At 63.0% G+C, this 114,014-nt stretch carries 111 protein-coding genes (1 of these 111 running past the window's edge); 57 read left to right on the forward strand and 54 right to left on the reverse strand.

What is annotated here, in order from left to right:
• From AC1Q61_RS12535 to AC1Q61_RS12545, 3 genes are all read right to left on the reverse strand, one after another.
• Positions 1-2,108: beta strand repeat-containing protein (locus AC1Q61_RS12535; RefSeq protein WP_492654888.1), on the reverse strand; the 2,108-nt coding region annotated here is incomplete at its 3' end.
• 363 nt (positions 2,109-2,471) lie between these two features.
• Positions 2,472-3,725, reverse strand: coding sequence for a serine--tRNA ligase (gene serS / locus AC1Q61_RS12540; protein WP_007736032.1), 1,254 nt, complete (start codon positions 3,723-3,725; stop codon positions 2,472-2,474).
• A 65-nt stretch (positions 3,726-3,790) separates the two neighbouring features.
• On the reverse strand, positions 3,791-4,186 hold the full coding sequence (locus AC1Q61_RS12545) for an ankyrin repeat domain-containing protein (protein WP_003945404.1): 396 nt from the start codon (positions 4,184-4,186) through the stop codon (positions 3,791-3,793).
• A gap of 70 nt (positions 4,187-4,256) precedes the next feature.
• Here AC1Q61_RS12545 and AC1Q61_RS12550 point away from each other — a divergent pair, with 70 nt between their 5' ends.
• The 6 genes from AC1Q61_RS12550 to AC1Q61_RS12575 all read left to right on the forward strand — a co-directional run bounded on the left by AC1Q61_RS12550 (position 4,257) and on the right by AC1Q61_RS12575 (position 10,426).
• Positions 4,257-5,363, forward strand: a complete 1,107-nt coding sequence (locus AC1Q61_RS12550; RefSeq protein ID WP_003945397.1) for a septum formation family protein — start codon at positions 4,257-4,259, stop codon at positions 5,361-5,363.
• 3 nt (positions 5,364-5,366) lie between these two features.
• On the forward strand, positions 5,367-5,717 hold the full coding sequence (locus tag AC1Q61_RS12555; RefSeq protein WP_007736028.1) for a metallopeptidase family protein: 351 nt from the start codon (positions 5,367-5,369) through the stop codon (positions 5,715-5,717).
• 134 nt (positions 5,718-5,851) lie between these two features.
• Complete coding sequence (locus AC1Q61_RS12560; protein ID WP_042920574.1) at positions 5,852-6,151, forward strand: PE family protein; 300 nt, start codon at positions 5,852-5,854, stop codon at positions 6,149-6,151.
• A gap of 60 nt (positions 6,152-6,211) precedes the next feature.
• The gene (locus AC1Q61_RS12565) at positions 6,212-7,465 is read left to right on the forward strand and encodes a PPE domain-containing protein (RefSeq protein WP_042920575.1); all 1,254 of its coding nucleotides are present in this window, start codon (positions 6,212-6,214) and stop codon (positions 7,463-7,465) included.
• On the forward strand, positions 7,465-8,283 hold the full coding sequence (locus AC1Q61_RS12570) for an ESX secretion-associated protein EspG (protein ID WP_042920576.1): 819 nt from the start codon (positions 7,465-7,467) through the stop codon (positions 8,281-8,283). Before AC1Q61_RS12565 ends, AC1Q61_RS12570 begins: the two co-directional genes overlap by 1 nt.
• Before the next feature lie 40 nt (positions 8,284-8,323).
• A complete protein-coding gene (locus AC1Q61_RS12575) occupies positions 8,324-10,426 on the forward strand; it encodes an acyltransferase family protein (RefSeq protein WP_042920577.1) in 2,103 nt (700 codons plus the stop codon).
• A 9-nt stretch (positions 10,427-10,435) separates the two neighbouring features.
• Here AC1Q61_RS12575 and AC1Q61_RS12580 read toward each other — a convergent pair whose 3' ends face one another.
• The 3 genes from AC1Q61_RS12580 to AC1Q61_RS12590 are packed head-to-tail and all read right to left on the reverse strand — an operon-like array spanning position 10,436 to position 12,685.
• Positions 10,436-11,104 (reverse strand): histidine phosphatase family protein, encoded by a 669-nt coding sequence (locus AC1Q61_RS12580; RefSeq protein ID WP_007736019.1) that lies wholly within the window; start codon positions 11,102-11,104, stop codon positions 10,436-10,438.
• Positions 11,101-12,015 (reverse strand): prephenate dehydratase, encoded by a 915-nt coding sequence (gene pheA / locus AC1Q61_RS12585; protein WP_042920580.1) that lies wholly within the window; start codon positions 12,013-12,015, stop codon positions 11,101-11,103. Before pheA ends, AC1Q61_RS12580 begins: the two co-directional genes overlap by 4 nt.
• 31 nt (positions 12,016-12,046) lie before the next feature.
• Positions 12,047-12,685, reverse strand: coding sequence for a hypothetical protein (locus tag AC1Q61_RS12590; RefSeq protein WP_003945395.1), 639 nt, complete (start codon positions 12,683-12,685; stop codon positions 12,047-12,049).
• Between the two features lie 139 nt (positions 12,686-12,824).
• Between AC1Q61_RS12590 and AC1Q61_RS12595 the strand changes: the two genes are divergently transcribed.
• The 5 genes from AC1Q61_RS12595 to AC1Q61_RS12615 all read left to right on the forward strand — a co-directional run bounded on the left by AC1Q61_RS12595 (position 12,825) and on the right by AC1Q61_RS12615 (position 16,985).
• Positions 12,825-13,604, forward strand: a complete 780-nt coding sequence (locus AC1Q61_RS12595; RefSeq protein ID WP_003945406.1) for a DUF2470 domain-containing protein — start codon at positions 12,825-12,827, stop codon at positions 13,602-13,604.
• A 10-nt stretch (positions 13,605-13,614) separates the two neighbouring features.
• Positions 13,615-14,436: a CPBP family intramembrane glutamic endopeptidase gene (locus tag AC1Q61_RS12600; protein ID WP_003945405.1), complete on the forward strand. Its 822-nt coding sequence runs from the start codon at positions 13,615-13,617 to the stop codon at positions 14,434-14,436.
• A 160-nt stretch (positions 14,437-14,596) separates the two neighbouring features.
• The gene (locus AC1Q61_RS12605) at positions 14,597-15,832 is read left to right on the forward strand and encodes an LCP family protein (protein WP_007736010.1); all 1,236 of its coding nucleotides are present in this window, start codon (positions 14,597-14,599) and stop codon (positions 15,830-15,832) included.
• A gap of 99 nt (positions 15,833-15,931) precedes the next feature.
• Positions 15,932-16,402 carry a hypothetical protein gene (locus AC1Q61_RS12610; protein WP_042920583.1) on the forward strand — a complete coding sequence of 157 codons (471 nt, stop codon included), beginning with the start codon at positions 15,932-15,934 and terminating at the stop codon, positions 16,400-16,402.
• A 37-nt stretch (positions 16,403-16,439) separates the two neighbouring features.
• Entirely contained in the window at positions 16,440-16,985 is a 546-nt protein-coding gene (locus tag AC1Q61_RS12615; RefSeq protein WP_050657084.1) for a ferritin, read from the forward strand.
• An 11-nt stretch (positions 16,986-16,996) separates the two neighbouring features.
• Here the strand turns inward: AC1Q61_RS12615 and AC1Q61_RS12620 are convergent, their stop codons facing one another.
• Complete coding sequence (locus AC1Q61_RS12620) at positions 16,997-17,938, reverse strand: cytochrome c oxidase assembly protein (protein ID WP_042920585.1); 942 nt, start codon at positions 17,936-17,938, stop codon at positions 16,997-16,999.
• Positions 17,939-18,064: 126 nt separating this feature from the next.
• On the opposite strand from AC1Q61_RS12620, the gene AC1Q61_RS12625 reads away from it, so the two are divergent.
• On the forward strand, positions 18,065-18,709 hold the full coding sequence (locus AC1Q61_RS12625; RefSeq protein WP_042920587.1) for a DsbA family protein: 645 nt from the start codon (positions 18,065-18,067) through the stop codon (positions 18,707-18,709).
• On the opposite strand, the gene AC1Q61_RS12630 is transcribed toward AC1Q61_RS12625, so the two are convergent.
• The 3 genes from AC1Q61_RS12630 to AC1Q61_RS12640 are packed head-to-tail and all read right to left on the reverse strand — an operon-like array spanning position 18,710 to position 20,671.
• A complete protein-coding gene (locus AC1Q61_RS12630) occupies positions 18,710-19,657 on the reverse strand; it encodes a M56 family metallopeptidase (RefSeq protein WP_042920588.1) in 948 nt (315 codons plus the stop codon). It lies immediately after the preceding gene.
• Positions 19,654-20,013, reverse strand: coding sequence for a BlaI/MecI/CopY family transcriptional regulator (locus tag AC1Q61_RS12635; RefSeq protein WP_030535838.1), 360 nt, complete (start codon positions 20,011-20,013; stop codon positions 19,654-19,656). Before AC1Q61_RS12635 ends, AC1Q61_RS12630 begins: the two co-directional genes overlap by 4 nt.
• 28 nt (positions 20,014-20,041) lie before the next feature.
• On the reverse strand, positions 20,042-20,671 hold the full coding sequence (locus AC1Q61_RS12640) for a M23 family metallopeptidase (protein ID WP_042920591.1): 630 nt from the start codon (positions 20,669-20,671) through the stop codon (positions 20,042-20,044).
• 179 nt (positions 20,672-20,850) lie between these two features.
• Here AC1Q61_RS12640 and AC1Q61_RS12645 point away from each other — a divergent pair, with 179 nt between their 5' ends.
• Together AC1Q61_RS12645 and AC1Q61_RS12650 are read left to right on the forward strand one after the other, a co-directional pair.
• Positions 20,851-21,777 (forward strand): cation diffusion facilitator family transporter, encoded by a 927-nt coding sequence (locus tag AC1Q61_RS12645; protein ID WP_042920592.1) that lies wholly within the window; start codon positions 20,851-20,853, stop codon positions 21,775-21,777.
• Positions 21,778-21,931: 154 nt separating this feature from the next.
• Complete coding sequence (locus AC1Q61_RS12650; protein ID WP_030535839.1) at positions 21,932-22,477, forward strand: ferritin; 546 nt, start codon at positions 21,932-21,934, stop codon at positions 22,475-22,477.
• Here AC1Q61_RS12650 and AC1Q61_RS12655 read toward each other — a convergent pair.
• The 4 genes from AC1Q61_RS12655 to AC1Q61_RS12670 are packed head-to-tail and all read right to left on the reverse strand — an operon-like array spanning position 22,474 to position 26,028.
• Positions 22,474-23,292: an alpha/beta fold hydrolase gene (locus AC1Q61_RS12655; protein ID WP_003944129.1), complete on the reverse strand. Its 819-nt coding sequence runs from the start codon at positions 23,290-23,292 to the stop codon at positions 22,474-22,476. The two genes, AC1Q61_RS12650 and AC1Q61_RS12655, sit on opposite strands and share 4 nt — an antisense overlap.
• A gap of 53 nt (positions 23,293-23,345) precedes the next feature.
• Positions 23,346-24,260, reverse strand: coding sequence for a DUF5926 family protein (locus AC1Q61_RS12660; protein ID WP_042920767.1), 915 nt, complete (start codon positions 24,258-24,260; stop codon positions 23,346-23,348).
• A gap of 11 nt (positions 24,261-24,271) precedes the next feature.
• Positions 24,272-25,036, reverse strand: a complete 765-nt coding sequence (locus AC1Q61_RS12665; RefSeq protein WP_042920594.1) for a glycerophosphodiester phosphodiesterase — start codon at positions 25,034-25,036, stop codon at positions 24,272-24,274.
• Positions 25,033-26,028, reverse strand: coding sequence for a DUF4328 domain-containing protein (locus tag AC1Q61_RS12670; RefSeq protein WP_042920596.1), 996 nt, complete (start codon positions 26,026-26,028; stop codon positions 25,033-25,035). Before AC1Q61_RS12670 ends, AC1Q61_RS12665 begins: the two co-directional genes overlap by 4 nt.
• Before the next feature lie 415 nt (positions 26,029-26,443).
• Here AC1Q61_RS12670 and AC1Q61_RS12675 point away from each other — a divergent pair, with 415 nt between their 5' ends.
• Both AC1Q61_RS12675 and AC1Q61_RS12680 read left to right on the forward strand, forming a co-directional pair.
• The gene (locus tag AC1Q61_RS12675; RefSeq protein WP_215515566.1) at positions 26,444-28,219 is read left to right on the forward strand and encodes a hypothetical protein; all 1,776 of its coding nucleotides are present in this window, start codon (positions 26,444-26,446) and stop codon (positions 28,217-28,219) included.
• A gap of 21 nt (positions 28,220-28,240) precedes the next feature.
• Positions 28,241-29,170: an LLM class F420-dependent oxidoreductase gene (locus tag AC1Q61_RS12680; protein ID WP_003944174.1), complete on the forward strand. Its 930-nt coding sequence runs from the start codon at positions 28,241-28,243 to the stop codon at positions 29,168-29,170.
• A 15-nt stretch (positions 29,171-29,185) separates the two neighbouring features.
• Here AC1Q61_RS12680 and AC1Q61_RS12685 read toward each other — a convergent pair whose 3' ends face one another.
• The 3 genes from AC1Q61_RS12685 to AC1Q61_RS12695 form a co-directional block, all read right to left on the reverse strand.
• A complete protein-coding gene (locus tag AC1Q61_RS12685) occupies positions 29,186-29,782 on the reverse strand; it encodes an Rv1733c family protein (protein WP_223304488.1) in 597 nt (198 codons plus the stop codon).
• A gap of 111 nt (positions 29,783-29,893) precedes the next feature.
• Positions 29,894-30,607 (reverse strand): peptide-methionine (S)-S-oxide reductase MsrA, encoded by a 714-nt coding sequence (gene msrA, locus AC1Q61_RS12690; RefSeq protein WP_020905733.1) that lies wholly within the window; start codon positions 30,605-30,607, stop codon positions 29,894-29,896.
• Complete coding sequence (locus tag AC1Q61_RS12695) at positions 30,546-31,724, reverse strand: acyltransferase family protein (protein WP_047272742.1); 1,179 nt, start codon at positions 31,722-31,724, stop codon at positions 30,546-30,548. Before AC1Q61_RS12695 ends, msrA begins: the two co-directional genes overlap by 62 nt.
• A gap of 260 nt (positions 31,725-31,984) precedes the next feature.
• Between AC1Q61_RS12695 and AC1Q61_RS12700 the strand changes: the two genes are divergently transcribed.
• On the forward strand, positions 31,985-32,608 hold the full coding sequence (locus AC1Q61_RS12700; RefSeq protein ID WP_003944189.1) for a superoxide dismutase: 624 nt from the start codon (positions 31,985-31,987) through the stop codon (positions 32,606-32,608).
• On the opposite strand, the gene AC1Q61_RS12705 is transcribed toward AC1Q61_RS12700, so the two are convergent.
• The 4 genes from AC1Q61_RS12705 to AC1Q61_RS12720 all read right to left on the reverse strand — a co-directional run bounded on the left by AC1Q61_RS12705 (position 32,605) and on the right by AC1Q61_RS12720 (position 37,214).
• Positions 32,605-33,954 (reverse strand): YhgE/Pip domain-containing protein, encoded by a 1,350-nt coding sequence (locus AC1Q61_RS12705; RefSeq protein WP_042920600.1) that lies wholly within the window; start codon positions 33,952-33,954, stop codon positions 32,605-32,607. The genes AC1Q61_RS12700 and AC1Q61_RS12705 overlap by 4 nt on opposite strands.
• A gap of 43 nt (positions 33,955-33,997) precedes the next feature.
• Complete coding sequence (locus tag AC1Q61_RS12710; protein WP_042920602.1) at positions 33,998-35,146, reverse strand: AI-2E family transporter; 1,149 nt, start codon at positions 35,144-35,146, stop codon at positions 33,998-34,000.
• Entirely contained in the window at positions 35,136-35,708 is a 573-nt protein-coding gene (locus AC1Q61_RS12715) for an HdeD family acid-resistance protein (RefSeq protein WP_003944155.1), read from the reverse strand. The genes AC1Q61_RS12710 and AC1Q61_RS12715 overlap by 11 nt, the downstream gene beginning before the upstream one ends.
• A 156-nt stretch (positions 35,709-35,864) precedes the next feature.
• Positions 35,865-37,214, reverse strand: coding sequence for a DUF1254 domain-containing protein (locus AC1Q61_RS12720; RefSeq protein WP_042920603.1), 1,350 nt, complete (start codon positions 37,212-37,214; stop codon positions 35,865-35,867).
• A gap of 165 nt (positions 37,215-37,379) precedes the next feature.
• Here AC1Q61_RS12720 and AC1Q61_RS12725 point away from each other — a divergent pair, with 165 nt between their 5' ends.
• Positions 37,380-37,907, forward strand: coding sequence for a hypothetical protein (locus AC1Q61_RS12725; protein WP_003944138.1), 528 nt, complete (start codon positions 37,380-37,382; stop codon positions 37,905-37,907).
• Positions 37,908-38,201: 294 nt separating this feature from the next.
• On the forward strand, positions 38,202-38,915 hold the full coding sequence (locus tag AC1Q61_RS12730) for a TMEM165/GDT1 family protein (protein ID WP_019746358.1): 714 nt from the start codon (positions 38,202-38,204) through the stop codon (positions 38,913-38,915).
• Positions 38,916-38,918: 3 nt separating this feature from the next.
• Here AC1Q61_RS12730 and AC1Q61_RS12735 read toward each other — a convergent pair whose 3' ends face one another.
• The gene (locus AC1Q61_RS12735) at positions 38,919-39,953 is read right to left on the reverse strand and encodes an Lrp/AsnC family transcriptional regulator (protein ID WP_042920608.1); all 1,035 of its coding nucleotides are present in this window, start codon (positions 39,951-39,953) and stop codon (positions 38,919-38,921) included.
• 99 nt (positions 39,954-40,052) lie between these two features.
• On the opposite strand from AC1Q61_RS12735, the gene AC1Q61_RS12740 reads away from it, so the two are divergent.
• From AC1Q61_RS12740 to AC1Q61_RS12750, 3 genes are read left to right on the forward strand one after another with little or no spacing between them, the layout of a single operon-like run.
• Entirely contained in the window at positions 40,053-41,261 is a 1,209-nt protein-coding gene (locus AC1Q61_RS12740; RefSeq protein ID WP_042920610.1) for an MFS transporter, read from the forward strand.
• Positions 41,262-41,274: 13 nt separating this feature from the next.
• Positions 41,275-42,537 (forward strand): amidohydrolase, encoded by a 1,263-nt coding sequence (locus AC1Q61_RS12745; protein ID WP_042920611.1) that lies wholly within the window; start codon positions 41,275-41,277, stop codon positions 42,535-42,537.
• A gap of 33 nt (positions 42,538-42,570) precedes the next feature.
• Positions 42,571-44,022, forward strand: coding sequence for an amidase (locus tag AC1Q61_RS12750; RefSeq protein WP_161121216.1), 1,452 nt, complete (start codon positions 42,571-42,573; stop codon positions 44,020-44,022).
• 12 nt (positions 44,023-44,034) lie between these two features.
• Here AC1Q61_RS12750 and AC1Q61_RS12755 read toward each other — a convergent pair whose 3' ends face one another.
• Both AC1Q61_RS12755 and AC1Q61_RS12760 read right to left on the reverse strand, forming a co-directional pair.
• Positions 44,035-45,048 carry an ABC transporter substrate-binding protein gene (locus tag AC1Q61_RS12755; protein WP_003944194.1) on the reverse strand — a complete coding sequence of 338 codons (1,014 nt, stop codon included), beginning with the start codon at positions 45,046-45,048 and terminating at the stop codon, positions 44,035-44,037.
• Positions 45,045-46,067: an ABC transporter substrate-binding protein gene (locus tag AC1Q61_RS12760; protein ID WP_042920613.1), complete on the reverse strand. Its 1,023-nt coding sequence runs from the start codon at positions 46,065-46,067 to the stop codon at positions 45,045-45,047. Before AC1Q61_RS12760 ends, AC1Q61_RS12755 begins: the two co-directional genes overlap by 4 nt.
• A 166-nt stretch (positions 46,068-46,233) precedes the next feature.
• Between AC1Q61_RS12760 and AC1Q61_RS12765 the strand changes: the two genes are divergently transcribed.
• The 4 genes from AC1Q61_RS12765 (at position 46,234) to AC1Q61_RS12780 (ending at position 49,409) form a co-directional block, all read left to right on the forward strand.
• Positions 46,234-46,956 (forward strand): FadR/GntR family transcriptional regulator, encoded by a 723-nt coding sequence (locus AC1Q61_RS12765; protein WP_042920615.1) that lies wholly within the window; start codon positions 46,234-46,236, stop codon positions 46,954-46,956.
• Positions 46,953-47,603: a sterol desaturase family protein gene (locus AC1Q61_RS12770; RefSeq protein ID WP_161121215.1), complete on the forward strand. Its 651-nt coding sequence runs from the start codon at positions 46,953-46,955 to the stop codon at positions 47,601-47,603. The genes AC1Q61_RS12765 and AC1Q61_RS12770 overlap by 4 nt, the downstream gene beginning before the upstream one ends.
• A gap of 144 nt (positions 47,604-47,747) precedes the next feature.
• Complete coding sequence (locus tag AC1Q61_RS12775; RefSeq protein WP_003944172.1) at positions 47,748-47,906, forward strand: hypothetical protein; 159 nt, start codon at positions 47,748-47,750, stop codon at positions 47,904-47,906.
• 90 nt (positions 47,907-47,996) lie between these two features.
• Positions 47,997-49,409 (forward strand): amidase, encoded by a 1,413-nt coding sequence (locus tag AC1Q61_RS12780; protein ID WP_064073611.1) that lies wholly within the window; start codon positions 47,997-47,999, stop codon positions 49,407-49,409.
• A 19-nt stretch (positions 49,410-49,428) separates the two neighbouring features.
• On the opposite strand, the gene AC1Q61_RS12785 is transcribed toward AC1Q61_RS12780, so the two are convergent.
• From AC1Q61_RS12785 to AC1Q61_RS12805, 5 genes are read right to left on the reverse strand one after another with little or no spacing between them, the layout of a single operon-like run.
• Positions 49,429-51,627, reverse strand: a complete 2,199-nt coding sequence (locus tag AC1Q61_RS12785) for an acyl-CoA dehydrogenase family protein (protein WP_042920616.1) — start codon at positions 51,625-51,627, stop codon at positions 49,429-49,431.
• Positions 51,628-51,631: 4 nt separating this feature from the next.
• Positions 51,632-52,498, reverse strand: coding sequence for an SDR family oxidoreductase (locus AC1Q61_RS12790; RefSeq protein WP_007735961.1), 867 nt, complete (start codon positions 52,496-52,498; stop codon positions 51,632-51,634).
• A gap of 41 nt (positions 52,499-52,539) precedes the next feature.
• Positions 52,540-53,415 (reverse strand): MaoC/PaaZ C-terminal domain-containing protein, encoded by an 876-nt coding sequence (locus AC1Q61_RS12795; protein ID WP_030535857.1) that lies wholly within the window; start codon positions 53,413-53,415, stop codon positions 52,540-52,542.
• Between the two features lie 7 nt (positions 53,416-53,422).
• Entirely contained in the window at positions 53,423-53,854 is a 432-nt protein-coding gene (locus AC1Q61_RS12800; protein ID WP_030535858.1) for a type II toxin-antitoxin system Rv0910 family toxin, read from the reverse strand.
• Between the two features lie 42 nt (positions 53,855-53,896).
• On the reverse strand, positions 53,897-55,087 hold the full coding sequence (locus AC1Q61_RS12805) for a lipid-transfer protein (RefSeq protein WP_007735955.1): 1,191 nt from the start codon (positions 55,085-55,087) through the stop codon (positions 53,897-53,899).
• A 102-nt stretch (positions 55,088-55,189) separates the two neighbouring features.
• Here AC1Q61_RS12805 and AC1Q61_RS12810 point away from each other — a divergent pair, with 102 nt between their 5' ends.
• Together AC1Q61_RS12810 and AC1Q61_RS12815 are read left to right on the forward strand one after the other, a co-directional pair.
• A complete protein-coding gene (locus AC1Q61_RS12810) occupies positions 55,190-55,873 on the forward strand; it encodes a TetR/AcrR family transcriptional regulator (protein WP_042453238.1) in 684 nt (227 codons plus the stop codon).
• Positions 55,870-56,421 (forward strand): GNAT family N-acetyltransferase, encoded by a 552-nt coding sequence (locus AC1Q61_RS12815; RefSeq protein ID WP_042920618.1) that lies wholly within the window; start codon positions 55,870-55,872, stop codon positions 56,419-56,421. Before AC1Q61_RS12810 ends, AC1Q61_RS12815 begins: the two co-directional genes overlap by 4 nt.
• On the opposite strand, the gene AC1Q61_RS12820 is transcribed toward AC1Q61_RS12815, so the two are convergent.
• Genes AC1Q61_RS12820 through AC1Q61_RS12830 form a run of 3 tightly spaced genes read right to left on the reverse strand, consistent with a single transcriptional unit; the run spans position 56,399 to position 59,125 of the window.
• Positions 56,399-57,856, reverse strand: a complete 1,458-nt coding sequence (locus AC1Q61_RS12820; RefSeq protein WP_215515563.1) for an HNH endonuclease signature motif containing protein — start codon at positions 57,854-57,856, stop codon at positions 56,399-56,401. The two genes, AC1Q61_RS12815 and AC1Q61_RS12820, sit on opposite strands and share 23 nt — an antisense overlap.
• A gap of 35 nt (positions 57,857-57,891) precedes the next feature.
• The gene (locus AC1Q61_RS12825; protein ID WP_042920619.1) at positions 57,892-58,542 is read right to left on the reverse strand and encodes a DUF6308 family protein; all 651 of its coding nucleotides are present in this window, start codon (positions 58,540-58,542) and stop codon (positions 57,892-57,894) included.
• A complete protein-coding gene (locus tag AC1Q61_RS12830) occupies positions 58,535-59,125 on the reverse strand; it encodes a hypothetical protein (protein WP_215515562.1) in 591 nt (196 codons plus the stop codon). The genes AC1Q61_RS12825 and AC1Q61_RS12830 overlap by 8 nt, the downstream gene beginning before the upstream one ends.
• A 158-nt stretch (positions 59,126-59,283) precedes the next feature.
• On the opposite strand from AC1Q61_RS12830, the gene AC1Q61_RS12835 reads away from it, so the two are divergent.
• Positions 59,284-60,051: an SDR family NAD(P)-dependent oxidoreductase gene (locus AC1Q61_RS12835; protein WP_003944195.1), complete on the forward strand. Its 768-nt coding sequence runs from the start codon at positions 59,284-59,286 to the stop codon at positions 60,049-60,051.
• Between the two features lie 55 nt (positions 60,052-60,106).
• Here the strand turns inward: AC1Q61_RS12835 and AC1Q61_RS12840 are convergent, their stop codons facing one another.
• Positions 60,107-62,434, reverse strand: a complete 2,328-nt coding sequence (locus AC1Q61_RS12840; RefSeq protein ID WP_042453249.1) for a putative bifunctional diguanylate cyclase/phosphodiesterase — start codon at positions 62,432-62,434, stop codon at positions 60,107-60,109.
• 138 nt (positions 62,435-62,572) lie between these two features.
• Positions 62,573-64,129, reverse strand: a complete 1,557-nt coding sequence (locus AC1Q61_RS12845) for a TM0106 family RecB-like putative nuclease (RefSeq protein WP_073513208.1) — start codon at positions 64,127-64,129, stop codon at positions 62,573-62,575.
• 124 nt (positions 64,130-64,253) lie between these two features.
• Between AC1Q61_RS12845 and AC1Q61_RS12850 the strand changes: the two genes are divergently transcribed.
• The 8 genes from AC1Q61_RS12850 to cysC all read left to right on the forward strand — a co-directional run bounded on the left by AC1Q61_RS12850 (position 64,254) and on the right by cysC (position 71,351).
• Positions 64,254-64,907 carry a DUF6474 family protein gene (locus tag AC1Q61_RS12850; RefSeq protein ID WP_003944178.1) on the forward strand — a complete coding sequence of 218 codons (654 nt, stop codon included), beginning with the start codon at positions 64,254-64,256 and terminating at the stop codon, positions 64,905-64,907.
• A 14-nt stretch (positions 64,908-64,921) separates the two neighbouring features.
• The gene (locus AC1Q61_RS12855) at positions 64,922-65,437 is read left to right on the forward strand and encodes a hypothetical protein (RefSeq protein ID WP_030535865.1); all 516 of its coding nucleotides are present in this window, start codon (positions 64,922-64,924) and stop codon (positions 65,435-65,437) included.
• Between the two features lie 52 nt (positions 65,438-65,489).
• Positions 65,490-66,164, forward strand: coding sequence for a YcnI family copper-binding membrane protein (locus AC1Q61_RS12860; RefSeq protein WP_003944147.1), 675 nt, complete (start codon positions 65,490-65,492; stop codon positions 66,162-66,164).
• Positions 66,164-66,682: a copper resistance CopC family protein gene (locus AC1Q61_RS12865; RefSeq protein ID WP_003944137.1), complete on the forward strand. Its 519-nt coding sequence runs from the start codon at positions 66,164-66,166 to the stop codon at positions 66,680-66,682. Before AC1Q61_RS12860 ends, AC1Q61_RS12865 begins: the two co-directional genes overlap by 1 nt.
• Before the next feature lie 4 nt (positions 66,683-66,686).
• Positions 66,687-67,628: a copper resistance D family protein gene (locus AC1Q61_RS12870; protein WP_003944164.1), complete on the forward strand. Its 942-nt coding sequence runs from the start codon at positions 66,687-66,689 to the stop codon at positions 67,626-67,628.
• A 122-nt stretch (positions 67,629-67,750) separates the two neighbouring features.
• Complete coding sequence (stf0, locus tag AC1Q61_RS12875; RefSeq protein ID WP_042920623.1) at positions 67,751-68,560, forward strand: trehalose 2-sulfotransferase; 810 nt, start codon at positions 67,751-67,753, stop codon at positions 68,558-68,560.
• Entirely contained in the window at positions 68,557-69,471 is a 915-nt protein-coding gene (gene cysD / locus AC1Q61_RS12880) for a sulfate adenylyltransferase subunit CysD (RefSeq protein WP_042920624.1), read from the forward strand. The genes stf0 and cysD overlap by 4 nt, the downstream gene beginning before the upstream one ends.
• On the forward strand, positions 69,471-71,351 hold the full coding sequence (gene cysC, locus AC1Q61_RS12885; protein WP_492650892.1) for an adenylyl-sulfate kinase: 1,881 nt from the start codon (positions 69,471-69,473) through the stop codon (positions 71,349-71,351). Before cysD ends, cysC begins: the two co-directional genes overlap by 1 nt.
• Here cysC and AC1Q61_RS12890 read toward each other — a convergent pair.
• From AC1Q61_RS12890 to AC1Q61_RS12905, 4 genes are read right to left on the reverse strand one after another with little or no spacing between them, the layout of a single operon-like run.
• Positions 71,348-72,718: a sulfatase family protein gene (locus tag AC1Q61_RS12890; protein ID WP_003944134.1), complete on the reverse strand. Its 1,371-nt coding sequence runs from the start codon at positions 72,716-72,718 to the stop codon at positions 71,348-71,350. The genes cysC and AC1Q61_RS12890 overlap by 4 nt on opposite strands.
• Before the next feature lie 56 nt (positions 72,719-72,774).
• On the reverse strand, positions 72,775-75,972 hold the full coding sequence (locus AC1Q61_RS12895; RefSeq protein WP_215515560.1) for a carboxyl transferase domain-containing protein: 3,198 nt from the start codon (positions 75,970-75,972) through the stop codon (positions 72,775-72,777).
• The gene (locus tag AC1Q61_RS12900) at positions 75,969-77,666 is read right to left on the reverse strand and encodes an AMP-binding protein (protein WP_136473368.1); all 1,698 of its coding nucleotides are present in this window, start codon (positions 77,664-77,666) and stop codon (positions 75,969-75,971) included. Before AC1Q61_RS12900 ends, AC1Q61_RS12895 begins: the two co-directional genes overlap by 4 nt.
• A gap of 25 nt (positions 77,667-77,691) precedes the next feature.
• Positions 77,692-78,327 carry a TetR/AcrR family transcriptional regulator gene (locus tag AC1Q61_RS12905; protein ID WP_118604957.1) on the reverse strand — a complete coding sequence of 212 codons (636 nt, stop codon included), beginning with the start codon at positions 78,325-78,327 and terminating at the stop codon, positions 77,692-77,694.
• Between the two features lie 150 nt (positions 78,328-78,477).
• Here AC1Q61_RS12905 and AC1Q61_RS12910 point away from each other — a divergent pair, with 150 nt between their 5' ends.
• Together AC1Q61_RS12910 and AC1Q61_RS12915 are read left to right on the forward strand one after the other, a co-directional pair.
• The gene (locus AC1Q61_RS12910; protein WP_030535870.1) at positions 78,478-79,854 is read left to right on the forward strand and encodes a M20/M25/M40 family metallo-hydrolase; all 1,377 of its coding nucleotides are present in this window, start codon (positions 78,478-78,480) and stop codon (positions 79,852-79,854) included.
• Positions 79,851-81,413 (forward strand): YfcC family protein, encoded by a 1,563-nt coding sequence (locus tag AC1Q61_RS12915; protein ID WP_118604960.1) that lies wholly within the window; start codon positions 79,851-79,853, stop codon positions 81,411-81,413. The genes AC1Q61_RS12910 and AC1Q61_RS12915 overlap by 4 nt, the downstream gene beginning before the upstream one ends.
• Before the next feature lies 1 nt (position 81,414).
• Here AC1Q61_RS12915 and AC1Q61_RS12920 read toward each other — a convergent pair whose 3' ends face one another.
• Positions 81,415-82,002 (reverse strand): DinB family protein, encoded by a 588-nt coding sequence (locus tag AC1Q61_RS12920; RefSeq protein ID WP_492650891.1) that lies wholly within the window; start codon positions 82,000-82,002, stop codon positions 81,415-81,417.
• 18 nt (positions 82,003-82,020) lie between these two features.
• Between AC1Q61_RS12920 and AC1Q61_RS12925 the strand changes: the two genes are divergently transcribed.
• From AC1Q61_RS12925 to AC1Q61_RS12940, 4 genes are all read left to right on the forward strand, one after another.
• Complete coding sequence (locus AC1Q61_RS12925; protein WP_042920625.1) at positions 82,021-83,268, forward strand: hypothetical protein; 1,248 nt, start codon at positions 82,021-82,023, stop codon at positions 83,266-83,268.
• Between the two features lie 68 nt (positions 83,269-83,336).
• The gene (locus tag AC1Q61_RS12930; RefSeq protein ID WP_050657053.1) at positions 83,337-84,983 is read left to right on the forward strand and encodes an MFS transporter; all 1,647 of its coding nucleotides are present in this window, start codon (positions 83,337-83,339) and stop codon (positions 84,981-84,983) included.
• A gap of 3 nt (positions 84,984-84,986) precedes the next feature.
• Entirely contained in the window at positions 84,987-85,439 is a 453-nt protein-coding gene (locus AC1Q61_RS12935; RefSeq protein ID WP_007735911.1) for a DUF6325 family protein, read from the forward strand.
• Positions 85,436-85,720: an SHOCT domain-containing protein gene (locus AC1Q61_RS12940; protein ID WP_007735909.1), complete on the forward strand. Its 285-nt coding sequence runs from the start codon at positions 85,436-85,438 to the stop codon at positions 85,718-85,720. Before AC1Q61_RS12935 ends, AC1Q61_RS12940 begins: the two co-directional genes overlap by 4 nt.
• Position 85,721: 1 nt before the next feature.
• Here AC1Q61_RS12940 and AC1Q61_RS12945 read toward each other — a convergent pair whose 3' ends face one another.
• The 5 genes from AC1Q61_RS12945 to AC1Q61_RS12965 all read right to left on the reverse strand — a co-directional run bounded on the left by AC1Q61_RS12945 (position 85,722) and on the right by AC1Q61_RS12965 (position 90,581).
• A complete protein-coding gene (locus AC1Q61_RS12945; protein WP_042920627.1) occupies positions 85,722-86,405 on the reverse strand; it encodes a SagB family peptide dehydrogenase in 684 nt (227 codons plus the stop codon).
• On the reverse strand, positions 86,402-87,382 hold the full coding sequence (locus AC1Q61_RS12950; RefSeq protein ID WP_064113842.1) for an ABC transporter substrate-binding protein: 981 nt from the start codon (positions 87,380-87,382) through the stop codon (positions 86,402-86,404). The genes AC1Q61_RS12945 and AC1Q61_RS12950 overlap by 4 nt, the downstream gene beginning before the upstream one ends.
• Positions 87,379-88,173: an ABC transporter ATP-binding protein gene (locus tag AC1Q61_RS12955; protein ID WP_042920629.1), complete on the reverse strand. Its 795-nt coding sequence runs from the start codon at positions 88,171-88,173 to the stop codon at positions 87,379-87,381. The genes AC1Q61_RS12950 and AC1Q61_RS12955 overlap by 4 nt, the downstream gene beginning before the upstream one ends.
• Positions 88,170-89,237 carry a FecCD family ABC transporter permease gene (locus AC1Q61_RS12960; RefSeq protein ID WP_042920630.1) on the reverse strand — a complete coding sequence of 356 codons (1,068 nt, stop codon included), beginning with the start codon at positions 89,235-89,237 and terminating at the stop codon, positions 88,170-88,172. The genes AC1Q61_RS12955 and AC1Q61_RS12960 overlap by 4 nt, the downstream gene beginning before the upstream one ends.
• An 84-nt stretch (positions 89,238-89,321) precedes the next feature.
• Positions 89,322-90,581 carry an MFS transporter gene (locus tag AC1Q61_RS12965; protein WP_042920631.1) on the reverse strand — a complete coding sequence of 420 codons (1,260 nt, stop codon included), beginning with the start codon at positions 90,579-90,581 and terminating at the stop codon, positions 89,322-89,324.
• A gap of 92 nt (positions 90,582-90,673) precedes the next feature.
• Here AC1Q61_RS12965 and AC1Q61_RS12970 point away from each other — a divergent pair, with 92 nt between their 5' ends.
• From AC1Q61_RS12970 to AC1Q61_RS12990, 5 genes are all read left to right on the forward strand, one after another.
• Positions 90,674-90,862: a streptamidine-related RiPP repeat protein gene (locus AC1Q61_RS12970; protein WP_003943543.1), complete on the forward strand. Its 189-nt coding sequence runs from the start codon at positions 90,674-90,676 to the stop codon at positions 90,860-90,862.
• Between the two features lie 94 nt (positions 90,863-90,956).
• Positions 90,957-91,769, forward strand: a complete 813-nt coding sequence (locus AC1Q61_RS12975) for a hypothetical protein (protein ID WP_058227369.1) — start codon at positions 90,957-90,959, stop codon at positions 91,767-91,769.
• The gene (locus AC1Q61_RS12980; RefSeq protein WP_042920632.1) at positions 91,766-93,196 is read left to right on the forward strand and encodes a CocE/NonD family hydrolase; all 1,431 of its coding nucleotides are present in this window, start codon (positions 91,766-91,768) and stop codon (positions 93,194-93,196) included. Before AC1Q61_RS12975 ends, AC1Q61_RS12980 begins: the two co-directional genes overlap by 4 nt.
• Positions 93,189-94,529, forward strand: a complete 1,341-nt coding sequence (locus tag AC1Q61_RS12985; RefSeq protein WP_492650890.1) for a YcaO-like family protein — start codon at positions 93,189-93,191, stop codon at positions 94,527-94,529. Before AC1Q61_RS12980 ends, AC1Q61_RS12985 begins: the two co-directional genes overlap by 8 nt.
• Positions 94,526-95,818, forward strand: coding sequence for a YcaO-like family protein (locus tag AC1Q61_RS12990; protein ID WP_030535883.1), 1,293 nt, complete (start codon positions 94,526-94,528; stop codon positions 95,816-95,818). Before AC1Q61_RS12985 ends, AC1Q61_RS12990 begins: the two co-directional genes overlap by 4 nt.
• Here AC1Q61_RS12990 and AC1Q61_RS12995 read toward each other — a convergent pair.
• Entirely contained in the window at positions 95,765-96,736 is a 972-nt protein-coding gene (locus AC1Q61_RS12995; protein WP_037126088.1) for a saccharopine dehydrogenase family protein, read from the reverse strand. The genes AC1Q61_RS12990 and AC1Q61_RS12995 overlap by 54 nt on opposite strands.
• A 51-nt stretch (positions 96,737-96,787) precedes the next feature.
• Between AC1Q61_RS12995 and AC1Q61_RS13000 the strand changes: the two genes are divergently transcribed.
• Positions 96,788-97,414 carry a TetR/AcrR family transcriptional regulator gene (locus AC1Q61_RS13000; protein WP_003943606.1) on the forward strand — a complete coding sequence of 209 codons (627 nt, stop codon included), beginning with the start codon at positions 96,788-96,790 and terminating at the stop codon, positions 97,412-97,414.
• A 6-nt stretch (positions 97,415-97,420) separates the two neighbouring features.
• On the opposite strand, the gene AC1Q61_RS13005 is transcribed toward AC1Q61_RS13000, so the two are convergent.
• The 3 genes from AC1Q61_RS13005 to AC1Q61_RS13015 all read right to left on the reverse strand — a co-directional run bounded on the left by AC1Q61_RS13005 (position 97,421) and on the right by AC1Q61_RS13015 (position 99,756).
• Positions 97,421-97,861: a PAS domain S-box protein gene (locus AC1Q61_RS13005; protein WP_003943598.1), complete on the reverse strand. Its 441-nt coding sequence runs from the start codon at positions 97,859-97,861 to the stop codon at positions 97,421-97,423.
• Positions 97,862-97,972: 111 nt separating this feature from the next.
• A complete protein-coding gene (locus AC1Q61_RS13010; RefSeq protein ID WP_003943539.1) occupies positions 97,973-98,713 on the reverse strand; it encodes an ABC transporter ATP-binding protein in 741 nt (246 codons plus the stop codon).
• Positions 98,710-99,756, reverse strand: a complete 1,047-nt coding sequence (locus AC1Q61_RS13015; RefSeq protein ID WP_042920776.1) for an ABC transporter permease — start codon at positions 99,754-99,756, stop codon at positions 98,710-98,712. The genes AC1Q61_RS13010 and AC1Q61_RS13015 overlap by 4 nt, the downstream gene beginning before the upstream one ends.
• Positions 99,757-99,870: 114 nt before the next feature.
• Here AC1Q61_RS13015 and AC1Q61_RS13020 point away from each other — a divergent pair, with 114 nt between their 5' ends.
• From AC1Q61_RS13020 to AC1Q61_RS13035, 4 genes are all read left to right on the forward strand, one after another.
• Positions 99,871-101,073 carry a sensor histidine kinase gene (locus AC1Q61_RS13020; protein WP_003943587.1) on the forward strand — a complete coding sequence of 401 codons (1,203 nt, stop codon included), beginning with the start codon at positions 99,871-99,873 and terminating at the stop codon, positions 101,071-101,073.
• Positions 101,070-101,687, forward strand: coding sequence for a response regulator (locus AC1Q61_RS13025; protein WP_003943536.1), 618 nt, complete (start codon positions 101,070-101,072; stop codon positions 101,685-101,687). Before AC1Q61_RS13020 ends, AC1Q61_RS13025 begins: the two co-directional genes overlap by 4 nt.
• 92 nt (positions 101,688-101,779) lie before the next feature.
• Entirely contained in the window at positions 101,780-103,018 is a 1,239-nt protein-coding gene (locus AC1Q61_RS13030; RefSeq protein WP_042920637.1) for an HNH endonuclease signature motif containing protein, read from the forward strand.
• A gap of 144 nt (positions 103,019-103,162) precedes the next feature.
• Positions 103,163-103,978, forward strand: coding sequence for a siderophore-interacting protein (locus AC1Q61_RS13035; RefSeq protein ID WP_215515558.1), 816 nt, complete (start codon positions 103,163-103,165; stop codon positions 103,976-103,978).
• 9 nt (positions 103,979-103,987) lie between these two features.
• Here AC1Q61_RS13035 and AC1Q61_RS13040 read toward each other — a convergent pair whose 3' ends face one another.
• Entirely contained in the window at positions 103,988-104,416 is a 429-nt protein-coding gene (locus AC1Q61_RS13040) for a hypothetical protein (RefSeq protein WP_241064889.1), read from the reverse strand.
• Between the two features lie 115 nt (positions 104,417-104,531).
• Between AC1Q61_RS13040 and AC1Q61_RS13045 the strand changes: the two genes are divergently transcribed.
• Positions 104,532-105,488, forward strand: a complete 957-nt coding sequence (locus AC1Q61_RS13045) for a proline dehydrogenase family protein (protein ID WP_042920644.1) — start codon at positions 104,532-104,534, stop codon at positions 105,486-105,488.
• 61 nt (positions 105,489-105,549) lie between these two features.
• On the opposite strand, the gene AC1Q61_RS13050 is transcribed toward AC1Q61_RS13045, so the two are convergent.
• From AC1Q61_RS13050 to AC1Q61_RS13060, 3 genes are all read right to left on the reverse strand, one after another.
• The gene (locus tag AC1Q61_RS13050; protein WP_030536658.1) at positions 105,550-105,993 is read right to left on the reverse strand and encodes an SRPBCC family protein; all 444 of its coding nucleotides are present in this window, start codon (positions 105,991-105,993) and stop codon (positions 105,550-105,552) included.
• Between the two features lie 3 nt (positions 105,994-105,996).
• Positions 105,997-107,550 carry a succinic semialdehyde dehydrogenase gene (locus AC1Q61_RS13055; RefSeq protein ID WP_042920647.1) on the reverse strand — a complete coding sequence of 518 codons (1,554 nt, stop codon included), beginning with the start codon at positions 107,548-107,550 and terminating at the stop codon, positions 105,997-105,999.
• A 78-nt stretch (positions 107,551-107,628) separates the two neighbouring features.
• Positions 107,629-108,945, reverse strand: a complete 1,317-nt coding sequence (locus tag AC1Q61_RS13060; protein ID WP_030536659.1) for an MFS transporter — start codon at positions 108,943-108,945, stop codon at positions 107,629-107,631.
• Between the two features lie 71 nt (positions 108,946-109,016).
• Here AC1Q61_RS13060 and AC1Q61_RS13065 point away from each other — a divergent pair, with 71 nt between their 5' ends.
• Positions 109,017-109,988 (forward strand): GlxA family transcriptional regulator, encoded by a 972-nt coding sequence (locus AC1Q61_RS13065; RefSeq protein ID WP_007735863.1) that lies wholly within the window; start codon positions 109,017-109,019, stop codon positions 109,986-109,988.
• A gap of 30 nt (positions 109,989-110,018) precedes the next feature.
• A complete protein-coding gene (locus AC1Q61_RS13070) occupies positions 110,019-110,396 on the forward strand; it encodes a DUF5313 family protein (RefSeq protein WP_003943558.1) in 378 nt (125 codons plus the stop codon).
• A gap of 7 nt (positions 110,397-110,403) precedes the next feature.
• On the opposite strand, the gene AC1Q61_RS13075 is transcribed toward AC1Q61_RS13070, so the two are convergent.
• Both AC1Q61_RS13075 and AC1Q61_RS13080 read right to left on the reverse strand, forming a co-directional pair.
• Positions 110,404-112,155, reverse strand: a complete 1,752-nt coding sequence (locus tag AC1Q61_RS13075; protein ID WP_308112959.1) for an oleate hydratase — start codon at positions 112,153-112,155, stop codon at positions 110,404-110,406.
• 22 nt (positions 112,156-112,177) lie between these two features.
• Positions 112,178-113,056, reverse strand: coding sequence for a TetR-type transcription factor C-terminal domain-containing protein (locus tag AC1Q61_RS13080; protein ID WP_371683563.1), 879 nt, complete (start codon positions 113,054-113,056; stop codon positions 112,178-112,180).
• Between the two features lie 163 nt (positions 113,057-113,219).
• Here AC1Q61_RS13080 and AC1Q61_RS13085 point away from each other — a divergent pair, with 163 nt between their 5' ends.
• A protein-coding gene (locus AC1Q61_RS13085; protein ID WP_007735859.1) for a cyclase family protein crosses the window boundary here: on the forward strand, positions 113,220-114,014 show its 5' portion. It continues 159 nt past the right edge of the window; only the first 795 of its 954 coding nucleotides appear in the window; its start codon is at positions 113,220-113,222; its stop codon lies beyond the right edge, outside the window.

Consider the following 114,014-nt stretch of genomic DNA (forward strand, 5'->3'; position numbering starts at 1 on the left):
TTCGACTTGAACTGCACCGTACCGACAGCATTGTTCGGAGCAACCGTCGCGCTCAGATCAACCGCAGTACCCGTGACCGCCGTAGCTGGAACCGAGAGTGACGTCGTCGTCTCGACATCCACCGGAGCCGGATCCGAAACGGTCACCGTCTGAGCCGACGCCGAGGAACTCACAAACCCTGCACCGGCAGTGAAGTCAGCGGTAACACTCTGCGCACCAGCAGCATCGAACGCATGACTCAATGTCGCAACACCGCCAGCCACCGTCACCGGAGTGCCGATCGCCGCACCGTTCGACTTGAACTGCACCGTACCGACAGCATTGTTCGGAGCAACCGTCGCGCTCAGATCAACCGCAGTACCCGTGACGGCAGTCGCCGGAACCGAGAGTGAGGTCGTGGTCTGGACATCCACCGGAGCCGGATCAGAGACCGTCACCGTCTGAGCCGACGCCGACGAGCTGACAAAGCCAGCACCAGCGGTGAAGTCAGCGGTAACACTCTGCGCACCAGCAGCATCGAACGCATGACTCAATGTCGCAACACCACCACTCACCGTGACCGGAGTGCCGATCGCCGCACCGTTCGACTTGAACTGCACCGTACCGACAGCGTTGTTCGGAGCCACGGTAGCGGTCAGATCAACCACCGTACCCGTGATCGCAGTCGCCGGAACCGAGAGTGACGTCGTGGTCTCGACATCCACCGGAGCCGGATCAGAAACGGTCACCGTCTGAGCCGACGCCGACGAACTGACAAACCCTGCACCAGCGGTGAAGTCGGCCGTAACGCTTTGAGCGCCAGCAGCATCGAACGCATGGCTCAATGTCGCAACACCACCAGTCACCGTGACCGGGGAACCGATCGCCGTGCCGTTCGACTTGAACTGCACCGTGCCGACAGCATTGTTCGGAGCAACCGTCGCGCTCAGATCAACCGCCGTACCCGTGATCGCCGTCGCCGGAACCGACAACGACGTCGTCGTCTCCACATCCACCGGAGCCGGATCAGAAACGGTCACCGTCTGAGCAGACGCCGAAGAACTCACGAACCCTGCACCGGCGGTGAAGTCGGCCGTAACACTCTGAGCGCCAGCAGCATCGAACGCATGGCTCAATGTCGCAACACCACCAGTCACCGTGACCGGGGAGCCGATTGCCGTGCCGTTCGACTTGAACTGCACCGTGCCGACAGCGTTGTTCGGAGCCACCGTCGCGGTCAGATCAACCGCCGCACCCGTAACCGCCGTCGCCGGAACCGACAACGACGTCGTGGTCTCGACATCCACCGGAGCCGAAGCAATGCTGATCGTCGCGAGTGGACCTGCACCAGCGTTGAGAGGCGTGGTGTCCTTGTTCTCGCGAGGCGAGCACCGGGTCGGAGCCCACTGTGTACCAAAGAAACTCGCCTTTGCGAGCTGAGTGCTGAAGTTTTCGCTGGCACCGAGGTTGCCGGCCGCACCCGCGGTCCTCACCTTCGGCTGGATCACTCCCGTCGCACCAGCGACCATTGTTACGTCGACTGCGGGAAGTCGGAACCACGTGTCTCCGTTGCCGTTTGTCGAGCCATCGAGGTTCTTCTTGGACTTCGGTACTCGAATTCCACCCTCCGAGTTCGTGCTCGTCGTCGGACTGTTGCCGATCACCTGGTTGTTTCCTGACAACCGCAGGATCCCGCCGCTGCCGTCGACATTGCCAGAATCGTTGACTCTGAGAACATTCGGTGCGACATTGTCGAGTCCGATGGAGGTACCTGCGACGACGGTAGCGGAAACGTACGTCGCATTGCTCGGGATGGCATAGTCGATTTTCAGACGTGACAAGTTCGTAGTAGTCGCTCCGGAGTCCTTGTCCGGATATGACGTTCCGCTCGGCTGAATTCGGTAGGTGAAAGTCTCGCCGGGCTGGACAGAAGCCGGGGCGTCGACCGTGATGAGGTTGTCAGTGACCTTGTGGACGTCTCCGATAATCGATCCGGCAACGCACGCTGTTTTGAAACCGGTGGTCGAGATAGCAGCTGACGCGGGCGTGCCGACCAGCAGCATTCCGGCGACCATGGCGGTTCCGGTTATGGGCACGGCGAATCGCCGCAACTGAGAGATTTGGGGCATGGGCACTTCCTTCGGAAGGGCAAACATGAGCAGTGGATTCGGACAAAACGTGTGCGCGCCGTCACAACATAACGAAAAAACTAGTACGTGTACTACTTTTGGCAAGACACTTGTCCAATTCACCCCGGACTCACCCTCGTATCACCAGACGCGGGATGGAAAAGCAGGGTATGGAAACTCGATTGAACGCAAAACTATCGCCAAAGCGGCCCATCGACAACGCTTTTGGTGGTCACCGCGCCAATCGGCGGGAAAAAGTTGATATTTCGTCAGTTCAGAAAAAGTTCCAAACCTACCAGTACGAAAGTACGAAAAGGGCCGCGACGGAGTCCGTCGCGGCCCTGATTGTGTTGGTTCAGCGTGTCAGCGAAGCACATCCGTGCCGACAAACGGCACCAATGCCTCGGGCACTCGCACCGAGCCGTCGGCCTGCTGATGGTTCTCGAGAATCGACACGATCCAGCGCGTCGTAGCCAAGGTGCCGTTGAGAGTGGCGGCCGTCTGCGGCTTGCCGTTCTCGTCGCGGTACCGAACTCCGAGGCGGCGGGCCTGGAACGTCGTGCAGTTGGACGTCGATGTCAGCTCGCGGTAGGTGCCCTGCGTCGGGACCCATGCCTCGCAGTCGAACTTACGCGCAGCCGAAGAACCGAGGTCTCCGCCGGCGACGTCGATCACGCGGTACGGAACGTCGATGGCCGCCAACATGTCTCGCTCCCATCCTAGGAGACGCTGGTGTTCGGCGTCGGCGTCCTCGGGACGGCAGTACGTGAACATCTCGACCTTGTCGAACTGATGAACACGGATGATGCCGCGGGTGTCCTTGCCGTAGCTTCCGGCCTCGCGGCGGAAGCACGACGACCAACCGGCGTAGCGCTTAGGGCCTTCGTTCAGTTCGAGGATCTCGCCCGAGTGGTAGCCGGCCATGGGTACCTCGGAAGTTCCGACGAGGTACAGGTCGTCATCCTGCAAGTGGTAGATCTCGTCCGAGTGAGCACCGAGGAAGCCGGTACCGGCCATGATTTCCGGGCGTACGAGCACCGGCGGAATCATCATCGTGAATCCGTTGGCGATCGCCTTCTGCGCAGCCAACTGCAGCAGTCCGAGCTGGAGCATGGCCCCGTAGCCGGTCATGAAGTAGAAGCGCGAACCCGAAACCTTGGCGCCGCGTTCCATGTCGATCAGGCCGAGCGACTCGCCCAGCTCGAGGTGATCCTTCGGCTCGAAGTCGAACTTCGGAATCTCACCGACGTGTTCGAGAACGATGTAATCGTCCTCGCCGCCGGCCGGCGCACCTTCTTGTACGACGTTGGAAATCGCGCGGTGTGCGGCGTCGAGCGCGGCCTGCGCCTCGTGCTGCGCGGCCTCGGCTTCCTTGACCTTTGCCGCCAGTTCCTTGGAACCTTCGAGCAGTGCGGGACGCTCCTCCGGAGATGCCTGTCCGACCTTCTTGCCGAAGGCCTTCTGCTCTGCACGGAGGTTGTCTCCGGTCAGAACGGCAGCGCGTCGGGACGCGTCGGCTTCGAGCAGAGCGTCGACCAGTCCTGGATCTTCTCCACGGGTGCGCTGCGACTCGCGGACGATTTCGGGGTTCTCACGGAGAAACTTGAGGTCAATCACGACTTCGAACTTTACCCACTCACTGCAGCTCTCCGACGGTCACGTCCACGTCGGAGAGGGAGAGATCACGATTCGAGCAGACTCAGGTAGTCCTCGCGTCCGAACATCCGAGCCGCGTCGACGGCAGTCGGGTGTCCACCTTTCGGGTCGGCTCCCCCGCTCACCAGCGCTTTCACCACCGCATCCTCACCCTTGAAGACCGCTCCGGCAAGGGGCGTCTGGTTCTTGTCGTTGGGCCGGTTGACGTCGGCGCCGCGCTCGATCAGGGCAACGACGGCGTCAGCGTGACCGTGGTACGCCGCCAACATGACGAGCGTGTCGCCACTCTCGTTGGTCAGATTGACGGGAACTCCGGCATCGACGTACGACGCCAGCCCGGCTGCATCACCGGTTCGTGCCATGTCGAAGAGCCGGCCCGCCAGCTCGACAGCCTCGGGATCGAGTGGGGTGTTTTCGCTCATGACTACAAAATACTCACAGACGCGATTGTGAGTTTTGTAGTGAAAGTTCGATATCGCCACGGCAACAGGCATGATGGAATCGATGTCCGAAGACAAGATCGAGAAGTCGCCAGATCCGGCAGATCCCCAGGGGACGCCGGCGAAGAAAACTGTCTCCGCGAGTCGCACCCGTCGGGTCCTGGCTGCTGTGGCGGTAGGTGCGGTGGTCGCCGCGATCGCAACGATCGCGATTTCCGGTGGATTGAACAAGGACGACTCGTCCTCGGTCAGTGTCAGTGGCGGTGGTCCCGCAGCGACGGGATCGACTCGCGACGACGCCTTCACCGCGGCTGCGGCCGGCGACTGTCTCAACTGGACGCCTGCGACCGAGTCGGGCGGAGACCGCACGGACATGTCGAAGGTTCAGTGCGGAACTGAACACCGCTTCGAGGTAGCCGGACCACTCGACCTCTCGGTGTTCCCGGGTGCCGAGTTCGGCCCCGGTTCCCGGTACCCGGGCGCCCTTCGATTCGCCGAACTACGCGACGAGCACTGCACACCCATCGTCATGTCCTACCTCGATTCGAAATTCGATCCCAAGGGCAAGTTCAGCGTCGGCTTGATGTTCCCGAGTGAATCGGGTTGGGCTTCGGGCGAGCGCGCACTGCGTTGCGGGTTGCAGTTCTCGACCACGACCGGCGAGCTACAACCGTTCGTTGGCCGCGTGGCGGACCAGGACCAGTCGAACGTGTGGGACGTCGGCACGTGCATCGGCATCAACCAGAACCTCCCCACCGATCCGGTCGATTGCGCGAAACCGCATGCATACGAGGTTATTTCGGTGATAGACCTCGGCACTCAATTCCCGGGCGCAATGCCGTCGGTCGAAGATCAGGACCGCTATCTCGAGGGCGTCTGCACTCAGGCGTCCAACGAGTACCTTGGTTCCGCAGACGCGCTTCGCGACAAGACGCTGACACTGTTCTGGGACAACATTTCACTGGAAAGCTGGTTGGCCGGCAGCCGCCGAGTCAATTGTTCGATCGGCAAAGAGGTCGAAACCGGCGGGTTTGCCGCGATCACCGGAAGCGCCAAGGGCGACATCCTGATCAACGGCGCCGCTCCGGTCCCGCCACCCGCTGCACCGGAAGGTCGGTCGTTGCCGACGCCGTTGCCCGGCGCAGCTCCGCCGTCGTAAGCCATGACGGTAACTATGACGCCCGACCGGTTCGAGGAACTGGTCGGCGAGGCGCTCGATCTGATTCCGCCCGAACTTGCCAAGGCAATCGACAATGTCGTGGTGCTTGTCGAAGCACGTGACGAAGAAGAACCGGGGCTGCTCGGTTTGTATCAGGGCGTCGCTCTGACCGAGCGGGATTCTCATTACGGTGGGTACCTGCCGGACACGGTCACTATTTTCCGCGATTCGATACTCGACATCTGCGCATCCGAGGACGAGGTTGTTCACGAGGTTGCCGTGACCGTCATCCACGAGATCGCGCACTACTTCGGCATCGAAGAAGACAGATTGCACGAACTCGGCTGGGGCTGAGGGCAAAGTCGTCCGATTTCGGGGGGAACCAAAAGCGGGCGGTAGGCATCAAAGTATGTGCGGGGGGATATCGACGGCTGTGCGCACGGCCTCCCGACCACTTATCCGCCCTGGTCAGGAAGGAGTTCGGCACTATGCACGTCGACCCTCAAGCCCTAGTTGCCGCCGCAATGGAACTCGAGTCTGCGGCGACGCGATTGCGCGGAATCGTCTCTACTGCGCAGCCGACGCTACGCGTTCTCCCAGCGGGATCCGAAGAAGTGTCCGGTAGCGCGGCAAATTACTTCAACACCATCTCGGGCAGCCTTGCCTCGTCCACCGATCGGGCAATCGAGGAGCTCATCGCGGCTGCGGCAGCTCTGCGCAAGAATGCAGCTGCCTACGAGCTCGAAGACCAGCTCACCAAGTCCAGCCTGGCAGCCGCACCGATCTGATCGACAGAAATCGAGCTCGGTAACTCGGCAACACAGTCACACTTCCTGGGGGGAAGAACAATGGTCGGCATCACCGGCGTCATCTGGTATCCACGGGGCGCAGCACCCAACTCCGCAGCACTGGTCGCCGGAGCCGGGCCGGTCCCTCTCGGCGTGGCGGCCGGGGCCTGGTCCACCGTGTCGTCCGGACTGACCGACACCGCTGCATCAATCTCTCGCGTGATGGCGGACCTTCGCACCGGGTGGTCCGGAGAAGCAGCGGATGCCGCATTGAGCAAATTCGCACCGTTCCAGGAATGGGCTGCTGCTGCCGCGTTGCTCGCGGGAGAAACCGCAGGTAAAGCCCAAGTACAGTCCGGTTCCTACACCTTCGCCACCCTGGCCATGCCGTCGCTGGCGGCGATCGCGGCAGTTCAAGCGGCAAAGGTCGCCGCGTACTCCATCGGCGGTGCCCTGGTCGGCGGTGCCGCCGCCGCCGAGGCTGCCGAAGAAGCTCTCAAAATTCGAGCGGCGGTGACAATGGAAACGTACGACGCCGCAACGGCCCATCTGGCCGTGCAGCAGAACTTCGACTCACCACCGTCCATCGCGGAACCCACAGCTGGGGCATCCGCTTCGGCCGAAAGCCCAGGCAGCGCCGCACGACAGTCCGTCGTGCAAGCGGCATCCACGCTCGCTGACGCAATCGCGGATCCCGTGCGCGCCGCCACCGCTGCTGTCGCATCCGTAGTTTCCAACCCGGTATTTGCCGCCGCTGCCTCACAGGCCGGTGCCATCTCCGGTGGAGTTGCCACCGCAGCCAGCGCCACCACCACCGCAGTCACAGGCGCCACCACTGCCGCATCAGCTCTCGCGACGGCAGGAGCAGGACTCACCGGACTGGGCGGCGCGGGACTCGGCGGCGCAAGACTCGGCGCTTCCACACCATCACTGTTCGGCACCCCGTCGGCAAGCCGGGCACCGGCACAGGTCAGCGCAGCATCCGCGACTACAGGAGCCGGAGCAATCGCGGGCTCGTCGTCGAGCAGCAGCACCGGCCGGCACGCTCTTCCTGATCCCTCCACCGGCCAGAGCGCCACACGCCAGAACCCCGTGACCTCGCCGGTTCAGGGCACCGCGGATACCGTCAAGGTGGATCCGGCCCGAACCGCAGGCGGATCTGCGCCGATCGCCGGCGGCCGTCATGCGGCCCAATCTGAAGACGAGACCGAGCACGACACACCCGATTACCTGAAGCACTTCGAGCACTTCGCCGACGGCCGAACAGTCATCCCGTCCGTGATCGGTGGCGCACTCGAAACTGCAGAGCATTGATGGTGGACCTCGGCACCTCACCTGAGGGGTGGAATTTACCTGTCGTCGCCCTGTCACAGGACGAAATCGACTATGTACGTGAGCGACTCGGACTCGATGCGCTTCCCGTGGTTCTCGGTGGCGCGACGGTTCACGGCAGTGCGAGCGCTCACCGTACGGCGATGCAGTCCGCGGCAGATTCACTCTCCGAGCGCGATCTCCTCCCCGGCGGGGAGATCCATCACGAACTCAGTGCCCGCCTGCGCGTCCTGACCCACCCCAAGTGGGAGTTGGCGCTGCGTCGGCATGTCGGCGGAAGCATTTCACGCCTCTGCGTCGCGCAGGGCGAATTCCTTTGTGTCGAAGCGACTTCAACTGATTCTTCGTTCGCATTGCGCAGCGTCACCGCCGAACCGACTGCACCCGTTGTCACCGCGCTCGGCAGCGCCGAAGCAATGCCGATTGCCGTGATCAACGCACCGACCGAGATGCTCAGCCTGGCATTCGGCGCCGGCCCGGATGCAGGCAGCGTAACCTCGGCCTTGATCAACGCCGGGATACCCGAAGACGACGCGCGCCAACTGGGTAGCGCAATCGTCACATGCACCGCCTTCGCCGAATTGGTCGGAATACCACACAGTTTGGGAGCGACGACGCTCATGACCGGCGCAGTGACTGTGTACGACACCTTGTCGGGTCGGCTGGTCGGTTCGACCACTCGGGCCGCCGACGGCACCGAATGGACGTCCATCAGTTCCGGAACATCCCATCGCCTCCGACAAGCCGTGAACGCTCTTTTAACGGAACTCGAGGAATCGGCGCCGGAGACTTCCGGGTAACCTCGGGGCGTCCCTTCAACGCCCGGAGCCTTACTTCAGCATGCAGTTCTCGCGTCAACCGTCGTCACCGGGCGAACAAGGCTCGGTCGCCACGATCGACCGGCCGAACGAAGAACGGGCAACAACACCGCACCGACAAGACCTGAACGGACTGCGCGGCCTCGCCATCGGTTTGGTGGTCGTGTTCCACGTGTGGTTCGGACGGGTATCGGGCGGGGTGGACGTCTTCCTGGTTCTGTCCGGATACTTCTTCGTCGGCTCACTGGTTCGACGCGCCGAAGCCGGGGGTTCACTCAACCCGGTCCCGGCACTGCGGCGGGTGTTTCTGCGGCTGTTCCCCCTGATCGCGGTGGTCAGCATTTTGACCTCACTGGGGACCGCGTTGCTGCTGCCACGCACACGCTGGGCCGATCTGGGCGATCAACTGATCGCGGTGCTCGGGTTCTTCCAGAACTGGCAGCTCGCCAGCACCGCAAGCGACTACCTGGCCGCCGACGGCTCGGTCACTCCCCTGCAGCACCTGTGGTCGATGGCCGTACAAGGTCAGTTCTATCTCCTGGCCATCGCACTGGTCTCCGTGATCGCTTATGTCGCTTCACGCGTGAATCCCAACTATTTCCGCCCGTCACTCGCGGTCACCCTTCTGGTTCTGACCGCAGGATCTTTTCTCTACGCACTCGCCAAATCTTCGCGTCACCAAGCCTGGGCGTACTACGACTCCGGCGCCAGGTTGTGGGAATTGGCCCTCGGTGGTCTGCTGGCCGTTCTGATGACCAGCACACGCAGTCGGCAGATCGCATCCCTGCCGTTCTCGGTCAGAGCAACGATCGGCTGGGCGGGGCTTTCGTCGATCCTGTTGTGCGGCATAGTGCTCGACGGCGCCCAGCAGTTCCCCGGCCCGTGGGCGCTGGTGCCGGTGCTGGCCACTCTTGCGCTGATCCTGTCCGGAGTCGGCGACGACACGCCTTGGACGTCGAAGACTCTTGCCCATCCGGCACTGACGTGGCTCGGCTCGTTCGCATTCGCGCTGTACCTGATTCACTGGCCGATTCTGGTGTTTGCACTCGTCATCACCGGACGCCCCGAAGCCGGCCTGCTCGGCGGGGCACTGATCATCGCCCTCTCCGTCGCGGGGGCGCTTGCACTCCGGCGCCTGATCGAGGTTCCGGTGGAACGTGGAGGCCGCTCGCGCCGGTACACCGTCCTGGCTTGCGTCGTCACCGCTGCCGTGGTCCTCGCCGCTTCGGTCGCCTGGCAGTCGTACGCGAGCAGCCAGACGACGGGCCAGCGGGCAGTCGACACCCTCGACCTCTTGACCCATCCCGGCGCACTCGCGCTCACCGACGGTGCCGAAGTACCCAAGGCGTCGATGGTTCCCTCGATCTTCGATGCGCCACTGGACCTTCCGGCCAGTACGCTCGACGGCTGTATCGCCGATTTTCTCGAGCGGGACGTCGTCCACTGCACCTACGGCGACGCCGACGCCGACAGAACCATCGCCCTCGCAGGTGGTTCGCACTCCGAGCACTGGCTCACTGCACTCGACGAACTCGGCAAGAGTCACGGGTTCCGCGTCGACACGTATCTGAAGATGGGCTGCCCGCTCACCATCGACTCCATGCAGACGTTGTCGGACAACGACTATCCGGATTGCGTCGACTGGTCGCGTGGAGTGCTGACCGAGTTGGCCGACGCCTCACCCGATTTCGTGTTCACGACGGCAACCAGGCCGAGTTCCGACGGCCCTGGCGACGTGACGCCCGAGTCTTACGTACACGTGTGGGAGGAACTGGGGCGCGACGGTATCGACGTGCTCGCCATCCGCGATACCCCGTGGTTGCACCACGACGGCGTCGCCTACCGCGCGATCGACTGTCTGGCGACAACCACGTCACCCGATCACTGCGCGATGCCACGGTCCGAAATGCTCAGCGACGTCAATCCGGCGCCGTCGGCGATCGGCGATCTGACCAACGTCCGTCTACTCGACCTCAGCGACGGCGTCTGCGGACCGCAGTTGTGCCGCGTCGTGGAGGGAAATGTATTGGTGTATCACGATTCCCACCACCTGACAGCCAGCTACGTGAGCACTCTGTCCGCTGAACTCGGGCGCCAACTGAGCGTCCAGACCGGTTGGTGGTGAAGCCGGCCGTCAGCCCATCACGTCGTCGGCACCGGGGATGAGTCGATGCTCGAACGGCGGGTTGACGGTTCCCCAGCGCAGGCACTCCCAACCGCCGTCGACCGAAGGCAACAGTTCGACGGTCTCGGTGTTGGCCAAGTGGTTGTTGGCTGCGAACAGACCGGGGACACCGGCAAGCTGGGCTGCGACAAGACGGATCGCTGCACCATGACTGACCACGACGATGTCGCCGCCGTCTCGTGAGCCTTCGAGAAATTCTTCGCGCAACGAATTGACGACGGGGACGTATCGCTCCAGGACGTCGTATCCCGTTTCACCACCGGGGATGCGAGCGCCGAGGTTGCCGGTGTGCCAGTGATGGAACGTCTCCATGAACAGTCGGTGCGCGGCCTCGTCGGTACGATCTTCGAGGTCACCGGCCTGCACCTCGTGCAATCCGTCCCGCACGTCCAGAGAGACACCGGCGGCCTGCTCCACGAAACCTGCTGTCTGCCGGGCACGCAAAGCCAACGACGATACGAGTGCCAGCGGCGGCGCCGAAGCCAGACCGATGCCCAAAGTCTCGGCCTGCGCCAATCCTTCCGGCGTGAGCTTTGCTCCGGGTAGTGCGGTGTCGAGACGTTTGGCGACATTCGCCTCCGTCTGACCGTGCCGAACGAGGATGAGCCTTCCGGTCATCGTTCTCCCCCTCCACGCTTGAGTTCGTCGATCCACCGAATCGCTTCTTCGTCCGAAGGAGGTTGTGGCCCGGTCGAATTCGCTGTCGCCCACGACCCCAGGAAGCGGACTCCGGATTTACGATGCAGGGCACGCATCGCCTCGGCCACCAGCGAGTCCTCGACGTGTCCGACGCAGTCCACGAAGAACCGGTACGTGCCCAATTCCGTTCGCATCGGCCGTGATTCGATCCGAGTCAGGTCGATACCGCGAGCGGCGAATTCGGAGAGTGCACGCACCAGGGAGCCGGGAGCGTTGTCGAGGTGAAGCACCAGCGCGGTGCGATCGGCACCGGTCCGCGCCGGAACCGGGGCCGGCTTGGTGACCAACACGAAACGTGTGCGGGCGCCGCCTACATCGGCGACGTTGTCCGCCAGGCTGTCGAGTCCGAGCATCTGACCCGCCAAAGCCGTGGACACACCGGCGTCGACGGTTCCGGCCTGCACATCCAGGGCCGCACCGGCGTTGGACGACGCCAACACCACCTCGGCCTGGGGCAGGTTCTCGGCGATCCATCCGCGGACCTGCGCGCCCGCATGCGGGTACGCGCCGATCGTTCGGACCTGATCGGCGGTGGTCCCGGCCCGAACCAGGATGGAGAAACTCACGTCCAGATCGGTTTCGGCGACGATCTGCAGCGGCGAACCGAGAGCGAGTGAATCGAGCGTCGGAGCTACGCCGCCTTCCACCGAGTTCTCGAAGGGAACCACGGCTCCGTCCACGGAACCGTCGCGAACCATGTCGAGAGTCGCCGGCGGACTGCCGGCCGGTACTCGCTCGACGGTTTCGCCGAACGCGCCCTCAGCCTCCAACTGGGCGAGAGCTATCTCCGTGAAGGTTCCCGACGGACCGAAATACGCGATTCTTGGCACGCCTAAAAGATTACGCACCGACCCACGCCGGTCACTGCAAACCCGCGGCACGCAAAGCCGTTTCCACTGCAGGCAGATCCGCGACCTCGATCGTGAGCAGCACCTCACGCATGGCCGACGCGGCTTCGGGGATCAGCGCGGCAAGTTTTTCCGGCTTCGGATCGACCATCGCGGCGCGCACGTCGTCGCCGCGCAGTGCAGCGACGGTGCCACACAGCAGGGCGATCACCTCGTCGCCGTCGGCCGCGCGGGCTACGAAACCGACGGACTCGTGCGCGAGTACCGCCAGGAAATCAGCCACTTCGGTGGGCGTAAGACCGGCGGCGAGTCCGGGGATCCGGCCACCTTCGCACAGACGCAGCGCCGCTTCGGCGGGTGTCAGATCCTCTTCGCCGCCGTCGACATACACAGCGAGTGGAGCGGGCAGGCGCAGCGCGATCGCGTCGTCGATCTGGTCGGTGGTGACGTCGACGTCGAAACGGACGGCCTCGTACGACGCTTCCGTGTCCGCACGCAGTTCTTCCGGATCGATATCGAGGCGGACGACAACCCGGCCTGCTGCTTCGCCGCCGATCAGAGCCGACGCCGGAACAACCGGGAGAAAGAGTGCTTCGAGGAGTCCGCGCGAGTTTCTCGGGGCGGGCAGCCCGAGTGAGAGAGGAATGGCCACAGACAAACCGTAACCCCGGCGCAGGCGGCGGATTCCACGCGAGTTGCGCAAAAGTCTTGCGATTCACACCGAAGCGCCTTAGGTTAGGGTTACCTCATCATCCGATGGAGTTCGAGAGAACACCCGCCAAGGGGGCAGCATGGCAACGAAGACCAGCACCGGCCCGTCCACCGCCGAACGCGTCCGCAGCGCCTGTGTGCGCGCACAAGACGCAGTTCTCGCCATCGAAGGCAGCGATCCCACCGTCACGTCGGTGCATCACCTGCGTTCGAACGGTGACGTCGTCGTTGCAGTCCCACATGCCTCCGCTGCTGCGGCTCTGGCCTGGAACTCCGGCGGCGGCGGCCTGCCTGCCGTCCTCGAGATCACCGATCACGCACCACTGCGGCTGCGTGAGCCCGTGCGCTCCCTCGTGTGGCTTCGCGGCTCGTTGCACGCCGTGCCCGACTACGAGGCACGCGTTCTCGCCGACGACGTCGCATCCGAACATCCACACCCGGGGCTCCTCGACATCGGCCACACCTCGGTCCTCCTTCGCTTGAGCCTGGCCTCGGCTGTAGTCGCTGATTCAACGGGGGCAGAACCCGTCGCCGTGGACGAACTGCTGAACGCCAGCCCCGATCCCTTCTGGGAAATGGAGACCGCATGGCTGCAGCATCTCGACGAAGACCACCGCGACCTCGTGGACCTGCTCGTGCGCAAGCTTCCCCCGTACATGCGCACCGGACGCGTTCGCCCACTCGGCATCGACCGCTACGGACTTCGCCTGCGGGTCGAGGATCACACCGGTGACCGCGACGTGTGGATGCCGTTCGCCAACCCCGTCGACGACGCTCCCGCGCTGAGCCGCGCCATCCGCATGCTGGTCGGGTGCCCTTTCCTCAACGGCCTCCGATCGGGCGGCGCATCAAACGGCTAGCGTTGCGCGGGTGAATGCCCGCGAAACCGTCCGCACCTGGTTACGGCCGCCGACTCCCGTCCCGGCCGGCCCGGCCCTCGATCCGGCCGCCAGACGCGGAGTCTGGATCGAGATCACGATCGTCCTGCTGGTCACCTTCGGACTCAGCGGATTGTCCGGGATCCTCTCGCTCGCCGAATCCTTGGCGACGCCGGTTGCGCTCTCGGATCAGACGGTTGCACTCAACCCGTCGCGGGCCGCCATCGACTGGATCGACCTGGCGCGCCAATTGCTGGGCGTCGCAAAGCTTCTCGCGTGGGCAGCGCTGGGACTCTATCTACTGTGGCGTTCGGGGATCGGTCCACGTGCTGCGGGACTGACCCCCAAGCCTCGATTCGGGCGCGACATAGCACCGGGATTCGGCCTCGCCGCTGTGATCGGTCTCCCCGGTCTGCTGTTCTATCTCGTGGCTCAGGCACTGAGCATCAACCTCACCGTCCAGGCCAGTGCGCTCGACGATCACTGGTGGCGGGTGCCGATCCTCGTACTGTCCGCGATCGCGAACTCCGGTGCCGAAGAGGTGCTGGTCGTCGCCTACCTGATCACTCGCCTCCGAACGCTGGGTTGGAGCGAGAACAAGTCACTGCTCGCGTCGTCACTCCTGCGCGGCAGTTACCACCTCTATCAGGGGTTCGGTGGCGGCGTCGGAAACGTGATCATGGGGCTCGTGTTCGGCCGGTACTGGCAGCGCACCGGGAAACTCTGGCCGCTGGTCATCGCCCACGCTCTCATCGACATGGTGGCGTTCATCGGTTACGCCCTCCTGCGCGATCACGTCTCCTGGCTGCCGTGACCGGTACCGTGAACTGGTGACCGGCGACTCCGAATATCCTCAGCGCCCTCCGCGGCGCCAGCCGCCAGGGCCACCTCCGCGTGGACCGATGCCTCCGAGGCAGAACCCTCCACGCCAGAATCCACCCCGTCAGGGCCCACCCCCGCAGCGGCGTCCACCGATGCCGCCGGAAGGGCCGACGGTCATTCGCCGCGACGGACGCCCGCAGCAGCAGAATCCGGCCAATCAGGCCTGGTCACAGGTCCCACCACAAGCGCCGCAGCAGCCCAGGCGTGAGGACTGGGCGCCGACCCAGCGCCCGCAACCGTTTCAGGACGACCCGCGCAGGCAGGGGCCGCCGCGTCAGGATCCGCAGCGCCAGGCGAAGTACGCGCCCGCACCGCCGCGCCGTACCCCGCCGAACGCCCCGCCGCGCCCTCCAGAACCTCCGAAGCAGCGACGCCCCCGCAAGCGTCGTAGCTGGGGTAAACGTATCGGCATCACGTTGTTGGTCTTGCTGCTCGCGCTGGCCGGCGCGATCTACTACGTCGACAGTTCGCTCAATCGAATCGACGCGCTGCCCGACTACGCGGGACGCGTCGCCGATACTCCGGGCACGAACTGGCTGATCGTCGGCTCCGACAGTCGTGAGGGGCTCACCCCCGAGCAGGAGCAAGCCCTTGCGACGGGCGGTGACACCGGCCCCAAGCGCACTGACACGGTCATCTTGGTCCACGTCCCCAAAAGTGGGAAGACGACGATGGTCAGCATCCCCCGCGATTCGTACGTTCCCATCCCCGGCTACGGCTCCGACAAGATCAACGCCGCCTTCGCCTTCGGTGGCGCTCCATTGCTCGTGCAGACCGTCGAAGAGGCAACGGGGCTTCGCATCGACCACTACGCCGAGATCGGATTCAGCGGGTTCGCCGGCATCGTCGACGCCGTCGGTGGCGTCAACGTGTGCCTGGCACAGCCGATCGACGATCCGCTGGCCGGGATCAACCTCCCCGCCGGATGCCAGGACTTGAAGGGTTCGGACGCACTCGGGTTCGTGCGAACTCGCGCGACGGCGCTCGCCGACCTCGACCGCATGAACAACCAGCGCCAGTTCATGTCGGCGTTGCTGTCGAAGGCGACGAGTCCGACCACGTTCCTCAATCCGTTCCGGTTGTGGCCACTCGTCTCCGATACCGCCAAATCTCTACAGGTCGACGAAGGCGATCACATCTGGAATCTGGCCTCACTCGCCTGGGCGCTTCGCGGCGGGATGACCACCACGACGGTTCCGGTCGCCGGTTTCGAGGACGTGGACGGGTCGGGCAACGTGTTGTTGTGGGACAAGGCGCGCGCTTCGCAGTTCTTCGACGCCCTGGCCAACGATCAGCAGATTCCACAGGATCTGATCACGACGGGGTAATCGCCCTGAGTTCCGGTAGTACCGCGGGAGGACAAGCCCGGCGAACAAATCGCTTTCCGGCAGGACGCGGAATCGGCGGCCGAAAAATACCGTGAAGGTATGAACACAACACACCGCCGATTCCGCACTCTCGCCGTCGTTGCCGCCGCCGTCGGAGCTGCTGCACTCGTGACGTCCTGCTCCGGAACCTTCGAGAAGTTCGACGACTCCAAGGCGTACAAGAAAACCGAAACCTTCTCTTTTGCAAAAGCATCCAACGGAATCGACACACTGCCGAGTTGGGTTCCCGCCGGCGCGACGGGTATCGACGAGGTCATCCGCACCACCGGCAACGAACGCATCCTGCGAATGACTGCGAACATCGCGGAGATAGATCACAACAGCTGCATCGCACGACCCACCGTCGAAACTCGTCCCGCATCGTTGTCCGCACAGTGGTGGCCGACGGGGGTCGAGAAGGGCAGTTCTTTTCAGTGCGGCGATTGGTACGTCGGCGAAAAGGACTCGTTCGTCTACGGGTACCGACCGGAAACTGTGGGCTTCGTCATCGATCAGCTCGACAAGAAGTAGCTCCCTCTCAGCGGCGACGACCCAGTAACCTGTTGGGATGACACAGGCGAAGAACTCGAGCGAATTCACCACTCTGCTGCGTCAGCAGATCCGTAACGAGTTCACTGCATCGCAGCAGTACATCGCGGTAGCGGTGTACTTCGATGCACACGATCTTCCGCAGATGGCCGCGCGCTTCTACAGCCAGGCCACCGAGGAACGCGGTCACGCGATGATGATGATCCAGTACCTGCTCGACAACGACCTCGACGTGGACGTTCCGGGCATCGACGACGTCGTGACGAAGTTCGACAGTGTCCGGGCTCCGGTCGAGTTGGCACTCGAGCAGGAGAAGAAGGTCACGGAGCAGATCACGCAGCTGGCACGCACCGCGCGCGATACCGGCGACTACCTGGGCGAGCAGTTCATGCAGTGGTTCCTCAAGGAGCAGGTCGAGGAAGTGGCAAGCATGACAACACTTCTCACCATCGTCGACCGCGCCGGCGACAACCTGTTCCACCTCGAAACGTTTGTCGCACGCGAGATGAACACCCCGGCCGCTGCCGATGCAATGGCGCCGACGCCCGCCGGCGGCGGCGTCTGAGGGCCACCGGCCTACCGAGTCTCAGGCCGCTCGGCGGCGTTCAGTGATCTGAGGAAATTGTTGTACGCCTCAAGATCACTGTCGCCGTCGATCTCGGCGCGGCGGTCCAGGTCGGCATTCATCCGTTTGTCGTCGCGGTTCCAGCGCATCGCGAAGATCACGACCACCACCAGCGCGACGGGCTCTCCGTACGACCACGCGAGGGCGCCCGCCAGCTGCTGATCCTGCATCACGTCCACGCCCCACTCGGGAGGCGGATCCACGAACGTGGTCAGCAGCGGCTTTGTCGCCATCATGAGTACGACGCCGATGAACACGTGCAGCGGCATCTCCACGAACAGGTCGAAACACCGGCCGAGGTAGCTCTGTCGCACCGGCAGTGGGCCGGTGGCGAGCACCGGCATGATGAATAGCAGACCGCTGGCGAGAAAGAAGATCTCGAGAAAGACGTGTCCAGCCGGTAACGCCGAGACGGTGTCGAAGATCGGCGACAGGTAGATCCCGTAGTAGCTGAACAGAAATACCGGGATCGTGAACCCGGGGTGCAGCATCCACCGCGCCGGCGGGCTGCGCAATGCCGAGAGGGCAAGCGCGAGAATGCCTTTTCCTATTCCTCGGTGCGGCGTCGAACGTAGTAGCAGCAGTCCCGGCGAGCCCAGTACCCAGAGCGGCGGGATCGCCATCGAGAGCGTCAGGTGTTGGAACATCCAGACGCTGAAGAGTTCGTAGCCGTAGCTCTCGACCTTCAGTCCGGTCACCGCGATCAGCAGCAGGCACCCACCGAGGAAACACGCTGTCCGATGCCACGGCCACGGTCGCCCACTCGCGCGAACTCGCTGAGCGCCAGTCCAATACCAGAGTGCAAGAACAACTCCCAGGGCAGGAAGAAGCGGGAGGGATGAGGTATCCCACTCCAGCATCTGCCCGATCGACGGCGGCGGCGTGTCATTCACGAACGCTTCACCGGCGGGTCCTCCTTCGTCTCCGTGCGGGTACCGTCGACTCTACACCTAACTACTATGTTGGATAGTATTTAGGAATTCGACGGAAGGTACAGGTGCACAGCAGTGTCCAGAAGCATGAAGATATCCGCCGCCCTGATCGCGGTGTTCGCGGTAGCACTGATCACGTTCATCACCGTCGATCCGATTCGGGCAGACAACGAGAACGCCGATCGGGCAGCACAATCCACCGCCGTCCTCACCGACGACGCGTACCGATTGACCTCGGCCGCCGACGGCAAGGTGAACCTGGTCGAGTTCCTCGACTTCGAATGCGAAGCCTGCCTCGCGCTGTACCCGACGATGGAGCGGATCAGAGCGGAGTACGAGGGTCGAATCACGTTCGGCATCAGATACTTTCCGATTCCGAGTCACACCAACAGCACTCTCGCAGCACAGGTCGTCGAATCCGCATCTCGCCAGGGCAAATTCGTCGAGATGTACAAGCGAATGTACGAGACGCAGTCGCAATGGGGTGAATCCGCCGAATCACAGGAGGCGCTGTTCCGTTCCTATGCACAAGATCTCGGACTTGACATGGCCCGATTCGAATCCGACCTCGGCAGCCGCGGCGTCCGCGAGCGGGTCGAGCGCGACTTCGAAGAAGGCCGACGCCTCGGCGTCCAAGGTACTCCGACTCTGTTCCTCAACGACGTGAAGCTGAACCAGATGCCGAGCTACGAGGAGTTGAAAGCCCAGATCGATTCGGCCTTGGGGGAATGATCAGGTCAGAACAGCGCAGATCCCCGCGGAGACGGCCACCGTCACGGCTGCGGCAACGGCCGTCGTGACAGCGGCCGGCGCACAGGCCGCCACCGCGCAGGTCAGTCGCCGAGGCGACGCCACGTCGCCGTCGACCAGGGAACTCAATCGCACCGCGGTCGCGCCGCCGCGATCGCTCAAGCTCCAGTCCGGCTGAGGAAGCGGCGATTTCGACACCACGGCAAGGGCGGAACGCACCGCAGCCGGGCTGGTGACGCGAGCGGCGTGTCTGTCCGCCGACAGTTCGACGATCGCGCCGACGGCAGCGGGTGCCGCCGCGAACAACGGCACTCGCGGAAGAACAGCGGCCAAGACTTCGCACGCACCGACAATTCGGTGATGACCGCCGCTCAGGTGTGCACGCTCGTGCGCGAGGACAGCATCACGCTCGCCTCCACTGAGAGCGGATGACAAGCCTTGCGTCGCAACAACAAATCCAGGCTTTCCGGCGACGCTGTACGCCATAGGCAGCGGATGATCCAACCACAACACGTCGGACTCCGAGTTGTCGCGGCGCGCGACGATCGAGAGAACATCACGATGGAAATCTCGGACCCTCGCGTGCTCACGTGCCTGCTTGCGGCCGGCCAGCACGATCCGAACGGCGATCACACCCACCACAGCAACGGCTGTGCCGGTGATCAGTTCACCCACCCATGAACTCGTGCCGTGCGCGAAGGCGCTGAAACACCGAGCGATACCGTCGACCAGCCCCTCGACCGGCGCGTGGCTCGGCCACACCAGAACCAAGACCGCGGAGAGAGCGAGATACAACGCCGACGCCATGCTGCCGAGCCACGCCGCGAGCAGCACCGCCGGTGACAACGCCGAGGAAACGGCTCGCAACACTCTCGGAACCAGGAATCCCACGAGCATCGCACCGAGAAACATCGGCAACGCCAATGTCATTGCACACCTTCCCCGGAAAGACCCCGGCGCAGGGCCTCGTTCTCGGCATCTGTCATGGTCTTGGCGAAGTGCAACAGCACGGCAGCGGAATCGGAACTGCTGTCCAACAATTCGCGCAGTGCTCTGGATGTGGCCTCTTCACGGCTGCGACTCGGCCGATAGAAGTAGGCGCGACTCTTCTTCTCACGACTCACCCAGCCCTTGTCGAAGAGATGCGTCACGACGGTCAGGATGGTGGTGTACGCAAGTTGTCGACGCTCACCCAGGGTCTCGACCAGATCCTTGACCGAGAGCGCGTCGTCGGACTGCCAGAGCACATCCATGACCTCGGCTTCGAGTCCGCCAAGCCCCTGCATTGCTCCTCCATCGCGTCGTGACAGAACTTCAGTCGCCCGTGGTCATCTCCCCGAACGACACGCCCCGGGAATTCAGGTACGCGAGCGGATCGGTCTTCTGTCCGTCAGGTTGCCACACCTCGTGGTGCAGGTGTGGTCCTGTCGATTGTCCACGATTGCCCACGGTCGCGATCAGCTCACCCGCCCGCACCTTCTGACCCGCAACCACGAGCGCCTCGTTGATGTGTCCGTAGACGCCGACGGTCCCGTCGTCCTGCTGGATGCGGACCCAGAGCCCGAATCCCGCGGCGGGACCGGATTCGAGCACAACACCGTCGGTCGCCGACACGATGGGCGTTCCGATCGCGTTCGCGATGTCGAGACCGTAGTGGGTGGTTCCCCACCGTGGACCGAAGTTGGACGTCATCGTCCCGCTGACGGGGGCCATCACCTGTGGCTTTTCGGCCTCGAACGCCAGCGCCGCTCGCTCGGATTCGAGTTGTCGCGTCTTGCCGAGTTGTTCGGCTATTCCGGCAAGATCCGTCGACCGGACAAGGTCGAGGATCTCCGGCGCCGACACCGCAGATACATCCTCGACTACGACCGACGGCGGCGACGCGTGCCCGATGGAAGTGCCGGACGCGAGGATTGCACCCGTCGCCACGGAAACCGCGGCCATGCGCCCGCCGGGTCTGATCGGCTCGGATTTTCGATGTCTTCCCACTTCTCGGTCCTCGCGTCGATGACAAATGAAGGTCTACGCCGCCACCTTACAACTATGTTGCATAGTTTTTAAGACATGCACTATTGCGCATATATGCATATGTGTCTAGGCTGGCGTCGACGAAAGGACCTTCGATGTCACACGGACACGGGCACGGAATCTCCCCCGCCGAGGCTGCGACCAGCAACAGCGGCAAGCATGTCAACAAACTGTGGATCGCCGCCGGCCTCGGGTTGGTGACCTTCATGCTGCAGGTGACGGTCGGCCTCTTCACCTCGTCACTGGCCCTGCTCTCGGACTCGGCGCACGTGTTCACAGACATCTTCGGCATCTTCATGGCGCTCGCCGCGATCCTCGTCGCACAGCGTGCCGCCCGGCGCCCCGACCGTACTTTCGGCATGTACCGCACGGAAGTGTTTGCGGCACTGGCCAATGCGATCCTGCTCTTCGCAGTCGCCGGGTGGGTGCTTTACGAGGCCGCCAGCCGCTTCACGGATCCGCCCGAGGTTCCCGGCCTTCCCGTCGCGACAGTCGCCGTCGTCGGTCTGGCGATGAACGTCATCGCCTTCCTCATGCTGCGCAGCGGCGCGAAGGAAAGCATCAACATCCGCGGCGCCTACCTCGAAGTCATGGCGGACATGGTCGGGTCCATCGGCGTCCTGGTCAGCGGCTTGGTCACGCTCGCGTTCGGTTGGCGCTACGCCGACCCCGTCATCGGCGTCGCGATCGGCCTCTTCGTCTTGCCACGTGCCTTCAACCTGGGCCGCCACGCCGTTCGCATCCTCCTCCAGCAGGCTCCCGACCGCATCGACGTCACCTCGATCATCGAGAAGATCAACGCTCTGCCGGGAGTCGTCGACGCACACGATCTGCACGTCTGGACACTCACCTCGGGGATGGAAGTTGCTTCCGTTCACGTCACCGCGGTCAGTGACGCCGATCCCACAACGGTGCTCGCAGCAACCCGAACCTTGCTTGCCGAGGTATTCGAACTGGGGCACGCCACCGTACAGGTGGAACTGCAGGGAAGCGACGGTAAATGCGCGGAACTCGCCTGGTGAAATGGACATTCCTAAATGAAACATTCGAATTCACCGGGCTCGATAACCTCACCGAATTCGAAGAAAAATTAGGTCTTCTTTAGTTTGGGAACGCTTACCACAATAAGGTCATACTGGGATGACATGGCCTCTGACCTGCACTATCTTGGAATTCATGACTTCTGGGGAGACTCACATGACCAAATTCCACGCACTACTCCGAGACCAGATTCGCAACGAGTTCAACGCTTCGCATCAGTACATCGCGACAGCGGTTTACTTCGACAATGCGGATCTGCCACAGCTGGCAAAGCACTTCTACAAGCAGGCTGTGGAAGAGCGTAACCACGCCATGATGATCGTTCAGTATTTCCTCGATCGCGACATCAATGTCGAACTCACCGGCGTCGACGCCGCGAAGGCCGACTTCAAGGATGCCCGCGAGCCCATCGCTCTCGCGCTGACGCAGGAGAAGACGGTCACCGAGCAAATCGTCCAGCTCGCGAGCACTGCCCGCGAAGAAGGCGACTACCTCGGCGAGCAGTTCATGCAGTGGTTCCTCAAGGAGCAGGTCGAGGAAGTTGCAAGCATGACAACACTTCTCACCATCGCGGACCGCGCAGGCGCCAACCTGTTCGACCTCGAAGACTTCGTGTCCCGCGAGATGAGCACCGTCGGTGACACCACCGGTGCACCGAGCGCAGCCGGCGGAACCATCTAGCCTGCAGCACTCACGGATTTTGCCCTCGAGCCGAACGGTTCGCTTCCTGCCAGCAGGATCGAACTGATCAGCTCGGGGGCATCTGTCATCGGTACGTGCCCAAGGCCGGGCAGAACCATCAACTTTGCCTGCGGGAACGGCTTTTTCACGCGCTGCGCCTGATACACGGGCAGGATGAGATCGCGTCGACCCCACGCAACCGTCACCGGCACAGTGGGATCCACGATGGGCGGCAGCACGAAGTCCATCTCTAGACCGAGATCGACGAGTTCGTTCGACACGAGCGAACGGCAGTCGGCCAACGCCGCTGCATAACCGACATGACTCGGATGAGCGAAGAACGCGGCGAGCGCCGGATAGCGAATCAGCTTGTACCGCAATGCGCGTGGCAATCCGTCACCCATGAGCTTGGCTGTGCCGCGCAGTGCACGGAACGTGTTGATCGCTCGCACCTGATCGAGGTGATTGACAAAGAACCCGGCCGGCGAAAGAGCTGTCGCCGACGCGACATCTCCGCGCGCTGCCAGCGAGAGGGCAATCCAGCCGCCGAGGGAGTTTCCCGCGACGTGGGCACGCTCCCCCGCCGGCGTCACTTCCTTGACGAACTCACTGACATCGTCGATCAGCTGTCCCATGACGTCCGGACCGAGTTCGGGCAGCAGCGACTCTCCGTGACCCGGCAGGTCGACGGTGACGACGCGGCGGTACGGCGTCAGCTGGTCCAAAAGCGAATCCCACGCCTGCCGTCGATGGACGATGCCATGGACGAGCACAAGCGTGGGACCACTACCGGAGATGTCATGCGACAAGGTCATGTCACCAACATTAACCGTAACTTCGCGTAACGCCTATAGTTCGGGCGAAAAAATCAGCGCAGCGTGACCTGACGACCACGAAGTCCGTCGCGCGAGCGAAGCTCGGCCGAGGTCAGCGGAGCATCGACGGCCAGAGCCTCGGCAAGACGCTCACCGAGCTCGACGGTTGCCGCTACCCACTCGTTTGCATGCTTTTCGCGGTCGAGGTCGAAGACGGGAACCAACAGGCCGTGGGTGCGGAACGAGCCTGCGTAGCGCGAGCCCTCACCCAGATGCAGTCCACCGGTCGCGTGCACGCGCGCCAGCGCGAGCATCAGGTCGTCTTCGCTCTCGGGACGAACCCAACGCAGGTGCGCCTTCTCGCCGGCGTCGACCCACCACGCGGCAACGAGGCCGTCGCCTTCGAGGCGTGCAGAGGGCATGATCGCCGAGTTGGCGTGCTGCACGGTGGCGGCAACCTCGGGATCGGTTTCGACGCCCTCGGGGATCCACCAGTTGAAGTTCTGGTGCACGGTGATGTCGAGCAGCGTCGAGGGATCGACGACAGCGGTGACTGCGGGGGTCTCGGAATCGGGGTTCGCGGCAGAAAGCGCGTCGCCGGGGGCCGCGTCCTTGATCCAGTTCACCGAAGCGGCGAGGTCTGCGCCGAGGTCGGCCGAGTGCGCCTGAACCTGGACACCGACAAATCCTGTGGCCGTCTCGCCCTCGTCGCGGACGAGTGCGGCAACAGCGCCGGGGAGGACCGTCGCCAACGTGACGGGACGGTCGGAGCCGATGACCGGCAACGGAGCCGTGGCGGACGGAACGAATTCACGCAGCGCGACCAGATCGCACTCGGCGGCAAGGCCCTCGAACGGGCGGCTGACTACGCCGGCAGCGGCTTCACGCTCTGCTTGGCGTGCCGCCAGCTTCTCTGCGCGTGCGCTGCCCTGCTTCGGTCCACTGTTTCTTTTGCTCTTCTTGGCCACGAGGGCAAAATCTACACGCTGCCCAGCCATTGCTTCGTGCGCCCGGGATGGTTGGTGGCAACCCAACTGACCCCGAGCTCACGACACAGGTCCACATCCGCCTTGTCGTCGACGGTCCAGCAGTACGTCGCGCGACCCGCAGCAGCGGCCCGATCGACCAGATCGGGATGTTCGCGCAGAGCCTTGATCGACGGCCCGATCGCAGTAGCGCCCACAGCCGTCGACGCACCGCCGCCGAGGTACCGCGACGCGTCACCGAGCAGGACCGTCGGCAGCAGCGGCGCCGAACGACGCACTCGCCAGACCGCACTCGCCGAGAAAGACATGACGACAGCGCGCGAGTGATCGGCCGACGGCGGTGACGCGATCCCGAAGCGGTGCAGTTCCGCCAGGAGTTTGGCTTCGACCAATCCGCCGAACCTCACGGGGTGCTTGGTCTCGATGAACAGCTTCACCGGGCGCGCAAAATCCAGAGCGAGGGTGATGAGATCGGAGAGAGTCAGCAGTTCGGCCGGTTCGCTCGTCGACCCGTAGTCCAGAGCGGTCAGCGAATCGAGCGTCATCTCGCTGACGATCCCCGTCCCGCTGGAGGTGCGGTCGACCTTGCGGTCGTGAACGCAGACCAGGTGTCCGTCGCGGGTGAGCCGGACGTCGCATTCGAGCCCGTCGGCACCCTCCTCGAGGGCCAGTTCGTAGGCGGCGAGGGTGTGCTCCGGCCGCGCAGCCGACGCACCTCGGTGCGCAACGACGAGTGGACCTCGACGATCTGGGCTCACAGGGCAGCGGTCTCCTTCTCTTCCAGCACCGTCTTCTCTTCCAGCACCGTCTTCTCTTCCAGCACCGTCTTCTCTTCCAGCACCGAGCGCGGCACTGGCACCCACCGGGTTTCCGATTCCGGTTCACCGCGCCAGCTCTTGCGCTCGATCCGGCGGATCACGACGAGTGTCAACGCCGCGGTGACGGCAGCGATCAGTGCGATGAAAGCGTTCAGCAGAACCCCGTCGGCCATTGCCTGAATCCCCGGGCGTGATCGCCAGTACGCGTTGACCACCAGCAGCAGAGCGCTGAATGCCCAGAAGCCCCACCAGATCTTGACCAGCAGGGTTCCGCGCGGATCGCGGCGGACCAACTCGAAGAGATAAACGGCCGGCATCACCAGGTTGAGGATCGGCACAGCGCAGCCGACGACAACTTCCGACGCTGTGCGTGGATCGGATTCCCGGGCACCTGCGAAGTGTTCACGACGCCGACGAAGCAGCCAGCACACAGCGGCGATTGCCGCGAAGACCGAGATCAGCAGTCCACCCAACTGAGTGAAGTACACGGCGGCGTCGGAGACCGTGAGCAGCGGCTGCGGGATCAGCCTGGTGCGGTTGCGGACCAGGATCGCGTATCTGCCCAGTTCGGCGAACACCGCCAGTCCGTAGAGGATCGTTGCGAGCGTCAGCAACGGCCCGACTCGGTCGGCCATCCGGTCCGCTCGCGAGGGCGGCACCGGTGAGGTGTCGACGACGTCCTGGAGTCCCCACTGCGGGACAGCGTCGTAGCGCGGAGTGGAGAAGCTACGACGCACTGGTGCGTCCCCCACGCCGCGGGGGTCGGACGGGGAGCGCGCGATCCAGCGGAAGCCACGGCGGTTGGGCGGTTGGTAGATCTCGGTGCGGGTGGGGATCAGCAGGACGCCGCTGCAGCGCGGGCACCACTGCGTCGGGCCGCCGACGACAGGCCAGCGTGCGGCGCACCGGGCGCAGACCTGAACGACACTCACAACTTCGATTCTGTCACGCCGTATCGGTAACGGCAGCAAATGGATTCACTCCCGATTTGTGATCGAACCTCCACCGCGTTCACCTGCATTGTTCGAATAATGTGACCTCCGCCACTTAAAAACTCGAGTTATCCACAGTTTCCACAGGTTCATCCACAGTTCTGGATGAATGAATCGGGCTTTATCCACAGGTCACGGGCAAGACCCTGAGAATTTGCTGACAGGTGTTAGCGAACGATGCACAGGCTCGAGGATGAATTTGACACCGCAGGTCAGTGAACTTTCGGGCGTCGACGTCATTTATCCCGGCAAAGTTCACAATCCATTCAGAAAATGCTCCCGAAAAGACAGAAAAGACCGGTATCCCCTTTTTATGAGAAGTCGGTTTTTGACACACCTGGAAGCATGACCGTCGATGACTTCTCCACAGCCCGAGCCAACTCTGACGTTCACCCCGAGACGGGTCACGCAGCTCGCGTTCGTGTTGATCGGATGTCAGCTCGTCATTCGCATCTGGGTTGCCGCGAGCAATTACTTCTACTGGGACGACCTCATCCTGATGGGCCGCGGAGGACGCTTCCCACTCTTCTCGAGCGAACTCCTGCTCTACGACCACGACGGTCACTTCATGCCCGCGGCCTTCTTCTTCACCGGGTTGATCGCCCGTATCGCGCCGTACAACTGGGCGCTGTCGGCAACGCTGCTCGTCATCGGTCAGGCCGCCGCGTCGTTGGCGCTTCTGCGCACTCTTCGGTTGGTCCTCGGCCGGCGACCGGCACTGTTGATTCCGCTGCTCCTGTATCTGTTCGTCCCGCTGACACTTCCGGCGTTCTCGTGGTGGGCAGCCGCGCTCAATGCATTGCCGCTCCAGATCGCGCTGGCCTGGGCATGCGGCGACGCGATCAAGCTGTACCGCACCGGGCAGGTGCGCTACGTGTTCTCGGGCACCGCGGTTTTTGTCATCTCCTTGCTGTTCTTCGAGAAAGCAGTGCTCGTTCCGTTCGTGGCACTCGCTTTTCTGGTGCTGTACTTGCGCACACAAGGTGAAGGAACGCCGATACGAAGTGCGATCACGAAGTGCCGACTCCTGTGGACGGCCTGCGCCGCCGTGCTCGCGATCTGGATTCCGGTGTATCTGACAACTGTCGAATCTCCGATCACCGGATACGGCCGTTCGATGTCCACCGAACTGCTGCATCACGGAACGTCTTTGGGGATGCTTCCCACTCTTCTCGGCGGCCCCTGGCGCTGGGAGCGGTGGATCCCCAGCCCCGCCTGGGCCGATCCGCCGACGCTCTTGGTGGTCGCATCCTGGGCCGCGCTGCTGACGACGGCCGTGATGACAGTGCGTGCCCGACGCGGCGCTGCCTGGATCTGGGCTGCCGCGGCGCTGTACTTCCTGGCCTCCGTGGTGGCGATGACCGCTACCCGATCCGACACCGACACCACTTACGAGTTGGCGCAGACCTTGCGTTACTTCACGGATTCGGCGACGGTGTTCGCCCTCGCCGCCGCTCTTATTCTCGCTGCGCCTCGGCGACGTCCGGCCCGTTTGCCCGTCGCAGTCGCCGCCGGCCTGTCAGTGCTCTTCGTGATCAGTTCGCTCGTCTCGACCGTCACGTTCGTCGACATCTGGCGCGAGAACCCGACCCGCGACTACCTCGCGAACGCGCGAATGTCGTTGTCACAGAATCAGGATGCTCCACTGCTCGAGCAACCCGTCGCGATCGAAGTGCTCCTTCCCGTCGCCTTTCCGAACAATTTGGCAAGCAACGTTCTCGCGCCGCTGCCTGATCGCCCCGAATTCTCTTCCAGCACTCCGATTCTGCGCGCCATCGACGACAGCGGTCAGATCGTCGATGCCGAAGTGACCTGGACGAGAAGGATTCCCGAAGGAACGGCGCCGAACTGCGGCACCCGTGCCGAAGGCCCGACCGAGCTCCCCCTCGACGGCCCCCTGGCCGGCTGGGAATGGACGGTTCAGCTCAATTACCTCGCCAGCGCCGACGGAACGATCGATGTTGCGTTGGAGTCCGGCGACGCAGTATCCGTACCCGTCACCCAAGGTTTGCACTCGGTGTTCGTGCGCCTGGTCGGCCACGGAAACAGCGTGAAGATCACGCCGACAGCGCCGGGACCGACCCTGTGTTTCGGCGCCGGACAAGTCGGTGCCGTCGTCCCGACCAAGTGAAATAGTGGCAGAGTAGAACTCATGGAGCTGCGTATATTCACCGAACCCCAGCAGGGCGCTACCTACGAACAACTACTGACTGTTGCCCAGACCGCCGAAAAACTCGGCTACGGCGCATTTTTCCGCTCGGACCACTATCTCGCCATGAATTCCGACGGCCTTCCCGGGCCCACCGACGCGTGGATCACGCTCGCCGGAATCGCCCGCGAAACATCCACCATCCGCCTCGGCACTCTGGTGACGTCGGCTACGTTCCGTCACGCCGGACCGCTGGCCATCTCGGTCGCACAGGTCGATCAGATGAGTGGTGGCCGCGTAGACCTCGGCATCGGTGCCGGCTGGTACGAGGAAGAGCACCAGGCGTACGGCATCCCGTTCCCGGCGCTCAAGGATCGCTTCGAACTGCTCGAGGAAACTCTCGACGTCGTGACCGGTCTGTGGCGTACGACGGTCGGCGACACGTTCGACTACGACGGTAAGCACGTGCAGATCAAGAACTCTCCCGCGCTTCCCAAACCGCACCAGGTCGACGGTCCGCCGATCCTGATCGGTGGCACAGGCAAGAAGAAGACTCCAGCGCTCGCCGCTCGGTTCGCAAACGAGTTCAACATCCCGTTCAAGTCCCTCGAGGAAACGAAGGACATCTTTGCGCGGGTTCGTCAGGCTTGCGTCGAGCACGAGCGCGATCCGAACGAATTGGTGTACTCCAACGCTCTCGTCCTGTGCTGCGGCCGCGACGAGGCGGAGATCAAGAAGCGCGCCGAGGCTATCGGACGCGACGTCGACGAGCTACGTGAGAACGGTCTGGCCGGAACACCTTCGGAGCTGGTCGACAAGATCGGCACTTTCGCCGACGCCGGTTCACAGCGCGTGTATCTGCAGACTCTCGATCTCGCCGATCTGGATCATCTCGAACTCGTCGCAAGCGAGGTCATGCCCCAACTGCAGTAAGGAATGGGCCGGGATCTACAGCGCGTTCGCGTCGAGGAACGCGCGTAGGTCTCGGTCCCACTGGGCCGAGCGGGAACGGTCGAGAAAGACGCGCACCAGCATGAAAGCGATGACCAGCAGCGACATCACGCTGAACCAGGTGAAAACCCCGGTCACCACGGCTGCGACGTCGGCAGCACTCTGAGTGATCGGAGCTACGGTCTTGTCGCCCTGATCATTGACGTAGATGGGGACCTCGGTGCCGGCGGGCGTCGCCGAGTCGACAGTGACATCACCCGTGTGAACCTGGCCGTTCCAGTTCCACTGCGCGCTGGCCATTTCGGTGGTCGGCGCAATGTAATCGGCTGTCGAGGCGGTGGTCTGCGTCGAATCTGCTGTCGTCGTCGCCGAAATACTGTGTAATTCGGCGGATTGTTTGGCGATCAGTGCGTTCTGGCTCGAAGCAGTCGCAGCCCCTGCCCATACCGCGAGAGGCAGCAGAAGAATCGCGAAAATGATCAGACCGAAGGACATGAACCCTTCGATCCGATCACTGCGGCGAACCATCGGATCGTGGCCTACATGAATTGTGCGTCGGAGCAGCGACGCAGTTCCTCGCGTACTACCTGACATTGTGAGCTCAGTTCTCTCGACGACACACTCTTACATCGAGATTCCCTTTGTTTCGATCTAGTTGCAAGTGTTAACGAGCTGAATCACATGTGTCCTCCAACACCTGTCCAGTTATTCGCTCGGCGGAAGGATGTCCGTCTGCGCCGGAACCTGATCCTGACGGAGCAATCCGACCGGGCAACTGACGCCCGTGGCATGCACCGGGCAGTAACCGCCGGGATTCTTCGCCAGATACTGCTGGTGGTAATCCTCCGCGTAGAAGAAGTCGCGCAGCGGACCGATTTCGGTGGTGATCGCTCCATATCCGGCTTCGGCAAGCCGTTCACCGAAAGCGACGGCCGACGCATGAGCGATTTCTTCCTGCTCCGCGGACGTCGTGAAGATCGCCGAACGGTACTGCGAGCCCTGGTCGTTACCCTGACGCATCCCCTGCGTCGGATCGTGGTTCTCCCAGAAGTGCGCCAGGATCTGCTCGTAAGAGATCACTGCGGGATCGAAGACCACCAGCACGACTTCGGTGTGACCCGTACGTCCGGAGCACGTCTCTTCGTACGTCGGGTTGGGCGTGAAGCCGCCCGCATAACCCGCAGCGGTCGTGTACACGCCGGGAAGCTGCCAGAACTCCTTCTCGGCGCCCCAGAAACAACCCATCCCTACGACGACGGTCTGCAGTTCGGCCGGAAACGGCGGCGTCAACGGATGCCCGTTGACGTAGTGCGCGGTCGGAACCGGCATTTTCTGCTCTCGGCCCGGGAGTGCGTCCTCAGGCGCGATCAGCGTGGATTTTGCGGACGCTCGTCCCAGAATGTCGTCGTACCAGCTCATGCTTCGATGCTACGCGCGAGCGACTGTTTCGCCACGCCGTGATCGCGCGGGCGCCGGGCAACTCCACCCACCGGTAGCCGATTTCTGCTACCGCGGCCGTGGCCAGAAGGAAGAGTGCAAACGCCAGCGTCGGTCCGACGTACAAAACAGTGTTCTCGACGACGCGGTACAGGATCAGGGTGTGCACGAGATAGATGACGTAACTACGCGTCGAGAGCCACTTCACGACCGGCCAGCGCGTCGGGACGCCGTCGTAGCGGCCGATGAGAACTACCGCTGCAGCGACTACCGAAATGGTCCACAGATAGTGCTCACCGGCCCAGTAGACGCGGAACTGGGTCGCCACGATGATGACGTGCATCTGGACGAGGACGGCCGCGATCAGCCAGCGGCCGGGAGCGAGCTTCGCCCACGCGAGGTACATGATCTGGCCGAGGAAGACGGCCGGCAGCGTCGCGGCGATCTTGGACAGCATCGGCACGGTGTACGGCAGCGGCGCGTAGACGTTGTAGAGCAGCACCAGCGAGCACAGCGCACCACCGGCGAGCGGCATGACGATCGGTCGCAGCCGCAGTATCGGGCGAGCCGCTACACATGCGAGATAAAAGAGGAATTGAACGGTGAGTGTCCAGGTCACTCCCAGAACTGCTACCTCGGGCTTGAGAAAGAATCCGCCGAGAAAAAAGCTCATCAACGCTTCGGTATCGGAAATACCTTCCTGACCGCTGAACATTCCGTTGATTCCGAGGCGGACCAGAAGAATGGCAATCGCGGTCGCCACCCAGAATGCGGGCAGCAGTCGACTGAATCGGTTGGTCAAGAACTTTCCGGGGCCGTCGCGAATCGCGGATCGCGTCACCAGAGCACCGGTAAGCATCATGAATACTGCGACGCCGACAAAAGAGAGGTGCTGGTTGAGTTCGGCAGGCTCGATCAAAACGCCGTAGACGACGTCGATCACCCACCAACCCGAGCCGAGATCGTCGATGACGTAGAAAGAGATGTGGGAGTAGATCACGGCGGCAACCGCCAGGGCTCGCAGCAGGTCAGCGCCCGGAAGATTCACCCGAGGCGCGGCCGCCTCTGGTGATTCCGGGAGGAAAACTGGTGCGGGCATCGCGCAAGTTTAAGGTTCCGTTCACCTTTACGACGAATTTGCGCATATTAGCTTACCCTTAGATCGGGGCAAGTTCGGTTTCCCAAACTTTATTCTTTGGTGATTACTACCTGAGCCGGACTGTTGCGGACGGTGTACGAATGTTATTGGGTGGAAACCCGAAGAATGATTTGCACATACGCGAGTGACGTCACGCCGTGACCGGTGATCGACGCACTCTAAAGCACCAGGGCTCACCAGCCCGCAAAGAAGGGACCCTCGTGTCTGTTTACACGCTGCCGGAACTCCCCTACGACTACGCAGCCCTCGAGCCGCACATCTCGGGCAAGATCATGGAGCTGCATCACGACAAGCACCACGCGGCTTACGTTGCCGGTGCCAACGCTGCACTCGAGAAGCTGGCCGAGGCTCGTGAGAACGACACCATCGCAGCGCAGGCCAACCTGCTCGAGAAGAACCTGGCGTTCCACCTCGGTGGCCACACCAACCACACCGTTTTCTGGAACAACCTCAGCGCTGACGGTGGCGACAAGCCCGAAGGTGAACTCGCCGCAGCGATCGACGACAACTTCGGTTCGTTCGATCTCTTCCGCGCTCACTTCTCCGCGAACGCCAACGCCATCCAGGGCTCCGGCTGGTCCATCCTCGCGTGGGACTCGATCGGACAGCGTCTGATCATCGTCCAGCTCTACGATCAGCAGGGCAACATCTCCATCGGCCTCACGCCGCTGCTGCTCCTCGACATGTGGGAGCACGCTTTCTACCTCGACTACCAGAACGTCAAGGGCGACTACGTCAAGGCATTCTGGAACATCGTCAACTGGAACGACGTTTCGGCTCGCTTCGACCGTGCACGTACCCAGACCGCAGGTCTGATCGTCTAGTCACGCTCTTCTTGCGAACGGCGGCGCCTCACCAGGGGCGCCGCCGTTCGTGTCAGCAGAGCACCACCGAGCAGGACCGTCGTGGCTCCGAAGACCAATGCCAGTGTGCGAGTTCCGGAGTCACCGCTGCTCGCGGTGGTCTGATTCACGGCCACCGGATCCGACAGCACCGAGGTCAGCTGAACCTGCTGCGGGGTGGTCATCGCGGGAATACCGGATTTTGCGCCGTCGAGGCCCGTGACCAGTGACTTGGCGATTCCTTGCAGCGTCGTGAATCCCTGGGTGATCTGATCGGTCACGTCACCGAGCATCTGCGGCGCCTGATCAGCGATGGGAATGAGGCCGTCGTTCAATTGTCCGGCAGCACTGCTCAGTTGATCGCTCGCGCCTTGCAGCTGCCCGACAGCGGTGCGGACTAGATCACCGAGCTCCGTATCGGGCCCGACCGAGCCACCCAACAGCGCCGGAACGGTGCCCAATTGCGCATTCAGCGCACCGAGATCCGAACTCACACCGGCCAGTTGCGCTGTCACGTCAGGCGGGATCGGAAGGCCGTTCAGCGCAGTCTGCAGCGTGTCGATTCGTGTCTTCAGTTCCGCGGTCGAGGAAGACGCCTCCCCCAGCGTCAGGCCCAGTGAGTCCGCGCGCGTGGCCAGCTCTTCCGCCGACCCCGACGCCTGATCGACAACACCGGACACCTGATCCGCGACGCTCATCAGCTCCAACGCCCCGGACCGTGCGGTCTCGAGGTACGGCAGCAGAGTGCCTGCGCCTGCTTTCACCTGATCGATGGACTTTCCGGCCTCGTTGGTTCCGGCGACCAGAATCTGTGCGGTGGTGAGGTTTTGATCGATCGAGCGTCTGGCGGCCGACGTCTGAGCCAGCAGGCCCTTGATGCCGTCCGCGCCGACCTGCGCCGACACGGCCCGAGTCAACTCGGCCGCCTTCTCCGAATCCGAGCCCCTCACCTCGAGGTCGACGCTCGCCTGCCGTGGATCCATGCCGAACATCGACGCGACGGTTTCGCTGAAGTCCTCCGGCACGGTCAACGTCGCGAAGTAGTTCCCGCCGGGGTTGTCGACCACCTGGAAGTCGAAGTCTTCGTTCTTGCCCAACGTGTCCACCAGCGTGTCGCCGGCCCGAAGTTCCTTGCCGTCGAGCGTGGTTCCCGCGTCGGCGTTCACGATCGCGACGGTGTTCGAGGTGTCGGCACCGCCCGCGAAGATCACGAACCCGATCCCCGCCACCGCAGCCGCGACGATCGCGGCCACACCACCGACTGCCAGCCGTCGACCGAGTCGTGACGGCCGGCGATGGGAGTTTTCTGTGGTGTTCTCGGCGCTCATGGGCGAGACGATAAAGCAACAACTTGTAGAAACACTGAGAGCCCTAGTCTGCGGGCGTGGCCGGCTTCTCAGACTCCTCGGGTTCCTCCTTCGGCATGTCCCGAGGCCCACTGATCAGGATGTCGGCCCAGCGCGTGGCTGGGTCGATGTCGAGCAGGACGGCCTTCACCAACAACGAGAGCGGGATCGCCAGCAGCGCTCCGAGCGCCCCGAGAACCCACGACCAGAAGACAAGTGAGAGGAACGTCATCGTCACCGACAGTCCGACGGCGTCGCCGACGAACTTGGGTTGGATGATGGACTGGATCACGAAGTTGATGACGGAGTAGACGACGATCACCCACAGCATCAGCCACGGCCCGCCCTGCAACAGTCCCAGGAGCGCCGGTGGAATCACGCCGATGACGAACCCGATGTTGGGGATGTAGTTGGTGATGAAGGACAGCAACGCCCACAGGACGGGCAGCTGAATGCCCATGAGCCACAGCGCGCCACCGTCGAGTACCGCCACGATGAGGCCGAAGACCGTCGAGACCACCAGGTATTTGCGAGTTCCGGCGGCAAAGGTGGAGAGCGCGTAGGAGATTTCGGGACGTTGCTCGGACAGCACATGCAACCGCGAGCGGATGCTCATGCCGTCGAAGGCCATGAACAGCAACAACGCGAGAATGAACACCAGATCCGACAGGATGCCGAGCAGGCCCTCCAGCCCGCTTTCGAGTACGCCCACAACCTTCGTGAGATCGACACTGCTGAGCGTGCTTTGGATCTGTTCGGTACTCACTCCGAAGTCGGCCAACTTGTCGCGGCCCTCGTTGAGGAGGTTGGTCATCTCCTCGGAGTACTGCGGCAGGATCGTCGCCAACTGAGCCGTCGACACGATCAACGACGCCGCCAACCCGAGCAGGATCAAGTACACGGTGACCAGTGAGCCGAGCATCCCGACCCACTTGGGCCACCCTCGGCGCTGTGACCAATCCTGAATGGGCTGAACGGCAATCGTCAGCACCAGGGCCAGGAATACCGGTCCGAGGATGCCGCCGAACACCTTCATTCCGCCGACGGCGACCACGGTGGCGGCAATACCGAGCAGGACGATCAAACCGCGCGGGATCGACCAGTTCTCGCTACCGGACAGCGTGGGGATCGGAGTGGGAGCCTCGACGGCCGGCTTTCCCTTCTTAGAGAACACCGGCTTCCTTTGCCCGGCTCCTGATCTGGAATGCTCCCACGATCATGAAGAGGCCGAACAGGATTGCGTACCAACCCAACAACCAGATGAGGCTGATGATGCCTTCGCCGGGCGCGATGAGAAGAATGATGCCGAAGATGACAGCAAGCACCGATGCGGCGAGCAACCATCCCCAACTGGATCCGGGCAGCGCCTTCATCTTGAAGGCGCCGACAATTCCGAAGATTCCGAACATGATGGCGTAGAAGGCAATTATGTACAGCAGCACCAGCGCAGTGATGCCCGGCCAGACCAGCGCGACGATGCCGGCTCCGACCGAGACGACGCCCGTGAACACCCACCAACCCCACGAGCTCAGATGCTCGCGGTCCCGGATGGCGCGAACTATCGTGATCAAACCGTCGGCGATGGAGTAGATACCGAACAGGAAAACCAAGGCCACCACGGTAATTCCCGGCCACACGAGCGCGATGATTCCGAAGATCACGCCGAAGATTCCGCGGATCAGGATCATCCACCAGATCTCTTTGCCGTACTGCACGAACGGATTCTGCGTGACCATCAGTAGCCTCCGAAACAAGCGGGTGTCTCTGACCGATTCAACAGCTCTTCAAACAGGGCAGTACCGACAGATCGTATGACTCTTGTGACCTTTCCGCCCATCGAAACGCGCGGCTGATACCGAGTTGTGCTCTTCGGGTACGAAGCGAGGGGACTTTCAGCCTGCTTCTCGAATACTTGCTTCTCGAATACCGGGCGCAGTCCACGATCCCGACAGCACTGCAGCCTTCGGCCAGTACAGGCGCAGAAAGACGTTGAAGTCGCCGGACGGAGCCGGCAGCCAGTTCCGCTCCTTCTCACCACCAGGGGATTCGTGCTGAAGATAGATGTCGAGGGAACCGTCGTCGGCAAACACCAGATCGCTTCGATCGCCAATCGCGTATCGGTCGATCGGGTTGTCCACGAAGAACTGCCGCTCGTTCATCATCGTGAGCGACCAGAAGCCCTCGACCGGTGGCAGCTCGTCCTTCTCGAAGTGCAGGACGTACTTCTTCGCCCCGGTCAGCGGCTTCCCGTCGACGTCCGTCGTGGCATGCGGGTACACGGCATCAGCGTCGAGATTGGCCCCGAAACCGAGCCAGACGATCAGAGCCCGCTGAGCGTAATGGGTTCCGTAGTGTCCCAAGCCGCGGTGCATCGTCCAGCCGTTCTTCGGACTGCCCTCGGCCTCTTCGGCGATCTCGCTCAGCACGTCCATACCGGTTCGCGCAGCTCTATCGAGGGCATCACGTACCTCCTGCGGACGCGACCTCCAGGGCAAGGAGGAGCCGATTCCTATGTCGGACAGTTGTTTCATCATCTCGGTGTCCTCCGGACGCGGAGGATTGTCGTCGAGAAGTGCGTCGAGTCTGGTGAAGAATGCCTCGCCGTCCATGGCGGCCACCTGGTCCACCGGCGGCGTCCGCGTGTCGACGGCAGGGTTCACCGGCATTTCACTAGGCGTGTAGTCCTGCGGGTCACCCGTCCACTCCGACAGAGGAGTGAGTCGCGTCCGGTCCTGCAGGCTGTGCACTTCTGCCAGGTCTGTTCCCCCCGACGTCGCGTAGCGGGCGACTATCCAGTTCATCGCCGTCGGAGACCGCAGCAGCGTCAAACCCTTGGGCACGTTGCCTTTCCAATTCGGCCCGGCCACCAGGTACGGTCCCCCGGTCCGCCCGACTGTCCGAGATCCCGGAACCGTGAACACGTCGCTCCACGCGTCGAGGATGGGGACCAGCCAGTACCGCGTGCCGAAGTCCGGCAGTGAGAGCACCTGCGGTTCCGTCGAGACGTCCAGCCACCCCGACGAGTAGAGAGTGTCCGCGTTGGGTGAGACGACATCGGTGAAGGTCGCATCCGGCGTCGTACGCGCGTAGGCGAACTGGTTGAGCGGGGCTTTCATCGCCACCGGCGTAGGCACCGCCGTCATGACGTCCCGCGATACCGCAGCAATCAACAGGGGATATCCGAAGATCCACGCCTGCGTTGCCAGGTCTTCCAGCCGAGAACGGTTCTTCGACAGAGTCATGCCTGCGCATACCACCGCCCTCACCAGCGCAAACCTGGCTGGCACTCTCCCTCTCTTGTGTGCCAGTACCGAATGGGTGCATATTTCGATTACCCAACGAGGTGTGCCGGACCGACGCATGCGCGTCTGCCCGAGATTTGCCCCAGCACCGAGGGAGGAACAGAAATGAACAGAAACGAAGCAATAGGCATTTCTCCGTTCCAAGCCGCTGGGTCTTTGCAGGGGTTCGTCATTTCCGGTCGTTGGCCGGACACCACCCAGGAGTGGGCGCAGCTTCTCGCATTGGCTGTCCGCGTGGCCTCGATGCCAGGTTTGTTGCCGACCACGACGGTCTTCGGGGTCCGTGAAGACGTTCCCGAAGATCCGCAGCCGGGCACCGTCGGTCTGGTGGTTGCCGAAGGTCCGGTACTCGGCGATTTCGCCTTGACACCCGGCCGTTTCTCCGACCATCAGCCACCGGCGCTGATCATGCTGCACCCACCGTCGGAAACCACGCCCAGCCTGCCGGAATGCGAGGGCAGCGCGTCGGGGTGCGTACTGCTGCCAGGCCTTCCCTATCTGGGTTTGGAGCATCGTGCGGCGTGGGTCGAGGCTGAGCCGGACGGCACAGTCGTCTCCATGATCAGTCGTGTCGGCATCGATCCGATCAGCGATCCCGACACCGCTGTTTTGGCCATGCTCCTCGCCTCGTGACGGCCCCGGTAAGCGATAAGTTCGGACTCCCAAACTTGCTGTGCGCTTTGCCAATTCGTTTCAGGCGCGCTAACGTGGGCAGCAACGAAGGGGAGTAGCCCCCAATCGCCCGTGTCGACATACTGGTTCGACGCGCTCCGCCTGGTGCGGATCGCGAAGCACCCGGCCTGGCGAACCGAAGGTTCTGTGGCCTCGGTGGGCGAGACCTTCGGCCGGACAAGCGCACCCACTGCGCCTGCCCAGGCCGGAGGCTCGCATTTTTCCTCCGACCTACACCGACCGGAGGAGTAAATCTTGCTTGCCGCAATACTTTTGAGTTTCGGCGTCATTTTCGTCGCAGAACTCGGTGACAAGTCCCAACTGATGGCAATGACGTTTGCCTTGCGCTATCGCTGGTGGGTCGTCCTCGGCGGAATCACCGTCGCCACCACCCTTGTTCACCTCGTCTCGGTCGCCGTCGGCCACTACCTGGGCGTCGCCCTCCCCACCGCGGCGATTTCCATCGTCGGCGGTATCGCTTTCCTGATCTTCGGCCTCTGGACCTTGCGCGGTGACGATCTCACCGACGACGAGCAGAACAAGGCCGGTCGCGTCACGCGATCCGCCTTCATCGCCGTCGCCTCGGCCTTCTTCCTGGCAGAACTCGGCGACAAGACCATGCTCGCCACCATCACCCTTGCGACTGACAACGACTGGATCGGCGTCTGGATCGGGTCGACGGTAGGCATGGTGGCGGCCGACGCTCTCGCCATCATCGTCGGCTCGGTGCTGGGCAAGCACCTTCCGGACGGATTCATCAAGATCGGCGCCGCGGTGCTGTTCTTCGTCTTCGGTGTCTGGCTGCTGCTCGAGGGCATCTTCCCCGACTCGTCGGCCGGCATCATCGGCGGTGGCGTTGTCCTGGCAGTGTCCGTACTGGGTGCGCTGGCACGGATGATCTGGAAGCGCTCCCGTGCGACCGACTCCGATACACACCTCGTCGACGACAATCGGACGCCGATCGACTGACGCTCAACGAATAGCGTCGCCGGCGCCCCAAATTGCGACCGGGACATGACCTTCCGCCACTCCGCTCGGTCCGAGTAGCTGCCCGAACCGCTTCATCGGGTACAGCGAGACACGTCGATCGAGGATCCGCACACTACCGATTCGGCGGAGTCGATCCTCGACGACAAGACTCTGCGCGAGGCTGCTCAGCCACACGCTGATCAACATGTTCGCTGTTCCGGTAGTCGCCACCAACAATCTGATCTCCGGCCAACTCGACACAAGATTGCCGAGTTCGTCGGTGGAACCGTCCACAGCGACATCGAAGATCACTTCGAACGGTGATCCGACAGCCTGTTGCGAGACATCGCAGCGGAAAATCAACTGTCGCGATGCAGTCAGCTGGGCCAAGCGCCGTCGAATCGCAGTCTCGTTCGTTCCACAAATCGCGGCGAGACGCGCATAGCTGGCACGTCCGTCACGGCCGAGCGCCTCCAACAGGGCACCGTCGGACTCGCGGAACTCTGTCGGATCTGCCGGCACCGCAGCGCCCTTTGTCGATGCCGTTGCCAGCTGAGCCCGACCCGCTTGCCCCAGAGCGCCCGGCTCCCAGCTGAACCCGTCCCGGTACACCTTCACCCCGACCCGGCTTCTGATCGACAGAATTCCAGGATCGGCGGCAAGGTGCTCACACACCAAGGCGTCCAAACTCTTGTGGTCGGCGGCCACGACTCCGACGAAATATTCGTACTCGCCTTCCGTCCTGGCCAACAGATAGGCACAGGAGAGTTGACGTAACAGCTCCCCCACGTCGGCAACGGAATCCTGTGTGGTCCTGATCAGGAGATAGCCGAATATGTGGGTTCGACCGATTGCGACCGCGTTGACCCACGAATGACCGTTCGAGACGAGGCGACGCCACCGGCGGGCGATCGTCGTCGAATCCATGTCGAGCACTGACGACAACTGCGTCCACGACGCGCGGGGGTTGAGCTGAAGTGCATTGATGATCTCCAGATCAGATTCCGCGATCACGAATGTGTCGGATTCCGGCTTCATCAGGCCAGTATTGCCGGATTACTGCATTCTGGTCGGTGATCCCTGCCTGTTTGCCAAAGATGTGTGAATCACTTCACAGGTTCACCACTTGGAGGCCCAGTGCTTCGCTCCACCAAAGTCACGGTCGCGTTGCTGTTCGTCGCGTACGCGATCGACTACATAGATCGGCTGGCGATCAACCTCGCTCTCCCCTTGCTCGGTGAGGAGTTCGATCTCGACTACTCCCAGCGTGGATTGATCATCTCCACGTTCTTCATTGCATACACGCTGGCCCAACTGCCTGGTGGACTGCTCGCCGATCGATACGGCGCAGTCCGGATGGCTCTGATCGGGTTGGTGGCGTGGAGTGTCTTCACCGGCCTCACTGCCCTTGCCTGGTCGTTCGGGACGCTTCTGGTTGTTCGCTTTCTCTTCGGTCTCGCGCAGGGCGTGTTTCCGGCAGCTGCAGTAAAGCTCGTTGCCGAGCGGAGCATCCCGGAGCAACGTGCCACTGCCACAGGATGGATGAACAGTTCCAACGCCGTCGGTACGCTTCTCGCCATCGTTGTTGCGGCAGCTCTTCTCCCGTTGATCGGCTGGCGTGGGATGTTTCTGGCCGTCGCGGCGCTCGGCGTACTCTCGCTCGTCAGCATCAAGTTGTGGCTCCCGCCGGCACTTCCGGCGGAGATCGACCACGGTCCGGATTCTTCCTGGGACAACATGCGCACCGTACTTCGCTCCCGCGCGATGTGGCTCTTCGCCTTGATGTTCTTCGGATACGACTTCGTGATCTGGGGGATGTCGTCGTGGGTTCCGTCGTACCTCCATGACGAACGTGGAATCGCCCTCTCGAGCGCAAGCCTCCTTCTGATTCCGGCTACCGTGGTGGCCGCCGTGACCACCGTCATCGGCGGGCGAATCTCCGATCGGCTGGCTGGCAACAGTCGTGTCGTCGTGGTGCCGTCCATGCTCGCGTGCATCGTGATGCTCGTTTCGATTCCTTTCGTCTCCAACACGGCCTTGTTCGTCGTTCTCGTCACCCTCGGATCTGCCGCTGCCTCTTTCGCTTTCATGCCGTGTTTTGCACTTCCGCTTCGTAGCCTGCCTTCGTCGGTGGTCGGAGCAGCCTCGTCGATGATCATTTTCGGCGGCATGGTCGCCGGAATAGTCGCGCCGTTGGTATTCGGATTCATCGTGGACCACCTCTCCTGGTCAGCGGCGTTCGTATCTCTCGCGCTCGGGCCTGTCGTGGCGATCGTCGCGGTCATGGCAGCACCACAAACCCGGGAAAAGATGCTGAACCTGGTGCAACTGAAAACCGCCAACTGAAAGAAGATCAACCATGAATCAACTGCTTTCGAATCTCGAGTTCGGAGACCCGTCGCGGTTGCGAACCGTCGAGCCGCACTGGTTCGAGCTCTACCGGGACCTACACGCACACCCCGAGTTGTCCGGCGACGAAACTCGCACCGCCGCAATTGTTGCCGAGGAACTTCGGCGAATCGGTGGCTGGGACGTCACGGTCGGGGTCGGCGGTACGGGTGTCGTCGGTGTTCTCGAAGGGAGCAGCGGTCCGGTGATCCTGCTACGCGCCGACATGGACGCGTTGCCGGTGGCAGAAGACACCGGGCTGTCCTACGCCTCCAGAACTGATGGAGTCATGCATGCGTGTGGCCACGATGTCCACGTAACCGCGCTACTTGCCACGTGCGCAGCACTTTCCGCGGATCCGACATCGATCACCGGGACTGTTGTCGCGGTCTTCCAGCCTGCTGAGGAGACCGGCTCCGGCGCTCGTGCGATGGTCGACGACGGAATCTTCGACCGCTTCCCACGACCGGACCTCTGCCTGGGACAGCACGTGGGCCCGACTCCGGCGGGGATGTTGGTCAGCAAACCCGACATCTTGATGGCAGCATCCGACACGATACGAGTGGTCTTTCACGGCCGTGGTGGACACGCGTCATCACCGTACGCATGCATCGACCCTTTGTTGATGGCAGCGTCTTTCGCGCTGCGCATTCAAAGTCTGGTCGCTCATGAAGCGGCAACCCCGACAGCACCTGTGCTCACGGTGGGAGCCTTGCACGCCGGCACAGCTGCGAACATCATTGCCGACGACGCCGAACTGCTACTCAGCCTGCGAACTTTCAGTGCGTCGTCGCGAGATCACATGCTCGAATCGGTGGGCAGGATCGCTCGCGCAGAAGCTGACGGGGCAGGCGCCACCGACGCGCCGGACGTTCATGCGTACAACGGCTTTCCGGCCACGGTCAACACTCCGGACGCCACGTCCACGGTGATGTCCGACCTGCGACAGGCCGGCTTGGGAATGCATACTCTGTCACAACCACTTTCGGGTAGCGAGGACTTCGGCATCTTCGGCACCGCCGCCCAATGCCCCTCCGTATTCTGGCATTTCGGCGGAACGGCACTTCAAAGTTTCGACGGAACCGCCCTTGCCGCGCTCGCTGAGGGACGGATACCACCCGGCACGCCGTCCAATCATTCACCGCGCTTCGCCCCAGATCCCGCCGCGGCCCTACCCGAAGGTGTTACAGCCATGACCGCGGCCGCGCTGGGAGCCCTTGCGCGGAGCGCGTGATTCCCACACATACTGTCCCAGGGAGATAACGTCATGTCAGACGAACTGCACTACCTCAGCGCCACCGAAGCCATTGCTCACTTTCGCGCGCGGGAATTGTCTCCGGTCGAACTGCTAAAGGCAATCATCGACCGAACCCAGAAGCTCGAACCTCACATCAATGCCTTCACCGAAGAGATGTTCGACGAGGCACTCGCAGGCGCCCGGGATGCCGAGAGCCGGTATCGCGGCCAAGGACCCGACCCGCGGCCGCTGGAGGGAATTCCGGTAGCTGCCAAGGAAAAACACTCCATTGCCGGAAAGTCGCTGACCGAAGGCTCTCTGGCGGGACGCGGCAACATCGCCCGCGAGAACGCACCCGTGATCGACCGAGTTCTGGCAGCAGGCGGCCTGATTCACGCACGCACGACGACACCGGAATTCTGCGTCGCGGCGTTCACACACTCTCCTTTGTGGGGCGTGACCCGCAATCCCTGGAACCTCGATTACAGCCCCGGAGGTTCATCCGGAGGTGCGGGCGCCGCACTCGCCGCCGGAACTACCACTCTGGCAACAGCATCCGACATCGGCGGGTCGACACGAGGCCCGGCAGGCTTTACCGGCACCGTCGGCCTCAAGGCATCGTACGGGCGTATCGCCGGGGTCGCCCCGCTGTCCATGGATTCCTACCGTGGCGACGGTCCGATGGCCCGAACTGTCGACGACGCAATTCTTTTGGCCAACGTTCTGATCGGGCCGGACCCGCGTGACCATTCTTCGCTGAGGCCGGCGATCACACTGCCACACGAGTACCCGTCGGTCGAGGGAATGCGAATTGCCTTGTGCCTGCGGCTCGGTGACTTCCCCATCGAACCTGACATCGAGGCGAACACCCGGGCTCTCGCACAGTCGTTGGTCGATGCCGGCGCGATCGTCGAGGAGATCGAGTTGCCGTGGACTCGTGATTCGATGGCAGCAGCGGTGAAGGTGCATTTCGGAACGATCATGGGGGCATCCGTCGCGGAAGTTGCTCGCGTCCACGGTGATCTTCTTGCCGATTACACGCTCGACAACGTCGCGATCACGTCGAAGGGCGCTGCGGAAATGTCATTTCTGGACGGCCTTCGCAAAGAAACCCAAATGCAACGAGAGCTCGCCGAGGCGATGGCTCCATTCGATGCGCTGATCTGCCCGACTTCGGGCACCATCGCCTTCCCGGCAGGCGAGTCTTTGCTCGACGGCCTCACTGTGGCGGGTCAGCACGTGAACACCACCGCCGAAGCACTTCTCACATTGCCGTTCAACGTCGCAAATCGGTGCCCCGTATTGGCGGTGCCGAGTGGACACGCACACAACGGTGTTCCCACGGGCGTCCAGATCGTCGGCCATACGTACGACGAACCGACCGTGTTCCGGATCGGCAAAGCACTGGAGAAGATCCGCCCGTGGGCATACACCGACCAGCATCAACCGAGGCTGGATGTGGTGACACCGGCGTCCTCTTGATTGCTGAGGAGATCAGAGCTTGGCTCTGATCTCCTCAGCGATCGGCTGGAACTGCTCGAGGAACGTCAGGGCCCAACCGAAGGACGCGACGCCCTCGTAGTCGAACGAGTACACCTGATCATTCTTGACGGCGCGCAGACGCTGGAAGATGGTGTCGTTCGCCAACTTCTCGTTGATGGGGCCCTTGCCACTGTTGGTGATGATGACGTCGGCCTCGTCGAGTAGCTCCAACTGCTCCCTCGGGAACCACTCGTTGCTGCCGGCGGGAATTGCGAGCGAACGGTCGTTGAACTGGAACCCGGCCTCGCTGATGACCGTCGTCTGATACTTGGTCGGCGAGTACAGCGAGAAACCACTCTCCTCGAAGTACGTGGTGTAGACGACCTTCACCTTGCTCAGCACATCAGCGTTGTCGCTGCGGAACTTGGCGATCCGCGCCTCGTACCGATCTGCCAACTCTTGAACCTTCGCGCTCTGGTTCAGCGCGTCCGCGACTCCGAAGGCGCGCTCCTTCCATGCGTACTGCCCGTCTTCGGCAAAAACCGCGGTCGGTGCGATCGACCGGATCTGCTCGTAAAGATCCGGGTTGTTCTCCGACAGCAGGTTGGTCATCACGATCAGGTCGGGAGACAAAGCCGCTATCGCCTCGGCGTTGGGCTCGTACCAGCGTCCCACCTTCGGGAGAGACCGCAGAGCGGACGCATAGGGTTCCGGGACGCCGTCGGCGTTCTCGTAGTCGACCGGCAATCCGACCGGTGTGAACCCGGCGTCGAACATCGCGGGGCCCGTGTAGTAATCGGCGCTGACCACCCGTTGCGGGTTGGTGGGCACTTCCACCTGCCCCAGAGCCGTGTTGATGGTGCGCATCGAACCCTCGGCCGATTCACCGGAGCTGGTTCCGCAGGCCGTGAGCAATCCGATCCCCGCCAAGGCACCGGCTCCGAGGAAACCGCGTCGGGTAAGTGCTGCGGTAATGCGAGCGAATTCGGCATCGGTGTCAGCGGTGGGCAATAGAAGTGATGTCATGAAAGTGCCTCCAAGGCGCCGGTTTCGAGTTCGTTGAGCCAGTTGATTGCAGTGCCGTAGTCGGTGACCTGAGTGCTGATTCCGAATACCCGGCCCGAAGCTGCTGCCGGAATGCGGCTCCACAGCGGGCTGGCGAAGACGGATTTCATTCCTGCAGAATCAGTTCCGTTCGGCTGCTTCGGGTAGATGACGACGGTGACGTCCCGCAGCATTTCGAGTTGTTCGAGCGGGAAGGCTTCGAAGCCGGTGGCTGGGCGCAGGTCCGGGATGAATTCGCCGCGGGTCACGTTCAGGTCGGCGAGCATCGCGCCGGTCACTCCGGTTGGATACAAGATGGAGAAGTGCCCTTCCGAACCACCGATAGCAACCTGGGCCCACCGATTCTCGCCAAGCTGCGCGGCGTATTCGGTGCGGATTCGCTCTTGCATCGCCTGATACTTCTCGCGATTCGACGTCAATGCCGAACCCTTGTTGACCGCGTCTGCGACACCCTCGGCGACAGCGCGCCAATCCGATCGGTTCGTGCCCGAATACACCGCTGTCGGAGCAATTTTCGAGAGCTCGCGGAACATGTCCTCGTCGATCTCGTACGCATCGCCGACGATGAGATCAGGCGCGGCAGCCACGACGGCTTCGCGGTTGACCTCGAGGAAAACCCCCACCGTGGACAAGCCGTCGATGAACTTCTGCTGTGTTGGGGTGAACTGGTCGATGTACGCGCTGTAGTCGAGCGTCGCGACGGGTCGGGCGCCGACGGCTTGCAACTGCCACGGGGTGTTGTAGGAGACGGCGACGATGCGCTGCGGATCAACGGGAACATCCACGGATCCGTAGTGCGTCTGCACCGTCCGAGTTTCGCCTTCCGCACCGTCACCGCCGTCCTCACTGCTGCATCCGGCAAGGGCGAGCATGGACAGTGCGGCGGCACTTCCGCCGAGAAAGCCGCGTCGAGTCAGGGCAGCGGTGATGCGAGCGAACTCTGCATCGGTATCTGGAGTCGGTAACAGGAGTGATGTCATGGGTTTCCTGACGGTTATCCGAATTAGGGCTACCTAAAATTACTCTCACCTGCACCGTTACGGTGAAGCCTCTTGGCCAAGACGTATCTCTTTCGCGCCAAGACGCCAATCGTTGAACTGGTATTACCACTTGACCTCTTACCGATAAGCGGGTTACGGTCGGTACATGTTTCAACCCGTTGCACGTACCTCGGCCTCCGGCGCAGTCTTCGACCAGATTTCGGTGAAAGTGCTGGCCGGAGAGCTGGCTGCGGGCGAGGCGCTACCCAGCGAGCGCAAGCTCGCCGAGGCATTCGGCGTCTCGCGGCCCGCAGTCCGCGAGGCAATTCAGAAGCTCGCCCAGGCCGGACTCGTCGAGGTCCGCCAGGGCGAGTCCACGTCGGTGCGCGATTTTCGACGCCAGGCCGGACCCGAACTTCTCCCCCAGCTGCTGGTGCGCGACGGCGTCCCCGACCTGAGCGTGGTGCGCAGCGTCCTGGAAACTCGCGAGTTGATGGGACCGCAGATCGCTGTGCTGGCCGCCCGTCGCATCTCCGCGGAATCCGCCCGAGAACTCGACACGGCCGTTGATCAACTAGGCGCCACCGAAGATCCAGTGGAGTTGCAAGACCGCGCTCTGGCGTTCTGGGACGTCGTCGTCGACAGCGCAGATTCCATTGCCTTCCGTTTGATCTTCAACAGCCTTCGGGCTGCATACGAGCCGGCTATGACTGCACTTGCATCCGTCATGGTCGCCGAAGTCGGCCAGACCGACCTGTATCGAAAACTGGCCTCCGCCATCACTTCACACGACGAGCCAACTGCCGAGACGTCAGCCGCACAGCTCCTTCACACCGGCACGACGGCAATCGGCGACGCTCTCACCTTCCTGGAAGGACTGAAACCATGAGCAAGCCTCTTACTCTCGCCGATGCCGCACGGACGTTCCGCAAGTCACCGACGCCATGGATGATCGGCACCATGCTGCTGGCCGCCGCGGCGGCGCGCATCGCAGTGGGCAACTGGCAGATCACCGACGCCCTCGTTCCGCTCGTGATGCTTGCCGCATTCCCCTTCGTGGAGTGGATTATTCACGTCTTCGTTCTCCATTGGAAGCCGCGAACCATTGCCGGCGTCACACTCGATTCACGGCTGGCGCGCAGCCATCGGGAACACCACTTTGCGCCGCGAACCGTCTCACTCATCTTCATCCCGTGGCAGACGCTCCTGATCGTGATTCCCGTTCTGACAGCCGTCGCCCTCCTGGCATTTCCCCGCGTCGAACTCGGTCTGGCGTTCCTGACCTTCATTTCCGTGCTCGGCCTCGGTTACGAGTGGACACATTTCCTCATCCACAGTGACTACAAGCCGAAAACTGCTCTCTACCGGTCGGTTTGGCGCAATCACCGCAACCACCACTTCAAGAACGAGCACTACTGGTTCACCGTCACCACCGCGGGAACTGCCGATCGCGTACTGGGCACGTACCCCGATCCCAAATCCGTCGAGACCTCCCCGACAGCCAAGAACCTGCACGGCGCAGCGTCCAAGCTGTGAAGGAAGACCGATTCCTGGCCCCCAGCTGGCAATGAACTTGAACTTGACTGTGTATCAGTGATTTTCGTTGAAACTCACCAGAACCGTGCTTAGTGTCGATGGAGTCAGAAGTTCGAAAAACGCTGTATCCGAAGGACACAACACATGTTCAACGATGTATTCAACAACGTCATCCACCCGATGGTCACGAACTTCCAGCAGTTGGGCCCCCAGCAGTTCATTCCGCAGCAGTTCATCCCCCAGGGAGTGTTCCAGCAGGCGCCGCAGGCGGCCGAGCAGGCAGTGACGATCTTCGGTAGCTGATACCGCAATCCACAGATAGCGCCACTCAGGGGTCGTCCGTCCAATATGCTGGACGGACGACCTGAGTGCCTCCGCCTGACAAGGATCCCCATGACCGCGAACACCCCCATCCACGCTTTCACCGACGACGCCCTGGGCGACCTCGACGCCACCGCCGTCGCCGCCCGGATCGAATCAGGCGAGGTGACCGCACGGGAAGTCATGGAGGCATCGATCGCCCGCGCCGAGGCAGTGCAGGGGCAATTGAACGGTCTGGCCTGCACTGATTTCGATCGTGCCCTCGCCAGGAGCAACCGCCCCGCCAAGGGCGTCTTTGCCGGTGTCCCCACCGCGATCAAGGACAACACCGACAGCGCCGGCCTTCCCACCCAGCAGGGCAGTACCGCCTTCACCGCGATCCCCGCCAAAGCCGACAGCGATTTTGCGAAGCAGTTCCTCTCCACCGGGGCCATTTCGATCGGCAAGACCCGACTGCCCGAGTTCGGATTCAGTGCGTCCACCGAATACATGACGGAAGAACCCGTGCACAACCCGTGGAATCCGGCGTACTCGTCGGGCGCTTCCTCGGGAGGCGCAGCCGCGCTTGTTGCTGCCGGCGTACTCCCGATCGCGCACGCCAACGACGGCGGTGGATCGATTCGCATTCCCGCCGCTGCCTGCGGACTCGTCGGACTCAAACCCACTCGCGGACGCACCATCGCCGATCCGGCCGACAAGTCGATGCCGATCCGGTTGATCGCCCAGGGCGCCGTTACTCGCACTGTTCGCGACACTGCACGATGGATGTCTGCGGCTGAGAACTACTACCGCAATCCGCGACTCGCACCGGTTCGCTTGATCGAAGGACCCAGCTCAACCCGCCTGCGCGTCGGCGTGATCGCCGATTCCGTCACCGTCACCAAGACGGACGACGAGACGCGCAAGTCCGTCGAAGCTACGGCCGAACTCCTTGCAAGCCTTGGCCATCATGTCGAGGACGCAGCACTGCCCGTCGGCCCCGAATTCATCGACGACTTCAGCATTTACTGGGGCTTTCTGTCGTTTGCCATCTCCACCGGTGGCAAACAAATGCTCGGACCCGACTTCGACAAGTCCGGCACCGACAATCTCACCAAGGGCCTCTACACGCTGTACCGGAAGAACCTGGTGAAGACGCCGCGCGTGCTCTATCGTCTGCGACGGCTCCAGCAGCAATACAGCGCCATGTTCTTGAAGTACGACGTCGTGCTCTCGCCGGCCCTGGGGCACACCACCCCCGAGCTGGGATACCTCTCTCCCGCTCAGCCTTTCGAGGAACTCTTCGACAAGCTGATCGCGTACACATCGTTCACGCCACTGAACAACATCTCCGGAGGTCCCGCGATTTCGCTACCGATGCATCAGACCAGCAACGGTTTGCCGTTGGCTGCGCATTTCTCCGCCGATCTCGGCGACGAGCGCACGCTCCTCGAATTGGCCTTCGAACTGGAAGAGGCTCAGCCCTGGAGAAGAATCCAGGACTGAGCCTCGCCGGTAAATACCCTCAGTCTCGCGGCAATCCGAGCATGCGCTCACCGATCACGTTGAGTTGCACCTCGGTTGTGCCACCGTAGATGGTGGTGGCACGGCCCGAAATGAGTTGCTCCATCGCCTTGTCGCTTGGCTGACCTGGGATGCTGACCGCTCCGGCAGCACCCAGTTCGGCGACGACGAACTCGGCAATCGACTGGCTGATCTTCATCGCCAACAGCTTGCCGACGCTCGACGTCGTACTCACGTCGATTCCCGAAAGTTGCTTGAGCACAACGCGGGAACCGATGAGATCGATCGCCTGACTCTCCGCAACCAGCTCGCCGACACGGTAGCGTCCGATCGGGCTCAGGTCTGCCGACTTCGCGAACTTCAGCAGATCGGAGTCCGAGGCGTACGCCTCCATCTTCTGGCTGAGCGCGACGCGCTCGCCGGCCAGCGTCGTCCGGGCGACGTTCCACCCGTCGTTGACCTCACCGACCACGTTCTCGTCGGGGATGAACACGTCGTCGAGGAACACCTCGTTGAACAACGCCGAGCCCGTCATCTCACGCAGCGGGCGGACGGTGATGCCCGGTGTCGACATATCGAGCACGAAGTAGGTGATGCCCTGATGCTTCGGCTTGGTGGCGTCCGTGCGGGCGATCAGCATTGCCCAGTCGGAGAACTGCGCAACCGTGGTCCAGATCTTCTGACCGGTGATCTTCCAACCGCCGTCGACCTTTTCGGCCTTCGTGGACAATGACGCAAGGTCGGAACCAGCACCGGGCTCGCTGAAGAGCTGGCACCACACCAGCTCACCCTGCAGGGTAGGCACGGCCAGCTCTTGCTTCTGCTTGTCCGAACCATGTGCCACGACGGCCTGCACTGCCCACGTTCCCATCAGAAGCTGCGGCATCGAGATACCGGCAGCCTTGATTTCCTGGGAGATGACGATCTGCTCGAGCGGAGCGGCGCCGCGCCCGTACGGCTTCGGCAGGTGAGGCTGAACCCAGCCGCCGTCGCCGAGCGCGATCAGCTGGTCGTCCTCGTCGAGCTCGACCAACTTGGCAAGCTCGGCCGCGATGCCGCCGCGGATCTCCTCTGCCTCCGGCGGCAGTTCGAGAACCGAAGCCCGGCTGACACCGTCAAGTGCTTGCTGCGCAACACGATTGGCTCGATCCTCGCGGGTGCCGAGAATGCCGCGGATCGAGAGCGCGCGGCGGTAGTACAGGTGTGCGTCGTGCTCCCACGTGAATCCGATGCCGCCGTGAACCTGCACGCAGTCCTGCGCTACCTGCACTGCGGCGTCCGGCACGATGACTGCGGCGATGTCGGCGGCAAAATCTGCCGTGTCGTCGCCCTTGTCCAATGCGCTTGCCGCATCCCACACAACGGCGCGTGCCTGCTCGAGCGCAATGCCCATCTGCGCACACTTGTGCTTGACGCCCTGGAACTGGCCGATGGGTCGCCCGAACTGCACGCGTGTCTTGGCGTACTCCGACGCAGTGGAAACACACCAGGACATGACGCCGACGTCTTCGGCGCCGAGAACGACTGCGGCAATGGACCGTACCCGCGCCTCGGTGAGACCGTCGAGTATCCGTTCGGCGCTGATCTGAACATTGTCAGCTTCGATCCGCGCACTACCGCGCAGCACGTCGATGCTGTCCTGAACGGTGATCGCGACTGCGCTGCTCTCGAGCACCGCGTAGCGAACGCCCTCGGGCAACTGGATCGGAACCAGCAGTACGTCGGCGTGCTCACCACCGAGCACACCGTCGAGTGCGCCCGTGATCTTGTACCCACCGTCCGACGACTCGGCCGCCAACGGTGTACCCAAGGCGACTGCTGCCGTACGACTTCCGTCGATCAGACCGGGCAGGAACTCGGGTCCCGCCTTGGAATCGGCGGCGCCGAGAACGGCGCTTGCCAATACCGTCGGAACGAACGGGCCGGGAGAGACTGTGCGGCCCAATGCTTCCAGTGCCACCGCCAAGGTCAGCAGGCCGGCGCCGTGGCCACCCTGCTCTTCCGGAACCGCGAGCCCGAGAAGGTCCTGCCCGACGAGTGCCGTCCAGAACTGGGGGAACTTGTCCTCGGTCCGCGACTCCACGGCCGCGCGCACCTGCTCGGTGGTGATGGTGCGCTCGGCGAAGGAGCGCACCGAATCTGCAAGCGCGGTGTGCTCCTCACTCAGCCCGAGACCGAGTTCGTATGCGTTGCGTGCCATGCGCTTACAGTCGTTCTGCGAGGTCGGCGGTGGTCCAGGGACCCTCGCTCTCGATGGTGTTCACACCGTGCCAGCCGGCGAGTTCCGTGATGGCCCCACCCTGAACGGCATACACCTTGCCGGTGAGCTTGCAGTCCGCCGCCGCGAGATAGGCCACGAGCGGCGAGATGTTTGACGGCGCAAACGCATCGAACTCACCCTCGGGGACCTCGGCCGCGAAGAGCGCACCCATACCGGGTGTCGCCAGCGTCAGTCGAGTACGCGCGATCGGCGCAATTGCGTTGACGCGCACGCCGTATCGATCGAGCTCGTCAGCGGCCACCAACGTCAGGGCTGCGATGCCCGCCTTGGCGGCACCGTAGTTGCCCTGGCCCGCATTGGGCATGAAGGTACCCGAAGCCGAAGCGGTGTTGATGACCGAAGCGTTGACGGTCTCGCCTGCCTTGCTCTGGTCCTTCCAGTACGCGGCAGCGTGGTGCAGCGTCGCTGCGTGCCCCTTGAGGTGCACGGCAATGACTGCATCCCACTGGCTCTCGTCCATACCGGCGATGAAGGCGTCACGAAGAATGCCGGCGTTGTTGACCAGTACGTCGAGTCGGCCGAACTCGCTGACGGCTTGCTTGACGAGGCCCTCGGCGCCGTCCCAGGTGGCGATGTTGTCGGTGTTGGCAACAGCCTTGCCGCCTGCAGCGACGATCTCGTCGACTACCTGCTGCGCGGGGCCGGCATCTGCACCGGAACCGTCGTTTGCTCCGCCGAGATCGTTGACCACGACGCTCGCACCCTCACGAGCGAAGAGCAGCGCATGCTCACGGCCGATGCCGCGTCCTGCTCCGGTGATGATCGCTACGCGACCGTCGAGACTTCCCATCAGTTCAGATTCCCATCAGTTCAGTTGTCGGACATGAAGACTCATTTGTCGGCGATGACCGCCAGGCCGTCCTTGATCACGAGGTCGCCGACCGCGCTGGTTTCGTACGAGTACGACGTGGCTCCGTCTGCCGAACCCGACTTGTAGAACACCGTCTCGATGTCCTGGGTCGGGAGTACGGGTTTCGCGAATCGCACTGCGAGACGGCGCAACCGCTCGGTCTCGCCGCCTGCCAGTTCGGTCAGGGCTCCCCACGACGTGAACGCCATCGTGCACAGTCCATGGTTGATGATTCCGGGGAGACCGGACATCCGAGCGATCTCCTCGTCGAGGTGAATCGGCATCGGATCGCCGGAAGCCGGTGAGTACCGGAATGTCTGGTCCTCGTCGATGTGCTGGTTCACCACCGCTGCGGGTCTACCAGCGCGAAGAGCGTCGTCGAATCGGTGTTCGGGAGCCTTCTCGCCAAGTCCGGGGCCCGCGTCGACCTTGCGGAAGAAGGCCGTCATCCACTGCTCGTTGACCAATTCACCCTTGTCGGTTTTGGTTTCGACGTAGATGACGACGGTGGATCCGTTGTCCCGGCCCTCGAATCCGATGGGCTTGGCACGAGCGACAAGGTGGTCACCGGGGTAGATCGGACGGTGGAACAGGAAGTCCTGCTCACCGTGAACGAGCTTCATCAGCAGTTCGACCGGCGCCACCGACAGCGCAGCGGGTGCCATCGACATGAAGACGGGTACCACCGCGAAGACCGGCGGAGCGATCTCGCCTTTCAGGTGTCGCTCGATGGGGTCGTTTGTGGCAGCGGCATATTCGGCGATGCGCTCGGCTGTCACCTCGAAGTGCTCCGGATCGGTCCATACGTCCAGCCCGGACGTATCGAATTCGACCGCGTTGGTCTTCGGTGTCGTCATCGAGCCGTTACCCGACCAGCTCGGCGAACTTGGCCAGCGAGGCCTCGAGATCAGCCTTGGCGTTCTTGGCAACTGCCTTGCCGATCGGCCCGACGATCATGGTGCCCTTGAAGCTGGCGTCGACGGTTGCCTTCGAACCCGCACCGTCGGCCTCGACCGAGAGGATGAATTCGACGGTGACGCCGGCCATTCCGGTACCGGCAATCTTGACCATCTTCGGAACCTCGACCTCTTCGACGGTCCACTCGATCTTGTTGGCCATACCCATCACGGAGACGACCTCGGTGAACTTGGCGCCCAACGCGACCTCGGTGGGGAGTTCACTCTTCCAGCCCTGGTGAATGGTGAGCCACTCTTCCCAGCGAGACAGATCGGAGAGCGCATCCCAGGTCTTCTCGGGGGATGCGGGCAGTACGGCGGAGACGGAAACGGAAGCCATGATGAAACTCCTAGTGGGTAGCTGGCGGGTTGAGGGTGTGATTCAGCGTGCGTAGGGCTTGTATGCGGTCACGACAACTGCACCGCCGAGTCCGATGTTGTGCTGGAGGGCGACCTTCGCGCCGTCGACCTGACGCTTGTCCGCGGTTCCGCGGAGCTGCCAGGTGAGTTCGGCGCACTGCGCGAGGCCTGTTGCTCCGAGGGGGTGGCCCTTCGAGATGAGGCCGCCGGACGGGTTGACCACCCAGCGTCCGCCGTAGGTGGTGTCGTCGGCGTCGACGAGCTTGCCGCCGTCACCTTCGGCGCACAGTCCAAGTGCCTCGTAGGTCAGCAACTCGTTGGTGGAGAAGCAGTCGTGGAGTTCGATGACGTCGACGTCGTCGGCGGTGATCCCGGCCTGGGCGTATACCTTCTCGGCGGCCTTGCGGGTCATGTCCGCGCCGACGAGGCTGATGGCGCTCTTGTCCTCGAAAGTGCTGTTCATGTCGGTGACCATGGCCTGTCCGACGATCTCGATCGCCTGAGCAGCGAGCCCGTGCTTTTCGACGAATGCTTCGCTGGCGATGATCGCCGCGCCGGATCCGTCCGAGGTGGGCGAGCACTGGAGCTTGGTGAGCGGCCCGTGAATCTGGCGTGCTTCGAGGATCTGCTCGAGGGTGTACTCGTCCTGGAACTGGGCGTACGGGTTGTTCAGCGAGTGCTTGTGGTTCTTGACGGCGATCTTCGCGAACTGCTCGGCAGTGGTTCCGAAGCGTTCCATGTGCTCGACGCCCGCGGCGCCGAACATGTACGGAGCGGGCGGCATCGCGAACTCCTGCAGCTCGGCGAGAGCGAGGAGGTGCCGCATGAGGGGCTGTTCTCGGTCGTCGTAGGTGGATCCGAGGGACCCGGACTGCATCTTCTCGAAGCCCAGCGCGAGTGCGCAGTCGGCCTGACCACTCTTGACCGCCTGCGTGGCGAGGTAGAGCGCGGTCGATCCCGTCGAACAGTTGTTGTTGACGTTGACGATGGGGATACCCGTCAGACCGAGCTCGTAGACAGCGCGCTGACCTGCGGTGGACTCGCCGTAGACGTAGCCGACGTATGCCTGCTCGACCTCGGTGTAGTCGATACCCGCATCTTCGAGCGCCTTGGTACCCGACTCGCGTGCCATATCCGGGTAGTCCCACTCGCGGGCTCCCGGCTTCTCGAACTTCGTCATGCCGACGCCGACGACAAAAACCCTGTTACTCATTGCCACTCCTGAAGAGAACGGTATCTGTGTGTGACACGCTGTCCCACCAAAGTATGTGAGACATCTTGTCCAGTCAATGGCGGGGTGAGTATCGTTCGATTTATGACAAAAACAGCCGAGTCGGCGCAGCCCGACGGGCGCAGCACTCGCTGGAACGATCACAAGGAGCAGCGCAAAGCGCGGATCCTCGACGCAGCACTCGATGCAGTCAACGAAGGTGGCGCCGACGTCGGCGTCCAGCAGATCGCCGAGCGCGCCGACGTCCCCCGCTCTGTTGTCTACCGGATTTTCAAGGATCGAGCCGACCTCGACGAGCAGCTGCGAGTCCGCATCCTCGAGATGATGATGACCGACCTGGCCCCCACTCTCACGCCGCAGGGCACCGTCGGCGAGGCCATCTCACGGGCCGTCGAGACCTACCTCCAGTGGATTGTGAAATATCCACGACTGCACCACTTTTTAGGCAAGGGCTCGCCGAGTACGCGGGCCACCGGTTCGAAAGTGGTGACCGGAACCAAGACGGCAATCGCCGTCCAATTGGGAAATTTGTTGGGCACGATCCTCACCAGCCGTGGCAAACCGTCGAAGATGGCTGAGCCCTTGGCTTTCGGCGTCATCGGATTGGTCGACGTCAGCGTCAACCGTTGGCTCAGCCAGCCGGGTTCCGATGTGACCAGTGCGGAATTGGCCGAATTCCTCGAACGCTCCATCTGGCAAGTCCTCGACGGCAATCTCCGGAGCATCGGTGTCGACATAACGCTGTCGACCCCCATCGCCGACCTGTGACAGTCACCGAACTACCCTGGACACTCGACGGACGGGGACTTCAACTGATCCAGGTTCCATCACTCGCCGTGCACGCACTGGGTGAAGACAACGCCACTCTTGCAATGGAACTCGCACCCAACCTCCTGACCCCGTATCTCCTCGGCGAAGAATGCCAGGGCTTGTGGCGCTACCGGAGCAAGCAGATAGCAGAGAATCCCCTCGACAGCGCGTGGATCACCCGCATCGCAGTCGATGCCTGCACCTCGACGCCGGTGGGGTTGGCCGGATTCCACGGTCGCCCCGATGCGCGCGGGATGGTGGAGGTCGGATATCGCATCGACCCGGCGTTCCGGCGTCAGGGCTACGCACGAACCGCCCTCGAGATACTTCTCGACGTCGCGAGTCGCGAATCCGAAGTACACACCGTTCGAGCGACCATCAGTCCGGACAATGCCGCCTCTCGAAACCTGATCAGCCAGTACGGTTTCAACGAAGTCGGTGAGCAGTGGGACGAAGAAGACGGTCTGGAGACCATCTTCGAAGTCAGTGCCTCTCCGGAACCGTGACCGCCGTCAACCCGCTGGTTTTATCGGTCCAGTGAATGGCACGGTCCTCCAGCATCACCGGTGTCCACAACCTGTATGTCTTCACCTGATGGTGATGACGACACAGGCATTGGAGGTTGCTCGCAATGGTCCACCCACCGCGTCTCGGATCGGAAGGATCGAACTCGGTGATGTGGTCGAGTTGGCACCTGTTCGCGGGCACCGAACAACCAGGGAACCGGCAGTGACCGTCGACGGCCCGCACCAATGCGGCCAGAGCCGCTCCCGGAGCATAGGTCAGCGCGCCGGGAGGCGGATCGGGTTGGGTGCCATGCCCATCCGATCTTCGAACGATGTCCGGTGATCGCGCGACCAACCGTTGCATTGCCCGAATCCGATCCCCGCAGCCGTTCGGTTCGCGACTTGGGCGATCACGTCGGGTGACAAGCGGCAGGACAGTCGGAGCATGCTGCCGACGCGGTCGGTTCCCCGCGGCCTGGGCGCGGAAATCAACGAACAAGGCCTGCCAGGTGGAATCAGCGGCGAGCTCGCGAGCAAAATCAGGATCGATCGGCCCGTATCCGTCGATGCTCGCGGGATCTGACATCAATCCGAGGAGCGTCGCCAGATCACACACGATGTGCAACAACGGCTTCCGACGTGAGGATGCAGTCGATCGAGCTGCTGTGGATGCTGCCTCGCACGTTTCGCTGCCACACTGACAAGTCAGCCCCTGTTCGCCGTGCAGCAGAGCGACCAGTGCGTCGGCCCTACGGGTCGAGACATTTCGTGGATCGTGGTTGCAGACGCTTCCGGCGGCCTCGTTGATTAGGCCAAGCGCTTCGACGGCCTCGGTCGCGCTGAGTGTTGCCTGCAACTGGGCGAGTCCGTGACGGTCTGCTCGCGTGCGAACATCGCGGTGTTCCAGCATCTTCCGGCGACGTTCGGCGGCAGCATCCGGATCGTAGGCAAAGAGCTGGCGCTCGATGTCGCGCTCCAGTTGCCCGGGCGGAAGACGGTGCGCCGAGGCAAGTACCCGGCGCTCGAGTGCTGCGATCGCCTCGGGGTCGACCCCGGTGAGTCCGTCGACAATCTTGCGCACACGCGCATAGTCCAGCTCGCCGGCAGCGAAGGCGACCTTGGTGAGCGGAAGGAACTCCCGTAGGGCATCACCGATCTCGATGTGGACTTCGGCAGTACGACGCGAGCACGTGAGCATGACCGCGATCTCGTTGCATGCGATCCGCCACGCCTTGTCGACATCACCGGACACGTCGAGTTCGGCGTTGAATCTCGACTCCGACAACATGGATGCACCGAGCACCTTTTGCGCGGCTAGCATGTTCTCGCTCTGCGCCGTCGCAAAGAGCATGTCCGGCAACACGAGTGGGTCGACGACAGGACGGCCGTCATCGACGGATGTGCCCACACCGCCCGTCGATCCGTTATCGAACATACATTCGACAATAAACCCACCCACCGACAAGAAAGCTAGAGTGCCGGTTTGTATCCCTTACCCTGCATCCACGCCAGCACGTCCAACACCCTGATGACCGGAACGGATTCGTCGAGACCTGCTCGTGCACGTAGATCGAGGAGTCGACTCTGCAACTCGTCTTCCCGCATGGCTACGCGAACGGGTTCCAGGTGGGCCGACTTCGTTCCCAACTCCCGCCCGACGACGTCGTCGTAGATCGGGAAGAGTCGCGGACGCTTGCGCGCGATCAGTTTGGACGCCATGGTTCGCCCGACACCGTGAATCTCTCGAAGCGCCGTCTCCAACCGCCACACCGGAGATTCCGGAGTGAAGGGATCGGGTTCGTTCGACAGATCGCGATCCGGGCCCACGTCCGCCAGGAGTCGGTTCAGTTCGGCATTGTTCTCCCCGAGCAGGAAGAAGGCTCCTTGCGCCGGAACCTGAACCGACAGAAGCGTCACCGCAACAAGATCTTCCGCGGTGAAGATGTTCGCATCACGATCGCGATTGCCACTGGGATCCCAGGAATCCCACAACGCACCGGTTCGGAGATAACCGGTCTTTCGGAGCGGCCTCGTGAAATATTCCTGCAGCACGTCGACCGCGCCGTCATCGTCCCCGTCTCGCAGCACACGCGGGAGTCGGATGGGCAACTGATCAACCATGGTCGAGCGACCTTTCCAGTACATATTTGGCGAACCCGGAGTTGTGATATTGCCGAAATGGACCCTTGCCCTTGGCAACAAGATGCTCTGCGAGCGGACGAACCGTCGTCATGTCGACGGGCAGTTGAGCAAACTGTTCCAACGCATCCGAGTCCTCGAGACTGCAGTCGATCACGGTCCCGTCGCCGTCGGCGGACGCCAACTCGGTGCGTCTGATGGCGACCAGATCGTGCTTGGCGTCGAGTTCTTCGATGCTGCATCCGGTTCGCGATTCCAGTGCCGAACTGGATACGTACACGGACATGACGTGCTCGATCGGCTTACCGCCGACCAGATGGCACTCGACGCTCAGAATCTCCATCGGACCGATATTGAGCGTGAACAAGCGATGGCGCTCCGCGGATCGGTTGGTCGACGGCAGGCAACTGATCGTCCACTGTTCGATCTCGACGGCGGCCGGAGCGTCGAACGCGTAGGAGAGAATCTCGGCAATCAGCTCGGCAAGATCTTCGAAGAGCGGGTCGCGCTGCAACCGCTCGAAATTCTCGACAGAAGCGGCGGGACGCACAGGCGCCTTGCTCACGCAGGTCCCCTCTCGTCCGGTGCTTTGCTCTCAGACCTCGCGTCCAAGGTACCCAGCCCTACGCGGGTCTCGCGCGTTCGCCCTCACATACACCCTCGCGTTATGGTTCTCGACACGTACCACCGCCTTACCGATCGCTAACTCGAGGAGCACACGAAGTGGAAATCAAGGGAACCGCAGCACTGGTCACCGGAGCGGCATCAGGCCTCGGCGCCGCAACAGCCAAGCGCCTCGCCGACGCCGGCGCTACCGTCTTCGGCCTGGATCTGCCCGCGTCGATCGAGCGCGCAGGCGACAACGTCCCCGCCGGCGTCACCCTCATCCCCACCGACGTGACCAGCGGCGAAGAGGTCGAAGCAGCGATCAACCAGATCGTCGAGTCGGGCTCCCCGCTGCGCATCGTCGTCAACTGTGCCGGTGTCGGCTGGGCCGGACGCATCCTGTCCAAGAAGGGTCCGCACGACCTCGAGCTGTTCCGCACGGTCATCACCGTCAACCTGCTCGGCACCTTCAACGTCATGCGCCTGGCCGCCGACGCCATCGCCAAGACCGAGGCCGTCGACGAGTCGGGCCAGCGCGGCGTTGTCATCAACACCGCTTCCGTTGCTGCCTTCGAAGGCCAGATCGGCCAGATCGCGTACTCCGCCTCCAAGGGCGGCGTGCACGGCATGACGGTTCCGGCTGCCCGTGACCTTGCGCAGTTCGGCATCCGCGTCAACACGATCGCTCCCGGCATCATCGACACCCCGATGCTCGCAGGCGTCACCGACGAGTACCGCAAGGGCCTCGAGGCCGGCGTTCCGTTCCCGTCGCGCCTGGGCCAGCCGTCCGAGTACGCGCAGCTCGCGCAGATGATCGTCGAGCACGACTACCTCAACGGCGAGACCATCCGCATGGACGGCGCACTGCGCATGGCGCCGCGCTAACCTCCCTGCTGTGCGCCTTTATTAACCGCCCACGGTTAATAAAGGCGCACAGTTGTCAGAACGAATGAAAATACCCACCGTTGGAGTGGGCAGTTGCGCTGAGGTACTCGGCCACTTCCTTCGCCGGCATCGGTCGGCTGACGTAGTAACCCTGAACCAATTCGCAACCGGCGGTAAGCAAGAGCCTCAGCTGGTCGGCCGTCTCCACGCCTTCCGCCAATGACTGCATACCGAGCGCCTTCGCCACCTCGACCACCGAAGTGACAACTGCCGAATCACCCTCGCTCAGTTCGGTGATGAACGACCGGTCGATTTTCAGAATGTCCAACGGCAGTTTCTTCAAACTCTCGAAAGACGAATAGCCGGTTCCGAAGTCGTCCAGGGCAATCGCAATTCCGGTGGCACGCAGGCGATCCAACTCGGCGACGGCAAGCTCCTCCACTGCTCCCGTCTCTGTGATTTCCAGCTGAAGCCGTTTGCCGGAAAGACCGCTTGCCTCCAGCGCATCGTTCACGGCCGATCCGAACCCGGACGACATCAGTTGCACCGGAGAGACGTTCACCGTCACGTAAGTGTCGTCGGGCCACGTCGCGGCTTCGGCGCACGCCATGTTCAGTACCTGAAGCCCCAGAGGGACTATCAGGCCGGTCTCCTCCGCGACATCGATGAAAATGTGCGGTGCAAGCACGCCCCGCACCGGGTGATTCCAGCGAAGCAGTGCCTCGAAACCCTCGACGCGGCCGGTGTCCGCACGAACCTGCGGTTGGTAGTACAGCTCGAACTGCCGAGACTCGATCGCAAGCCCAAGTTCTTGCAGGGCCGATGCTCGCTCCCTGGCCCGCGCCCGCAGCACCGGTGAGTATCTTCCTACCCGGTTCTTGCCGGCGGATTTTGCCGCATACAGCGCCAGGTCGGCGGACATGACAAGCGTGTCCGCATCTTCGGAATCCGCGGGTGCGCCGGCATAGCCGATCGATGCACGAACCTCGATGCGATTCCCCCGCACGTAAAACGGCTCACGCAATGCATCCAGATAGCGAGCGAACACCTCTCCGCCGTCCCCTGTTCCCCGCAAGACGACGCCGAATTCGTCACCACCGATTCGCGCACACATGGCGCCGTCGACCACCCGATTGAGCCGTGCAGCAACGGAAATCAACAATTTGTCACCGACAGGGTGCCCTAACGTGTCGTTCACCGACTTGAAATTGTCCAGGTCGAGGATTCCGACAAGGACTTCCTCGCCGGTTCGGACGGTGCCGAGCGCGTCGGACAGCTCCGAGCCGAACGTCCGGCGATTCGGGAGCCCGGTCAGTCCGTCGGTTGCAGCAAGCCACAAAATTCGCCGCTCGTAGTTGTACTTCTCGGTGATGTCCGAGCCCACGCCTCGCCAACCCACGAACTCCGTGGCCTCGGATAGCCTGGGATGACCCGACAGAGACCACCATCGGTCGACGCCGTCGACACGAACGGGAATGACGACCTCTCGAAACGGCATGAGGCGGTCGAGGTGATCTCCGATGACCTGGACCGCGGCTCGGCCACTCTTCGTCGAACCCACGTCGAGCCGATCCAACAATCCGCGCAGCGACAGGGTTCGCAAGTCGGAGACGGGAACTCCCGAGATCTGCGACAGCCGAGCGGAGGTGTGCGACAACGTCCCGGTGGTGTCGACTTCCCACAGCCAGTCGCGTGACCCACCCTCGAAATCGTCGAGAAGCAAACTGACCGTCTGGCGCTCGGCAGCAGCCTCGAACTCGGCAAGACAACGACTTCGGAACGACGCCCAGAGGTACACGACGCCGATAATCAGTGTCACCGAGTACACGACCAACTGGAACGAGAGGACAGCGTATTCCGTGGTTCTCTTGGGCAGGATAACGACGAGCAATCCGATGCTGTGCACCAGAATCCACGCTACCGCTATCGACCGAACCGTCGACAATGCTACGGCGCCGGCACCCATGACTCCGGCGAATGTCGCTAGAAGCACAAGCTTTCGCGAGTTGTCCGTCACGGGAAGCATCGCGGCGGCGAGAACGACAAGCAGAAGCCCGAGCAGGATCACCTCGAGCATGAGCGCCCAGTAGTCGTACTTCGTCGTATGTTTGGGCGTGTACCGGCCCTTCAGGACGACTCGCGGTATCCAGACGCGCACCGAATTGAGGACGACCAAGAAGGCCGCAGAACCCCAGATCACCCGAAACTCGTTGTGACCGGGGGGTACGACATACACAAGCAAAGCGCACACGCTGAGTACATTGACCATGTTGGCCAGTGGCGCGACCGTCGTCACCTGCAGTATCTGGCGTGCGAAGAGGTCGCGCCGCTCGACGTCAGACAGTTCGGCGTCGCTCGCACTCGAAGTCAGCCTGCTCAGCATGCAACACCCTCCATCGTGGAGCCGACCAGATGAAGGTAGCGCGGATGCGGGTTCCGGACACACGATGACGAGAAACTACGAGTTGAAACATACTGTTAAATAGGATGTTTCAGACAATCGCGACAGAACGGATCAGCGCTACAACTCGGAAGCCAGCGGAATTTCCTTCTCCGCGCGGTCGGTCATCCACTCACGGAGGACCTTGGTGGCAATGACGTCGTCCTCGTTGTACTGCAGGATGCGTGTCCGCTGCGTCTCGTCCGGCTCACCGTCGTAGCCAACCGCCTCGCGGTACCACGCCATCGACGCTTCACCCCCGGCCTCGGCGTCACGCCAGTTGAAGCCGGCGACGGGCGCAATCTTCTTGAGCCCCTTTCCGTTCGGGCAGATGAACTGATCACTCACTGCTTGATAGATGTCGACCCACTGCGGACTGTCGATGAACTCGCGGATCTCGTCCTTACTCGGAATCCCGGGTTCACCGGCAAACCTGCGCGCCGAGTCCAACAACCACTTGTCCTCGGCTGAACGCGAATAACAGTATGCGGCAAAGGTTTTACCCGAAGCAGCGGCCGCGGCACGCTCCGCCATCAGCCAGCCCCAGAACTCTGCGAACGACCGCGCCTCGTCACGCGTCGGCAGCGGATCCCACGTCGCAAATCCTCGATACATCGAGAAGCCGCCGACATTGAGCAACGTCCCCCACAGGTACGCGCCGTGCTCCTGATAGCTCTCCATGTCGACGTCGATCTCGATGTCCGCCCGAGTCACCGAGATCTTCTCGAACCGCCGCACCAACGGAGCATCTGCCAACCACGCCTTGGCGATCACGACTGCGTCGTCGAAATTTCCGTGCGGCCAATCCTCGAGCGGCTCACCGTCCCAGGCGGCCAGCTGATCGATCGTGTTGCAGCCGACGTCGCGCAGAAGCTCGGCCCGCGATCCGACAGCCACGAGGCTGACGTCGCGGTTGCGGACCAATTCCTGCTTGCATTCGGTCCACCACGGGCACGACTTGCACTCGCTCACCTGTGACGGAGACGTCAGCACCTCACCGCGGGCCACAGCGATACGGTCGGCGAAACGCTCGTCGTAATCGTCGAGAATCGCGCTGAGGTCGTGGACGAGGATGCAGTCTCCGTTGTATCCGATCGCGCCTGCCGTCAGCGACGGGCTCGCCAGCCCACGACGCTCGAGCATCCGATAAACCTGCGCGACGCGCATCTGATCGCGGACCTGACTGCGGACCTTGCGTTTGGGATCGACCGCGGGCTCCCATTCGAAGAGCCCCGAGGTGATCGCGCCCTGACCCGGATCGGTCACCTTGTGATTGACGACAATGACGGGGATGTACCCGCCGCCCTCGTCGTCACGGATGAGCATTTCGCAGCGGCCCTTGCGTCCGGTGTCGCGCTCGACCGGCAAGACCGCGCCCCAGATCCGGTCCGCGCCGGCCTCACAGGCAGCCAAGGTGTCGCGAGCCTGAGCCGACGCCGATTGGTCGGGGTTGATCTTCACCCAACGCTCGGGAGCAGCACCGATCACGAGTTCGGCGATCTCCGCGCGCTTCGCGATCGCGGCATCCTGGCGCTGCTTGACGCCGGTGTCGACGGGTTCCGAAGCCGATTTCCCGGGAAACAACCCGTCCAGACGCACCCGATGACGGCATCGGGTCAACGCCCCCGAATCGATGATCGGGAGCTGGGGCGCGGGGTTGTTAACGGAACACACGATGACGAAGATTATGTGCTCCCCTAGGCTGAAGCCGAAGCGCAGGTACCTGGCAACACACAAACACCTGGAAACGGGGTCCTTTTCGATGGGGTTGTTCAAGAAGCGAAAGTCTCGTGCCACCCGCAAGGCGGAGGCAAAGGCTCTCAAGCACAAGGCTGAGGTCGAGGCGAAGCTCAACGCCAAGAGCCAGCGTAAGCGCGACAAGGTCGAGACCAAGTCGCTCAAGAAGCTGGAGAAAGCCGAGATCGAGTCACAGCACAAGATCGAAAAGGCGCAGATCGCGACCCTGAAGGCGCAGGAGAAGGCCGCTGCGAATCAGGGCCTGACCGTCGCCAAGGTGCGTAAGTACCTGGGAGTGGCACGTCTGCTTGCCCCCGTTCTCCTGCCGATCGCCTACCGCGCAGCCACGGCGGTGCGCGCCCAGCTCGACACCACGCGTGCACAGAAGATGGGCATCGCCGTCGACCAGCTCGGTGACTACACCGGTCACGGCGCGAAGTTGAGCGCTCGTATCGCCGGCGCCGAGAGCTCGGTCACCGAGATCCTCAGCCGCAAGCCCGACGACGCGGAGACGCAGCGTTTCGCCGCCGCCATCCGTGAGCGCCTCGGCGACCTCAGCACGGCAGTTCGCGCTGCCGAGCAGATGCCGCAGGCTCGCCGTAAAGCAGCTCACCAGGCGATTTCTTCCGAACTCGACGGCGTCGAAGCAGATCTGCTCGCACGTCTCGGCGTGCGCTAGACCTGAGAACGCCAGTGAGAGCAGCCGAGCAGACCGCGACCCTCCGGGGGACAGCTGTCGGTTCCGCTTCGGCTGCTCTCGCTGTCGCCGCGCACGGGATCGGCGGAGGCGAGCTGCCACAGTCGTCGTCGCTGACCCTGCTGCTCGCCGTCTGCGCAACCGTCGGCGCCGTGACGGCCACCCTTCCCGCCCTCTCTCGGGGGCCCGCTGCCTTGATCGTTGCTCTGGGTCTGGGTCAGCTCGCCGCGCACACCACCATGACGCTCTCCGAGCACGCTCATTCGCCCGCTCCGGGATTGGTGATGCTCGGTGCTCACGCCAGTGCCACCGTCGCTTGTGCGGTGGCGGTCCTGGCCGCCGAGCGCCTCTACCGAGTTGTCACCCACGCTCTCCACGTCGTCCTGGCGTCTCTGGCTCCCGCCGCTGTCACTTCCCGCGGCCACACCGTCTCGACCGGAATCCATCACGGACCTGTCGACGCTCTACTTCGCGCCAGCATCTCGCGGCGCGGTCCTCCTGCCCTGGTCTGAAGATTCGTAGAACGCCCCACCCCTTCACCAGACCAAGAGGACACTTCCCGACATGAAGAACACCCTGATTTCGCGCGCGGTTGTCACGACCGTCGCTACCGGCAGCGCCGTGCTGCTGGCCGCCGGAATTGCTTCAGCACACGTCAGCGTCGTCGCACCAGGAGCTGCGCAGGGCGGATACTCCGTTCTCACGTTCCGCGTGCCCACCGAATCCGACACCGCTTCGACCACCAAGCTGACGGTGGCGCTCCCCGACCTCAAGTCGGCACGCACCGAACCGATGCCCGGCTGGACCGCCGTCGTGGAGAAGGACCCCACCTCGTTGGTCGCCAAGTCCGTGACGTGGACCGCCGACCCCGGCGTCGGAATCGCCCCCGGCCAGTTCCAGCAGTTCGTCCTTTCTGCCGGCCCGCTGCCGGAGCAGGACGAGGTCGAGTTCAAGGCCGTCCAGACGTACAGCGACGGCAACGTCGTCAACTGGGATCAGGAAGAGCTTGCCGACGGCAGCGAGCCGGACAAGCCCGCCCCGACGCTGACTCTCGCCGCGTCCACCGGCGATGCCCACGGAGCCCCCTCTGCCGATAACACTGCCGAGACGTCCGCCGCATCCGAAGCCTCTGACTCTTCGTCGGACAACACCGCCCGCTGGCTCGGCGGCGTCGGCCTGGTGCTCGGCGCGTTGGGCGCTGCACTCGGCCTCGGCGCACTGGTCAGGAGCAAGCGCTGATGAGTACCCGGATCAAGGTCATCGCCGTCGGCATGCTCGCGATGCTGGCCACGATGCTCGGAATGGGCACGGCCAGTGCACACTCCGCGGTCGTCGGCTCCAACCCGGAAAACGGTGCGTCCATTCAGGTTGCGCCTGACACGGTTTCGGTCACGTTCAACGAGGCTCTGCAGGCGCAGTTCGCGGCGCTGACCGTCACCGGTCCCGACGGCAACCTCTGGACCAAGAGCGATCCGTCCGTCGAAGGACCCACTGTCAGTGCAGACCTCGGCGATCTCGGGCCGACCGGCGTCTACACCATCGCGTACCGCGTCACCTCCGCTGACGGTCACCCCGTCAACGGAACCCTGACGTTCACCCTCACCGAGGCGGGGTCGGGCACTCCCGGCGCTGCCGCCGCGTCGAGTACGGGTGAGTCGGAGTCCGGCAGCATGCCGGTGTGGATCTTCATCGTCGCCGGCGTCGTCGTGTTCGGCGGTGCGCTGTTCTTCGTGCTCCGTAAGCCGAAGTCGAGCTGATCGCGTGACGGGTACGGCAAACAGGTGGTGGTTGCTGTTTGCCGTACCCACAGCTCTGCTGGGAGTCCTGATCGCCTGGGGCCTCGCCAGCCCGTCGGGACCCGAATCGTCGAGCACGGTCCGCGTTCTCGCGATCGGATGTGGTTCGTTGACGCTCGGCATCGCGACGCTCGCCTGGATGGGCCGCAGTGAACGCCGCCCGGCAACAACCCCCGCCGTCATGTGGACTCAGCTCACCGCGGTGGCAGCAGTGTGGCTCGTCGCCGAGATCACGCTCCTCGTGCTCAATGCCGCAGCGGCCGACGGCGCCCCGGTCACCTCGCTGACCATCGGGCACTTCGGCGCATTCGTCTCCGAGGTCAACGTCGGCCGCGTCGGCGTCGCGATCATCGCGTGCGCGTTTGCCGTCGTCTGTTACGGCATCTACGGATTCACCAATCCCGAGACGGTGCCCGTCGCACCGGCATTGGTCGTCTCCGCGTTGGCGCTCGCTGCCCGCCCGATCACCGGGCACATGGCGCAGCAGAGCTTCGGATCGATCCTCGACGCCGTTCACGTCCTCGCTGCGGCCTTGTGGTTCGGCGTGCTCGCCGCACTCGCGCTTGCCGTACCGTCGCGCGGTGCCTGGGCGATCTGGTTGCCCAAGTACTCCGCTCTCGCCTGGCGATGCGTCCTCGCGCTGGTCGTCACCGGTATCGTCAACGCCGTCGTGCGACTCGACTCACTCTCCGCCTTCTACGACACCGCATACGGTCGGGTGATCCTCGCCAAGATCGTGGCGATCGGACTGCTCGTCGCCCTGGGATGGTGGTGGCGCCGGACATGGGTGGTCGCGAGCGCTGCACACCGCATGAGTTCGGACGGATCCCTGCGTCGCGCCATCGGTGAAGTTGTCTTCATGGCCATCGCATTCGGGCTTGCCGCGGCCCTTGCGACAACTGCGTAAGACGTGCCTCAGCGCGACATTTCGTGACCCGCACATTTAACGTTTCACGTCGAGATTTAACCTCTGCGTGAGTTTATTTTCCCAGCTTGCGGCGGTTTCCGGCCCCCCTTAGCGTTGCTCGCATGACGGAGGCCCAACGCTCGTTTCTCGTCTGCGCTTCGCAGCGCAGCGGCAGTACTTTGCTGGTCGAATCCCTGCGAGCAACCGGGGTCGCGGGCGAGCCGGAAGAGTTCTTCCAGTACCTCCCCGAGACCTCGCGATCGCCGCAACCGAGGCAGTGGTTCGAAGACGTCACGGACGAGTCCGTCCTGGGTCTGCTCGCCCCGTTCCACCCGGGCACGCCGGACACTCGCACCTCCGAACAGTGGCGCGCACAACTTCTCGAACTCGGCCGAACCCCCAACGGAGTCTGGGGTGGCAAGCTGATGTGGAACCAGACGCCGCTCCTACTCGATCGCGCGGCCGGATTGCCCTGGCGCAGTGGGACGGACCTACGTTCTGCACTCCACGACACCCTCGATCACGACCTGCAGTTCATCCACGTCTATCGAGAAGATGTCGTCGCTCAAGCTGTGTCGATGTGGCGCGCCGTGCAGACACAGGTTTGGCGCGACGACGCGACTCCACCGAATCTCTCGGACGGTGCGCAGTACAACGCAGTCGGAATCGCGCACCTGGTGACGATTCTCGGTGAGCAGGAACGCCAATGGAAGCGCTGGTTCGAGGAAGAGGACATCTCTCCCATCGAAGTCGGGTTCCGCGATCTCACCGAAGACCCGCAGTCCGTGGTCGCAAAAACCCTCATCTCCCTCGGCCTCGACGGACAACTGGCCCCGCCACCGCCGCTGCGTCGTCAGAGCGACGGACGATCCCGCGAATGGGTGCAGCGTTATCGCATCGACGCCGAACAGAACGGATATCCCGTCACATGAGCACCGTCACCGATGTCGTCGACGAACTCCGAGTTCTCGAATCCGAAGCGGTTCACATCATTCGAGAAGTGGTGGCAGAACTCGAGAGACCGGTACTGCTCTTCTCGGCCGGCAAGGACTCGATAGTCCTGCTTCGTCTGGCCGAGAAGGCGTTCCGGCCCTCCCCACTCCCTTTCCCGGTCCTGCACGTCGACACCGGTCACAATTTCGAGGAGGTCATCGAATTTCGCGACCGTCGAATCAAGGAGGGCGGGCACACACTTCTGGTTGCTTCCGTTCAGGATTCGATCGACCAGGGCAGAGTGCAGGAGTCGACCGAGACCGGCGGATCGCGAAACCGCCTGCAGACCAGAACCCTGCTCGACGCTCTCGAAGCTGGAAGGTTCGACGCCGCGTTCGGTGGCGCCCGCCGGGACGAGGAACGTGCGCGCGCCAAGGAAAGAGTCCTCAGCTTCCGTGACGAGTTCGGCCAGTGGGACCCGCGAGCGCAACGGGCCGAACCGTGGTCGCTCTACAACGGTCGGATCAGACGCGGCGAGTCCGTTCGTGTCTTCCCGCTGAGCAACTGGACCGAGCTCGACATCTGGCGCTACATAGCCCAGGAGGAACTGGAACTGCCGTCCATCTATTTCGCGCACCAGCGGAGGGTATTCGAGCGCGACGGAATGCTCCTCGCTGCTTCCGAATTCAGCACCGACGCCGAGAACGCCGCGGCAACGACCGAGTGGGTGCGATATCGAACCGTCGGCGATCTGACCATCACCGGCGCCGTTCGATCGCACGCCACCACTATCGACGACGTCGTCACCGAAATCTCGGCCGCGACGGTTTCCGAACGAGGCGAGACTCGCGCAGACGACCGAACGTCGGTCGCCGCGATGGAAGACCGAAAGCGTGAGGGCTACTTCTGATGACGACCACCATCACTCGCCAACTCCTGCGACTGGCCACGGCGGGTAGCGTCGACGACGGCAAGAGCACGCTGATCGGCCGACTGTTGCATGACACCGACAGTCTGCCAACCGATCACCTCGATTCCGTGACCGACGAGCACGGTGTCGCCGACCTGGCTGCACTCTCCGACGGACTACGTGCCGAGCGTGAACAGGGCATCACGATCGACGTCGCGTACCGATTCTTCTCCACTCCAACCAGAAGTTACGTACTTGCCGACACCCCGGGGCACGAACGCTACACGCGCAACATGTTCACCGGAGCATCCAACGCTCACGTAGCGGTCCTGCTGGTCGACGCGAGGACCGGCGTGCTGCGTCAGACCCGTCGGCACGCCAGAATCGCCGCACTGCTCGGTGTTCCGAACCTTGTAGCCGTGGTGAACAAGATCGATCTGGTGGACTTCGACGAAGCGAGATTCGCTCAGGTGCAGGAAGAATTGCGGGCCTTGGCACGGCAAGTCGGACGCGAGGACGTACTCGCCATACCGGTCTCCGCGAAAGCCGGCGACAATGTCGTGACGCGGTCCGAGAACACCGCGTGGTACGAGGGGCCGACGCTCCTCGAGTACCTCGAAGGCGTCGAACTCCATGCGCCCGCGACCCACATCGAGGAGCTTCGACTTCCCGTGCAATGGGTTTCGCGCCCCGATCCGCAGAATCGTCGCCGGTACACCGGCCGGATCTCGGCAGGCACACTGAGCGTCGGAGACGAGGTAGTGGTCCTGCCGTCCGGATCGAAGAGCACCGTGATCAGTCTGGACACTCTCGACGACAACCGCAGTACTGCCGTTGCACCACTGTCGGTTTCGGTGGAACTGGCCGACGACATCGACGTCGGACGTGGCGACGTTCTGGTCAGTGGCGGTGCGCAGGCTCATTTGCCGGTTCTGGCCCGAGAACTCGAAGCCACCATCTGCTGGTTGTCCAACACACCGTTGCGCGCGGGCGATCGGATAGCGCTCAAACACACGTCCCGGACCGTGCGAGCGACCGTCCAAGAACTGCACACCCGTCTCGATCCTGAAACGCTCGACGAGCAGGACAGCCCAGTCGAATTGGGACTCAACGACATCGGAACGGTCACGCTCCGAACCAGTTCCGTGGTGGTCGCCGACACCTACGACCACAATCGGGACTCTGGCGCCTTCATCCTGATCGACGAGCAGAGCAACGACACCGTCGGCGCCGGCACCATTCTCGAACCACGCGTCGTCGTTCCCGGCGAGCAGACCCGCAACGACATCAAGTGGCATCCGTCCTCACTCGAACGTCAACGGCGATGGGCGTCTACCACCCAGAGGGGCGCGACGATCTGGCTGACCGGCCTTCCTGCCTCCGGAAAATCCACCGTCGCAGTCGCTGTCGAACGTGCGCTCGTCGACGCGGGACGCACCGCGTATCTGCTGGACGGTGACAACGTCCGCCACGGTATCTCCGACGATCTCGGGTTCTCGCCGGGAGACCGAGCCGAGAACATCCGACGCGTCGGGCATCTCACTCGACTGTTCGCCGACGCCGGCGTCGTGGCGATCGCGTCGATGGTTTCGCCGCTGCGTTCGGATCGAGCAATTGCGCGCGCTCTCAACGAAGCTACCGGACTCACCTTCCTCGAAGTTGCCGTCACCACTCCCGTCGAAGAATGCGAACGTCGAGATCCCAAGGGCCTGTACGCACGTGCGCGGGCGGGTGAACTGAAGGGGCTCACCGGAATCGACGCGCCTTACGAGACGCCGGAGGACCCGGACCTGGCATTCGACACAACCGGCGCTGACATCAACGAACTGGTCGAGCGGGTCATCGCATTGTTGGAGGAGCGCGAGACCGCAAAGCCCTAGGGGTTTTCGGTGTCCGACTCGAGGTAACCGCGGTCCGCACTGTAGGCGGACCGCACGTTGGGTCGGACACCGATCTTCTCGAGGTACGCCGCCATGCGGTGCACCGCCATCGCGCTTCCCAATGCCTCGTCCGGGAGACGATCATCGGTTTCGGCGCGCCACGTGTGAAGCTGCGAGGACAATTCCGCCTGTATTGCCGAGACTTCCGGTCGATCGATCAGATTGATCTTCTCGTCCGGGTCGGCACGGAGGTCGTACAGCTCCCGGGGTGCGCGTACCGCCAGATGCTCGGTGCCGAGCGCCTTTCCGGAAAGACTGTCCTCGATGTCGAGCGGTAGATCCAGAGCGGGGCGGACGGCGTAGTTCTCGATGTAGCTGTAGTCCTTGGTGCGCACCGCACGAATGGGATCGAAGCTGTCGTGAAAGGTCTTCTCCGTGAACAAGGAGGTACGAACGGGTTCGGACGGTTCGGTTCCACGGTCGACGAGGGCATCGGCGTGCGAGCGCCCTTCCACCTCGGTGGGGACGTCGATTCCGAGCAGATCGAGAATGGTCGGAACGAGGTCCACACCGCTGAACAGTGTCTCGTATTCCTTTCCGCCACTGCGATACCGCGCGGGAGGCCGAGCGATCAAGGCAATACCGGTGCCCGGGGCGTAGAGCGTCGACTTGGCGCGCGGGAACGCCGCGCCGTGATCAGTGAGGAAGAAGACCCAGGTGTTCTCGTCGAGCCCCTCTTCCTCGAGGGTCGCGAGCAGTTCCCCCACCGCGGCGTCGGCCACCTCTACGCTGCCGTGGAATTCGGCCAGATCCTCGCGCACCTGTGGCACGTCCGGAAGGTATCCGGGGACCTCCAGGGCTGCGGTGTCCGCCGGGGTATAGCGATCGGCGGGGTACGGGCGATGCGTTTCGAAGAATCCCGTGGTGAGCAGGAACGGCTCGGGCGGGAAGCGTCGTAGCCAGTTCTGGGCACGCGGAACCACGTAGTCGCAGAACGAGTTGGTGACGTCGTACTCGTGATAGCCCAGTCGCTTCGGATACGCAGTCTCGTGCTGCATGCCGAACAGCGAGGTGTACCAACCGTTGTCGGAGAGGATCTGCGGGAGCGTCTGCACCTCCGCGTGGTACTCCCAGCCGTGGTGCGCCAACCCGATCAGACCGTTGTTGTGCGGATACCTGCCCGAGAAGAGCGATCCGCGCGAAGGCGAGCACAGCGGCGCCGTCGCGTGTGCGTCGGTGAACCGGATGCCTTCTGCCGCCAGTCGGTCGAGATGGGGGCTGTTGACCCCGGCGACACCGTAACTCGCGAGGTGTCGCCCCAGGTCGTGCCAATGAATGATCAGGACGTTATCTCGCGCAGCCGACACGTGGGCAAGGCTAGTTGCCCCGCCCACGTGCGGCAACAGCTCGAATCAGCAGGATCTCAACTGTTTCTGCCGAGTTGTCTGATCCATCCACGGGTATCGGCCGGGTCGATGACGTCGTCCAGTTCGAACGTGGTCGCCGCCATCAGCGCCTTGCCCTGTGCGTAGGCCAGTTCCACGAACTGACCGAACAGCGTTTCCCGAGCCACCGGATCTTCGACGGACTCGAGTTCCTTGCGGAAACCGAGACGCACAGCACCTTCCAGACCCATCGGCCCGATCTCGCCCGTCGGCCACGCGACCGTGAACTCGGGGGCGTGGAAGGAACCACCGGCCATTGCCATGGCGCCCAACCCGTAACCCTTGCGCAGGATGATCGTTCCGAACGGCACGGTGAGGCGAGCACCGGCAACGAAGAACCTGCCGAACCTTCGAACCGTCGCTTCCTCCTCCGAATCCGGGCCCACCATGAATCCCGGTGTGTCGCACAGCGTCACCAGAGGGATGCGGTGCGCTTCGAGCAGTTCCAGGAAATCCGAAGCCTTGTCCGAGGCTTCCGCGTCGATCGCGCCGCCGAGATGCTCGCTGCTGTTCGCCAGCACACCGTACGGAACTCCTTCGACACGAACGAGTGCGGTGACTACACCGCGTCCGTAGTCTCGACGCAGTTCCAGGACGCTGTCGACGTCCGCGATTGCGTCGATCGCTCCACGAACGTCGTACGAGCGCAGGCGATTCTCCGGCACCACATGCCGCGAGAGCCGCGGATCCGGAGCCGTCCATTCTCCGCTCGCACCCTGGAAGTAGCCGAGGTACTGCTTGGCCAGCGCCACCGCATGAGCGTCGTCGTCAGCGACCAGGTGTACGACGCCGTTGCGGCGCTGAACGTCGATCGGGCCGATGTCCTCCGGGCGAAAGTTTCCGAGCCCGCCGCCCTCGACCATGGCAGGACCACCCATCCCGATGTTGGCGTCCGGTGTCGCGATCAGGACGTCGCACGCGCCGGCCAGGGCCGCGTTGCCCGCGAAACAGCGCCCCGACACGACGGCGACCATGGGCACCCGCCCGCTCAGCGCCGCCATGGCGCGGAAGGTTCCCAGCTCGAGGCCCGCCCCGGCGCCGGCGTCGGTGTCACCGGGGCGACCACCGCCGCCTTCCGCGAACAGCACTACCGGAACTCGCTTGCGATCGGCGATCTCGAGCAGGCGGTCGGTCTTGGCGTGATTGCGCATGCCCTGGGTACCGGCCAGCACCGAGTAGTCGTACGAGATCACGACGCTCTCGCCGCCGCTGATGGTCGCGACTCCGCCGATCAGTCCGTCAGCAGGAGTGTTGGCGATCAGGTCTTCCTCGCTTCGCCGACTGCGCTGCGCTGCCAACGCGAGAGCGCCGTACTCGACCAGGCTGTCGCCGTCGACCAGGTCGTAGACGTTCTCGCGAGCAGTCCGCCGCCCCAGCTTGTGGCGTTTCGCCACTGCCGCGGGCCGCGCCGCGTCCAGGGTCATCTCGTGGCGAGCGATGATTTCGGCGAGGTCGGGACGTACGTCGTCGAGGTCCACCTCGTCGACCTCGGCGAGCTTCGATCCCGCGCTCGCGCTACGGACGACGAGCAACGGTTCGCCCGCACTCACCGATCTCCCCGGTGACGACAGGACCCGGACCACTTCGAGGTCACCGGGCGCCGAGAGAACATGCTGCATTTTCATCGCTTCGAGGACGGCAACCTGGCCACCCGCATGGACGCCGTCACCGACTGCGGCAAGTTCGACGACGATTCCCGCCATCTGTGCACGGACCACGTCCTCGTCCGGCGCGATGTCAACACTCGCGGAGGGTGTTTGTGGGTCCGCTTCGGGAACGAGGTCCGCCAATCGAGAACCCAACCAGTCGACGTCGACCAGGCCGTCGCGGAAGTCCTTGTCCGACAGTATTGCCTGCAGGAATTCGAGGTTGGTCGCCACGCCGTCGATGGTGAACTCATTCAGAGCAGCAATCGACTTGCGCACCGCGGCAGGAAAATCCGATCGACGCGTGTGGGTGACGACCTTCGCCAGCAGCGAATCGTAACGCGCACTCGGCGAGAGTCCGACCGTACCGAAGGTGTCCACTCGCACGCCGGGTCCGCCCGGAGGAGTGAAGTTGTCGAGCGTGCCCGACGAGGGCAACGCATTGCCGTCCGGCGTCATGGTTTCCATGTTGACGCGGGTCTGGATCGCGATTCCCGAAGCGTTTGCCACGGATCCGACTGTCTCCGAGCCCTTCTCGACAGCGATGATCCCTGTTGGCAGGTCCAGGTTCTCGAACGGAACTCCGTCCGCGATCGCGAGCTGCACGGCGACGAGGTCGACTCCGGTGACCTCCTCGGTCACCGTGTGCTCCACCTGAATTCGGGGATTGACCTCGAGGAAGACGAAGCCGCGTTCCTCGACGAGGAACTCGACCGTCGCGATGCCGCGGTAGCCGACCTCGGCGCACAGCCTCGCCGCCGCAGCGTGAAGACGCTCGCGCAGGGCCCCCGACAGCCCCTGCGCGGGCGCAACCTCGATCAACTTCTGATGGCGACGTTGGACGCTGCAATCGCGGTCACCCAGAGCGAGCGCGTGGGTTCCACCTTGCCCCGGTGCCGCCACGATCTGCACTTCGATGTGCCGAGCGTGCTCACTGAGTACCTCGGCGAACAGTGCCGAACTGCCGAATCCCGACTGGGCTTCGGCCGCACACACACGGTACGCGTCGTCGAGCGCTTTCGGGTCACGCACCGCGCGCATGCCGCGGCCACCGCCGCCGCTGAGCGCCTTGATCATGATGCCGCGGGAGTTGCGCTCGAAGAATTCACGCACCTCGTCGAGGTCGGCGTTCGCCGATGTCGACGGCAGGACCGGCACTCCTGAGTCGACCGCCGCGGTGCGGGCACTGGCCTTGTCGCCGAAAGTCCGGAGAACCTGGGCGTCCGGGCCGACGAAGACGATGCCCGCCTCTGTGCACGCCTGCGCGAATTCGGCATTCTCACTGAGGAATCCGTAGCCCGGGTGCACGTGCGTGGCGCCCGTTTCGGCCGCGATCTTCAGCAGTGCGCTCTGATCCAGGTACGCGGATGCGCCCGACGCTCCGAGCGGCACCGACTCCGTGGCCGCCGCGACGTGCGGACTGGACGCGTCGTCCTCGGCGTACACCGACACCGTCTCGATCCCGAGTTCACGGGCAGTTCGAATGATCCGCAGCGCAATTTCGCCGCGGTTCGCAATCAGCAGTCTCACTTGTCCCCCTGAGTGCGCTCGAACAGATCGCCCTTGCGCACCTTTCCTGTCGCTGTCATCGGAAGCGCCTCGAGCACTTCCACTTCGGGCACCTTGTACGTGGCCATGTTCTCCTTCGCCCACGAGACGATCTCGTCGGCCGCAGTGTCGGAACCCTCGACCAGTTGGACAAACGCAAAAGCCACCTGCCCCTTGTCCGGGTCCGGTTTCGGCACCACCGCAGCCTTTTCGATCGCCGGGTGCAGCATGAGCAGCGCTTCCACCTCGGAGGGAAAGACACTCATGCCGTTGGTCTTGATCATTTCCTTGTTCCGCGCCAAATAGTGCAAACCGCCACGCTCACTGAACTTTCCGACGTCACCGGTCTGCAGCCAGCCGTCACGGATGGCGTCGGCGGTGGCCGCCTCGTTGCGGTAGTACGCGGAAAGGATGGACGGGCTGCGCACGATGATCTGCCCGTGCTCGCCGACGGGCACCGGCCTGCCGTCGTGATCGACGATCAGAACGTCGGTGCCGGGCACCGGAATTCCGCAGAACACCGGCTCGCTTTTCAGGTCGTAGTCGCCGTCCTGGAAGCCGAGGGTGATCGTGTCCGCGGTGTGGGTTTCGGTCATGCCGTAGCTCGCTTCGCGCAGAACGCCGCCTGTAGCCTCGCGCCACCGCTGGCGCGTGGCCGGATCGAGTTTGAGAACGAACGAAACTGCCATGACGTTCTGGAGTGTCGAGAGATTTCGCTCCGCGAACCCTGGCGTGTCCATCAGTTCGACGTAATTGTCGACAGTTCCGACCAGCGAGGTCACGCCGTAAGCCTCGACAGCGTCGAGCGTGGTCTCCGCATCCCAACGATTCAGCAGGACCACGGTTCCGCCGTTGACGAGCGGAACCAGGATGCCGAAGTCCTCACCTGCGATCCAGAAGATCGGCAAGAACACCAGGGACACCGGCGGATTGGCACCCACCTGGTCACCGCCCGCAAGCGTCGCGGTGGCCGCGGTGTAAACCATGTGGCGCTGAGTGTGCTCACAGCCCTTGGGCATTCCCGTCGTTCCGCCCGTGTAGTTCAGGGCGGCGAGGGAATCGAGTTCGGTGGCGACAGGAGTCGCCCGCTCACTGGTGATGATCGACTGCCAGTCGCTCAGGCGCGGATCGTCGACCTCGAAGGGCAGTTCGACGGTCGGGATCGCCGTCAGCATGTCCGACACTGCAGTCTTCGCGACGTGTTCGAGTGGAGTCTGTGAGCGAACCTTCTTCACCAACTTCGAGAAGGTGTTCTGCGTCAGTAGGACCTTGACGCCGGCATCGTTGAGTTCGTGAATCAATTCATGTTCACGGAAGAGTGGATTGATCGGCACGTGAACCGCACCGACCTTGAGAATGCCGAGCATCGCGATATGGAACTGAGGGCAATTGACCAGGTGAACGCCGACGCGATCGCCGCGTTCGACTCCGAGTGACAGCAGCCATCCGGCAAAACGATCCGAAAGCTCGTCGTATTCGGAATACGTGATGACCCGGCCGTAGAAGACGATGGCGGGAGTATCCGGCCGCTCGATCGCCCAATGCCGCGAGTAATCGACAAGTCCCCCACCTTCGAGCGGATACTCGACGGCGCGGGGAATGCCGGCGGGCCAATGCGCTTGTTGCAGCGCAGAGATCTCCGCCAGAGCCGCTTCGAGCACGTCTTGTTCTGCCACCGATCACTCCATTCGTAAAAGAAATCTATTTCGACTCTTCGAACCCGATCAACCGCTCGGACACCGTCGTCATATCTGCAATGAACTGGTTCTGCTCTTCGACACTCGCCTTACTCAGTCGTGCTCCACCGGCCATCTGTGCGTCCGAGATCATCTGAACGAGCACCGGGGGCGAAACACAGGGATCTACGTCGTGAACCTGTCGAATCCGTTCGACAAACCGGACGTAGCGGCTCACGAGCTTTTCGCGAACCGCCGACCAACTGCGCTCGACCTCGGAATCCACCCGCGCCCGATGCTCGATCACCGCGAGCAGGTCACCGTAGGTGTACACGGCCGTGATGAACGCCGACGTGGTCGTTCGGAGAACTTCGCGTAGATCCTCGGCCGCCGGGCCCTCCATGTGCTGAGCGTCGAGGAAGCGTCGGCACATCATTTCGGCGACGGCGCGGAAGACCTCGTCCTTCGACGAGAAGTACGCGTAGAAGGTCGCCCGGGACACATCAGCCCTGGTCGTGATCGTCTCGACCGTCACGGCGTCGTATCCGAGTTCGCCGAAGCAGAGGGCAGCGGTGTCGAGCAGTCCGGCACGGCGTGGACCGTCGCCGAGTTTGCGGGCTGTCCGCGCTCGCTCCTGCGTTTCACTGGTGGTCACCGTCACAGTGTGTGTTGACGTTGACGTCAATGTCAAGAATCGCGAGCCCGGCGCCCCACTTCGGCTTTTTGTTCGGGTCACCCTTTCACACCCCGCATATCGGGTGTAAGACTCTGCCTCTAATGTTTTTCGCCTTTCCCAGAAGGAGTCAATTCCGTGCCGGAAGAATCCGCCTCGCCCTCCTATTCCACAATCAAGGAAACAGTTGCAGCTTTGATGCCGGCACTGGAGTCGGAACTCGTCGAACTTGTTCGTATTCCGTCGATAGCAACAGAAGGTTTCCCCAGCGAGCCTCTGTTCGAGGCTCACGACCTGATCGTTTCTCTATTGGAGAAGTCCGGAGTCACGAAGATAGAGAAACTCGAAATAACAGGTAAAACTGCGCCGGTCATCATTGCAACAGTTCCCGGTCCAGAGGGAGCCCCGACCGTATTGATGTATTCGCATTACGACGTCGTTCCCGCCGACGACGTCGAACTCTGGGATTCACCGCCTTTCGAACCGAGCAAGCGTGACGGCGCGATTTACGGCCGCGGTACGGCAGATTCGAAGGCAAACGTCATCGGCATGATCGGCGCGCTTCGCGTCTTCGACGGAAAGCCGCCGGTGACGGTCAAGCTCGTCATCGAAGGCCAGGAAGAATTCGGCAGCCCCTTCGACAACTATCCGCCGGAAGCCCCCGAATTGTTTGCGGCCGACGCAATGGTCATCGCCGACGTCGGGAGCGTTCGACCCGGATCACCGACCCTGACCGTCGCACTGCGCGGATCGGCCCAGGTGATCGTCGAACTCACCACTCTCGGAGCCGACAAGCACAACGGCCTCTACGGCGGCGCCGCACCGGACGCCCGCCTCGCGCTCATCCGCGCACTGGCGTCGCTGCACGACGACAACGGCGACGTGGCGATCGACGGCCTCCTGCGCGAACCGTGGACCGGCAGTTCATACACCGAGGACGAGTTCCGCACCCTCGCCGAGATCCAAGACGGGCTTCCGCTGCTCGGAACCGGCGGCATCGGCGAACGCATCTGGTCGGGCCCGGCCATCACCGTGACGGGAATCGACGCTCCCCCTGTGGACGGTGCGGTCAACGCCGTCGCAAGCACTGCCCGCGCCGTGATCAATCTGCGCGTACACCCGCGCCAACCTGCCATCGAGGCGCAGGCTGCTCTGGTCCGACACCTGGAGGCCCTGCGCCCCTTCGGTTTACAACTGACTGTCACCGCGGGAGAAACCGGCGACGGGTTTGCGGCAGCCGAAGGTGGACCGGCCTTCGACGCGGCATTGTCTGCATTATCGCAGTCGTGGGGTGAGCCGGCCGGGCTGATGGCAGGCGGCGGCTCGATCCCCCTCGTGATGGCCTTGGATACAGCAGTGCCCACCGCCGAGAAGCTGTTGTTCGGCGCCACCGACGGTTACGCGAACATCCACGGCCCCAACGAACGCGTCCTGCTCGACGAGCTCGAGAAGGCCGTCGTCGCCAAAGCACTGTTCTTCCAGGAGTACGCACACACCTTCGAGGGGAAGAAATGAGCACCGAGACCGACACGGGGTCCGCACCTACTCCGGCCAAGAAGAAGTTCGAGTTCCCCGGCGCGGTCACGATGCTCGCGATCGTCACCATTCTGGTCTGGGTTGCGGCACTGTTCATTCCGGCCGGACGCTTCGGCGTCGACGTGGACGGCTCACCCGTTCCCGGCAGCTTCGAGACCGTCAAGTCTCCGCTCTCGTTCTGGGAACGAATCCAGCAACTGATCCTCTCCCCCGTGAACGGCCTCTACGGCGTCCAGGATTCGATCACCGGGTTCGTCGACACCGACAACATCGGACGGCTCTTCGGTTCGGTCGGCGTAGTCCTCTTCATCATGGCGCTCGGTGCGTTCATCTCGGTCAGCTTTGCCACCCGCAGCCTGGAAACCGCTGTCTCCCAACTCGCTACCAAGCTCAGCGACAAGGGCTGGTTGCTCATCACCGTCATCATGGTGCTGTTCTCGCTGCTCGGTTCGACAATGGGCTTCTCGGTCGAGACGTTCGGCTTCTACGCCCTGCTCATACCGCTGATGACGGCACTGGGCTACGACCGCATGGTCGCGGCCACCATGATCATCCTCAGCGCTCTGGTCGGAAACATGGCGTCGACCGTCAATCCGTTCTCGATCGGCGTCGCCTCCGGTGAGGCAGGCGTCTCCATCGGTGACGGCATCGTGCTGCGCGTGATCCTGTGGATCGTATTGACCGCTGTGGCAGTGGCATTCGTTCTCCGCTACGCCGCAAAGGTGAAGAAGGATCCGTCCAAGTCGCTTGTCGGTTTCGACATCGCGGACGACGAAGACGAAGAGCCGGCCGAGCCGGTGGACATCGACGGCAAGCTCACCGGAACTCAGAAGCTGGTACTGCTCATCACCGGACTCACCTTCGGACTGATGATCTTCTCCGTCATCCCGTGGTCGAGCATCTTCGGCGCCACTACCGGTCCGGCCGAGTACGACGCGTACCACGTCACGGCAACCGAGCCCTACTGGTTCGAGTTGAACTGGTGGTTCCCGCAATTGGCGATGCTGTTCATCCTCGCCGCCGTTCTCGTCGGCATAGTCGCGAAGATGGGTGAGAAGAAGATCGTCTCCCTGATCACGCGTGGAGCCGGCGACATGGTCGGACCGGCGATCGTCATCCTGCTCGCTCGCGGCGTCTCGGTGATCATGACCAACACCGAAACCCTCGACACCATCCTCAACGCGATGGAGCAATTGGTCAGCGGCGCTTCGGCGGGGGTCTTCGCGATCCTGGTGATGCTCGTCAACATCCCGCTGGCGTTCCTGATCCCGTCCAGTTCCGGTCACGCCACCCTGGCGATGCCGCTGCTCGCGCCGCTGGGCGACTTTGCCGGAGTCAGCCGAGCACTCGTCATCACCGCCTTCCAGATGGGCCACGGCCTGATGCTGATGGTTGCCCCGACCAACGTCGTCGTTGTCGGCGGGTTGGCCATGGCGAAGGTCGGCTACGACAAGTTCCTGCGCTTCGTCTGGCCACTGCTACTGATCAACTTCGTGATCGTTGTCGTGGTGATCGGCGCAGCAGCGGTATTCGAGTAGTTCAGGCGCGGTGGGCCTCGCGTGCCGCCGTCTCCAGACGGTCGTTGTACTCGGCCCACCACGCCTCATCGCCGGGAGCCAGATTGTTGTCGCCCGCCTTCATCCCCGCGGCGCCGTCGATCAGCTCCCGCACGATGTCCGCGTGGCCGGCGTGCCGATGGGTCTCGGTGACAACGTGAACGAGTATCTGGTGCAGCGTGACGTCGCGACGATCCTCCGGCCACGGTTTCACGAAGCCGGGGGCATCCAGATCGTGCTCTTCTATCGTGGCGTCGGCGAAAGCCCACGTCCGGCGGTAGGTTTCGACGATGTCGACACTGGACTCGTCGGCGCGGGCCCACATGTCGACGTTGAGTTCCTCCGAACGCAACCACGCAGGCAGATCGGGAACACGCCGGCCAAACGTCGGGCCGAAATACCCGAGCTCGACGCCGATCATATGTTTGACCAGACCCAGCAGGTTTGTCCCTGTCCGGGTCATCGGACGCCGAATGTCATACTCCGACAGCCCGTCGAGCTTCCAGACGAGCGCATCACGTGCTGCCTGCAGGTACCGCTGGAGATCTTCCTTTTCCGAGTTGGTGGTCATGAAACCAACCTAAACCGAGTGGAGCAGACATTGACAGCGGTCGAGGATCTGACCGAGGTTGCCTCCCGGGCCGTCGCCGCCGAGCGTGACGCCCGGTCGGTGCGCTGGCACAACCCGGCAGCCGTCCGCAAGGCTGCCGCGGCCGTCCGTGATTCGCTCGACGACGAACGATCAGCGCTGAGCCGACCGTCGTACAGCGGGTTGTCACCGTCGCCGCACATGGCGCGCCAACTCGAACTGATCACGACGTTGCAGCCGCCGCTGCCCGCCGACGCCGGCATCGGCACCGCCGCGCAGGCCGAGGCCGACGCCGTCGCCGCGGTGACGACCGCACGGATAGCCTTGCGCGCCGCCCACCTTGCGGTTCTCGAAGCACGCGTCGCCGCGCTCGATGCCGGTGACACCGATACCGTCGCCGCCGCGATCCGTGGTTACGTCCCGCTGAACTCGGGCAACCCCGTCGTCCGGCATGTGCAGGATCTCGGCTCCCGGATCCGTGAGGAAGCACGGCACGTGGTGAGTGGTAAGCCTCGGTCGATCGCTTTTCGGCTGGGGCTGAGCCTCGGAATGGGCTTGGCGTACCTGGCATTCATTCGCCTCTTCCAGTGGGACACCAAGGAAGATCGACTGCCTTACCTTGCGCTGTATGCACTCTCGGGTGTGGTCGGAAGCGTCGTGTGCACCAATGCGCTCAGCTTCGACGCCGGCCGCGTGCGCGCTGCGTTGTCCGGTGGAACGAGGCTCTGGCACGTGCTCGTCGCGAAAAACGCGGTGATGCTGCTCCTCGTCGGCAGCGCCGGGTTCCTGCTCAGCGCCGTCCTCGCGTGGCGCTCCGGAAGCAGTGCTGACCTGGTGAAGGCGTGCGGCCAGGTGCTGACCATGATCCTGCTCTGGTTGGGGGTCGCGAACGTGATGTCGGTGAGCTTGCCGCTGCGGGCAGAACCGATGACGGCGCGGCGCCACGACGGCACGTGGAAGCAGTTCCTGCTGTCCTTCGTCATCTCGTACGGTGTCGGACTGATCGTCAATCTGATGCTCTACTGGCGCGTCTGGGCAAAGACGACGCTGCTCGAGCAGATGGGCGGTCCGTGGATTCCGGTCCTGCTGCTCCTCGCGAGCGCGGCCGCGACGTGGCTGTTGCTGACCGTGCTGGCCGTACTCCTGGCCGAGCAACCGCGCTTCCGTCGCGCCTTGCACCGGGAGATGGTGGTCTACCGCGAAGAAACCAACCACTTGCAGGCGACCATTCAGCACAATTCCGGCTAATGTAGCCGTGCGTGGCTGATCCGGGCACGTCGCGAGTACACGCAGTGTCGAGGAAGGCGTGACCCATCATGTCCGTAAAGCCTGGCGCGGCCGCCACAACGGCCGCCGTGAGCACCGCCTCCTGGCTACCACTCATCGTGGTGGTCCTCACCCAGATTCAGGCGTCGTTCGCCGTCAACGCCCTGACCGTCTCGATGGCCGGCATCACCACCGATCTCGACACGCCCGCAACAAGTGTCGGCACCGCGATCACCGCGGGTACCTTCGCCATGGCTGCCTTCATTCTGTTGGGGGCCAAGATCGGCGCCCGTTACGGAACGCGTCTGGTCTTCCAGATTGCCGTCGCGATTCACGGCCTCGCAATGGCCGCGGTCGCCCTGAGTCAGAGCCCGGCAATGCTGTTCGTGGCCCAAGCTGCATCCGGCGCCGTGATCGCCCTCATCGCTCCTGCGTTGACGGTCTTCATCGCCACGAACTTCAGTGGCGATCAGCAGGCAAAGGCCATCGGTTACCTGGCAGCAGCAATCCCGGCGGCCGGTGTGCTGGCGCTGCTCATCGCCGGTTCCTTCGCGACGACGATCGGGTGGCGATACTCGTTCGCCCTCGTCGTGGCTCTCGCGGTGGTCAACCTGATCCTGAGCTTCCGGGTCAAACCTGTTCCCCCGCAGAAGGACATCACCATCGACTGGGCCGGCGCCGCCATTGCTGCCGTTGCCGTCATCCTGCTCAGCTTCGGTTTCAGCGGCCTGAACTCGTGGGGCGTCATCCTGGCCACCGACGCTGCGCCGTTCTCGGTCATCGGTGTTTCACCCGCGGCCATCCTGATCGTCCTCGGCACCATCTGCGCGCAGGGATTCTTCCAGTGGACGCGAAGCCGCAAGGCGCAGAACAAGCCTCAGCTCTTCAACCTCGACGTCCTCAAGACCGGCGCCGAGCGCGCCACCACGATTTGCATGGCGACGATGATGTTCGTGGGAACCGCGGCCAACTTCCTCATTCCGCTGTACATGCAGATCATCCAGGGCCGCAGCAGCTTGCAGACGTCGTTCTCGATCATCCCGTACACACTTTCGATCTTCATCGCGAGCACCGTAGTCGCGCGTCTGTACAAGACGTACTCCCCGCGTCTGATCGCACGAGCCGGGTTCGTCGTCGTTGCCGCTGGACTCATCTTGTTGGCCTTCACCATTCGTGGCGACTGGCATCAGATCTTTGTCGTCATCGGACTGATCACCCTCGGCCTCGGGCAGGGCGCCATCGTTGCGCTGGTGTTCAACACCCTCCTCACCGCAGCTCCCAAGGAACTGGCCGGCGACGTCGGTGCCTGGCGGGGACTGGTACACAACATGTCCGGCAGCGTCGGCATCGCGGTGGCCAGCGTCTTCGCCGTCGGAATCCTCGGTTCCCTCGTCAGCTCGCAGCTGATCGACAACCCCACCATCCCGGCATCACTCAAGGTCGAGTCCGGGATCAATCTCGACCAGGTCAACTTCGTCCCCAACGATCAACTCGTCGTGACGCTCGAAAACACCTCGGCGACACAAGCACAGATCGACGAAGCCATCCGGATCAACACCGAAGCGCGCTTGCGCGCCCTGCGAACCTCGCTACTCGTCCTCGCCGGACTCTCCCTGCTCGCCATCATTCCGGCCGGCCGCATGCCCGACGAAGTACCTGCTCTGGAAGAACCGCAACCCACGAAGGGCAAGAAGTAACCGATGTCCAACCAAGACCAATTCGGTCCGATCGAATACGTTGCCGTCGAGTTTCCCGGCGGTGCACCGACCTCCGCAGGATTCGAGCAGCTGCTCACTCTCGTCGACTCCGGCGTGATCCGCATCCTCGACCTCGAGTTCGTCACCAAAGCCGCCGATGGATCAGTGGCCGTCGTACCGGCATCGACCTTCGAACTCGCAGATTTCGATCTGGCGCAGTTCGACGGCGCAGCCTCCGGACTGCTCGACGCCGGCGACATCGCCGCCGTTGGTGACGAGTTGGCCACCGGTAGTGTTGCCGCCGTGCTCGTTTACGAGGAACTGGCCATACTGCCGGTGATCGACGCGTGGACACGCAGCGGCGCAAAGATTGTCACCGAAGGTCACCTGAGCTTGGACGAACTTGCCACCGCACTCGACAACACCGCACCAGGCAATACGGAGAAGGACGCATGAGTTTCTTGAGGCGAGCCGGCCGGGTAGCCGTCGCAAGCTCCATTCACGGCAATGTTCAGCGCCGTCAGCGGACCCGTTGGGCCGCCGAAGATCAGGCTCGCGCAGCGCAGGCCCAGCCGGTGCCGCCGATTCCCGATCTACCACCCCTGCCACCGCAGGCAGCTCCGGCAGCATCGATGGACTTGAAGCTCGAACAGCTCACCAAGCTGGGCGAACTCAAGAATGCGGGAGTATTGACCGAGGCCGAGTTCGAGACCCAGAAGGCACGTATTCTCGCCTGACCTAGCTGCGCCTCCCGAGTGCAAAAGCCATGACGGGAAGCTGCGTCGTCGCGAGATTCAACAGAGATGCCACTCGCGCATCCGTGAATCCTGCGATGGCGCAGCCCGCAAGTCCCATCGCCTCGGTCACGAGGTACAGATTCTGAACCAGCACACCGGCATCCACGTGCATCGTGCGGTAGTGCCGCATCGCGTACTTCTCAAGTGGCGCTTCGACGTCGGCGACCACAAACAGAAGAACCGGGAACACGTCGACGAACTCGGGTTGGAGCAGGCTCGCTCGAAGGTGCTCTCGCACGTCGCCTGGCCGGACAGCTTCGGCACGGCCTCGGGCATATCGGTATACCCCGGCTCCGAGCTCGTCTCCGGGTCGGCTGAGAACAAACGACAGCGTCAGTTCGCGCATCCCGCCCGCCGTCGGGCTGCTGACAAGGCTGTGGTGCAACACGTTTGACAGCTCGCCTGCTCGGAGTACCGTCTGTGCGGGGTCGTAGCGGCTCCGTCGTGCCTGCAAGACGTCCGCGAACCCGCAGGCCGGCAGTGGCGTCGCGGCCGGCAGTTCCACGGATTCACACGTCACCGGCGGCAGTGCGTGCTCGTCGAACGGTAGCTCCGACGGACTCACCGTCCGGTCCAACACTGCATGCAGCGATACGACGGCCTCGATTCGCTCGAGTGCGGTCACGAACCCGGGTGCAGCAGGCGAGACACCTCGCCGGCCCCGTCGATCGAGACCAACTCGCCGGCGAACCACGCCTCCGGAACGGCAAAGATCGCATTCGACGCCGCGGCGGGGGTTCCGGCAAATGCCGTCCGCGCAGCATCCAGGGTGGATTCCCGAGCCGACTCGGTGGAGTAGACGACGAGGACAGCCTTCGGCGACTTCGCGAGCACCGATTCCGTGGCTACCTGGCCGAAGTACTTTCCGTCGGGAAGGTCGTTCTCGAAAAGATTGCTTCCCCCGGCGGCCTCGAGCACACTGCTGTAGAGGCCCCTGGCCAGAGCATAGGACTGTCCCTCCGAAACCTGAACCATCACAGTGGGAACCGGCTCCTGCCCGGCGACAGATGCCTCGGTTGCTGCGAGGGACTTCTTGCCGTCGGCCAGGAGGGTTGCTGCCGCGTCACTAGTTCCGGTCAAGGCGCCGAGACCGTCGAGGTCGGACCAGACGTCGTCGATCCGCCCCTCGGTGACGGCCTTGTGGCAGTAGCCGCTGTTCACGAAGATCGGGATGCCGAGGTCACGCAATTCGTCCATGGTCTGCAATCGGTCACCGTCGAACCAGTATTCCCCGTCGGAGACGATCAGATCCGGACGGGCGTCGAGCAATGCTTCTTTCGCGGGAACTCCGGTGCTCAGTACCGGCACGGCCGCGAACTGATCAGCGAGTTCGGGGCTGGGAGGAGAGAGGTCGGTATTCGATTGTCCGACAATGCGGTCGGCGGCGCCGAGCTGAATGAGAAGTTCCGTCATCGACGGATACAGCGAGACAATCCGCTCCACCGTCTTGGGCACCGTGACCTCGCGATCACAATTGGTGACGGTGATCTTCTCGGACGACGACGCCGCCGAATCCGCCGTGGAGTTTCCGCATGCGGTCAGTACTGCGGTGGCGGTAACGGCCGAGCACAACAGCGCGGCAGTACGTATCGAGGATTTCAAGACACTGCTTCTTTCGTGTGTAGGAGCGGAGGGGCGAACGAAAGCAGGGGGCGCCCGGTCAACGGATGAGTGCCGAGATGCACCTGAACCCCGAATACTTCGGACAGCAGGTCCTCGGTGAGGACCTCGGCCGTTGGTCCTGTCGCGACAACTACCCCGCCGGAGAGCAGACAGACGTAGTCGCAATACGCTGCGGCCAAGGCGAGTTCATGGATCGCGACAATCGTCGTGGTACCGAGTTCGGCGACCAATTCCATCAATTCGAGTTGAGCACGGATGTCGAGGTGGTTGGTGGGCTCGTCCAGGACCAGCAGCGACGGTTGTTGAGCGATCGCCCGGGCCAACATCACACGCTGCTTTTCTCCGCCGGACAGTTCGGCGAAGAGACGTGATCCAAAGCCCTGCATGCCGGTTCGCACCAGTGCTGCGCTGACGATGTCTCGGTCGATCTCACCGAGTCGAGAGAACGCGCTGTGATGCGGCGTCCGACCCGTTGCAACCACCTCGCGGACACTGAACGAGAAATCGGATGAATGCTCCTGCCCCACAACACCGATGATGCGTGCCGCCGATCGAGGCGAGAGATCGTCCCAAACATTCACCTCGTCCACCTTCACGATTCCGCTTCGAGGCTTCATCGAGCGATACAACGCGCGCAGGAGGGAGGACTTTCCACTGCCGTTCGGTCCGACGAGTCCGACCACGCTTCCCTCGGGCGCTTCGAGGTCTACACCCGAAACCACGAGGCGTCCGCCCCGAACGACGTGAATTCCGCTGGCCGACAATCTCATGACTGCGCACCGCCGTCCCGTCGAAGCAACCAGAGGAAGAACGGTGCACCCAATCCGGCGGTGATGATCCCGAGTGGTAATTCGTTGGGCGCATCCAACATCCGAGCCGCAAGATCGACGATCACCAGGAAGGTGGCACCAACCAACGCGGTCGCGGGGAGCAGCTTGCCGTGATCGGAACCGACCAGAAGTCGTACGGCGTGCGGCACGAGCAGCCCCACGAAACCGATTCCCCCGGCGACGGATACGACAACCGCGGTCAGCAACGACGCGATCACCAGTAGTAGCAACCTGGTACGGCGCACGTCCACGCCGACCGATTGCGCGCTCTCGTCTCCCATGGCCAACGCGTTGAGTTGGCGCGATTGTGTCAACAGAATTGCCGCGCAGACGGTGATCACCGCGGCGGGCACACCGAGATCCGACCAACTGGCCCCGCTCACCGAGCCCAGCAACCAGAAGAGCACTCCCGAAAGCTGACTCGGATCGGCGCGCAACTGCACAAAACTTGTTGCAGCCGAGAGCAGATAGCCGATGGCAACTCCGGCCAGGACCATGCGCAGCGGGACGAGCATTCCCTCTCGCCGACCCAGTACGAGAACCGCGATCAGGGAAACCATGGCCCCCAGGAAGGCTGCCACCGGAACACCGATCGACAGGCCGGTGCCGATGCCGGTCGTCATGATCAGTACTGCACCGAAGGATGCTCCGGAACCCACGCCCAGAATGTACGGATCGGCAATCGGGTTGCGCACCAACGCTTGCAGCACGGCGCCGGCCAGCGACAGCCCGGCGCCCGCCAATGCCGCAATCAGAATGCGCGGTACCCGCAATCCCCACACGATCCGATCGAGCAACGGGTCGACCGGCGGACCGCCGACGTGTGCGTACAACACCGCGAACACGTCGGCAAAGGACACCGACGCGGCACCCGACCACACCGCGACGGTGGAGACCGCGACAAGCACAACCGCCGTGGCCAACAGAAACGGGACGTACCCGCGCTCGCCGACGGGATGTGGACGCGACGGCACTCGTGGTGCTGCCTCGCTGGTCAGCGTCATCGCACTCCTGGGTCGGTGGGGTTCGCAGTCATGAACAGGTGGATCTAACCATAACGACAGTCGTTTTCATTAATAGTCACATGCTCATTTGTGCGGATAAGGGTCGGTCCGCAGCGCGCTCGCCCACGCGAAGAGCGCCCCGACCAGCGCAAAGATGCACGCAACGAGGTAGGCGGTGCCGATGTCCCAGCGTCCTGCGATTGCCCCGGCAATCAAGGCGCCGACCGGCGAACCACCCCAGGCGACCATCCTCGCCGTGGTGTTCACGCGCCCCTGCAGACGATCCGGAGTCAGGCGCTGACGTGCACCGATGCCATTGAGGATGGTGACGGTCGCACAGCCGGAGTAGACGACGAGCGCCGTGATCGCGGCGCCGGTGTTGCCGGTTGTCGCAACGACGAACAGCACCACCGGGGCGATGGTCAGCGCCCCGACAGTGATCGCCCCGACCGGCCACTGCGCCGGTAGGCGTGGAAGCACGAGCGCCCCGACCACTCCACCCACGGAGACGGCCGTCCACACGGCGCCGATCATCGGACTCGACGTCGAAATCCCAAGCCTCTCGGATGCGTACACCACCAGGAGCGCCGTAACCGCACCCTGCGTCAGGGAATTGACGAAGCCGACGCCGGTCAAGGCTCGCAGAAGCGGCGACCGCCAGAGGAAGCTGAGGCCCTCGCGTATGTCACGCGCAATTCCGGTTCCCGACTTCTTCGGCGCCGCAGGAGTAATCGAAAACGAGGCTCCGATCGAGGCCATGGCCAGCCCGGCCAGTACGTAAGCCAGTGCATCAGCACCCAATGCGTAGGCCGGGCCGATCGAGGCCACAAGCACGCCGGCTATCGCCGGAAAGACAACATCGATCAGCGTGCTGGACGTCCACAGCGCGCTGTTGGCCGCCGGTATCCTCTGCCGACCGACCAGAGCAGGCAGCGCTCCGAAAGCAGCGGCGTCGAACCACACGAAACACGTTCCGATGCACATCGATACGCCGACGGCATGCCACGCCGTCAATACGCCGAGTGCCTGCGCCGCCGGAATACTCGCCAAAGCAAGTGCAGCTACGGCCTGCGCACACAGGATGACCGTCCGCCGGTTGACTCGGTCTGCCACGGCGCCGGCGAACAAGCCGAACACGAGATACGGCAGAACCGTCCCCGCAGCCGCGAGCGAGGTGAGAAACGGAGACCGGCTGATGTCGAACACCAGGATCGGCATGGCCACTCCGGTGACCGCCGCACCGGCTACGGCAATCGTACGAGCCGTGAAGAACAATCGAAACGATCTGTCCCGAAAGACATGTGGTTGCGCTTCGACGGATCCCGTCGTCGGGGTCTCGCTCATGTATGCACTCTCTTGTACCTGTTGCTCTCCGTGGCGATCTTTCGTACGGTGGCATCGTAATGGAAATGGTTTCCATTACGGAAGGGATGACAATGAGCAACATTTCGTTCGACAGCGTCTCCAACTCGGCTCCGGCCAATGCACTCCAGGGCGTCGGCACCAACGCTCTCGTCGACAACCCGTTTACCTTCGAGCCGGTTGCCGAGGCAACGTCCGCACACGCCCTGCAGGGTGTGGGCACCAACGCCCTCGTCGACAACCCGTTCAGCTTCCAGAGCTGAAACCTCCCCTGATCCAGACTGTTTCGACAGTCTGATCTGCCGATGACCCCGCCCGCATCCGACTCGTCGGGTGCGGGCACCGACAAGGAGATCCGTGTACGCCCTCGCCGACGGACACCAGCTGTATCCGACCCCGGACGGTGTTTGGCATTACCTGACACCGGACGAGAACGCGGTCACGATCGGCGCGCCGGCCGAAGACCTCGCGGAACTCGACAACTTTCTCAGGCGCTCTGGTTCGGTGCTCGGCCCGGGAGCTATCGAGATCGCCGACGCCCTCGTCTCTCGCGGCGTGCTGGTTGTTCCGGGTCAAGCGCCGGAGATTCCGGGTCCACAGCGTGTGCTGATGGACGGGATCGGACCCGTTGCCGATGCTTGCATCGCCCTGCTCTCCAAGGCTCTTCCGCATCTCGAAGTCGTATCCACCACTGCGCCAATCGAAGACGACGTTGCGTCGTCGGACCTCGTACTGTCGGTTGCCGGTGCTCCTCCTCACGACGAGTGGTCGGAACTCGATACCTGGTGCCGCCGAAACCAAACACCGTGGCAACGCGTCCACGCGGAGCTGGGTGAGATCTGCATCGGACCCTTCTTCGGCGGTATCGGCAGCGCAAGCTACCGGGACGTCTGCGGTCGACGGCTTGCCGCGTCGCGCGTCCCGGATCATCTGCGGGCACTGTGGAATCACCTCGCCGGCAGCGAACCTCGCCCGCTCGAACTTGAACCCACCGCAGCCGCAATGGCCAGTGCGCTTGCATGTTCGGACGTCGTGGCTGGTGTACATGGCGCACCGCCATCACACCTTCACCACCAGATCCGGATGAATCCGCGAACCCTCATGATGACTCGCCATCCCGTGCTACCTCTGCCGGGCGGCGTTCTCGAGCCTTCGCCGACGCTCCGGTGATCTCACTCGGAGTGAAGATCCCGGCGGCAGACGGTTCTTCGTTGGCTACGGATGTGCTTCTCCCACCGGATTCTTCACCGCGGGGACTGATCGTGATCCGCACCCCGTACGGGCGTGGATGGCATCTGGCGGAGGGGCTCGAATGGCGATCACGAGGAATTGCCTTCATCTGTCAGGACGTACGTGGACGGCACGATTCCACCGGATCTTGGGTACCGTACGTCCACGAGCGCGAGGACAGCGCCGCCCTTGCCGAGTGGCTGCAGGATCAGCCGTGGACACCGGAGTGCGTCATCGCAAGCGGGGCTTCGTATGCGGCCGGAACCGCCTGGGCATTTGCTGCCGAGACCAACAGCGCCGATCGGTCATTTCGTGTAGACGGCGTCGTCTCCAAGGTGCCGACCATCGGAAGCGACCGCGTCAAACGTGATCCCTCGGGGATACTTCTCCTCGCCGAGCATCTGGCGTGGTGGGGCGAGCACGGAGATTCGTCTTCCTCTCGTGAGGGTTTCATCCCTGAACTGATGCGTTCGGATTCGTCTTTGCTGGAACATCTCCCGGTGCAGTCGATGATCGAGGAGGTCGGCCTGACCTCCGATTCACCGGGCTGGTTGACGCCGATCCTTCGCGCTCGTAAACGCGAAGACTTCGGTGGCGATGATCTGGTGTCCGCGGACGAACTCTCCGAACTCGACATCGCCGGGCTGCACATCGGCGGTTGGGACGATGCGATGATTCGGGAGACACTGCGGCACTTCACGTCCGTTGGGCGCGGGCCGCAGAGTTTGATCGTGGGCCCCTGGGCGCACGACCTCCGCCCTGGAATGGTCGGCGAGACAAGTTTCGGCCGCCTTCAGGTCGAGTGGATGGAATCGGTATTCGCTGCGCGGCCCCTGACCATCAATCGGGTATTCGACCGGGGTGTCGGCGAATGGTCGACCGAACCGTTTGTCACGGGTGCGAATCGCGTTCATCTCGAACCAGATCGGAAGGATGCGGCCTGCAGCTTCCTGTATGACGCCTCACGGGACCGAAACGACTGTGTTTTCTGGACTTTCGATATCAAGCACGACTCCGTACTCTCCGGAACACCATCGGTGGAGCTGAAAGTGTATTCACCCGAGGGCGAAGCCGATTGGATCGCCGAACTGAGCGTCGTCGATCCCGCTGGAGTTACCAGATCGATCGCACGGGGCGCGGGTGTCAGCCTGCAGCCGACGATGGTGACAATCGATCTGGATCCCGTGTTGCACACTGTGCGCGCGGGTGATGTCTTGACGCTGCGGATCGCCGGCTCGGACTTCCCACGACTCGCACGCAATCTCGGAGACGGTGATCGCTATCGAGGAACACGCAGTACCGCACTGCACCAATCATTTTCCGGGTCGTTGACCCTGCCGATACGCGGAGGAACTGCCGGTGGATGACTTGCTGGTCGACGACCGGAGCGGCGTGCTGACCTCACTGGAACCACACATTCGCTCGGACATGCCGACAGGCTGGGTCGGTTGGGCCGCGAGGGTGGCCGACACCAGAAACGTCGGCGGCAGCGGTTCGCTGTTTCGCGCGGACCCTTACGGATTCGGGGCTTCGATACGCGACGATGCAGCAGCTCGCGGGGCGGCAACCGGTGAGGCCGTCGAAAGATATTGCGGCAACGTGGTCCCCGAGGATCTGGTCCGCAGCAGTGCGTCAGCGCTGGAACTGGCCGGCTCACGGGTCGTCGATCCCGCTGAATTTGCGTTGTACAGCGAGGATCAGTACCGCCTTCCCGGATTCCCCTTTGTTCCCTTCACCTCTGATCTGAACATTCGCTGGGCATTGGGTCACACCATGGACGAAAAGGTGCCCACCTACGTGCCTGCGGCCCTGACTTATCTCGGGTACTACACAGGCACCCGTCGCTGCGAGCCACCGATCGCGTCGTTGCAGTACGCCGGAATCGCAGCGGGACGCTCACGCGACGAGGCCGAGATGTCAGCTCTGCTGGAACTTCTCGAACGCGATGCCACCGCGCTGTGGTGGTGCGGGGACCGGTCACAGCCGGCGATCGAGCTTTCCGACTGGGAGCGGTTGCCTGCGCACCGCCAACTCGGGGATCTGGAGAGCCAGACCCGGAGCGTTCGAGTGCTGCTGCTTCCCTCCCCCTTCGGCATTCCCGTCGCCGCAGCGTGGATCCGCGATGACCGACGTGGACTGGTCGCGCTGGGCACAGCTTGTCGACCGACGGTGGAGGCGGCAGTCTCGAAGGCGCTTGTCGAGGCGTATGCCGTACTTGCCATCACGATCGACCTCGCCGACCCCGACGGGCCGACCTGGCGCAGCGTGGCGGACGGAACGCTGCCGGCGCACCTGTACAAACCCTTTCGGGCCGACCGTCGTTACCGGAACGAGTTCGATCCGCAATGGAAAGACGTCGTCGATCTGCCGACCGTCGCCCAACTTTATCTTGATCCCACGATGGCTCTGGCCGCAGAGGAACATCTCTTCGACTACACCGAAACACTTTCGGTATCAAAGATTCCCGACGAAGCGCCGTTGGATCTGGCTTCTCTCGTAGCGTTTCTGACGTCACGGGGACACCAGCCGATTTCCGTCGATCTCACCACCGGCGACATCTCGATTGCCGGGTTGCACGTCGTCCGCGTCCTGACTCCGGGCCTGTACAACAACGCCCCGGCAGCCTTTCCCCTTCTTGGAGGTAGCAGATTGACCAGCGCATCGACCACCCATCTGCATCTGCCGGTCCCCCTCGCATGACATCTTCGCTCGTCGACCGCCGAACTGGGATCATTCGAGAGCTGGTCGACGCCGTTGTTCCCCAGCACTTTCCGCCCGAGTTCAAGCTGATTCACTCGTATGTCAGTGATTCAGCACGCTTTTCACCCTGGTCCAGTGACTCGGCCGGCGCCGGATATTGCTTCGATCTGGGCAACCGTGCACGGCCTACCGCAGCTGCGATAGGCGAAGCGGTGGAACGATATTGCGGCAACATCGTCGCCAAACCGATCGTCCGCGGGTCGGCCGATGCCTTGATCGGAGCAAGCATCGACCTGTCACAACTCGCGCGTTTCGACGCCGCCCAGTACGCGCGGCCACAGTTCCCGTTCGTCGAACCAACCGACGATCTGGAGATGGACTGGACTCGCGGAGCCGACCTGATCACGGGTTCGGATATCTGGGTACCGGCCGAACTCGTCTGGGGTTCGTATCCTCATTTCGTCGCCCGGACGGGTCCGGCGATCTCTCCGGTAGCTCAGGCGGGTCTCGCCGCCGGACCCTCGGTGAAGTTCGCAATCGACAATGCCTTGCGCGAGATAGTCGAACGAGACGCGATGACGCTGTCCTGGACCGGGCGGCGTGGTGTTCGGGTCGTCACCGGCATGCCCGAGGCGCTTCTTCGACTGGGCAATCACGACAGCCTCTCGACCAGGTGGATTTCATTCGAGAGTGATTTTGAGATCCCCGTCCTGGGCGCCCTGGTTTGCGACCGACTGACCGGATACTCGACCATGGGTACCGCTTGCCACGAAGACGCCCAGACCGCTGCGTTCAAGTCACTCGGCGAAGCGCTTCAGCTGCAGCTGCTTTCCGCCGACTACGACAACCCGCAGAGCGGCATCGGTCGAGCCGCGGCCTCCCCGACCAGTCCGCTTGCGCCTTGGCGAGCTGACCGAAGCTATGCAGGCGCCTACCGATCGGATTTTGCCGACGTGATGGACTACGGATGCCACTTGCAACTTCACCTGGACCCGGAGATCCAAGCACGATTCGAGAGTGAGCTGGTCGGTGCCGTCGTCGGCGAGGTGGGACTCGACTCTCTGACATCAGCCGCCGGCACCGAAAGCGCTCTGACGGCAGCCGGTTTCCGGCCGGCATGGGTCGATCTCACCACAACTGATGTTCTCCACGCCGGCCTGCACGTCGTCCGCGTCGTCGTACCCGGTTGTCTCACCAATGCGGCCGCCGGATTGCCGTTTCTCGGCTCGCCCCGACTAGTGGACAGTCTTGCCGGACGATCGGCTCGCACCATCCCATTGCCGCACTGACAGTTCGGGAACCGCCGCTTGCAACGACTCGGTGGTTTCCACCGCGTGGAACCACGTCGGCTTCGAGATCGCGGCATCCCGAATCACCTGCACGGCGCGCGCGGCGATAGCTGCCGTCGCGACCGACTGGCTACGCCCCGAAACCCACAGCGCCGGGCCGGTATCCGCTCGGGCCATCGCTACCCAACGATCCGAGCCCCACAGCTTCTTCGGCACGACCTTCTGTAGCGCGGGTGCCCACGTCATGGCCGCAAGTCCGAGCGTCGCGGTGGACGTGTCCAATCGCAGGTACGTCCTGACCGGAACACCGAGGTCTCGCGTCAACGCATGCTGGTCCGAAAAGTCGGCCCGCACAGCAGGACCGGTGCGGTAGCCGGTCGCATCGGCCGGTATTCGAAACGTCTTCATCCCGGTGTAGTTGCGAATCGATCGTCCGTCGGGATCAGGAAACCTCGTGCCCAACATTCCGTACGTCCACGCCGTCGCGGCCGGTCCGTGTAGTTCTCCGCCGCCGAGGCCGATCACGATGTCCACGGGTCCCCCGCCGAGTCGATGCGCCTCGGCGGCAAGGACACTGGTCAATCCCGGCGCCAATCCGACGCCCATCAGGACGGGTCCGTCGACCGCTTCCAGTTCTTCGCAGTAGTTCGAGGTCGCCGTGACGTCGACGAATGCCGCCCCACCGCGTACCGCTTCGTCGGCCAGGCGAACATCCTCGAAACCCGAGGCATTCACCACGACATCGAAGTCTCGAACCACAGTCGAATACGCGCCTGGTTCTTTAAGATCAACGACGACGTCCGCGCGGGCAGGGTCACGGCCGGCGGAGTACGCGGAGATTTCGGGGACCTTCGCGAGTTGTTTCATCAGGGGAATCCCGACGGCACCGTAGCCACCGAGTACAAGAACCTTCGTCATTACTTCGCCTCCCGAGTCGCTAGAGTTCGACTCTAGAGTTAGACTCTAATCATGACTGAGGTTCTTCGGGAAGACACGTCGGCGCGGCGCAAGATCATCGAGGCAGCGCGTGAGGTTTTTGTCGATCCCGGCTACGCGGCCGCCACGATCAAGCAGCTTGCCGCGGCGGCGGGCGTGTCGGTGCAGAGTGTCTATTTCGTGTTCGGCAACAAGCCGAGCGTGCTGTCAGCACTGCTCGACGTGGCCGTTGCGGGCGACGAGGAAAAGACGGCAACTCTCGACCGTCCGTGGGTGGCGGCAGCACTCGGCGCCCCACATCCACTCGGGCAACTCCGGATTCAGGTTCACCACGGACGGCTCATTCTGGAACGCACCGCAGATATCCTCCTGGCACTGCGGGCCGCCGCTTCCGCCGACGAGGACGCCGCCCGTCTGTGGCAAATCAACCGCACTCAGCGACGCACTGTGCAGGAACATCTGATGGTCGGCATCGTCGAAAAAGCGCCAACCGTCGACCTCGAAACAGCTGTGAACGTCGCACTCACGCTGCTCAGTCCCGAGACCTATACAGACCTCGTGGTCGGCGCGGGTTGGACCGGCCAACAGTACGAAGAATGGGTGGTCAACACCCTTGCCGCCACCCTCGGCCTGGACCGAACCGTCAAATCCCGGAAGTAGCTGGGATTACTTGGTGGGCTTGTCGTCGATGTGCCGTGGGTTGTTCCACAGGCGCTCCGTCAGATCGTGGAGGACGGCAAGGGTGATCGTGTCGTCGTCCCGTCGGAGCAGAGACTGGCTGACCGTCGCGCGCACCAACGTGGAGTCGGAGTGCACGAACTCCTTGACCGAGCCCGGCTCGGAACTCAGTTCACGATGGGCCTGCTCTGCACTGACGTCGTCGGCATCCTTGTCGTAGAGGATGTCCTGCAAACGCAACGCCGAGACGGCCTTCTTGGGATATCCCAGCATGTCAGCGAAAGACGGGTTGGCAAAAACGATGCTGCCATCGCGGTGAACGGCCATGACCGGCACCGGAAGCCTGTCGAGGAGAATCAGGGCAGGCATCTGCTCCAGATCCGCAATCGGCGATTGTGGCGGCTGCGCAACGTTGCGGCGGCGTTCCATAACACGTCCTCTCAAGTTGCCCGAGTCGACAACAGTCTAACTGCCCAGCAAATCGCGGGTTGACTTCCCGCCCGGATGCAGTGACGAATGCCCGAATCGTGCCCGCCTGAGTCACGCCGCGAGCGCCTCCTGATCCTCCGCCAAGGAACCGTCAACAACACGATAGACAGTATCCATCCGAGACAGGTGACTTCGGTCGTGTGTCACGAGAAGGGTTGCCGCCTCGCGTTCCCGCACCACCCCGATGATCAGATCCATGACAGCGGCACCGCGCTCCTGATCGAGCGCACTCGTGGGCTCGTCGACCACGAGAAGCTGCGGATCGTTCATCAATGCTCGCGCGAGATTGACGCGCTGTCGCTGCCCTCCCGACAGCTGGGACGGCCGTTTTCCGCTCTGATCCGCGAGCCCGACAGCGTCCAGCAAATCCATCGCTTTTGATTTCACGGCCTTGCGACGGGCCCGTGACGTGAACACGGACTGCCCCAGATGCGCCATCACCTCGAGCTGCTCCAGTGCAGTCAGCGAAGACACGAGGTTCGACTGTTGGAAGACGATGCCGATCGACGAGCGTCGCAGCTCCGACGCCGCCCGCCGACTCAGCGCAGCGATGTCGGTGCTGCCTTCCGGCGTCCGGAGATAGACGTGCCCGGAATCCGGACGGATCAGCGTCGACGCCACCGCCAACAGGCTGGACTTACCCGAACCCGAAGGCCCGGTGATCGCGGCGATCTCGCCGCGGTGCAGTCGCAGAGACACGTCGTCCAGCGCCGTCACCCGCGATTGCCCATCGGGAAACGTCAGATCGACGTTCTGGATGTCGAGAACTGTGGTGCCGGTTGTCATGGTCATCGTGCGCTCCCCAATGCTGTGAGTGGATCGGTGGTCGAGAGGAATCGAAGTGCAAAGGCCGCGCCGAGCAGACCGAGCCCGATCAATGCCACGGCAGGTACGACGGTGGTGGATGCGTCCAGGACAAACGGCATGGCGTCACCGATCAGCGATCCGGCCACGGCCGTCAGCCCGATTCCGACGGTGACACCGGCAATCAGAACGATGAGCGCCTGACCCAGTGCGTCGCGCACCAGCGAACCGGTAGTCGCACCGAGCGCTTTCAGCGTCGCGATGTCCGGAGTTCGCTGGATCGTCCACACCGTGAAGAACGCACCGATCACCAGGGCTGAGATCGCGAACAACATGAGCGTCATCAACGTCAACGACCCGTTCTCCGACTTGTACGAACCGATCGCGTCGAGCGAACCGCTGACCGTCGTCGACGTCGTCGCAGCCGCCTTGTCCGTTGCGGAAGCGTCAGAGGCTCCGGTGACAGCCAGTACTGTCGCAACTCCGCCGCGTGGATTGGCCGCCTGCCAGTCGTCGAGCGTCATCCAGACGACGGGCGAATGGCTGTACCAGTCGTCACCGCGAACGGCGCTGACGGTGAACTGCTTCGTACCGACGCTCACCTGATCGCCGGCGCCCGCCCCCAGTTCGCGGGCGGCACCTTCGCTCAACACCACAGTGCCTGACGCCGACGGCGTCACGTCACCGAAACCGCCATCAGCGCCGAACAGGGCCACCGACTTCTGATTTCCGTCGGCCAATCCCGCTTTCCCGCGACCGATTCCGATGGGATCGACGTCCTTCGACGTGGAGGTCCAAGCGTTGACCTGGTCCTGCGTGAGCGCCGACTCGTCGAACGACGCCCCGGCTCCGGTGTCGGCGAACACCACCGTGTCGGCATTCATGGCCTCGATGGCCGACACGTTCTGATGGCGAAGTCCTGCAGTCAACCCGCTGAGAAAACTGACCAGAAGTGCAACCAACAGAACCACGACGGAGATCAGCGCGAAACGACCTCGCGCTGCCCGTAAGTCCCTCATTGCGACAAACACTGTGAATTCCTTTCCTGTGCTTGCCTCTACGCTCTCGCAGATGCAGACTCTTTCCATCGCACCTCGGATCGACATTCCAGCGCTCGAAAGAACCATCCCGGTTTACAACTTTTGATGGATGAACCAGGCCCGAACCTCGCTAAGCTGGGCGAGATGCACCGATCTCCGCTCACGCCTGTCTTCGCCGGCCTACAACTGGGCCTGCATGTCCTTGTCATGGCGCTGGCCGGTGTGGTGTTTCTTCGAGCGCTGATCGACGAATCCGACCTGACCGCAACAATCATCGCGTTGGCCGTGATCTTCGTTGCCGTCTATCTTTTCGGGGTCGCCAAAAGGCTGCGCGGCAACGCTGCCCGCTGGTGGCTGGCCGTGCTGACCCTCGTCTGGATCGCGACGATGGCGGTATCCGCCGACGCCGCCTACCTCGCGTTCGGACTCTTCTTCCTCTATCTCCATATTCTGCGACGCCCCTGGAGTCTTCTCGCCGTCACCGCGGCAACGGCTGTCGCCGTGGTCGGCACCGGCCTGCATCGTGGATGGACGATTGCCGGCGCCGTCGGCCCGATCATCGGCGCTGCCGTAGCGGTTGCAATCGGCCTCGGATATCAAGCGCTGTACCGCGAGGCAGCCGAGCGCGGTCGTCTCATCGACGAGTTGATGAATACTCGTGAAGAATTGGCGTCGACGTCTCGCGATGCCGGAAAATTCGCGGAACGTGAAAGACTCGCCGCCGAGATTCACGACACCGTGGCCCAGGGACTTTCGAGCATCCAGATGCTCCTTCACGCTGCCGAACGCGCCGATCCGGACAGCCCGGCCATCCGTCAGATCAGCCTCGCACGGGAAACTGCCGCGGACAGTCTTGCCGAAACCCGCCAACTCATAGCCGAATTGACGCCCGCGGCCTTGGACGGTCAGTCGCTCGCCGACGCGCTTCGTCGAATCTGCGAACGCGCGAGCAGTCCTGAACTGGAAGCGCGCTCCGTGGTCGAAGGCGAGGCAGTGCGGCTGCCGATGCCCCTCGAAGCAACATTGGTACGCATCGCTCAGGGCGCGGTGTCCAATGTTCTCCGCCATGCGGATGCAACCAGAATGGCTGTGACACTGACCTATTCCGATGACACCGTCAGCCTCGACGTGGTCGACAACGGTCGCGGCTTCGACGTGGCAGTTCTCGAACGTGGCCCGGCGGAATCTTTCGGCCTCAATGCAATTCGCCGACGCGTCGAACTGCAGGGCGGGACTTTCTCAATCGAGTCCGAGCCGGGACACACGGCCGTCGCAGTGACGTTTCCTCTCGAAGTCGGCGAACCGTGATCCGCCTGCTGCTCGCCGACGATCACGCGATCGTGCGCGCCGGGCTACGAGCGCTGCTCGAAAGCGAAGCCGACATCGAGGTAGTCGGCGAAGCGGGCACCGCCGAGGAAGCCATAGCCTTCTGCGCCACCACGCCGGTCGACCTCGTGCTCATGGACCTGCGATTCGGCCCCGGCAAGACGGGCGTCGACGCCACCCGCGCGGTGTGCGCGCTGCCGAATCCGCCGCACGTACTCGTCGTGACCAACTACGACACGGATGCAGACATCTTGAGCGCTGTCGAGGCCGGGGCCAGCGGGTACCTACTCAAGGACACACCACCGGTCGAGTTGCTGTCAGCCGTCCGCGCCGCTGCGAGCGGGGACAGCGTTCTCTCCCCCGCCATCGCGTCGAAGCTCATGACTCGGGTACGCAAACCCGAAACCAGCCTCAGCCCAAGGGAAATCGAAGTTCTGAAGTTGGTAGCGGCGGGTCGCTCCAACCGAGAGATCGGCAAAGAACTGTTCCTGAGTGAGACCACGGTCAAGTCGCACCTGGTTCACATCTTCGGCAAGTTGGGAGTGAAGTCGCGGACGTCGGCGGTAGCTCGTGCGCGGGAGCTGGGTTCGATCTGACATTTGCCCGAATTGTCGAAAGTAGCTGGACAGCAGCAATTTTCGCCTGCGATTCTCTTGTGTTCGAAACTTTGTTCGATTAAACTTTGAGCATGGACAGTCGGGATGCGTGGCAACTGGATGGCGAGGACCTCAAGGGTGAGGTTCTGGATCTGGTGCGTGTCCGGCACGAGTTGCAGTCGCGGATGGTGTTGCTGATCGTGGAGATGTTTTCCCGGGAGGTTCTCGGTGGGAAGGGTTTTCGGGCGATCGCGCAGTGGTTGCATGGTTCGACGAATCTGGAGATCGGTGAGTGCAGTCTGCTGGTCGGGTTGGCGCGGTTGTTGATGCTCGAACCCGTTGTGGGCGATGCGTTTCATCGCGGTGACGTGGATGCGTTGAAAGCCCGTCAGGTGGCGTCGTTTTGTCAGCATCCGCCCAAGAACATGACCCTGGCGGATGTGGACAAGGCCCGCGGGATCTTGCTTGGCCTGGCGTCGAAGAACATCGCGGATTGTGATGCGGTGCGGGCGGCGATCCGGCGGATCGAGAAGCAGTACGGCAAGCGTGAGGACGGGGTTCCGGTGGGTGAGGATTCGGAGCGTAACGAGTTCTACGCCTCGAAAGGCTTGTACGGGCGGGTGTCGGTGAAGGGTGATTTGGATGCGGTGAACGGGGCGCGTCTGCTCACGTTGTTGTCGAGTCTGTCGGCTCCGACGCCGGAGAAGGACGGCGTGAAGGACACGCGTACTCCGGCGCTGCGGCGGGCGGACGGGTTCTGCGAATTGTTGCGCCGGTATGAGCGGGCGGGGTTGGGTCCGATCGAAGGCGGAGTGAAACCACACATCACGGTGACCGCGTCCGCGAAAGACATGACAGATCTGCAGTCCTTGAAGGACTTGCTGCCGTCCACTCAGGAACTCGGGTTCGCGTGGACGGATTGGGTGGGCCCGATCAGCATCGACACCGCCCGGATGCTCGCCTGCGACTGCACCGTGACGCGGATTTTGTTGGACGAGAATGGTGTTCCGCTCGACTGCGGCAAGGAAGCGAGAACGGCGACAGTTCCGCAGCGGCGGGCGTTGGCGGTTCGCGATGGTGGGTGCGCGTTTCCGGGGTGCGGAACACCATCCGGGTGGTGCGATGCCCACCATATTGTTCACTGGAACGATGGCGGCCCGACAGATCTCGACAATCTGATCTTGTTGTGCGGTCATCACCACCAGACGCTGCACCACACGGAGTGGCGGGTGGAGATCGGCCCCGACCGAAAAACAGTGTTCTACCCACCCATGTCGATCGATCCGTATCAACAGCCGATCGGCGGGAACAGCCCACCGACAGCGGCGTGAACCGACATAACTGAAAAGGCCAGCGTGTGCACCGGGGAAGAATCATGCCCCGGGGCATACGCTGGCCTTTTCGGCTGCGCTCGATGTCCGTCTTGCGACAGCATCTGTCTCCACTTCGACACGCCGGACCCATAGGGTCGAGGCATGTCTTTCTGCGAACCCGCCCGCGTTGTCACCGTCACGTCCCTGACCCCGCACATGCGGCGAATCAGCATCGAGGCAGAAGGCGACTGGCACTGGCCGACCGGCGGACAAGGCGACGAGCGCATCGACCTCGCGTTCCCGAAACCCGGTGAAACAGAAGCAGAATACGACTACTTCAACAATCCCGACTACGGCAAGGCCGATCTCGGAACCGAGCCACCGTGGCGGCACTACACCGTGCGCAAGGTGCACGACGGCGGCCGACGTCTGGACATCGACTTCGTCGTGCACCCTGGCGGTATTGCAGCGGATTGGGCCCTGCGGGCCGAACCAGGTCACCTACTAGGCGTCTTCTGGTCGGACAGTTCGCGGTCCCACTACCAAGCACCGGCGGGTCCTCGCTGGCAGCTGCTGGTCGCAGACGCCACGGGTCTCCCCGGACTGGGCAGGATTGTCGAAGAACTTCGTGAAGGCGATGTCGCACAGGCGATCATCGAGGTCGAAACCGAAGAGGATCGACAGGAATTTGTCACTCGCGGCGACGTCACGTACACGTGGCTCGTGGGGAGTGGCCTCGGAAAGGCGCCGAGCGCGCTGTTCGAAGCTGTGGAGAAGGTCGAGTTTCCCGAATCCGAAACGGCCGACGTCTACGCGTGGGTGGCGTGCGAAAGCGCAACCAGCCGTCGTATTCGCAAGCACCTGAGGGAAGTTCGAGGAATTGCTCGCGACAAGCACAATGTTGTCGGGTACTGGCGAGAGGGCGCCGACGGCCACGTTTCCGGCATGAACAGCGAGGAAGTCACCGTCGGCGCCTGAGCGCCGTGATCACTCTGCCGGCAGCGTGTCGGTAGATTCTGTGTGAGCCTGCTGCGCGTCAGCCGACTTTTCCGCCAGCATCTCGAACAGTGCTCGGCGTGCCTCGGCGAGAATTGCCTCGGCCTTGGCTACCTGCTCAGCGGTCCCACCTGCGGCTACCGCGACAGCGGCACCTCGGAGTAGGCCCATCGCGGGACGGAGCGCTGCGCCGGCTTCACCGAAACCCGGCCGACCGTGTCCGCGCTGGTCAGGTCGACCGAATCCGCGCTGGTCGGGCCGACCGCGTCGGCCTTCGGGGCGTCCTTCTGCTCGGTCTTCGAAGCGACCCTCGGGGCGCTCGCCCTCGAATCCTCGACGGAAACCGTGTCCACGATGCGGGCCTCGGCGGCCATGCTCGCGACGTTCTTGCATTTCTGGGTTGTTGTGTGGGGCGTACATGTTGTCCTCCTGGACTGTCTGTGTTTGTTTGACGTATCGACGATATATCGACAATAGATCGAACGCAAGGGTCTGGAGAATAATTCCCGCACCCTCGTCCGGATACGCTGAAGCCGTGAACACGGATCTACAAGCCCAGGCCGCAGACGTCCTACGCCGCCTCGCACTCGACGAATCCCTGAAAGAACGCACCATGGCGAACGCTGCGACTGCAGCACTCGCACGGAAAGTCGCCGCTCGCTACATCGGCGGCGAAACCATCGACGACGCTTTCGACCGCCTCCCCTCGATCTTCGCGCGAGGACACAAGGCGAGCATCGAATACACCGGGGAAAGCGTCCGGGATCCCGAGCTCGCGAACGCCGAAACCGATGTTTTCGTGGAACTCGCGGAACGAATCGGCACGTCGGGTGTCGAGAGCACCGTGTCGTTCGACCTCTCGCACATCGGCTTGGTGATCGATCCGGAGCAGTGCTTTCGCAATGTCGTGCGCCTGGCCGAGGCCACGGAACGCGCCGGTGCCGAGCTGATCATCTCCGCCGAAGCGTCCGATCGCACCGACCTGGTCCTCGACATGCACGCGCGACTGGCCGAGCGCTTCACTCACGTGGGGATCACCGTTCAGGCCCGACTGCACCGCACGGCAAAGGATCTCGCCGCTCTGCTGGACCGACCCGGCCGCATCCGTCTCGTGAAGGGCGCCTTCCTCGAAGCCGAGTCCGTCGCCTACCCACGCGGTAGTGCCGAACTGCGCAGCGCGTATCTCGACTACGCAGCCCGAATCGTCGACTCGGGTCACCAGGTCTCCATCGCGACACATGACCGCGACATCCTCGAAGCACTACGCGCCGAACATGATTCGAAGCTCAGAGGCGAGCACGTCGAGTTCGAGATGCTGCTCGGCCTCGGCACCGAGCAACTGGACGCACTCCGAGGAGCGGGCTTCACCACACGCGAATACGTCATCTTCGGAACACAGTGGTGGCTGTACGTACTCAATCGCATCGCCGAAGAACCGGAGCGTGTCTACACCGCGCTCATCGACGCTGCGCTCATCAGCACTGCAAACTAGATCTCCAACAACAGAAGTGGGGCCGCACTCGAATCGAGTGCAGCCCCACTTGTGTCAGTTTCTAGCTCTCCAGAAACGCCTTGATGCGCGCCAGGGTGGTTTCCATTCCGGTCTGCATCAGCTGATCTCGACCCCGACCGAGTAGGCCGCTACCCGACATCATGCGCACGTAAAGCGCTGGCGTCGCATAGATCTCACGAGTCTCGGTAAGCACGGTGCCCGTTCCCGAAGGCTCGAGCACATAGGTCCACCGCGCTTTCGGCTCGTCCGATTCGAAGGAGAACCTCCGGCAGTCGACCACGTCGACCACCGTGCAGTGCGTGCTCCACCGAATCAGACCATGCTTGTTGGTGCCCTTGAACTTTGCACCCACAGTGCCCGGAGTTCCGGAAGTCCATGTTCCACCGGTATTTTCAGGACTGAAGCGACCCATACCTTCGATGTCGCTGACAACCTTCCACACCGATACTGGCGTTGCCTCGATGTACGCGCTGGCGGTTTCCACCCGTTACCGGCCCGGAACCCAGGACATGATCTTGATGGCGTGAGGCATGAGCTTTGCCCACACCTTGGCCGGAAGTCCGCGCGGTCCACCGAGATTCATGACGCGAGTGGTGGCAACGGTCTGCGGTTCGGTGTACTTGATCAGCCCCTCGGCGCCGTGACGACGACCGACGCCCGAGACACCCATACCGCCCATCGGTGCTGCGGTGCTGCCCCAGGTCGGTGCGTAACCCTCGTCGACGTTGACGGTGCCGGCGTGGATGCGCGCTGCGATGGCTTCACCGGCAGCCTTGCTTCCCGCCCACACACTGGCGTTGAGGCCGTACTCGGTGTCGTTGGCCGCAGCGATGGCCTCTTCGACGTCCTTGACGGGGTAAATCGAGACGAGCGGCCCGAAGGTCTCGTCGCGGTAGCACTCGGCGTCTTCGGGAACCCCGGTGAGCAGGGTGGGCTCGTAGAACAGCGGTCCGATGTCCGGCCGAGCCTTGCCACCGGCAATGACGGTGGCGCCCTTGACCACTGCGTCATCGACATGAGCGGAGATTGCCTTGACCTGCGCCTCGGAGACGAGGCTGCCCATCTCGATTCCGAATTCGTATCCGGCGGCGAGGTTCATCTTCTTGACGCGGTCACCGAACATGCGGATGAACTCGGGTGCGATGGACTCTTCGACGTAGATGCGCTCGATGGAGATGCACAGCTGACCGGAGTTGGAGAAGCACGCACGCACAGCGGCGTCGGTGACCTCGCGCAGGTCTGCGCCGGCGGCAACGATCATCGGGTTCTTGCCACCGAGTTCGGCGGAGAAGCCGATCAGTCGACGGCCGGCCTGCTCGGCGAGGAGCTGACCGGTCGCGGTGGAACCGGTGAACATGAGGTAATCGGTGTTCTCGACCAGGGCGGTGCCGACGACGGAGCCCGGCCCGGGAACCACGGCGAAGAGGTCGCGAGGCAGACCCGCCTTGTAGAGCAGTTCGACGCAGGCGAGCGCGCAGTACGGTGTCTGGCTGTCCGGCTTGAGGACAACGGCGTTACCGGCGAGCAGCGCGGCGATGGCGTCGGACACGGCCAGCGTCATCGGGTAGTTCCACGGCGAGATGACGCCGACGACACCCTTGGGCTGGTAGCGGACGACGGTCTTCGTCAGGCCCGGGAGCATGCCGGAGACGCGACGCGGACGCAGCAGCTTCGGAGCCACACGTGCGTAGTGCCGCGACGTCATCGAGATGTCGAGGACTTCTTCCTGAGCTGCGGTACGCGACTTTCCGGTCTCGGCCTGAGCCATGTCCATGAGGGCGTCGCGGTTCTCGAGGATGAGATCGCGGTAGCGGTGGAAGACGGCGGCCCGATCGAGGACGGAGCGCTTGGCCCATTCCTTCTGGGCGACGCGGGCACGGGCGATGGCCGCAAGTGCGTCGTCGGCGGTGCCGACGGGGATGATCGCCAGCTCCTTGCCGGTGAACACCTCGGTGATGGACTTCGTCGGGCGATCGGCAACATTGTCGATGGCGATCAGATCGGCGAGCCGCGAGAAGGTCGCAGCGGACGGAGCAGGCATTTCAGTACCCCTACTGGTGAGTAGTTCTTGGAGTTACACACAACTTACCCCGTCGGTGGTACCGATCACAGTGCCGAATCAGACAGAGTCAACCAATACTGCCTCTTTCGGACGTTTTGCGATCAACAACGACATGACTGCAGCGATCGCGCAGAGCGCGCCGGCCACCAAGAAGGCAGCGTCGTACGAGCCGATCTGATCACGAACGAGACCGGCCAAGAAGGCCACCAGACCCGCACCGATCTGGTGCGATGCCAGCACCCAACCGAACACGATGGGGGCGTCGGCGCCGAAGTGTTGACGGCACAGCGCGACGGTCGGCGGAACCGTCGCCACCCAATCGAGCCCGTAGAAGATGACAAACGCGATCATCGGTGGATTCACAGTGTTGGCGAGCAATAACGGCAGAAAGAGCAGCGAGATTCCGCGGAACAGGTAGTAGATGCCGAGAAGTTTTCGCGAGTCCATCCGGTCGGTGAACCAACCCGAAGCAATGGTGCCGACCATGTCGAGGATTCCGATCAACGCCAACAGGGACGCGGCAGTCGTGATCGGCATTCCGTGGTCGTGCGACGCCGGGACGAAGTGCGTGCCGATCAGGCCGTTGGTGCTCGCGCCGCAGATCGCAAAGGTACCGGCGAGAAGCCAGAACACCTTGGTCTTCGACGCCATCACCAGCACCGAGATCGCCCGGCCTCCGGCACCGCCGCGCTGGTAGACAGGCTTGGCTGGTGGGGCGTAATCGGCGGGCGCGCCGTAAGGCGTCGTACCCACGTCTGACGGATAGTTACGCAGGAACAGCAGAACGAACGGCACAACGGCCAGTGCGGCAAACGAAACTGTGAAGGCGACGCTCTTCCAGTCGTACGTTTCGGCGATCTTCGCCAGGACCGGGAGGAACACCAGCTGACCGGCAGCACCACCGGCCGTCAGGATGCCGGTCACGAGACCACGCTTCTCGACGAACCAGCGATCGACGACGGTGGCGACAAACGCCAGCGCCATCGAACCGGTACCGAGACCGACGAAGACACCCCACAGCAGAATGAGCTGCCAACTCGAGGTCATGAAGATGGTGAGACCACTGCCGAGCGAGATGAGCGCCAACGCCGAGGTGACGACCGCCCGGATACCGAACCTCTCCATCAAGGCAGCAGCGAACGGCGAGGTCAACCCGTACAGAATCAGGTTGACCGAGACGGCCGCCGAGATGCTGGCGCGCGACCACCCGAAATCTTCGTGCAGCGGATCGATCAGCACCGATGGGGCAGCGCGGAAGCTCGCCGCACCGACCAACGCCAGGAACGCCACGATCGCGACGGACCAGGCGCGGTGAAAGCGCGGCGGGCTCACCTGCTGTTGGCCTGATTCGGGGAGAGCGGTCTCAGAAGTCACAGAGAGAATTCTGCAGTTCGGATTCGATCGAGAACAGTGGCCGGATTGCCAATATATGAAAGAATCAAGCCATGTCTGGTCCGCATCGCGTCGTCGTACTGGCTCTGAATGGAGTCATTCCCTTCGAACTCGGCATCCCGGCGCGCATCTTCGGACGTGCCCTCGACGTCGAGGATCGGCCGCTGTACGAGATCCTGACGTGCACCGTCGACGGCAATCCCGTGCAGACCGACGCAGACTTCAGCATCTCGGTCGACCACGGGAGCGAGTTGCTCGCCACCGCCGACACCGTCGTCATACCCGCGTCGTACGAGTTGGGTCCGGCCTACGAAGACGGCTACCTCTCCCCCGAGTTGGCCGCGGCTTTCCAACACATCCGGCCGGGCACTCGGCTGGTCTCGATCTGCACCGGGTCGTACATCCTCGCCGCGGCGGGTTTGCTCGACGGACTCCGCGCCACGACGCACTGGCGCAACACCGACCATTTCCAGCGTGTCTATCCCAAGGTGAACGTGGATCCCGACGTGCTGTTCGTCGACGAAGGCCACATCCTGACCTCGGCCGGGGTGGCGTCGGGAGTCGACCTCTGCCTGCATATCGTCAGGCGTGACCACGGCATGGAAGTGGCGAACACCGTCGCGAGGCGTTGCGTCGTACCGCCGTGGCGCGACGGTGGCCAAGCTCAGTACATCCGACGCCCCCTGGCCGACAAACCTTCGGAATCGACTGCCGACGCTCGGCACTGGGCCCTCGAACATCTCGACGACCCGATCACCCTGGCGGACCTGGCGACGCGCGCCAACATGAGCGTCCGCACGTTCAGCCGTCGATTCCGCGACGAAGTCGGAACCACACCGAACCGCTGGTTGACCAGCAGACGCGTCGATCGGGCGCGGGAACTACTGGAGGAATCCGATCTGTCGATCGATGCGATTGCTGCTCGAACCGGCTTCGGGACTGCGACATCCATGCGTCAACACATGAACGAGGCCCTCGGCGTTTCACCGAGCGCCTACCGACGCACGTTCAAGGCACCGGTGTAAGCGGCAGTACCAGGCACTATCCTGGATGCCATGGCCGAACAGACTCGCCCGAACTTTCCTCAGTACTGCGGATACCTCCTGGGGAAGACGCTCCCCGACCGGTATCAGGACTGGGTACGGAACGATCTGGTCGGCCCGGGCGCCCAGGCCCGCTACATCATCCGCTTCACCGTGCCGGCGACGCTGATCCTTCTGCTGTTCCTCTTGATCCCGGGACCGATCTGGATTCCCTTGGCCATGATGGCCTTGTTGCTCATCCCGCTCGCGTACTTCGTCGTGGCGCTCGGGACGATCTACCGCCGTCACCGCCTGCTGAGCCACGGACTCGATCCCGAACTGCTCGACGAGAAGGCCCAGCGCCGTGCCGATCGCACTCGCGAGGACTACGAGAAGCGGCACGGTCGCTGAGCACCCCTCAGCGGAACATCGTCACTGCGGCCTTGGCGAGGACCTTCGGATCCTTCTCGTAGTGATGCATCTTGGTGAGCTTGTCTTCCGGAATCCCCAGGAACTTGTAGACGGCTACCTGAGCGCAGCGCACCGAGTACTGCTCGGTGAACACCATGTCGAACGGCAGCTCCGCGAACTGACTGATGAACGCCAGGTTCTTGGAGTGCTTCGGCACCACCAGCGGCCGGTCGCCGACGGCGCGCCGATTGAACAGCGCACTGGCGTAAGGCATATGGCTGGGTATCGAATTCACGACGCTGTCCATAATCTCTTGTCGACGCGCGGCGAGCGCACCGCTCTCGTCGAGCGCCTCGAGGTGTCCGAGCGTCTCTTCCAGCATTTCCCGCCCGGTCATCTCGATGAACGGCTTCTTCACGTAGTCGCCGTCCTTGCGCGGGAACAGACAGTAACCCCAGAAGACTCCTTCGTTCTCCTTCTGCGCGTGATAGTGCGGCTGATGGTGAACCACGATCGAGAGAAGCACGTTCGAGTCCACGAATGTGTTGAGCGCATTTCCGGGGAGCTGCTTGGTGATTCGGGAAATCTCGTTGATGAGCTCGTGTGACGAAGTGGTGACGGTGAAGCTGGTCCACTCACTCTGCGCCCGGTCCCCGAAGAACTTGTCGGGATTCCCGAGATCGTAGAAATGCTCGGTGGCCTGCTTCCACAGCAGCGCACTCGGTGCGTATCTCATGTCTTCGACGATCGGGGTATCCAGATCGCCGATCGAAGAACTGTCGGTGATGCTGCCGTTGGTGTCGAAGACGAAATCGCCCTCCGCCACGTCGATTCGGCCCTTCTCACCGGTGCGGACGTTTTCGTAATCGAGTCCCGTCACGATGATCTCGTCTCGTAGCGGGGTGTCCTTGAACACGAACTCCGTGATCTTCAGTTCGTTGACGAACTTCACGCCCTTGCCTTCGAGGAAGGCCCGCATCGGCAAGATGATGCTCTCGTACTGGTTGTACGGGGATCTGGTGACACCGGCAAGAGTTTGAATGCGACTGAACTCGAGAATCATTCGGTTCATGTACCGGCGCAGCTCCATCGCCGAACTCACCCGCTTGAAAGCAAATGTGGTCTCCCACATGTACCAGAAGTTGGTGGTGAAGAAGTGCGGAGTGTCCTCGAACCACTGCTCGATACTGATGTCGTCGAGTTTTGCCTCGTCCGACTCCGGCATCGTCATCAGCTTCGTCAACAAGTACCGATCCTTGTTGTCGAATTGCATGTGCTTGTAGTCGTTTTCACCCTTGTTGCGAATGCCGTCGCGATCGATCAATCGTGCGACGTCGTGCGTTGGATGCGCGTGGTCGAAATCGAGAATGTCATCCGTCACCGATTTTCCCGGGTTGTCCAGCGACGGAACCACACTCAGCACGTCCCAGAGGTTCTCATAGGTCTCCTCGTTGAGCATGCGACCGCCACGATTGATGAAGCCCGCGTCGTTGCCCAGCTCGCGATGACCGTACTGGTGCTGGAAGGTAGCGGCAGATTCGCCGTCGTTCGCTCCATGCATGTCCAGCCCCATGATGGTGATGTCCTCACCGCTCCACTCACCGTCTCGAATCAAATAGACGGCAGCCGAGAGGTTTCCGATGCCGGCACCGATCATGTAGGCCTTGTGAGACAGCTTGGAAGACATTGGGTTTCGTTCCTTACTCGAGTCGCGGTACGGATACCTTCCAAGCATGGACCCCTTTGCCCGCTGGCGCATCACCCGAACCGGATGACGTCCGTCACGGTCGCTGAAGGCGCACCAGATCCAGTGCAAAACGCGCGTAGTCGCGTGCAATTTCCTCGGGCGTTTGCGGCCCACTCGGCCGATACCATTGCGCGACAGAGACACACATCACGACGATTGCACGCGCGGCCTGTCGCGGCCGATCCGTCCCGAACACACCGGCAGCGATTCCGTCGTCGACCTGCTTCGTCATCAACCATTGCTGGTAGTTGCGTGATTCCGTGATGCGCAACCTGTTCTCGGCTGTGAGACTGCGCATTTCGCTGGCGCCGAGGAATCCTTGATCACGCCGATAGATATGGAACAAGGTCACACATTCGACGAGGAAAGCCAGCCTTTCGGAGGGACTTTCGCCCTCGTCGATAGCCGCCAACGATCTCGTGTTCAGTTCAGCCATGGTGAGGTCGAGAATTTCGGCCAACATCTGTTGCTTGCTGGAATAGTGGTGATACAGACCCGGAACACTCATCTGCGCACGATTGGCGATCTCACGCATCGCAGCACCGTGATATCCGGTCTTCACCATCTCCGCGAGCGCGGCCGCCAACACCGGATCGAACGAACTCGGGCCGAACCTTCGCCACTCGTTCGGGCGAAAATGTGCGTTCGGGTCGGCGTCGTCGCCTCCCCATCGTGGCTGTTCTGGCGGACGCACTATCGCAGCCGGGAGCAGAGCGTCGAAACGCACTCCGAGAATCCCGCCGATTGCCGCCAACCTGTCGACGCTGACTCTGGTCTTTCCGGTCTCGACGGCGCTGAGGGTAGCTGCGCTGACGCCGAGACGCCTGGCCAATTCGCGCAGCGAGAGCCCACGGTGACGCCGGGCTTGCCGGATCGACGCTCCGATCAGGACGGCATTCTCGAATTCGGTCACAGTGTTCAGTATTCCCGAACATTGGATTTCCAACAATGCGATGACCACGGCAATCGGTGAACCTGTTGACTACTGATTATCGGCCTGAACATGATGTGGATCACAAAGACCCAGGTCCGCCCGAGCGATCGTTCGGTGTCGGTAGCGAGAGGATCGAATCACCATGACCGAGGCGCCATATCTTGGAGAACTCCTGCGCGACGCACCCAGCAACTGGGGCAAGTGGGGAGAGTCCGACGAGGTCGGTTCACTGAACTACCTCGACGCCGGACAGGTGCTTCGTGGCGTCGGAACCATCAAGCAGGGTTCCGTGTTCACACTCCAACGTCTTATCGGCGATCCCAAGGGTGATCCGGTGTGGCCGGGACGCAGCCCTGCCGAGCGCACACAGATCTTCGACGAGAGCAGCTGGGACGGCGACGACGCCCCCAACTTCCCCGGTGGCCTGCATTACGCGGACGACAAGATCGACGCGTTCCTGCAGGGTTCGACGCAGTACGACGCGCTCGGCCACGTCTGGTACGACGGCGCGCTGTGGAACGGATACTCCGCTGACACCACTGTCGGCGGCCTGGAGAAGGCCAGCGTCGAACCGATTGCCGACCGTGGCGTCGTCGGACGCGCAGTGCTTCTCGACATGGCAAAGTTCCGCGGCAAGGAAAACCTCGACAAGGCCGAAACCTTCACGCACCATGATCTTTTGGCCTGTGCCGAAGCGCAGGGGGTCACCATCGAGAAGCGTGACATCCTCGTCATCCGCACCAACTTCCTCAAGCTGTTCTTCGACCAGGGCGAAGCCTTCTACGAGGGCTTCTGCGAGCCCGGCCTGATCTACAGCCCCGAACTCGTCCAGTGGTTCCAGGACATGGAGATCCCCAACCTTGTCACTGACACCATTGCCAACGAGGTCACCACCGACCCCGAAAACGGTGTGGCACTGGTTCTCCACAACGCATTG

Source organism: Rhodococcus sp. MPR-R1B, assembly GCF_058793255.1.

What these genes read in the sequence shown, in the direction of transcription:
- AC1Q61_RS12805 (WP_007735955.1), bottom strand. Translation starts at nt 55,087, where the DNA reads ATGAGTAACAGGGTTTTTGTCGTCGGCGTCGGCATGACGAAGTTCGAG.
- AC1Q61_RS12685 (WP_223304488.1), bottom strand. Translation starts at nt 29,782, where the DNA reads ATGTCAGGTAGTACGCGAGGAACTGCGTCGCTGCTCCGACGCACAATT.
- AC1Q61_RS12965 (WP_042920631.1), bottom strand. Translation starts at nt 90,581, where the DNA reads ATGAGCGAGACCCCGACGACGGGATCCGTCGAAGCGCAACCACATGTC.
- AC1Q61_RS12650 (WP_030535839.1), top strand. Translation starts at nt 21,932, where the DNA reads ATGACTTCTGGGGAGACTCACATGACCAAATTCCACGCACTACTCCGA.
- AC1Q61_RS12655 (WP_003944129.1), bottom strand. Translation starts at nt 23,292, where the DNA reads ATGACCTTGTCGCATGACATCTCCGGTAGTGGTCCCACGCTTGTGCTC.
- AC1Q61_RS12970 (WP_003943543.1), top strand. Translation starts at nt 90,674, where the DNA reads ATGAGCAACATTTCGTTCGACAGCGTCTCCAACTCGGCTCCGGCCAAT.
- AC1Q61_RS12580 (WP_007736019.1), bottom strand. Translation starts at nt 11,104, where the DNA reads ATGACCGGAAGGCTCATCCTCGTTCGGCACGGTCAGACGGAGGCGAAT.
- AC1Q61_RS12820 (WP_215515563.1), bottom strand. Translation starts at nt 57,856, where the DNA reads ATGTTCGATAACGGATCGACGGGCGGTGTGGGCACATCCGTCGATGAC.
- AC1Q61_RS12920 (WP_492650891.1), bottom strand. Translation starts at nt 82,002, where the DNA reads ATGACCACCAACTCGGAAAAGGAAGATCTCCAGCGGTACCTGCAGGCA.
- AC1Q61_RS12745 (WP_042920611.1), top strand. Translation starts at nt 41,275, where the DNA reads ATGAATCAACTGCTTTCGAATCTCGAGTTCGGAGACCCGTCGCGGTTG.
- AC1Q61_RS12615 (WP_050657084.1), top strand. Translation starts at nt 16,440, where the DNA reads ATGACACAGGCGAAGAACTCGAGCGAATTCACCACTCTGCTGCGTCAG.
- AC1Q61_RS12765 (WP_042920615.1), top strand. Translation starts at nt 46,234, where the DNA reads ATGTTTCAACCCGTTGCACGTACCTCGGCCTCCGGCGCAGTCTTCGAC.
- AC1Q61_RS12625 (WP_042920587.1), top strand. Translation starts at nt 18,065, where the DNA reads ATGAAGATATCCGCCGCCCTGATCGCGGTGTTCGCGGTAGCACTGATC.
- AC1Q61_RS13040 (WP_241064889.1), bottom strand. Translation starts at nt 104,416, where the DNA reads ATGTACGCCCCACACAACAACCCAGAAATGCAAGAACGTCGCGAGCAT.
- AC1Q61_RS12810 (WP_042453238.1), top strand. Translation starts at nt 55,190, where the DNA reads ATGACAAAAACAGCCGAGTCGGCGCAGCCCGACGGGCGCAGCACTCGC.
- AC1Q61_RS12760 (WP_042920613.1), bottom strand. Translation starts at nt 46,067, where the DNA reads ATGACATCACTCCTGTTACCGACTCCAGATACCGATGCAGAGTTCGCT.
- cysD (WP_042920624.1), top strand. Translation starts at nt 68,557, where the DNA reads ATGAGCACCGTCACCGATGTCGTCGACGAACTCCGAGTTCTCGAATCC.
- AC1Q61_RS12785 (WP_042920616.1), bottom strand. Translation starts at nt 51,627, where the DNA reads ATGGCACGCAACGCATACGAACTCGGTCTCGGGCTGAGTGAGGAGCAC.
- AC1Q61_RS12715 (WP_003944155.1), bottom strand. Translation starts at nt 35,708, where the DNA reads ATGGTCACGCAGAATCCGTTCGTGCAGTACGGCAAAGAGATCTGGTGG.
- AC1Q61_RS12775 (WP_003944172.1), top strand. Translation starts at nt 47,748, where the DNA reads ATGTTCAACGATGTATTCAACAACGTCATCCACCCGATGGTCACGAAC.
- AC1Q61_RS12725 (WP_003944138.1), top strand. Translation starts at nt 37,380, where the DNA reads ATGAACAGAAACGAAGCAATAGGCATTTCTCCGTTCCAAGCCGCTGGG.
- AC1Q61_RS12605 (WP_007736010.1), top strand. Translation starts at nt 14,597, where the DNA reads ATGCCGCCGGAAGGGCCGACGGTCATTCGCCGCGACGGACGCCCGCAG.
- AC1Q61_RS12825 (WP_042920619.1), bottom strand. Translation starts at nt 58,542, where the DNA reads ATGGTTGATCAGTTGCCCATCCGACTCCCGCGTGTGCTGCGAGACGGG.
- AC1Q61_RS12555 (WP_007736028.1), top strand. Translation starts at nt 5,367, where the DNA reads ATGACGGTAACTATGACGCCCGACCGGTTCGAGGAACTGGTCGGCGAG.
- stf0 (WP_042920623.1), top strand. Translation starts at nt 67,751, where the DNA reads ATGACGGAGGCCCAACGCTCGTTTCTCGTCTGCGCTTCGCAGCGCAGC.
- AC1Q61_RS13030 (WP_042920637.1), top strand. Translation starts at nt 101,780, where the DNA reads ATGGACAGTCGGGATGCGTGGCAACTGGATGGCGAGGACCTCAAGGGT.
- AC1Q61_RS12850 (WP_003944178.1), top strand. Translation starts at nt 64,254, where the DNA reads ATGGGGTTGTTCAAGAAGCGAAAGTCTCGTGCCACCCGCAAGGCGGAG.
- AC1Q61_RS12680 (WP_003944174.1), top strand. Translation starts at nt 28,241, where the DNA reads ATGGAGCTGCGTATATTCACCGAACCCCAGCAGGGCGCTACCTACGAA.
- AC1Q61_RS12610 (WP_042920583.1), top strand. Translation starts at nt 15,932, where the DNA reads ATGAACACAACACACCGCCGATTCCGCACTCTCGCCGTCGTTGCCGCC.
- AC1Q61_RS12595 (WP_003945406.1), top strand. Translation starts at nt 12,825, where the DNA reads ATGGCAACGAAGACCAGCACCGGCCCGTCCACCGCCGAACGCGTCCGC.
- AC1Q61_RS13055 (WP_042920647.1), bottom strand. Translation starts at nt 107,550, where the DNA reads ATGCCTGCTCCGTCCGCTGCGACCTTCTCGCGGCTCGCCGATCTGATC.
- AC1Q61_RS12630 (WP_042920588.1), bottom strand. Translation starts at nt 19,657, where the DNA reads ATGACATTGGCGTTGCCGATGTTTCTCGGTGCGATGCTCGTGGGATTC.
- AC1Q61_RS12575 (WP_042920577.1), top strand. Translation starts at nt 8,324, where the DNA reads ATGCAGTTCTCGCGTCAACCGTCGTCACCGGGCGAACAAGGCTCGGTC.
- AC1Q61_RS12955 (WP_042920629.1), bottom strand. Translation starts at nt 88,173, where the DNA reads ATGAGATTGTCGGCCAGCGGAATTCACGTCGTTCGGGGCGGACGCCTC.
- AC1Q61_RS13000 (WP_003943606.1), top strand. Translation starts at nt 96,788, where the DNA reads ATGACTGAGGTTCTTCGGGAAGACACGTCGGCGCGGCGCAAGATCATC.
- AC1Q61_RS12570 (WP_042920576.1), top strand. Translation starts at nt 7,465, where the DNA reads ATGGTGGACCTCGGCACCTCACCTGAGGGGTGGAATTTACCTGTCGTC.
- AC1Q61_RS12840 (WP_042453249.1), bottom strand. Translation starts at nt 62,434, where the DNA reads ATGCTGAGCAGGCTGACTTCGAGTGCGAGCGACGCCGAACTGTCTGAC.
- AC1Q61_RS12545 (WP_003945404.1), bottom strand. Translation starts at nt 4,186, where the DNA reads ATGAGCGAAAACACCCCACTCGATCCCGAGGCTGTCGAGCTGGCGGGC.
- AC1Q61_RS12550 (WP_003945397.1), top strand. Translation starts at nt 4,257, where the DNA reads ATGATGGAATCGATGTCCGAAGACAAGATCGAGAAGTCGCCAGATCCG.
- AC1Q61_RS12755 (WP_003944194.1), bottom strand. Translation starts at nt 45,048, where the DNA reads ATGACATCACTTCTATTGCCCACCGCTGACACCGATGCCGAATTCGCT.
- AC1Q61_RS12940 (WP_007735909.1), top strand. Translation starts at nt 85,436, where the DNA reads ATGAGTTTCTTGAGGCGAGCCGGCCGGGTAGCCGTCGCAAGCTCCATT.
- AC1Q61_RS12675 (WP_215515566.1), top strand. Translation starts at nt 26,444, where the DNA reads ATGACTTCTCCACAGCCCGAGCCAACTCTGACGTTCACCCCGAGACGG.
- AC1Q61_RS12865 (WP_003944137.1), top strand. Translation starts at nt 66,164, where the DNA reads ATGAGTACCCGGATCAAGGTCATCGCCGTCGGCATGCTCGCGATGCTG.
- AC1Q61_RS12790 (WP_007735961.1), bottom strand. Translation starts at nt 52,498, where the DNA reads ATGGGAAGTCTCGACGGTCGCGTAGCGATCATCACCGGAGCAGGACGC.
- AC1Q61_RS13035 (WP_215515558.1), top strand. Translation starts at nt 103,163, where the DNA reads ATGTCTTTCTGCGAACCCGCCCGCGTTGTCACCGTCACGTCCCTGACC.
- AC1Q61_RS12930 (WP_050657053.1), top strand. Translation starts at nt 83,337, where the DNA reads ATGTCCGTAAAGCCTGGCGCGGCCGCCACAACGGCCGCCGTGAGCACC.
- AC1Q61_RS12695 (WP_047272742.1), bottom strand. Translation starts at nt 31,724, where the DNA reads ATGCCCGCACCAGTTTTCCTCCCGGAATCACCAGAGGCGGCCGCGCCT.
- msrA (WP_020905733.1), bottom strand. Translation starts at nt 30,607, where the DNA reads ATGAGCTGGTACGACGACATTCTGGGACGAGCGTCCGCAAAATCCACG.
- AC1Q61_RS12960 (WP_042920630.1), bottom strand. Translation starts at nt 89,237, where the DNA reads ATGACGCTGACCAGCGAGGCAGCACCACGAGTGCCGTCGCGTCCACAT.
- AC1Q61_RS12705 (WP_042920600.1), bottom strand. Translation starts at nt 33,954, where the DNA reads ATGAGCGCCGAGAACACCACAGAAAACTCCCATCGCCGGCCGTCACGA.
- AC1Q61_RS12860 (WP_003944147.1), top strand. Translation starts at nt 65,490, where the DNA reads ATGAAGAACACCCTGATTTCGCGCGCGGTTGTCACGACCGTCGCTACC.
- AC1Q61_RS13065 (WP_007735863.1), top strand. Translation starts at nt 109,017, where the DNA reads ATGTCTGGTCCGCATCGCGTCGTCGTACTGGCTCTGAATGGAGTCATT.
- AC1Q61_RS12915 (WP_118604960.1), top strand. Translation starts at nt 79,851, where the DNA reads ATGAGCACCGAGACCGACACGGGGTCCGCACCTACTCCGGCCAAGAAG.
- AC1Q61_RS12635 (WP_030535838.1), bottom strand. Translation starts at nt 20,013, where the DNA reads ATGCAGGGGCTTGGCGGACTCGAAGCCGAGGTCATGGATGTGCTCTGG.
- AC1Q61_RS12770 (WP_161121215.1), top strand. Translation starts at nt 46,953, where the DNA reads ATGAGCAAGCCTCTTACTCTCGCCGATGCCGCACGGACGTTCCGCAAG.
- AC1Q61_RS13010 (WP_003943539.1), bottom strand. Translation starts at nt 98,713, where the DNA reads ATGACCATGACAACCGGCACCACAGTTCTCGACATCCAGAACGTCGAT.
- AC1Q61_RS12990 (WP_030535883.1), top strand. Translation starts at nt 94,526, where the DNA reads ATGACATCTTCGCTCGTCGACCGCCGAACTGGGATCATTCGAGAGCTG.
- AC1Q61_RS12565 (WP_042920575.1), top strand. Translation starts at nt 6,212, where the DNA reads ATGGTCGGCATCACCGGCGTCATCTGGTATCCACGGGGCGCAGCACCC.
- AC1Q61_RS12800 (WP_030535858.1), bottom strand. Translation starts at nt 53,854, where the DNA reads ATGGCTTCCGTTTCCGTCTCCGCCGTACTGCCCGCATCCCCCGAGAAG.
- AC1Q61_RS12750 (WP_161121216.1), top strand. Translation starts at nt 42,571, where the DNA reads ATGTCAGACGAACTGCACTACCTCAGCGCCACCGAAGCCATTGCTCAC.
- AC1Q61_RS13020 (WP_003943587.1), top strand. Translation starts at nt 99,871, where the DNA reads ATGGATGAACCAGGCCCGAACCTCGCTAAGCTGGGCGAGATGCACCGA.
- AC1Q61_RS12780 (WP_064073611.1), top strand. Translation starts at nt 47,997, where the DNA reads ATGACCGCGAACACCCCCATCCACGCTTTCACCGACGACGCCCTGGGC.
- AC1Q61_RS12795 (WP_030535857.1), bottom strand. Translation starts at nt 53,415, where the DNA reads ATGACGACACCGAAGACCAACGCGGTCGAATTCGATACGTCCGGGCTG.
- AC1Q61_RS12640 (WP_042920591.1), bottom strand. Translation starts at nt 20,671, where the DNA reads ATGGCCGCGGTTTCCGTGGCGACGGGTGCAATCCTCGCGTCCGGCACT.
- AC1Q61_RS13070 (WP_003943558.1), top strand. Translation starts at nt 110,019, where the DNA reads ATGGCCGAACAGACTCGCCCGAACTTTCCTCAGTACTGCGGATACCTC.
- AC1Q61_RS12995 (WP_037126088.1), bottom strand. Translation starts at nt 96,736, where the DNA reads ATGACGAAGGTTCTTGTACTCGGTGGCTACGGTGCCGTCGGGATTCCC.
- AC1Q61_RS12720 (WP_042920603.1), bottom strand. Translation starts at nt 37,214, where the DNA reads ATGACTCTGTCGAAGAACCGTTCTCGGCTGGAAGACCTGGCAACGCAG.
- AC1Q61_RS12645 (WP_042920592.1), top strand. Translation starts at nt 20,851, where the DNA reads ATGTCACACGGACACGGGCACGGAATCTCCCCCGCCGAGGCTGCGACC.
- AC1Q61_RS13005 (WP_003943598.1), bottom strand. Translation starts at nt 97,861, where the DNA reads ATGGAACGCCGCCGCAACGTTGCGCAGCCGCCACAATCGCCGATTGCG.
- AC1Q61_RS12560 (WP_042920574.1), top strand. Translation starts at nt 5,852, where the DNA reads ATGCACGTCGACCCTCAAGCCCTAGTTGCCGCCGCAATGGAACTCGAG.
- AC1Q61_RS12735 (WP_042920608.1), bottom strand. Translation starts at nt 39,953, where the DNA reads ATGAAGCCGGAATCCGACACATTCGTGATCGCGGAATCTGATCTGGAG.
- AC1Q61_RS12935 (WP_007735911.1), top strand. Translation starts at nt 84,987, where the DNA reads ATGTCCAACCAAGACCAATTCGGTCCGATCGAATACGTTGCCGTCGAG.
- cysC (WP_492650892.1), top strand. Translation starts at nt 69,471, where the DNA reads ATGACGACCACCATCACTCGCCAACTCCTGCGACTGGCCACGGCGGGT.
- AC1Q61_RS13075 (WP_308112959.1), bottom strand. Translation starts at nt 112,155, where the DNA reads ATGCGCCAGCGGGCAAAGGGGTCCATGCTTGGAAGGTATCCGTACCGC.